General features: G+C 74.7%; 99 protein-coding genes (1 of these 99 running past the window's edge). 46 read left to right on the forward strand and 53 right to left on the reverse strand.

Annotated elements, in window-relative coordinates; all coding sequences use genetic code 11:
* Positions 1-113: 113 nt before the first annotated feature.
* The 3 genes from ACZ7JZ_RS07360 to ACZ7JZ_RS07370 form a co-directional block, all read right to left on the reverse strand.
* Complete coding sequence (locus ACZ7JZ_RS07360) at positions 114-491, reverse strand: FKBP-type peptidyl-prolyl cis-trans isomerase (RefSeq protein ID WP_470934225.1); 378 nt, start codon at positions 489-491, stop codon at positions 114-116.
* Positions 492-659: 168 nt separating this feature from the next.
* Positions 660-1,778 (reverse strand): fatty acid desaturase family protein, encoded by a 1,119-nt coding sequence (locus tag ACZ7JZ_RS07365; protein WP_470934227.1) that lies wholly within the window; start codon positions 1,776-1,778, stop codon positions 660-662.
* Between the two features lie 7 nt (positions 1,779-1,785).
* Positions 1,786-2,841, reverse strand: coding sequence for a ferredoxin reductase (locus ACZ7JZ_RS07370; protein ID WP_470934229.1), 1,056 nt, complete (start codon positions 2,839-2,841; stop codon positions 1,786-1,788).
* A gap of 86 nt (positions 2,842-2,927) precedes the next feature.
* Between ACZ7JZ_RS07370 and ACZ7JZ_RS07375 the strand changes: the two genes are divergently transcribed.
* Together ACZ7JZ_RS07375 and ACZ7JZ_RS07380 are read left to right on the forward strand one after the other, a co-directional pair.
* Positions 2,928-4,067: a PucR family transcriptional regulator gene (locus tag ACZ7JZ_RS07375; protein ID WP_470934231.1), complete on the forward strand. Its 1,140-nt coding sequence runs from the start codon at positions 2,928-2,930 to the stop codon at positions 4,065-4,067.
* Positions 4,068-4,623: 556 nt separating this feature from the next.
* Entirely contained in the window at positions 4,624-8,325 is a 3,702-nt protein-coding gene (locus ACZ7JZ_RS07380; protein WP_470934233.1) for an NB-ARC domain-containing protein, read from the forward strand.
* Positions 8,326-8,768: 443 nt separating this feature from the next.
* On the opposite strand, the gene exaC is transcribed toward ACZ7JZ_RS07380, so the two are convergent.
* The 4 genes from exaC to ACZ7JZ_RS07400 all read right to left on the reverse strand — a co-directional run bounded on the left by exaC (position 8,769) and on the right by ACZ7JZ_RS07400 (position 16,407).
* Positions 8,769-10,292, reverse strand: coding sequence for an acetaldehyde dehydrogenase ExaC (exaC, locus tag ACZ7JZ_RS07385; protein ID WP_470934235.1), 1,524 nt, complete (start codon positions 10,290-10,292; stop codon positions 8,769-8,771).
* 131 nt (positions 10,293-10,423) lie between these two features.
* Positions 10,424-11,686, reverse strand: a complete 1,263-nt coding sequence (locus tag ACZ7JZ_RS07390; RefSeq protein ID WP_470934237.1) for a GAF domain-containing protein — start codon at positions 11,684-11,686, stop codon at positions 10,424-10,426.
* Positions 11,687-11,969: 283 nt separating this feature from the next.
* Entirely contained in the window at positions 11,970-13,379 is a 1,410-nt protein-coding gene (locus ACZ7JZ_RS07395; protein WP_470934239.1) for an SWIM zinc finger family protein, read from the reverse strand.
* Between the two features lie 43 nt (positions 13,380-13,422).
* Complete coding sequence (locus ACZ7JZ_RS07400; protein WP_470934241.1) at positions 13,423-16,407, reverse strand: DEAD/DEAH box helicase; 2,985 nt, start codon at positions 16,405-16,407, stop codon at positions 13,423-13,425.
* A gap of 268 nt (positions 16,408-16,675) precedes the next feature.
* Between ACZ7JZ_RS07400 and ACZ7JZ_RS07405 the strand changes: the two genes are divergently transcribed.
* Entirely contained in the window at positions 16,676-16,858 is a 183-nt protein-coding gene (locus tag ACZ7JZ_RS07405) for a hypothetical protein (protein ID WP_470934243.1), read from the forward strand.
* A 136-nt stretch (positions 16,859-16,994) separates the two neighbouring features.
* Positions 16,995-17,537 (forward strand): MOSC domain-containing protein, encoded by a 543-nt coding sequence (locus tag ACZ7JZ_RS07410; protein ID WP_470934245.1) that lies wholly within the window; start codon positions 16,995-16,997, stop codon positions 17,535-17,537.
* A 9-nt stretch (positions 17,538-17,546) separates the two neighbouring features.
* Here the strand turns inward: ACZ7JZ_RS07410 and ACZ7JZ_RS07415 are convergent, their stop codons facing one another.
* Complete coding sequence (locus tag ACZ7JZ_RS07415) at positions 17,547-18,389, reverse strand: hypothetical protein (RefSeq protein WP_470934247.1); 843 nt, start codon at positions 18,387-18,389, stop codon at positions 17,547-17,549.
* Positions 18,390-18,533: 144 nt separating this feature from the next.
* Here ACZ7JZ_RS07415 and ACZ7JZ_RS07420 point away from each other — a divergent pair, with 144 nt between their 5' ends.
* Positions 18,534-19,430 (forward strand): oxygenase MpaB family protein, encoded by an 897-nt coding sequence (locus tag ACZ7JZ_RS07420; RefSeq protein ID WP_470934249.1) that lies wholly within the window; start codon positions 18,534-18,536, stop codon positions 19,428-19,430.
* A 26-nt stretch (positions 19,431-19,456) separates the two neighbouring features.
* On the opposite strand, the gene ACZ7JZ_RS07425 is transcribed toward ACZ7JZ_RS07420, so the two are convergent.
* Positions 19,457-20,062: a class I SAM-dependent methyltransferase gene (locus ACZ7JZ_RS07425; protein WP_470934251.1), complete on the reverse strand. Its 606-nt coding sequence runs from the start codon at positions 20,060-20,062 to the stop codon at positions 19,457-19,459.
* 150 nt (positions 20,063-20,212) lie between these two features.
* Between ACZ7JZ_RS07425 and ACZ7JZ_RS07430 the strand changes: the two genes are divergently transcribed.
* The 7 genes from ACZ7JZ_RS07430 to ACZ7JZ_RS07460 all read left to right on the forward strand — a co-directional run bounded on the left by ACZ7JZ_RS07430 (position 20,213) and on the right by ACZ7JZ_RS07460 (position 27,731).
* Positions 20,213-21,010, forward strand: a complete 798-nt coding sequence (locus ACZ7JZ_RS07430; protein ID WP_470934253.1) for an MHYT domain-containing protein — start codon at positions 20,213-20,215, stop codon at positions 21,008-21,010.
* A gap of 173 nt (positions 21,011-21,183) precedes the next feature.
* Positions 21,184-24,354, forward strand: a complete 3,171-nt coding sequence (locus ACZ7JZ_RS07435; RefSeq protein WP_470934255.1) for a sensor histidine kinase — start codon at positions 21,184-21,186, stop codon at positions 24,352-24,354.
* Entirely contained in the window at positions 24,354-24,794 is a 441-nt protein-coding gene (locus tag ACZ7JZ_RS07440) for a roadblock/LC7 domain-containing protein (protein WP_470934257.1), read from the forward strand. Before ACZ7JZ_RS07435 ends, ACZ7JZ_RS07440 begins: the two co-directional genes overlap by 1 nt.
* 14 nt (positions 24,795-24,808) lie before the next feature.
* Positions 24,809-25,243 carry a DUF742 domain-containing protein gene (locus tag ACZ7JZ_RS07445; protein ID WP_470934259.1) on the forward strand — a complete coding sequence of 145 codons (435 nt, stop codon included), beginning with the start codon at positions 24,809-24,811 and terminating at the stop codon, positions 25,241-25,243.
* Positions 25,244-25,257: 14 nt separating this feature from the next.
* Positions 25,258-25,908: a GTP-binding protein gene (locus tag ACZ7JZ_RS07450; RefSeq protein ID WP_470934261.1), complete on the forward strand. Its 651-nt coding sequence runs from the start codon at positions 25,258-25,260 to the stop codon at positions 25,906-25,908.
* A 294-nt stretch (positions 25,909-26,202) separates the two neighbouring features.
* Complete coding sequence (locus ACZ7JZ_RS07455; protein ID WP_470934263.1) at positions 26,203-26,598, forward strand: roadblock/LC7 domain-containing protein; 396 nt, start codon at positions 26,203-26,205, stop codon at positions 26,596-26,598.
* Positions 26,599-26,780: 182 nt separating this feature from the next.
* Positions 26,781-27,731, forward strand: a complete 951-nt coding sequence (locus ACZ7JZ_RS07460; protein ID WP_470934265.1) for a DUF6397 family protein — start codon at positions 26,781-26,783, stop codon at positions 27,729-27,731.
* Here ACZ7JZ_RS07460 and ACZ7JZ_RS07465 read toward each other — a convergent pair.
* The 3 genes from ACZ7JZ_RS07465 to ACZ7JZ_RS07475 are packed head-to-tail and all read right to left on the reverse strand — an operon-like array spanning position 27,648 to position 31,549.
* Positions 27,648-28,052 carry a YchJ family protein gene (locus ACZ7JZ_RS07465; protein WP_470934267.1) on the reverse strand — a complete coding sequence of 135 codons (405 nt, stop codon included), beginning with the start codon at positions 28,050-28,052 and terminating at the stop codon, positions 27,648-27,650. The genes ACZ7JZ_RS07460 and ACZ7JZ_RS07465 overlap by 84 nt on opposite strands.
* A gap of 10 nt (positions 28,053-28,062) precedes the next feature.
* A complete protein-coding gene (locus ACZ7JZ_RS07470) occupies positions 28,063-28,953 on the reverse strand; it encodes an acyl-CoA thioesterase (RefSeq protein WP_470934268.1) in 891 nt (296 codons plus the stop codon).
* A 22-nt stretch (positions 28,954-28,975) separates the two neighbouring features.
* A complete protein-coding gene (locus ACZ7JZ_RS07475; RefSeq protein WP_470934270.1) occupies positions 28,976-31,549 on the reverse strand; it encodes a DEAD/DEAH box helicase in 2,574 nt (857 codons plus the stop codon).
* 85 nt (positions 31,550-31,634) lie between these two features.
* Between ACZ7JZ_RS07475 and ACZ7JZ_RS07480 the strand changes: the two genes are divergently transcribed.
* Positions 31,635-32,426: a metal-dependent hydrolase gene (locus tag ACZ7JZ_RS07480; RefSeq protein ID WP_470934272.1), complete on the forward strand. Its 792-nt coding sequence runs from the start codon at positions 31,635-31,637 to the stop codon at positions 32,424-32,426.
* Positions 32,427-32,575: 149 nt separating this feature from the next.
* Here ACZ7JZ_RS07480 and ACZ7JZ_RS07485 read toward each other — a convergent pair whose 3' ends face one another.
* The 4 genes from ACZ7JZ_RS07485 to ACZ7JZ_RS07500 all read right to left on the reverse strand — a co-directional run bounded on the left by ACZ7JZ_RS07485 (position 32,576) and on the right by ACZ7JZ_RS07500 (position 39,966).
* On the reverse strand, positions 32,576-34,357 hold the full coding sequence (locus ACZ7JZ_RS07485) for an ABC transporter ATP-binding protein (protein WP_470934274.1): 1,782 nt from the start codon (positions 34,355-34,357) through the stop codon (positions 32,576-32,578).
* Positions 34,354-36,354, reverse strand: coding sequence for an ABC transporter transmembrane domain-containing protein (locus ACZ7JZ_RS07490; protein ID WP_470935212.1), 2,001 nt, complete (start codon positions 36,352-36,354; stop codon positions 34,354-34,356). The genes ACZ7JZ_RS07485 and ACZ7JZ_RS07490 overlap by 4 nt, the downstream gene beginning before the upstream one ends.
* Before the next feature lie 82 nt (positions 36,355-36,436).
* Complete coding sequence (locus ACZ7JZ_RS07495; RefSeq protein WP_470934276.1) at positions 36,437-39,391, reverse strand: FAD-binding and (Fe-S)-binding domain-containing protein; 2,955 nt, start codon at positions 39,389-39,391, stop codon at positions 36,437-36,439.
* 17 nt (positions 39,392-39,408) lie between these two features.
* Positions 39,409-39,966, reverse strand: coding sequence for a MarR family winged helix-turn-helix transcriptional regulator (locus tag ACZ7JZ_RS07500; RefSeq protein WP_470934278.1), 558 nt, complete (start codon positions 39,964-39,966; stop codon positions 39,409-39,411).
* Between the two features lie 93 nt (positions 39,967-40,059).
* Here ACZ7JZ_RS07500 and ACZ7JZ_RS07505 point away from each other — a divergent pair, with 93 nt between their 5' ends.
* Positions 40,060-41,955, forward strand: coding sequence for an ABC transporter ATP-binding protein (locus tag ACZ7JZ_RS07505; RefSeq protein ID WP_470934279.1), 1,896 nt, complete (start codon positions 40,060-40,062; stop codon positions 41,953-41,955).
* Between the two features lie 101 nt (positions 41,956-42,056).
* Entirely contained in the window at positions 42,057-42,917 is an 861-nt protein-coding gene (mltG, locus tag ACZ7JZ_RS07510; protein WP_470934281.1) for an endolytic transglycosylase MltG, read from the forward strand.
* A 13-nt stretch (positions 42,918-42,930) separates the two neighbouring features.
* Here the strand turns inward: mltG and ACZ7JZ_RS07515 are convergent, their stop codons facing one another.
* From ACZ7JZ_RS07515 to ACZ7JZ_RS07535, 5 genes are all read right to left on the reverse strand, one after another.
* Positions 42,931-44,082: an NAD(P)-binding domain-containing protein gene (locus tag ACZ7JZ_RS07515; protein ID WP_470934283.1), complete on the reverse strand. Its 1,152-nt coding sequence runs from the start codon at positions 44,080-44,082 to the stop codon at positions 42,931-42,933.
* Positions 44,083-44,148: 66 nt separating this feature from the next.
* Positions 44,149-44,616, reverse strand: coding sequence for a hypothetical protein (locus ACZ7JZ_RS07520; RefSeq protein WP_470934285.1), 468 nt, complete (start codon positions 44,614-44,616; stop codon positions 44,149-44,151).
* A gap of 16 nt (positions 44,617-44,632) precedes the next feature.
* Positions 44,633-44,881 carry a hypothetical protein gene (locus ACZ7JZ_RS07525; RefSeq protein WP_470934287.1) on the reverse strand — a complete coding sequence of 83 codons (249 nt, stop codon included), beginning with the start codon at positions 44,879-44,881 and terminating at the stop codon, positions 44,633-44,635.
* A 154-nt stretch (positions 44,882-45,035) separates the two neighbouring features.
* The gene (locus tag ACZ7JZ_RS07530) at positions 45,036-45,725 is read right to left on the reverse strand and encodes an HAD family hydrolase (RefSeq protein WP_470934289.1); all 690 of its coding nucleotides are present in this window, start codon (positions 45,723-45,725) and stop codon (positions 45,036-45,038) included.
* Positions 45,726-45,786: 61 nt separating this feature from the next.
* Complete coding sequence (locus tag ACZ7JZ_RS07535) at positions 45,787-46,266, reverse strand: Lrp/AsnC family transcriptional regulator (RefSeq protein WP_470934291.1); 480 nt, start codon at positions 46,264-46,266, stop codon at positions 45,787-45,789.
* A 265-nt stretch (positions 46,267-46,531) separates the two neighbouring features.
* Here ACZ7JZ_RS07535 and ACZ7JZ_RS07540 point away from each other — a divergent pair, with 265 nt between their 5' ends.
* The 3 genes from ACZ7JZ_RS07540 to ACZ7JZ_RS07550 all read left to right on the forward strand — a co-directional run bounded on the left by ACZ7JZ_RS07540 (position 46,532) and on the right by ACZ7JZ_RS07550 (position 50,461).
* A complete protein-coding gene (locus ACZ7JZ_RS07540; RefSeq protein WP_470934293.1) occupies positions 46,532-48,031 on the forward strand; it encodes an FUSC family protein in 1,500 nt (499 codons plus the stop codon).
* A gap of 91 nt (positions 48,032-48,122) precedes the next feature.
* Positions 48,123-49,280 carry a nitric oxide synthase oxygenase gene (locus ACZ7JZ_RS07545; RefSeq protein ID WP_470934295.1) on the forward strand — a complete coding sequence of 386 codons (1,158 nt, stop codon included), beginning with the start codon at positions 48,123-48,125 and terminating at the stop codon, positions 49,278-49,280.
* Positions 49,281-49,423: 143 nt separating this feature from the next.
* Positions 49,424-50,461, forward strand: a complete 1,038-nt coding sequence (locus tag ACZ7JZ_RS07550) for a lactonase family protein (RefSeq protein ID WP_470935215.1) — start codon at positions 49,424-49,426, stop codon at positions 50,459-50,461.
* An 87-nt stretch (positions 50,462-50,548) separates the two neighbouring features.
* Here ACZ7JZ_RS07550 and ACZ7JZ_RS07555 read toward each other — a convergent pair whose 3' ends face one another.
* The 4 genes from ACZ7JZ_RS07555 to ACZ7JZ_RS07570 all read right to left on the reverse strand — a co-directional run bounded on the left by ACZ7JZ_RS07555 (position 50,549) and on the right by ACZ7JZ_RS07570 (position 54,549).
* Positions 50,549-51,484, reverse strand: coding sequence for a sirohydrochlorin chelatase (locus ACZ7JZ_RS07555; RefSeq protein ID WP_470934297.1), 936 nt, complete (start codon positions 51,482-51,484; stop codon positions 50,549-50,551).
* Between the two features lie 97 nt (positions 51,485-51,581).
* On the reverse strand, positions 51,582-52,268 hold the full coding sequence (locus ACZ7JZ_RS07560) for a uracil-DNA glycosylase (RefSeq protein WP_470934299.1): 687 nt from the start codon (positions 52,266-52,268) through the stop codon (positions 51,582-51,584).
* Positions 52,269-52,279: 11 nt separating this feature from the next.
* Positions 52,280-53,368 (reverse strand): WD40/YVTN/BNR-like repeat-containing protein, encoded by a 1,089-nt coding sequence (locus ACZ7JZ_RS07565; protein ID WP_470934300.1) that lies wholly within the window; start codon positions 53,366-53,368, stop codon positions 52,280-52,282.
* A gap of 104 nt (positions 53,369-53,472) precedes the next feature.
* A complete protein-coding gene (locus ACZ7JZ_RS07570; RefSeq protein ID WP_470934302.1) occupies positions 53,473-54,549 on the reverse strand; it encodes an NADH:flavin oxidoreductase/NADH oxidase in 1,077 nt (358 codons plus the stop codon).
* Between the two features lie 212 nt (positions 54,550-54,761).
* Here ACZ7JZ_RS07570 and ACZ7JZ_RS07575 point away from each other — a divergent pair, with 212 nt between their 5' ends.
* Positions 54,762-55,148, forward strand: a complete 387-nt coding sequence (locus tag ACZ7JZ_RS07575) for an ArsR/SmtB family transcription factor (RefSeq protein WP_470934304.1) — start codon at positions 54,762-54,764, stop codon at positions 55,146-55,148.
* Here the strand turns inward: ACZ7JZ_RS07575 and ACZ7JZ_RS07580 are convergent.
* Both ACZ7JZ_RS07580 and ACZ7JZ_RS07585 read right to left on the reverse strand, forming a co-directional pair.
* Positions 55,102-56,463, reverse strand: a complete 1,362-nt coding sequence (locus tag ACZ7JZ_RS07580; RefSeq protein ID WP_470934306.1) for an FAD-dependent oxidoreductase — start codon at positions 56,461-56,463, stop codon at positions 55,102-55,104. The two genes, ACZ7JZ_RS07575 and ACZ7JZ_RS07580, sit on opposite strands and share 47 nt — an antisense overlap.
* A gap of 54 nt (positions 56,464-56,517) precedes the next feature.
* The gene (locus ACZ7JZ_RS07585; RefSeq protein WP_470934308.1) at positions 56,518-57,186 is read right to left on the reverse strand and encodes a DUF305 domain-containing protein; all 669 of its coding nucleotides are present in this window, start codon (positions 57,184-57,186) and stop codon (positions 56,518-56,520) included.
* A 151-nt stretch (positions 57,187-57,337) separates the two neighbouring features.
* Here ACZ7JZ_RS07585 and ACZ7JZ_RS07590 point away from each other — a divergent pair, with 151 nt between their 5' ends.
* Complete coding sequence (locus ACZ7JZ_RS07590) at positions 57,338-58,822, forward strand: LVIVD repeat-containing protein (RefSeq protein WP_470934310.1); 1,485 nt, start codon at positions 57,338-57,340, stop codon at positions 58,820-58,822.
* Here ACZ7JZ_RS07590 and ACZ7JZ_RS07595 read toward each other — a convergent pair.
* The 4 genes from ACZ7JZ_RS07595 to ACZ7JZ_RS07610 form a co-directional block, all read right to left on the reverse strand.
* On the reverse strand, positions 58,813-59,463 hold the full coding sequence (locus tag ACZ7JZ_RS07595) for a TetR/AcrR family transcriptional regulator (protein ID WP_470934312.1): 651 nt from the start codon (positions 59,461-59,463) through the stop codon (positions 58,813-58,815). The two genes, ACZ7JZ_RS07590 and ACZ7JZ_RS07595, sit on opposite strands and share 10 nt — an antisense overlap.
* Before the next feature lie 112 nt (positions 59,464-59,575).
* Positions 59,576-60,226, reverse strand: coding sequence for a phosphatase PAP2 family protein (locus tag ACZ7JZ_RS07600; RefSeq protein ID WP_470934314.1), 651 nt, complete (start codon positions 60,224-60,226; stop codon positions 59,576-59,578).
* 118 nt (positions 60,227-60,344) lie between these two features.
* Positions 60,345-61,280, reverse strand: a complete 936-nt coding sequence (locus tag ACZ7JZ_RS07605; RefSeq protein ID WP_470934316.1) for a M56 family metallopeptidase — start codon at positions 61,278-61,280, stop codon at positions 60,345-60,347.
* A 97-nt stretch (positions 61,281-61,377) separates the two neighbouring features.
* Positions 61,378-61,926 (reverse strand): DUF5134 domain-containing protein, encoded by a 549-nt coding sequence (locus ACZ7JZ_RS07610; protein ID WP_470934318.1) that lies wholly within the window; start codon positions 61,924-61,926, stop codon positions 61,378-61,380.
* Between the two features lie 103 nt (positions 61,927-62,029).
* On the opposite strand from ACZ7JZ_RS07610, the gene ACZ7JZ_RS07615 reads away from it, so the two are divergent.
* Positions 62,030-62,569: a GNAT family N-acetyltransferase gene (locus ACZ7JZ_RS07615; RefSeq protein WP_470934320.1), complete on the forward strand. Its 540-nt coding sequence runs from the start codon at positions 62,030-62,032 to the stop codon at positions 62,567-62,569.
* 54 nt (positions 62,570-62,623) lie between these two features.
* On the opposite strand, the gene ACZ7JZ_RS07620 is transcribed toward ACZ7JZ_RS07615, so the two are convergent.
* Positions 62,624-63,307, reverse strand: coding sequence for a glycerophosphodiester phosphodiesterase (locus ACZ7JZ_RS07620; protein WP_470934322.1), 684 nt, complete (start codon positions 63,305-63,307; stop codon positions 62,624-62,626).
* A gap of 165 nt (positions 63,308-63,472) precedes the next feature.
* Positions 63,473-64,144 carry a PadR family transcriptional regulator gene (locus ACZ7JZ_RS07625; protein WP_470934324.1) on the reverse strand — a complete coding sequence of 224 codons (672 nt, stop codon included), beginning with the start codon at positions 64,142-64,144 and terminating at the stop codon, positions 63,473-63,475.
* A 49-nt stretch (positions 64,145-64,193) separates the two neighbouring features.
* Here ACZ7JZ_RS07625 and ACZ7JZ_RS07630 point away from each other — a divergent pair, with 49 nt between their 5' ends.
* The 6 genes from ACZ7JZ_RS07630 (at position 64,194) to ACZ7JZ_RS07655 (ending at position 70,357) form a co-directional block, all read left to right on the forward strand.
* Complete coding sequence (locus ACZ7JZ_RS07630; protein WP_470934326.1) at positions 64,194-65,315, forward strand: LLM class flavin-dependent oxidoreductase; 1,122 nt, start codon at positions 64,194-64,196, stop codon at positions 65,313-65,315.
* A gap of 10 nt (positions 65,316-65,325) precedes the next feature.
* Complete coding sequence (locus tag ACZ7JZ_RS07635) at positions 65,326-66,324, forward strand: alpha/beta hydrolase (RefSeq protein ID WP_470934328.1); 999 nt, start codon at positions 65,326-65,328, stop codon at positions 66,322-66,324.
* An 81-nt stretch (positions 66,325-66,405) separates the two neighbouring features.
* Positions 66,406-67,803: a DUF6421 family protein gene (locus ACZ7JZ_RS07640; RefSeq protein WP_470934330.1), complete on the forward strand. Its 1,398-nt coding sequence runs from the start codon at positions 66,406-66,408 to the stop codon at positions 67,801-67,803.
* Positions 67,804-67,829: 26 nt separating this feature from the next.
* A complete protein-coding gene (locus ACZ7JZ_RS07645) occupies positions 67,830-68,597 on the forward strand; it encodes an SDR family NAD(P)-dependent oxidoreductase (protein WP_470934332.1) in 768 nt (255 codons plus the stop codon).
* Positions 68,594-69,655, forward strand: a complete 1,062-nt coding sequence (locus ACZ7JZ_RS07650) for a threonine aldolase family protein (RefSeq protein WP_470935217.1) — start codon at positions 68,594-68,596, stop codon at positions 69,653-69,655. Before ACZ7JZ_RS07645 ends, ACZ7JZ_RS07650 begins: the two co-directional genes overlap by 4 nt.
* Positions 69,656-69,751: 96 nt before the next feature.
* Complete coding sequence (locus tag ACZ7JZ_RS07655; protein ID WP_470934334.1) at positions 69,752-70,357, forward strand: transglutaminase-like domain-containing protein; 606 nt, start codon at positions 69,752-69,754, stop codon at positions 70,355-70,357.
* A 24-nt stretch (positions 70,358-70,381) separates the two neighbouring features.
* On the opposite strand, the gene ACZ7JZ_RS07660 is transcribed toward ACZ7JZ_RS07655, so the two are convergent.
* Positions 70,382-71,104, reverse strand: a complete 723-nt coding sequence (locus ACZ7JZ_RS07660; RefSeq protein WP_470934336.1) for a lysophospholipid acyltransferase family protein — start codon at positions 71,102-71,104, stop codon at positions 70,382-70,384.
* 247 nt (positions 71,105-71,351) lie between these two features.
* Here ACZ7JZ_RS07660 and ACZ7JZ_RS07665 point away from each other — a divergent pair, with 247 nt between their 5' ends.
* From ACZ7JZ_RS07665 to ACZ7JZ_RS07685, 5 genes are all read left to right on the forward strand, one after another.
* Positions 71,352-71,732, forward strand: coding sequence for a TlpA family protein disulfide reductase (locus ACZ7JZ_RS07665; RefSeq protein ID WP_470934337.1), 381 nt, complete (start codon positions 71,352-71,354; stop codon positions 71,730-71,732).
* A 277-nt stretch (positions 71,733-72,009) separates the two neighbouring features.
* Positions 72,010-72,534, forward strand: coding sequence for a flavin reductase family protein (locus tag ACZ7JZ_RS07670; RefSeq protein ID WP_470934339.1), 525 nt, complete (start codon positions 72,010-72,012; stop codon positions 72,532-72,534).
* Positions 72,535-72,745: 211 nt separating this feature from the next.
* The gene (locus tag ACZ7JZ_RS07675) at positions 72,746-73,531 is read left to right on the forward strand and encodes an electron transfer flavoprotein subunit beta/FixA family protein (RefSeq protein WP_470934341.1); all 786 of its coding nucleotides are present in this window, start codon (positions 72,746-72,748) and stop codon (positions 73,529-73,531) included.
* A gap of 60 nt (positions 73,532-73,591) precedes the next feature.
* Positions 73,592-74,566: an electron transfer flavoprotein subunit alpha/FixB family protein gene (locus ACZ7JZ_RS07680; protein WP_470934343.1), complete on the forward strand. Its 975-nt coding sequence runs from the start codon at positions 73,592-73,594 to the stop codon at positions 74,564-74,566.
* A 168-nt stretch (positions 74,567-74,734) separates the two neighbouring features.
* On the forward strand, positions 74,735-76,033 hold the full coding sequence (locus ACZ7JZ_RS07685; protein ID WP_470934345.1) for a DUF6986 family protein: 1,299 nt from the start codon (positions 74,735-74,737) through the stop codon (positions 76,031-76,033).
* A 112-nt stretch (positions 76,034-76,145) separates the two neighbouring features.
* Here ACZ7JZ_RS07685 and ACZ7JZ_RS07690 read toward each other — a convergent pair whose 3' ends face one another.
* Positions 76,146-77,138: a LacI family DNA-binding transcriptional regulator gene (locus ACZ7JZ_RS07690; protein ID WP_470935220.1), complete on the reverse strand. Its 993-nt coding sequence runs from the start codon at positions 77,136-77,138 to the stop codon at positions 76,146-76,148.
* Between the two features lie 229 nt (positions 77,139-77,367).
* On the opposite strand from ACZ7JZ_RS07690, the gene ACZ7JZ_RS07695 reads away from it, so the two are divergent.
* The gene (locus ACZ7JZ_RS07695) at positions 77,368-78,357 is read left to right on the forward strand and encodes an NUDIX domain-containing protein (protein WP_470934347.1); all 990 of its coding nucleotides are present in this window, start codon (positions 77,368-77,370) and stop codon (positions 78,355-78,357) included.
* Here ACZ7JZ_RS07695 and ACZ7JZ_RS07700 read toward each other — a convergent pair.
* Together ACZ7JZ_RS07700 and ACZ7JZ_RS07705 are read right to left on the reverse strand one after the other, a co-directional pair.
* Entirely contained in the window at positions 78,326-79,093 is a 768-nt protein-coding gene (locus ACZ7JZ_RS07700) for an MBL fold metallo-hydrolase (protein ID WP_470934349.1), read from the reverse strand. The genes ACZ7JZ_RS07695 and ACZ7JZ_RS07700 overlap by 32 nt on opposite strands.
* A 103-nt stretch (positions 79,094-79,196) precedes the next feature.
* On the reverse strand, positions 79,197-80,561 hold the full coding sequence (locus tag ACZ7JZ_RS07705; protein ID WP_470934351.1) for a M20/M25/M40 family metallo-hydrolase: 1,365 nt from the start codon (positions 80,559-80,561) through the stop codon (positions 79,197-79,199).
* A gap of 178 nt (positions 80,562-80,739) precedes the next feature.
* Here ACZ7JZ_RS07705 and ACZ7JZ_RS07710 point away from each other — a divergent pair, with 178 nt between their 5' ends.
* Complete coding sequence (locus ACZ7JZ_RS07710; RefSeq protein WP_470935223.1) at positions 80,740-82,245, forward strand: geranylgeranyl reductase family protein; 1,506 nt, start codon at positions 80,740-80,742, stop codon at positions 82,243-82,245.
* Here ACZ7JZ_RS07710 and ACZ7JZ_RS07715 read toward each other — a convergent pair.
* A complete protein-coding gene (locus ACZ7JZ_RS07715; protein ID WP_470934353.1) occupies positions 82,229-82,687 on the reverse strand; it encodes a nitroreductase family deazaflavin-dependent oxidoreductase in 459 nt (152 codons plus the stop codon). The two genes, ACZ7JZ_RS07710 and ACZ7JZ_RS07715, sit on opposite strands and share 17 nt — an antisense overlap.
* 133 nt (positions 82,688-82,820) lie before the next feature.
* Here ACZ7JZ_RS07715 and ACZ7JZ_RS07720 point away from each other — a divergent pair, with 133 nt between their 5' ends.
* Positions 82,821-83,510, forward strand: a complete 690-nt coding sequence (locus ACZ7JZ_RS07720; RefSeq protein ID WP_470934355.1) for a TetR/AcrR family transcriptional regulator — start codon at positions 82,821-82,823, stop codon at positions 83,508-83,510.
* Positions 83,511-83,643: 133 nt separating this feature from the next.
* Here ACZ7JZ_RS07720 and ACZ7JZ_RS07725 read toward each other — a convergent pair whose 3' ends face one another.
* On the reverse strand, positions 83,644-84,390 hold the full coding sequence (locus ACZ7JZ_RS07725) for a maleylpyruvate isomerase family mycothiol-dependent enzyme (RefSeq protein WP_470934357.1): 747 nt from the start codon (positions 84,388-84,390) through the stop codon (positions 83,644-83,646).
* A gap of 166 nt (positions 84,391-84,556) precedes the next feature.
* Here ACZ7JZ_RS07725 and ACZ7JZ_RS07730 point away from each other — a divergent pair, with 166 nt between their 5' ends.
* Both ACZ7JZ_RS07730 and ACZ7JZ_RS07735 read left to right on the forward strand, forming a co-directional pair.
* Positions 84,557-85,243 (forward strand): alpha-ketoglutarate-dependent dioxygenase AlkB family protein, encoded by a 687-nt coding sequence (locus ACZ7JZ_RS07730; RefSeq protein WP_470934359.1) that lies wholly within the window; start codon positions 84,557-84,559, stop codon positions 85,241-85,243.
* A gap of 61 nt (positions 85,244-85,304) precedes the next feature.
* Complete coding sequence (locus ACZ7JZ_RS07735; protein WP_470934361.1) at positions 85,305-86,558, forward strand: ROK family protein; 1,254 nt, start codon at positions 85,305-85,307, stop codon at positions 86,556-86,558.
* Between the two features lie 108 nt (positions 86,559-86,666).
* Here the strand turns inward: ACZ7JZ_RS07735 and ACZ7JZ_RS07740 are convergent, their stop codons facing one another.
* Positions 86,667-87,161 (reverse strand): ATP-binding protein, encoded by a 495-nt coding sequence (locus tag ACZ7JZ_RS07740; RefSeq protein WP_470934363.1) that lies wholly within the window; start codon positions 87,159-87,161, stop codon positions 86,667-86,669.
* Positions 87,162-87,327: 166 nt separating this feature from the next.
* Positions 87,328-87,618 carry a hypothetical protein gene (locus ACZ7JZ_RS07745; protein WP_470934365.1) on the reverse strand — a complete coding sequence of 97 codons (291 nt, stop codon included), beginning with the start codon at positions 87,616-87,618 and terminating at the stop codon, positions 87,328-87,330.
* A gap of 191 nt (positions 87,619-87,809) precedes the next feature.
* Here ACZ7JZ_RS07745 and cds1 point away from each other — a divergent pair, with 191 nt between their 5' ends.
* Positions 87,810-88,955 (forward strand): L-cysteine desulfhydrase Cds1, encoded by a 1,146-nt coding sequence (cds1, locus tag ACZ7JZ_RS07750; protein WP_470934367.1) that lies wholly within the window; start codon positions 87,810-87,812, stop codon positions 88,953-88,955.
* 25 nt (positions 88,956-88,980) lie between these two features.
* Here the strand turns inward: cds1 and ACZ7JZ_RS07755 are convergent, their stop codons facing one another.
* Positions 88,981-89,463: an SRPBCC family protein gene (locus tag ACZ7JZ_RS07755; RefSeq protein WP_470934369.1), complete on the reverse strand. Its 483-nt coding sequence runs from the start codon at positions 89,461-89,463 to the stop codon at positions 88,981-88,983.
* A 175-nt stretch (positions 89,464-89,638) separates the two neighbouring features.
* Here ACZ7JZ_RS07755 and ACZ7JZ_RS07760 point away from each other — a divergent pair, with 175 nt between their 5' ends.
* Positions 89,639-89,890 (forward strand): hypothetical protein, encoded by a 252-nt coding sequence (locus ACZ7JZ_RS07760; protein WP_470934371.1) that lies wholly within the window; start codon positions 89,639-89,641, stop codon positions 89,888-89,890.
* Here ACZ7JZ_RS07760 and ACZ7JZ_RS07765 read toward each other — a convergent pair.
* From ACZ7JZ_RS07765 to ACZ7JZ_RS07785, 5 genes are all read right to left on the reverse strand, one after another.
* Positions 89,850-92,330 (reverse strand): right-handed parallel beta-helix repeat-containing protein, encoded by a 2,481-nt coding sequence (locus tag ACZ7JZ_RS07765; protein ID WP_470934373.1) that lies wholly within the window; start codon positions 92,328-92,330, stop codon positions 89,850-89,852. The two genes, ACZ7JZ_RS07760 and ACZ7JZ_RS07765, sit on opposite strands and share 41 nt — an antisense overlap.
* A gap of 78 nt (positions 92,331-92,408) precedes the next feature.
* Positions 92,409-93,005: an Rv1733c family protein gene (locus ACZ7JZ_RS07770; protein WP_470934375.1), complete on the reverse strand. Its 597-nt coding sequence runs from the start codon at positions 93,003-93,005 to the stop codon at positions 92,409-92,411.
* A gap of 167 nt (positions 93,006-93,172) precedes the next feature.
* A complete protein-coding gene (locus ACZ7JZ_RS07775) occupies positions 93,173-94,051 on the reverse strand; it encodes an MOSC domain-containing protein (protein ID WP_470934377.1) in 879 nt (292 codons plus the stop codon).
* Positions 94,052-94,121: 70 nt separating this feature from the next.
* A complete protein-coding gene (locus ACZ7JZ_RS07780; protein WP_470934379.1) occupies positions 94,122-94,610 on the reverse strand; it encodes a DUF6643 family protein in 489 nt (162 codons plus the stop codon).
* A 205-nt stretch (positions 94,611-94,815) separates the two neighbouring features.
* Positions 94,816-96,066, reverse strand: a complete 1,251-nt coding sequence (locus ACZ7JZ_RS07785; protein WP_470934381.1) for a glycosyltransferase — start codon at positions 96,064-96,066, stop codon at positions 94,816-94,818.
* Between the two features lie 344 nt (positions 96,067-96,410).
* Between ACZ7JZ_RS07785 and ACZ7JZ_RS07790 the strand changes: the two genes are divergently transcribed.
* The 4 genes from ACZ7JZ_RS07790 to ACZ7JZ_RS07805 all read left to right on the forward strand — a co-directional run bounded on the left by ACZ7JZ_RS07790 (position 96,411) and on the right by ACZ7JZ_RS07805 (position 99,996).
* Positions 96,411-97,205, forward strand: coding sequence for a glutamate racemase (locus tag ACZ7JZ_RS07790; protein ID WP_470934383.1), 795 nt, complete (start codon positions 96,411-96,413; stop codon positions 97,203-97,205).
* A gap of 76 nt (positions 97,206-97,281) precedes the next feature.
* Entirely contained in the window at positions 97,282-97,821 is a 540-nt protein-coding gene (locus ACZ7JZ_RS07795; RefSeq protein ID WP_470934385.1) for a hypothetical protein, read from the forward strand.
* Between the two features lie 84 nt (positions 97,822-97,905).
* Positions 97,906-99,501, forward strand: a complete 1,596-nt coding sequence (gene lnt, locus ACZ7JZ_RS07800) for an apolipoprotein N-acyltransferase (RefSeq protein WP_470934387.1) — start codon at positions 97,906-97,908, stop codon at positions 99,499-99,501.
* 18 nt (positions 99,502-99,519) lie between these two features.
* A complete protein-coding gene (locus ACZ7JZ_RS07805; protein ID WP_470934389.1) occupies positions 99,520-99,996 on the forward strand; it encodes an NUDIX hydrolase in 477 nt (158 codons plus the stop codon).
* Between the two features lie 71 nt (positions 99,997-100,067).
* Here ACZ7JZ_RS07805 and ACZ7JZ_RS07810 read toward each other — a convergent pair whose 3' ends face one another.
* Positions 100,068-100,826: a trypsin-like serine peptidase gene (locus tag ACZ7JZ_RS07810; RefSeq protein WP_470934391.1), complete on the reverse strand. Its 759-nt coding sequence runs from the start codon at positions 100,824-100,826 to the stop codon at positions 100,068-100,070.
* A 105-nt stretch (positions 100,827-100,931) separates the two neighbouring features.
* Entirely contained in the window at positions 100,932-102,509 is a 1,578-nt protein-coding gene (locus ACZ7JZ_RS07815; protein WP_470934393.1) for a glycosyltransferase family 39 protein, read from the reverse strand.
* 208 nt (positions 102,510-102,717) lie between these two features.
* Between ACZ7JZ_RS07815 and ACZ7JZ_RS07820 the strand changes: the two genes are divergently transcribed.
* The gene (locus ACZ7JZ_RS07820) at positions 102,718-104,007 is read left to right on the forward strand and encodes an ATP-binding protein (protein WP_470934395.1); all 1,290 of its coding nucleotides are present in this window, start codon (positions 102,718-102,720) and stop codon (positions 104,005-104,007) included.
* Between the two features lie 372 nt (positions 104,008-104,379).
* Here ACZ7JZ_RS07820 and ACZ7JZ_RS07825 read toward each other — a convergent pair whose 3' ends face one another.
* From ACZ7JZ_RS07825 to ACZ7JZ_RS07840, 4 genes are all read right to left on the reverse strand, one after another.
* A complete protein-coding gene (locus ACZ7JZ_RS07825) occupies positions 104,380-105,213 on the reverse strand; it encodes a hypothetical protein (RefSeq protein WP_470934397.1) in 834 nt (277 codons plus the stop codon).
* The gene (locus ACZ7JZ_RS07830) at positions 105,210-106,916 is read right to left on the reverse strand and encodes a serine/threonine-protein kinase (protein WP_470934399.1); all 1,707 of its coding nucleotides are present in this window, start codon (positions 106,914-106,916) and stop codon (positions 105,210-105,212) included. The genes ACZ7JZ_RS07825 and ACZ7JZ_RS07830 overlap by 4 nt, the downstream gene beginning before the upstream one ends.
* A gap of 94 nt (positions 106,917-107,010) precedes the next feature.
* Positions 107,011-107,559 (reverse strand): NUDIX hydrolase, encoded by a 549-nt coding sequence (locus ACZ7JZ_RS07835; protein ID WP_470934401.1) that lies wholly within the window; start codon positions 107,557-107,559, stop codon positions 107,011-107,013.
* 75 nt (positions 107,560-107,634) lie between these two features.
* The gene (locus tag ACZ7JZ_RS07840) at positions 107,635-108,681 is read right to left on the reverse strand and encodes a cation diffusion facilitator family transporter (RefSeq protein ID WP_470934403.1); all 1,047 of its coding nucleotides are present in this window, start codon (positions 108,679-108,681) and stop codon (positions 107,635-107,637) included.
* Between the two features lie 220 nt (positions 108,682-108,901).
* Here ACZ7JZ_RS07840 and ACZ7JZ_RS07845 point away from each other — a divergent pair, with 220 nt between their 5' ends.
* On the forward strand, positions 108,902-111,286 hold the full coding sequence (locus ACZ7JZ_RS07845) for an ABC transporter ATP-binding protein/permease (protein WP_470934405.1): 2,385 nt from the start codon (positions 108,902-108,904) through the stop codon (positions 111,284-111,286).
* A gap of 8 nt (positions 111,287-111,294) precedes the next feature.
* On the forward strand, positions 111,295-111,413 hold the 5' portion of the coding sequence (locus ACZ7JZ_RS07850; protein WP_470934407.1) for a hypothetical protein. Its footprint extends 568 nt past the window's final position; only the first 119 of its 687 coding nucleotides appear in the window; the start codon lies at positions 111,295-111,297; the stop codon falls past the right edge of the window.

Raw genomic sequence — 111,413 nt, forward strand, 5'->3', positions numbered from 1 at the left:
CCACCCCCCAGGTCATCCGTTCGACAGGGGGCAACAGTCATGCCGGGCCCGGAGGCCAGCGGCCCTCTTGCAGGACCGCGAAAAACATAACGGGGCGGGCGGTCGCGCCCGCCTCAGACCACCGACAGGAGGTCCACCACGAACACCAGCGTGGAGCCGGGCGGGATCAGGGGCGAGGGCGACTGCTTGCCGTAGCCGAGGCGCGGCGGGATGACGATCTCGCGGCGCCCGCCGACCCTCATCCCCCTGATACCCCGGTCCCAGCCCTTGATGACCCGGCCGCCGCCCACGGCGAACTTGAACGGCTCCCCGCGGTCCCAGGAGGCGTCGAACTCCGCGCGGGACGCGAACGCGGCGCCCACGTAGTGGACCCGCACCACCCTCCCCGGCTTCGCCTCGGCTCCGTCGCCCACGACGAGGTCCCGGACCGTCAGCTCCTGCGGCGGCTCGCCGTCCGGAATCACGATCTCGGGCTTGGTCGGTCCGCTCATCACAGCCCCTCACTCTCCGCCGGACCCCCACCGGGCCCGGCCGGGCCCGGTGCGGCCCGTGCCTAGATGATCGGCCCCTGCCTGCCGCCGGCCAAACGGGCCGGCCGGGGGCGGCAGGGACCGGTGGGGGCCGGACGGGACCGGTGGGGGTCCGGCCGGAGCCGGGCGTCAGGCGGCGACGAGCTCCTGCTCGCGCTCCGGCGCACCGGTCTTCGGCTTCCTGTTCGGCAGCGAGAGCCGGAAGACCCGGTGCCACGCGGAGTACACCTGCTTGGGCAGCGGCCCGGAGACGTAGTCCAGCTCGTACTTCTCGAACAGCGCGCGCACCTTCACCGCGACCTCGGCGTACCGGTTGCTCGGCAGGTCCGGGAAGAGGTGGTGCTCGATCTGGTGCGACAGGTTGCCGGTCATGAGGTGCATGGCCCGGCCGCCGCTGATGTTCGCCGAGCCCATCATCTGGCGCAGGTACCACTGGCCGCGCGTCTCGCCCTCGATCGAGCGGCGCTCGAAGACCTGCACGCCCTCGGGGAAGTGCCCGCACATGATCACCGAGTGGGACCAGATGTTGCGGACCAGGTTCGCGGTGAAGGTGGCGGCGAGCGTGTGGAGGAACGAGGGGCCCGACAGCAGAGGGTGGACCACGTAGTCCTTCAGCACCTGCTTGCGGATCTTGCGCCCGACGGCCCTGGCCCGCGCGCGGAACTCCGGGTCCTTGCGGCGGCGCTTGTGCAGGTTCTTGCCGAGCTCCAGGTCGTAGGCCGCGATGCCGTACTCGAAGAAGCAGGCGTTGATGAAGTTCCACAGCGGCTGGCCCAGGTGGACCGGGTGCCAGCGCTGGTCCTCGTCGACGCGCATGATGCCGTAGCCGAGGTCGTTGTCCTTGCCGATCACGTTGGTGTACGTGTGGTGCAGCTCGTTGTGCGAGTGCTTCCACTGGTCGGACGGGGAGACGTGGTCCCACTCCCAGGTGGTGGAGTGGATCTTCGGATCCCGCATCCAGTCCCACTGGCCGTGCAGGACGTTGTGGCCGATCTCCATGTTCTCCAGGATCTTCGCCACGGAGAGCCCGGCGGTGCCGACCAGCCAGGCCGGCGGGAAGATCGAGAAGAGCAGTACGCCCCTGCTGACCAGCTCCAGCCTGCGCTGCACCGAGATGACCCTGCGGATGTAGGCGGCGTCCTTCTCGCCGCGGCCGGCGATCACCTCGTCGCGGATCGCGTCCAGTTCGCGGCCGAGCTCCTCGATCTGCTCCGCGGTCAGGTGGGCGGTGGGGTCGATGGCGGTCAAGGTGCTCCTACCGTTCGATATCGCAGGGGCCCGCCGCGGCGGACACGCAGGTCTGGATGAGGACGCCCGGCTCGGCCTCGGTGATCTCGCCGGTGCGCAGGTCGCGGACGGCGCCCGCCCTGAGCGGGGTGACGCAGCCGAAGCAGATGCCCATGCGGCACCCGGACGGCATGAGCACGCCGGCCTCCTCGCCGACGTCCAGCAGCGGCGTGGCGCCGTCCGCGCCGACGGTCCTGCCGGTGGTGCTGAACGTGACCTCGCCGCCGTCGCCCGCGACGACGACGGAGGGGCGGAAGCGCTCGGTGTGCAGGCGCTCCGGCACGCCGTGCCGGCTCCAGAACCCCTCGGCGGCGTCGAGCAGTCCCGCGGGCCCGCAGGCCCAGGTCTCGCGCTCGGCCCAGTCGGGGACGAGCTCGTCGAGCCGGGCGATGTCGAGCATGCCGTCCGTGTCCGTGTGCACCTCGGTGAGCCGCAGCTTCTTCTCCGCGACCAGGGCGTGCAGCTCGCTGCGGAAGATCACGTCCTGCGGCTGCGGCGCGCAGTGGACCATGACGACGTCGCCGGCCCCGCCGTCGCGCAGCATGCCCATCACCGGGGTGATACCGCTGCCGGCCGTCAGGTAGAGCACCTTGGCGGGCCTGGCCCGCGGCAGCACGAAATCGCCGGTCGGCTGGTCGAGGTGGACCAGCGTGCCCGGCTTCGCCCGGCGGACCAGGTGGTTGCTGACCCTGCCGTCCGGGATCGCCTTCACGGTGATGGTGACGCGGCCGTCGCGGCGGTTCGTCGGGGAGGTGAGCGAGTACGCGCGCCATAGGCGCCGGCCGTCGACGTCGACCCCGACCCGGACGTACTGGCCGGCCGTGTGCCCGCGCCAGCCCCGCCCCGGCCGGATCACGAGGGTCGCGGCATCGTCCGTCTCGGGGTGCACGGCCTCGATGCGCCCGCGCAGGTCGGCGCCCGCGCGCAGCGGGCTGACCAGGTCGAGGTAGTCCGACGGCAGCAGCGGCGTCGTGATCGTCTCCAGCAGTTTCCACGCCCTACTGCGGAGGGCTGCACTCGTCATGGCACCAGCTTGGTGTGCCTCAGGGCGTAAAGTCCTGACCGCAGGACGTAAATCTGGTCGGCCGAATTGTGCGCAGGGAACAAACCATGAGCTACCCCATCCGCAGGGTCACCGACCTGGCCCTGGACCAGGCGACGGCCACCGCACTGCGGGCCGCGCTGCGGACCACCGCCGACGAGGTGGTCCAGGCGATCATCGACGAGGTCCCGCCCTACGCCAATGCGCTCTCGGGCCGCATGGGCGTCACCATCCGCCGGGCCGTCCGCACCGCCCTGGGGCACTACCTGGACCTCGCCAGCGGGAACGCCACCGGCGGCGACGCCGGTGACGCCGCGTACGAGCTGGGCCGCGGCGAGGTGCGCGACGGCCGCTCCATGGACGCCCTGCTCAGCGCCTACCGCGTCGGCGCCCGCGTGGCCTGGCGCTGCCTGGCGGCGGGCGCCGTGCCCGCGGGCCTGCCCGCCGCGGAGGTGGCCAAGTTCGCCGAGCTGACCTTCGCCTACATCGACGAGCTCTCCGCCGCGAGCGCCGCGGGCCACGCCGACGAACTGGCCGCCCGGGGCCGCGACCACGAGCGCCACCTGGAGCACCTGGCCCGCGACCTCCTGGCCGGCGCGAGCCCGGACGTGCTGCTGGCCTCCGTACAGCGCGCCGGGTGGCAGCCCCCGGTGTCGCTGACCGCCGTCCTGCTGCCCGCCGCCCAGGCCCGGCCCGCCTACCGCACGCTGGACCCGGGCACCCTCGTCCTCGACGACCTGCCGGACGACCTCGGCGTACTGCTCGTCCCCGACGCCGACCGGCCGCACCTCCTGCGGCAGCTGACCGGCCGCACCGCCGTGGCCGGCCCGCCCCGGCCGTGGACCCGCGCGTCCGACTCGTACGCGCGGGCCGCCCGCGCGCGCTCCCTCTCCCCCGACATCCGCGACACCGAGGACCACCTGCCCGAGCTGGTGCTGAGCGCCGACGCGGACGCGTTCGCAGACCTGCGCGCCCGGGCCCTCGCACCCCTGCGGACCCTGCCCGCCGCGACCGCACGGCGGCTGGAGGAGACGCTGCGCGCCTGGCTGCTCCACCAGGGCAGGCGGGACGAGGCGGCGGCGGCCCTGTTCGTCCACCCCCAGACCGTCCGGTACCGGATGTCCCAGCTCCGCGACCTGTTCCCGGACCTCGCCTCACCCCACCGGGTCCTCGAACTGACCCTGGCGGTCGGCCTCCGCCCCGCCTGACCCGTCCGGCGGACCGGCGGGCTCGGCAGGTGCGGAGGCCGACAGGTCCGGAAGCGCTACGACCCGGAGCCGTGGCGCCTCACGTCCGGGTCGCGCTGGACGACGGACAGCGCACTCGTCGTACCGGCCGCACTGGCCGCACCCCCGAACCCGCTCAGAAGAACCCGAGCTTCTTCGGCGAGTAGGAGACGAGGAGGTTCTTCGTCTGCTGGTGGTTCAGCAAGTACACCCATGCTGAACTGGGAAAACGGTGCTTTGTGAGGATTTGTGCGGGGCTGGTCCGGACATGGTCCGGATCTCGGCCCCGGAACTCGTGGCGTGAAGAGGATGGAGGCTGTGAGGTTCTGGAAATGATCGAGAGCGCGCTGGTCTCGTGGGTGATGCGGTACGTCCCATGCCTCCGGGCTCGTGGGAGCTGTCACGGTAGATGGCGCCCTGTGTGGAGTTGAGCTTCTCCAGGCTGGAAGCCATCGCACATGTGGCCGGACTGTCCATGACTGTCACACCTCGCCCCTACGCTGAATCCCACAAATAGGTCTCGACACCGGGGGGTTGTGTGGCGATCGACGGTGGTCGCGTTGCTGCTCGTGGGTTCCAGTATCAGTACCTGCGCACGGTGGAAGCTTTGTTGGTCGGCATGCAGCAGAGTGAGGTGACTGCTTGTCGTGTCGAGGGGCCGGGGAATGCGGTGTCGGTCCACCATGTGGATTCGGTCGATTTTGATCTGGTCGACGCCTCTGGTCGCTCGGTGCTTGCGGTGCAGGTTAAGAGTGCTGGTGCGGGACGGACCGTAAGGGCGCGCGAGGCGGTGTCGGTGCTGGTTCACCTGGTCACCGGCTTCGAAGCCGACCAATACCGTTTGATCACGTCCGCTGTGCCGGACGAAGGCTGTCTGCGTCTGGGTGAGCTGCTGAAGCGCCACGGTGGGGACGTTTCGCGTCTCAAGGTGGGGCTTGAGGAGCTTCTGGTAAGGGCTCCGGCCGCTTGGGGCCTCTGTCAGGCGTTGTCCGAGGAGCACTGGGACCGCTTGGGGCGTGCGGGTATTGAGTTCGATGGTCGCACTGATGAGCAGTTGCGTGAAGACCTCCAGGGTGCGCTGCGTTTGGAGCGGGAGCGCGCTGGGCGTGGTCTGTCCGGTCGGGCCGGTGGGCTTGTACTGGGCTGTTTGGTTGCAGAGGTGATGCGTCGGGCAGCTGATCCCGGTCTGGCTCAGTGGGATGTGAGCGATTTTCGCCGGTCGGTGCTGGTCAGTGATGAGGAACTGCGTTCGGCTTTGGGCCGGCAGGATCTGGGCATCGTGTTTGGGCAGGTGCCTCCGGTTCCGGAGGTGGACCGGTCCCACCTCGTCGAGAAGGTGGGCGAGGTACTGCAGGGTGGACAGGATTCAGCGCAGGGTGTGCTGACGTGTGTCATCACGGGTTTGTCGGGCCTGGGGAAATCCAGTCTTGCTGCCGCGTACATCGCGGCTGAGGCCTTCCGCTATGACGCTGTGTTCTGGGTTGATGCTGAGACCGAAGAGTCTTTGGTGGCGTCGTTCGTCAGGGTGCTGGCACACCTAGCGGGTAGGACGGAGCAGACGGAGGTGCGCGACCCCAGGCTGATACGTGAGCAGGTTCACGCCGAGCTGCAGTCGCTGCCTGGGCGTTGGCTCATGGTTCTTGACGACGCGAGCCAGTCTGTTGTCGGCGCCTGGATTCCCCGTCAGGGACGTGGCCGGGTCATCGTGACGGCGCTGGGTGGTCATTGGCCGAGGGTGGACGGGCGCATTGATCTAGATCCGATGAGTCGCGAGGAAGCACTGGAGCTGCTGCAGTTGCGGCTGCCGGTTGGTGCACAGGAGGCCGCCGAGCACGCATCGGCGCTGTCCCGGCTGGCGGACGTATTGGAGTACTGGCCGTTGGCTATCGAGGTGGCGTGTGGCTATCTGGTCAGCTGTGGTGTGGGCCTGGAACGGATTGCGGCCTATTCGGAGACCTTGGTTCACCGGGCGGCCGATGATGAGCAGTCGGTGCCTGCCGGGTACCCGCGGACTCTGGCCGCTGCGGTCGCGCTGACAGTGGATCGCCTGGCGATCAGTGCGCAAGGCCGCGGTCTCCTGCAGCCAACTCTGGTCACAGTAGCGGCGCTGTGCTGGCTCGCACCGCGTCGGGTGCCAGTGCATCTGGCTGCGGCATGCGCATTCTACGACCCCGAGAACATGCCGCCTTCTCCGAGGTGGCTGGTCTTCGATGAGGTGCATGTACCGGTACGGGAGGTCATGCGCGAGTTGCTCAACGTCTCCCTTGTGCGCTGGGACGAGCCGCTGCCGGGCCGGGGCGAGTTGTTCCCCGGCAGTGATGACACTGTGTCGATGAACTCGGTACTGCAGCAGATCATCGGCCGGTACCTGGAGATGGACGAGGAAGAGGGCTCGGCCGCTTTGTCGGCTCTTGCCTTTCACACGGACCGCTGGCTGCGTGGGGCCCTCCTTACCGGCCAGGCCGAGCGGACCTGGGAGCTGGCCCAGCACGCCACTGCGCTCGTGGGGCACATCCGCTCGGCAGGGACAGCAGACACATTCACGGCTCTGCTCATGGGCAACCTCGCCGCGTTCCATCACGCCCATGGCCAGTACGAGTCCGCGCAGCGGCTGCTCGAGCAAGAACTGGAATGGCTGGTGCAGGCTGGCGACCCGGATGAGGGAATGGCCGCCCAGGCGCGTACGTCGCTCGCCCATCTCGTTCATATGCGCAAGCAGGACGGCGGCGCCGCCTGCATTGCCGACTATCTGGGCCCTGTGCTGGGCTATCTGCGCAGGCTTGAGGGCCACCTGCACGACAACGTCTCCGACCTGCCAGGTAAGGCATCCTTGATCTTGCAGATGCAACTACGTAGAGAGTCCGACCCTAGGCTGGAGGATCTGCTGAAGGGGTATCGTGCCCTTGCCGACGGTCTGCCCTCAGCCGAGAGGGAGCAGACGGTGCAGGACCTCCTGACTATCCAGGACTGGATCGGGCAGGGAGAGGCCGAGCGTGCCGAACACGCCGTTACCAAGGCCCTGGTCGGATGTGCTGATCCTTGGTCTTCGAGCACTGCCGACCTGAGGCGTCTGTTGGTCGAGGCGTTGGTTCTGCAGGACAAATGGGCCGAGGCCGAAGCCGCCTTCACCGACTTCGTGCCCTATGCCGGCCCCCACACCCTCCACGGGTTTGCCGTTCATCACTTGGTGCACAACGTCGGCTGTCAGTCCGCCTGGAAATGGGTGCTGACCGGGGAGCAGCGTGCGGTGCAGTTGCTCGGGCGCCTGCTGCAAGAGACCTGCATCGCCGACAATCCGGCCTACGAGACAGGTACCGACGAAGCACGGTTCATCTTGTTGCAGGCGGTCCACGAAGGCTGGCGCGCCATGCACGAGGGCGCCGACGACGTGGATCCTCTTGTGCTGCTTGCCCGCCTTAGGGACAAGACATTCACCGATCCGCACGATCCCGGGAGTGTGTGGGAGAGGATCTACCAGGGATTGATTCCGCGGCTATCAGCCGTTGCGGGTGAGACCGCACACCGCCTCCAGCAAGAGGCCGGCGAATCCGTGCTTGCCGAGTTTTCGCCGATGCTGCAGGTGAATGAGGACCTGCGTGCCGTGTACGAGGAGGCCAGCTGCCATTCGGTGTTGTCGCTGTCCACGGACCCGGTCTACGGGTTTCTCGCTGGCCGCTCCAGCCTTGACATTCTGCTGCCTGAAATCAAGAAGCTGATGCCGGCGTCGAGAGCTTTGGCCATCCTGGAACCTGATCAGATGCTCGGCGCTACCTCGCTCGAGAACGGTGAGACAATCGAGCTGCAGATCCACCGGGCCTGCGGCAAGGGTCTGCGTCGTCTGGTTGGGCCACAGCCGACCATCCCCTCACCGAGGCACCTCACGCTCACCATCGCGGGCCGAAGGCTGACTCTCGAGCACGACGACGGCACCGTGATTGCCCGCGCCAACGCCATGGCATCAGGCCGGTGGCGGCAGGCAGCACGCGATCGTGGCAGCGTGCTCGTGCTGTACGGCTACGGTCTAACCCTCAGCGACCCGGCCGCGCATCGGCAACTCATGACGGACCCTGCAGAAGTACACCGCCGGTTCGCCCAGGCGAGCGGCAGCGGCCTGCTTGCGGCTGCCCTCGTCTCCGTGCGCATACAGCCCGGTTCGACCAGTCCGGAACCAGCCGCAACGGCAGTCCGCCAACAGCCTTCGCGTACTACCCGCGCTCGGCGGAAAGGGCGACGCAGGTAGGTTCGTGGCGCTTTGCTGGCAAGCAGATGAAAGCGGCGACAGCCGTGGCTGGCCAGCTCGGTAACCAGGATGACTCTGTTCACGAGAACGCTCCCGTGAACAGAGCCCCTAGGATCCTTGACTCCTAAGCTCGCCGTGTGGTCGGCTGCCGATCCCTTGTCGTGACATTGTCCACAGCCGCTTAAGGCGTCCGCCTCGGACCAGAGTCCTTCCCATAGAACCTCCGCCGAACGGAGGTCTTGACTTTGGAGAGCGGTTGGCCGCAGCTCAGGATCTTGTCTTGCCCATCTATGTAAGGACATGCCGTTGGTCCGCGACTGGTCCGGACAGGCCTCCGCAAGGCAAACGGAGAACGCCCAGGGTTTCGATCTGATTACCTGGAGTGACTTCGATGGCTTCTCCGAGAGACTTGACGCCAGCTCCCGGCAATGGACTTCACGCCTCTAGAAGAACCCAAGCTTCTTGGGCGAGTAGCTACAAAGAATATTCTTCGTCTGCTGGTAGTGCTCCAGCATCATCTTGTGCGTCTCGCGGCCGATGCCCGACTGCTTGTAGCCGCCGAAGGCCGCGTGGGCCGGGTAGGCGTGGTAGCAGTTGGTCCAGACGCGGCCCGCCTGGATGGCGCGGCCGGCCCGGTAGGCCGTGTTCACGTCGCGGGTCCAGACGCCGGCGCCGAGGCCGTACGCCGTGTCGTTCGCGATCCGGATCGCGTCCTCGAAGTCCCGGAAGGACGTCACGGCCACGACCGGGCCGAAGATCTCCTCCTGGAAGACGCGCATGCGGTTGTCGCCCTCGAAGATCGTGGGCTGGACGTAGTAGCCGCCGGACAACTCGCCGCCGTGGTCGATGCGCTGACCGCCCGTCAGGATCTTTGCGCCCTCCTGCTGGCCGATCTCCAGATAGGACAGGATCTTCTTGAGCTGCTCGTCCGAGGCCTGTGCGCCGATCATCGTCTCCGTGTCCAGCGGATGCCCCGGCACGATGAGTTCGGTGCGCGCGACCGCCGCGTCGAGGAAGTCCCCGTACCGGCCGCGCTCGATGAGGGCGCGGGAGGGGCAGGTGCAGACCTCGCCCTGGTTGAGGGCGAACATCGTGAAGCCCTCGAGGGCCTTGTCGCGCAGGTCGTCGTCGACGGCCCAGACGTCGTCGAAGAAGATGTTCGGGCTCTTGCCGCCGAGTTCGAGGGTGACCGGCTTCAGGTGCTCCGCCGCGTACTGCATGATCAGGCGGCCGGTCGCGGTCTCGCCGGTGAAGGCGATCTTGGCCACCCGCGGGCTGGACGCGAGCGGTTTGCCCGCCTCCTCCCCGAAGCCGTTGACGATGTTGACCACGCCGGGCGGCAGCAGGTCCGCGACCAGGCTGAGCAGGAAGTGCACCGAGGCCGGGGTCTGTTCGGCCGGCTTGAGGACGACCGCGTTGCCGGCCGCCAGGGCCGGGGCGAGCTTCCACACCGCCATCAGCACGGGGAAGTTCCACGGGATGATCTGGGCCACCACGCCCAGCGGCTCGTGGAAGTGGTACGCCACCGTGTCCTCGTCCACCTCGCTCAGGGCCCCCTCCTGGGCCCGCAGCGCCCCCGCGAAGTAGCGGAAGTGGTCGATGGCCAGGGGGATGTCGGCCGCCAGGGTCTCGCGGACCGGCTTGCCGTTCTCCCAGCTCTCGGCCACCGCCAGCCGCTCCAGGTTCTGCTCCATCCGGTCGGCCACGCGCAGCAGGACCGCGGAGCGCTCCGCGGCCGGTACGCGGCCCCAGGCCGGAGCCGCCGCGTGGGCCGCGTCGAGCGCGCGCTCGACGTCCTCCGCGGTGCCGCGCGCGATCTCCGTGAACGGCTGCCCGTTGACCGGGGACGGGTTCTCGAAGTACCCGCCCCGGGCAGGCGGTACGTACCGGCCGCCGATCCAGTGGTCGTAGCGGGACGCGTACGACATGATCGAGCCTTCGCTGCCGGGCGCTGCGTAACGGGTCATCCCAGAGTCCTCCCGGTGAGGGCGCACCCCGCTGCCGGGCGCGCTCGCCGCGAGGCTAGGCGGCGCGATGTTGCATCCACGTTGCAGGCCCCGGCCCCGCGGCCCGTGCCGGGGGAGCGGGGCCGGGGGGCTCAGGCGCGGAGCTCCGCGTCCAGGGCGCGCGCCCGGGACAGCGCCGCGGCCCTGCGGCCGGCCGGCAGGGCCGCGGCCAGGGCCTGCCAGATCCCGGGGTCGTCCTCGCCCCAGGGGCTGTACGCCCAGTCCGCGAGCAGCCCCGGATCGGCCCGGGCGACGACCGCGGCGCGCAGCTGCCCGGCCAGCCGCTCGCGCAGCCGGACGACCTCCGGGGCGGTCGAGGAGGGCAGCAGCGGACCGGGGTAGCGGGCCAGGGCGGCCGAGGCGGCGCCCACCGCCAACTGCCGCGCCACCTCGCCGAAGTCCGAGGCCGCGGGCACCGCCAGCCGGTACGGGCGCGACAGCAGCACCCCGGGCCCCAGGACGGCGCGCAGCCGCGACATCTCGGCCCGCAGGGTCACGGGGGACACCGACTCGTCCTCGTAGAGCCCGATGAGGAGCTCGTCGCCGCCCAGCCCGCCGGGGTGGCGGGAGAGGAGGGCCAGGATCTCGCTGTGCCGCCGGCCCAGGCGCAGGGTGCGCCCACCGGTGGTGAACAGGGCCTCGTCACGGCCCAGCGCTGTCAGCCCGTCGGGCCCGGCGGTCTGCATCTCGGTGTTCAGGAGCGCCAGTTGGGATTCCGCCGCCCGTGCCACCGCCTGGACGAAGCCGAGGGAGTGGGGGTGGGCGAGGGCCTCGCCCCCCGAGACGTCGACCGCACCGAGCAGCCGCCCGGTGTGCGGCTCGTGCACGGGCGCGGCCGCGCAGGTCCACGGGTGCGCGCGGCGGCTGAAGTGCTCGGCGCCGAAGACCTGTACGGGCCGGTCCACCTGCACCGCCGTGCCCGGCGCGTTGGTGCCCATCGCCGACTCGGCCCAGCGCGCCCCCGGTACGAAGCCCAGCCGCTCCGCCCGCCGCCGGGTCGCCGCGTGCCCCTCCACCCACAGCAGGCGGCCCCGCGCGTCGCAGACCGCGAGCAGGTGCTCCCCGTCGGCCGCGAACGCGCCCATCAGCTCCCGGAACAGCGGCATCACCCGCGCCAGCGGATGCTGCGCACGGTACGCGGCCAACTCGCCCTCGGGCAGGTCGACACGGGCGCTGCACTCCGGGTTGAGCCGGGCCCGCGCACACCGCCGCCAGGACTCCGCCACCACCGGGCGCACCACCCGGGACTCCACGCGCCCCTCGGAGGTGAAGGTACGGTGTGCCCGCCGCAACTCCCGCTGCCGCACTCCCGGATCGTCGCCCGCCGCCAGCGCCACCCACGGACCCCCGGCCAATTCGCCCTCCTCGCCGCACGGTTGCGGGCGCCGCCGCCCGGCCCATCGTCGTACCGGCCGGTGCACCCGGCAAGCGTGCCGTCGGCCAGCCTGCGGAGGCGGCTGCCGGGCGGTGCGGGGCGGATGCGGGAGGGATTCCGTAGGAGGGGGTCCCGCGGCCCCGGGCAGGCCTGCGTGGTCGGGTGTTCGGCGGCCCGGCAGCCCGGCGGCAGGCTCCCGCGGCCGGGCGCCCCGTGGTGCGGCGCCACGCTCCCGCCACCGCGGACTGCGTCCCGCAGCGTGGTCACACGGGCGGTGCAGCCCCCGGTTCGAGGGCTGCCCAGGCCGCGGCCGGGTCGGCCTCCGGCGGACCCGCGGGCAGCCAGCGTCCGCTGTCGTCCCGGTGGTACGGCCACCAGCGGCCGTCCCGGCCCAGCCGCAGCTGCGCGGCGTCCCCGTCCGCCGTCCACCGGTTGCGCACACCCCCGAGCAGCGGGCCCTCGCCGTCCTCCCACGCCGTCGCGAGGGCCTCGCGGGCCCGTGCGGCCGCGGCCGGCCCGGGGGTCCACTCCTGTTCCAGCACCTCCACCGCCGCCGCACCCCCGAGCCGCCAGGCCCGGACCGCCAGGGCCAGCCCGGCCCGGTCCCGCCCGCCGGCCGCGGCCAGCCGCGACAGCACGCGGCCGTCGGCGGCCAGGGCGGCGAGGCGTACGAGGTCCTCCGCCAGATCCGGCTGCGGGACCGGGGCGGTCTCCCCGTACTCCGGTGACGGGGCCGGTACCTGCTCCCCGTACTCCCGTGACAGCGCCTGTGCGAGCATCCCGAAGGCCTCGGTGGCCGCGGCCTCGGCCAGCAGTTCCAGGGCGCCGGGATCGAGCCCGGGGCCGGGCTCGGTGTCCGTGTCGAGCAGGGGCGGCTGCCCCGGTGCGGCGGGGAGACCGGGCGGCTGCGGCAGCGGGGGCAGCAACTCCCGCGCGGCGAAAGCCGTTTGAGCACACACTCCGAGGCCGGGCCCGGGGTCCGGATCCGCACCGGCTGCGCCACCGGACCCGGGGTCCGCGTCCCCCGCCGGGCCACCTGCCGCGGCCCGTGCGGCGCTGCGGACCTGCAACTGGTCCAGGACGGCCCGCTCCCCGCGCCCGCGCATCAGCAGGAGGAGGAAGGGGTCCTGGTCCAGCAGCCGCGCCACCTGGTAGCACAGCGCGGCCGTATGGGCGCAGTGGTCCCAGTCGCCGCAGCCGCACTGCGGGTCCAAATCGCCCATTCCGGGGAGCAGTTCCACTCCGGCCGCCGCCGCGTCCTCCGCCAGCTCCGGGGGCATCTCCCGGTCCAGCAGGGCCGCGATGTGCCCCGCCTCGGCCGAGGCGGCGCCGAGGAACCGGTCCCAGGCGGCCGGGCCGAAGCACTGGAGCAGCACGTCGGTGCGGTGCGCCGAGCCGTCGGGGTCGGCCACGACCGCGGTCAGCCGGCCCGCCCGTACGGACACCGCCCCCACCGCCCCGCCGCGCGCCAACGCCCGCCCCCGCTTGAGCTGTTGGCCGTCGAGGGCGCTGTCCTCCAGGGCGCTCAGCCAGGCCCGGCCCCACCAGGTCGCGGCGAAGGCCCGGCCGCGGGCGGGCGGCAGTGCCGCGAAGGTGCGCTCCTCGTCGGAACCGCAGGCCGCGCCGGGCGCTCCCGGCTCCGGCCCGCGGGAACGGGTCGGTTCGGTGCTCATCGGGTCTCCTCCTGCGCGGTCATCCGGCCCCGTCCGCCACGCCTCAGGTCCACGACAGCTCCACCAGCGCCGCCAGTTCGGCGTCGGTGAGTTCGGTGAGGGCGCTTTCGCCGCTGCCGAGGACGGCGTCGGCGAGGGCGCGCTTCGAGCGGAGCATGTCGGCGATGCGGTCCTCGACGGTGCCCTCGGCGATGAGGCGGTGGACCTGCACGGGCCGGGTCTGCCCGATCCGGTAGGCCCGGTCGGTGGCCTGCTCCTCGACGGCCGGGTTCCACCACCGGTCGAAGTGGACCACGTGCCCCGCCCGGGTGAGGTTCAGCCCGGTGCCCGCCGCCTTCAGCGACAGCAGGAACACCGGCACCCCGCCCGCCTGGAACCGGTCGACCATCTCCTGCCGCCGCGCCACCGGCGTCCCCCCGTGCAGCAGCAGCGAACCGATCCCCCGCGCCGACAGGTGCGCCTCCAGGATCCGCGCCATCGACACGAACTGCGTGAACACCAGCACCGCCCCGCCCTCCGCCAGGATCGTGTCCACCAGCTCGTCCAGCAGCTCCAGTTTCCCCGAACGCCCCGCGGGGCCAGGCCCCTCCTCCCCGAGGTACTGCGCGGGGTGGTTGCAGACCTGCTTGAGCGCGGTGAGGAGCTTCAGCACCCGGCCCCGGCGGGCGAGCCCGTCCGCCGCCCCGATCGCGTCCAGGCCCTCCCGTACGACGGCCCCGTACAGCGCGGCCTGTTCGGCCGAGAGCGCCACCGGGTGGTCGGTCTCGGTCTTCGGCGGCAGCTCCGGCGCGACCCCCGGATCCGATTTGCGGCGCCGCAGCAGGAACGGCCGTACCAGCGCCGACAGCCGGGCCGCCGCCCGCGGGTCCCCGCCCTCGGCCGCCCGCGCGTACCGCGCACGGAAGGCCTCCGGGCGCCCCAGGAGACCGGGGGTGGTCCAGTCGAGTACGGCCCACAGCTCGGAGAGGTCGTTCTCCACGGGCGTGCCCGTGAGCGCCACACGCGCCCGCGAGCCGATCGTGCGCAGCGCACGGGCCGTGCTGGAGCGGGGGTTCTTCACGTGCTGCGCCTCGTCGGCGACGACCAGGCCCCAGGGGACGCCGGCCAGCGCCTGCACGTCCTGGCGCATCGTGCCGTACGTCGTCAGGACGAAACCGCCCCGCGCCGGATCCGGGAGGCTGCGGGTGGTCCCGTGGTAGCGGTGGACGGGGACGCCGGGGGCGAACCGCTCGATCTCGCGCTGCCAGTTGCCCAGCAGCGAGGCGGGGCAGACCACGAGGGTGGGGCCGGCCGTGGCGGGGTCCCCGTCCCGGTGCAGGTGGAGGGCGATCAGGGTGACCGTCTTGCCGAGGCCCATGTCGTCGGCCAGGCAGCAGCCCAGTCCGAGCGCGGTCGTACGGGCCAGCCAGTCCAGACCGCGCAGCTGGTAGTCGCGCAGGGTGGCCGCGAGGGCGGGCGGCTGCTTCAGCGGCTCCGGACCGGGCGCCTCCGGATCGGCGAGGAGGGCCCGTACGCGCTCCAGCGCGCCGGCCGCCCGCACCTCGACCGGTACGCCGTCCACCTCGGCCGAACCCGTCAGTACGGCGGTCAGGGCCTCGACCGGGGTCAGCGGGCGGTCCTGGCGGGCCCGCGCCCGGCGGATCTCGACCGGGTCGACCAGCACCCACCGGTCCCGCAGCCGGACCAGCGGGCGCTTGGCCGCCGACAGGCGGTCGAGCTCGGCCCGGGTGAGCTCGGTGCCGTCGAGGGCGAAGCGCCAGCCGAAGGACAGCAGGGACTCGGTGGAGAGGAAGGAGGGCAGGGCGGCGGGGGAGGCGGCGGGTGTGGCCGGAGAGGCGGGTGAGAGGGGTGAGAGGTGTGAGCCGGGGGAGTGGTCTCCGGGCCCCTGCTGTCCCGTCCCCCCGGGCTGCTCCGCGGCGCAGTCCCCCGGCAGCCCGACGACGGCGCGGGCGGTCAGCCGGTGGGCCAGGCGGCGGGGCCAGTGCACCGGGACGCCCTCGGCGGCCAGCGGCTCGGCGGCCCGGCCCAGCAGCTCGGCCACCTCCTCGTCGGCCAGGTGCACGGAGTCCGGGACCGCGGAGGTCAGCAGCGGGGTGAGCGGGGGCCAGATCCGCGCGGCGCGGCGCAGCGCGAGCAGGGCGTCCATGCGCGCCCGCGAAGTGAAGGCCGGGCGGGCGTCGGCCGTACCGGCCTGTGCCCAGACCTCCGCCGCGTCGGCGACGAGGGTGGGGTCGGCCGTGCTGTGCATCTGGAGCACCGCACGGAAGGACACCGGCGGAGCGGGGGCCTCCGGGTCCGCGGGACCTGCGTCCGGGAGCCCTGCCGCCTCGATGCGCAGGGAGATGCGCGCCCCCGCGTCGTGCCCGGCGGCCACGTCCTCGGCCCAGGCCCGGTGCTCGGGCAGCAGCAGCGGGGTCCCGGAGGCGAAGGCGGGCCCGCCCGCGGCGGTCGCGGCCGCGGGGGAGCGGGGCAGGGTGTCGGCCACGCAGTCGAGGAGGGACCGCAGCAGCTCCTCCGGGGCGGGCAGCCGTGGCGCCCCGCTGCCGGGCAGGGGCGTGCAGTGGGCCTCGGGCGGCATCGCGGCCGCGAGCTCCCGGATCCGCCCCAGGTCCCCGGCGTCCAGGGGGCCCGCGCGCCAGGCGTCGTAGCCGCCGGGCGACAGTCCGGGCAGCAGGAGCCCGCGCGAGGTGACGTGGAGGGCGAGCAGCGCGGCCGCTCCCCAGAAGGCCGTGGCGGAGGCCCCGCCCGCGCCGCCGCCCCCGCTGCCGTCGCGGGCGGCGGCGGACCGGGCGGCGGTGAGGAGCGGCAGCGCGGCCCGCACCGGGAGGGCGACGGCGGCGACGGAGGTCTGCTCCAGGTCCGGGGTGAGCACCGTCAGCCGGAGGGGTTCCCCGCCGGCCGTGCGCAGGAGGGCGGGTGCCGCGGCCTCGCCGTCGGGGTGCCAGAAGGCGAACCGGCCGGTGCGGGCCGGGTCGCCCGGCAGGAAGACGGCGGAGCAGCGGACGAGTCCGGCGATCTCAGGGAGCACGCATTCCTCGGATGGGAAGACTTGAGGATTTTGGCCATTTCACGGCAGGGCGGCCGAGGGTACCCCACGTCGTGCGCAGCGCGGGTACGACCGGGCCGTGCGTCCGGCCCCTGGACGCGGACGGGAGTATTCCGCCGCTTCAGGGGTGTTTCGCCGGGGGTCGGCGACGGCCGGGCGGGGCCGGGAACGCTCCGCGGGGGCCGGGCGTTGTGCAGGGCAGAGCGCGGTGCCGAGGGGTGCCGTGGCCGGATTCGGAAGGAGCCCCGCGATGTCGAATCGCGCGAAGGTGGCCGCCGCGGGCGTGGTGGCGGCGCTTTTCCTGTTCTGGACGGTCGGCTTCTGGCCCGGCCTGCTGGTCCTCGTCGGCGTGCCGGCCGCCGCGTACCTGCTCCTCGACCCGTCCCAGCGGCGCCGGGTCCGCGGCCTCTCGCGCAAGCAGATAGGGCGGTAGGACCGCCGTTCCGCCCCAGGCCTTCCCTCCTTCGGCTCCCTGCGGTCCTCTCGGAAGGGCTCCGGACCCGCGCGCGTAGGGTTCGGCGCCGAAGCCCGGCCGCCGCGGCCGGGGCACAGGGGGAGGACGAGGCACGATGAGCGGTTCCGTCACGGCGGTCAGCAGCAGCGGCACGTACGCGTTCACCAAAACGAACCGCGAGAGCATCACGCTGCTCGCCGGGCTCGGCGTCGAGGGGGACGTGCACGCGGGGGTGACGGTCAAGCACCGCTCCCGCATGGCCCAGGACCCGACGCAGCCCAACCTCCGCCAGGTCCACCTCATCCACCGCGAGCTCTTCGAGGAGGTGGGCCGGTCCGGATTCCGGCTGGCCGCGGGCGACCTGGGGGAGAACGTGACGACGGAGGGCATCGACCTGCTCTCCCTCCCCGCGGGCACCCTCCTGCACCTCGGCGAGGAGGCCGTCGTGGAGGTCACCGGGCTGCGCAACCCGTGCCTGCAGATCGACACCTTCCAGGACGGACTGCTCAAGCAGGTCGTCGGACGTGACGGGCAGGGCGGGATCGTGCGCAGGGCCGGGATCATGGGCGTAGTCCGGCGCGGGGGTGTGGTCCGGCCGGGCGACACCGTCACCGCCCGGGCGCCCGAGGGGCCGCACGTTCCGCTCGACCGGGTCTGAGCCGGCCCGTCAGGAGGGGTGGACGGCGATCCGCTCCAAGGCCTCCAGCAGCCCGGGCAGTTCGGCACCGCGGCCGATCGGCCGCACCTGACCGGGCTCCTCGTCGAAGAGGACGAAGGCCATGTCGCCGGTCCGGGCCACCAGCGACCAGCCCGGCCCGTCGACCCGCAGGGTGCGGCTCCCCCCGGGGGCGAACGCGGAGCGGACGCGCCCGGGCGGCGGCGGGTCCTCGGTGTACGCCAGGGCCTCCGCCAGCACCCGCCGCACACCGGGGTGCGAGGGCTGTCCCGATCCCGCCTCCGGCCCGGGGCCCCGGTACTGCCCGCGCCAGTGCGCCCACTGCCCGGCGATCTCGTCCGCGCCCAGGCGCCGCTGCGCCGGCCCCCAGAGGTCACCGCGCGGCGGAGCGAGCGGCACCCGCCCGGTGCCGTCGGCGCCCTGCTCCGGATCGTGCGGCTCCGGCACCCCCGGCGCCGAGACGGCCAGGTCCAGGGGCCAGCCCGCCAGCGAGGCCACGATCGTGCGTTCGTCCGGCGAGAGGTCGTACTCCATCCCGCAGTCCCAGGAGGCGATGGCCACGGCGACGAGCGAGACGTCGTCGACCACCACCGTCCAGCGCGCCCCCTCCTCGTCCTGCCCCAGCACCAGCCCGTAGCCGTCCGCTGCGGGATCGACCCCGAGGGCCCGGCAGGCCTCGGGGAAGTCGTCGCCGAGGACCCCGGGGAACCGCGCGGGCGTGAGCAGCAGCGCCGACAGCACGTACAGCGCACCCCCGTCGTCCGGCCCGGCCGTACCCCCGCCGTCCCGCCCGGCCGCGCCCCCGTCCGCCCGGCCCGTCTCCGTGTCCGCCACGCGCCCTCCCGAAGCTGTTCGTCGGCGCACCCTAACCAGTGGGTAACCCGGCCGTCGAGAGGCCGCCGAAGAGGGAGTTCCGGCTGTCGCCGCGGACGTACCCGCACGTAGAGTGGGCCCTCCGGCACGGGAGGGGACAGTACGGTGCAGCGTTACGACCGGCTCAGGGAGATCCTGCGGCTCGACCCGGAGAAGGACTTCCTGGCGATCTACCGGCTCACCGCGACCTGCGAGTTCCCGTGGGACTACACCCGCGCCCTCGAACTGGCCCTCTACCGCACGTACGCGGTCCCGAGCATCGGCCGCCTGCTCGCGGACACGGCCGAGTTCACCAGCCGCCCCCAGAAGCGCTACGACGACACGGCGCTGCTGCTCGACTCCGTGATCGAGCACGGCTTCGACAGCGGGACCGGCCGCACGGCGATCCGCCGCATCAACCAGATGCACCGCAGCTACGCCATCTCGAACGACGACATGCGCTACGTCCTGTGCACGTTCGTGGTCGTCCCCGCCCGCTGGATCGACGCCTACGGCTGGCGCCGGCTGACGGAGCACGAGAAGCAGGCGGCCGCCCGCTACTACGCCGAGCTCGGGCGGCACATGGGCATCCAGGACATCCCCGCGGACTTCGGGGAGTTCGAGCGCTTCCTCGACTCCTACGAGGCCGCGCACTTCGGCTGGGACGAGGGCGGCCGCGCCGTCTCCGACGCCACCCTCGCCCTGATGGCCTCCTGGTATCCGGCCCCGCTCGCCCCGCTGCTGCGCTCGGCGAGCCTGGCCCTCCTCGACGAGCCCCTGCTCGCTGCCTTCCACTACGAGCAGCCCCGGCCCGCGGTCCGCTCACTGGTCAGGGGTGCGCTGCGGCTGCGCGGCCGGGCCGTACGCCTGCTCCCGCCGCGCACCCGCCCGCACTACGCCCGCCAGAACCCCGAGATCAAGGGCTACCCGGACGGGTACGCCGTCTCCGCACTCGGCACCTGGCCGGTCCCCGGCCGGGGAGGCTGCCCCGTACCGAGGCCCGGCGGCCCGGCGCCGGAGTAGGCCGCTCGCTGCACGATCCGGACCGCTCAGGCCCCGGCCCGGCGCACGGCCAGGGCGAGGAAGCGCTCGTCCTCGTCGGCGTACGACACCATCTCCCAGCCCGAACCGGCCAGCAGCGGGGCGAGGTTGTGCTCCGCGCGGAGGTCGTCCGGCGTGATCTGCCGGCCGTGGCGCGCCGCGAGCGCCCGGCGCCCGACCGAGTGGAAGAGGGCGAGCCGCCCGCCCGGCCGGACGACCCGGGCCAGCTCGGCGAGGTTGCGCGCCGGATCGGGCAGGTGCGCGATCAGTCCGGCCGCGAACACGGCGTCGAGCGAGTCCGCGCGCAGCGGCAGCCGGGCCACGTCGCCGAGGAGCAGCCGGGCCGCGGCGCCCCGGCCCGCGCGCTCCGCCCGCGCCAGCATCTGCGGGGTCAGGTCGAGGCCGATCACCGTGCCCTGCGGGCCCACGGCCTCGCGCAGGTAGGGCAGCGCGCGCCCCGTGCCGCACCCGGCGTCGAGCACCCGGGCGCCCCGCTCCAGGCCCAGTTCGCGGACGCCCGCGGCGAACTTGGGGCCGTCGTCGGGGAACCGGTCGTCCCAGCCGTCGGCCCGGCTCCCGAAGAACTCCTGTACTTCCGTGCGGTCTTCGCTCATGCGCCCATGATCCCCCACGGGGCTCGCCTACATACGGTGCATCGGATGACACCGCGTGTGATCGTCTACGACCGTATCTCTGTCATATTCCATCAGCTTTCGAAATGCGCCCCTTGTTCACGCCCTCACCCGGACTAGCGTCCCGGGGCCATGGGACACCTGGACCACGCAGCCTTCGGCTGGCTCACCCCCGTGCTGTCGTACGTGATGGCCGCCATCGGCGCCGCCCTCGGGCTGCGCTGCACCGTCCGCGCCCTCGCGGCCACCGGACGCACCCGCCGCAACTGGCTCCTCACCGCGGCCTCCGCCCTCGGCACCGGCATCTGGACCATGCACTTCGTGGCCATGCTCGGCTTCAGTGTCACCGGCACCGAGATCCACTACAACGTGCCGCTGACCATCCTGAGCCTCCTCGTGGCCATGGCCGTCGTCGGCGCCGGCGTGTTCGCCGTCGGCTACGGGCGCGACCGCGGACGCGCCCTCGTCCTCGGCGGCCTCACCACCGGACTCGGGGTCGCCTCCATGCACTACCTGGGCATGGCCGCCCTGCGGCTGCACGGCGCCGTGCACTACGACCCGTTCGTCGTGGGCCTGTCCGTCACGATCGCCGTCATCGCCGCCACGGCCGCCCTGTGGGCGGCGCTGAACATCAAGTCGCCGGTGGCCGTGGCCGTCGCCTCGCTCGTCATGGGCGCGGCGGTCAGCAGCATGCACTACACCGGAATGCTCGCCGTCAGCGTCGAGGTCGCCCCCTCCGACGCGGCCCTCCCGGGGGCCACGGCCATGCAGTTCATCTTCCCCCTCGCCGTCGGCCTCGGCTCCTACCTCTTCCTCACCTCCGCCTTCGTCGCGCTCTCCCCGACCGCCGACGAACGCGCGGCCTCCGAGACGGCACGCCGACTCGGCGAACGGGCCACGAGGACCCCCTCCGTATCCCCGACCCCCTGAGCGCCACCCCCTCCACCCCTCCCTCCCCATCCTGTCCCCCCGACCCGCAGCCCGTACTCCTCCGCACACCCCCGCGCCCCACACGCGCCCCCCGCGCCCCCGCGCCGCCCACACCACTGGCACCACCCGCACCACAACGCGCCACCCGCACCGCCATCCGGAACGAGGAGCCCATGCGCACACCACGCAGGACACCGGACGCACCGCCGTCCCGGCCGCCCGCGCCCCCGGCGCGCGGCCGACGCGCGCACGCCGGCCCCCCGGCCCAGGAGGACCTGGCCGAACTGTCCCGCGGCCCCGCGGCACCGGCCCCGGCCGCCCCCGGCCCCCACCCCTTCAGCGCTGCGGGAGCCTCCGCGCGCCCCCGCGGGGGCCCGGCCCCCACCGGGCCGGCCGCCCCCGCGCCCCCTGCGCCCGCCCCCACCGCCGCCCCGCGGGGGCTCCAGCACCTGCGCCCCGGCAGCGTCCGCGCGAAGATCGTGTCCCTGCTGATGGTGCCCGTGGTCTCCCTGCTCGCGCTCTGGGCCTTCGCCACCGTCAGCACCGCCCAGGACGTGGCCCGGCTCAGCCGGATCCAGCAGGTCAACGAGGAGATCAGGACCCCTGTCGCCGGGGCCGTCGCCGAACTCCAGGCCGAGCGCCGAGCAGCGGTACGGTTCCTGGCCGCCCCCGGCGGGGCCCGGGGGGACGTCCTGGAGAGCCGGGCCCGCCGCACCGACGCAGCCGTCGCCCGCCTCCGGCTGGGCAGCCGGCACACGGTCGCCGACTCCGGCGACCATCCGCCGGCCGTGGCCCGCGCCCTGCGGCAGTTCATCAACGCCGTGGACGCCCTCGCAGGCGCGCGCAAGGAGGTCACCGCGCGCACGGCCACCCCGGACGCGGCCTTCACGGCGTACACGGAGGTCATCGGAGCCGCGTTCGCCGTCAGCGGCAGTCTCTCCGGGGGCGGCGACGGCAGCGCGGCGGGCGGGGCCGGCGCCCGGGTCCTCGTCGAATTCGGGCGCGCCGCCGAGCAGCTGGCCCGCGAGGACGCCCTGCTCGCCGGCCGGGCCGGCGGCACCCCCCTCACCGCCGCCGAGCTGCGCCGCTTCACCGCGGCCGCCGAGAGCCGCCGCATCCTGACCGAGGCCGCTGCCGCCGACCTCCCGGAGGACCAGCGGGCCGCCTGGCGCACCACGGCCCAGGGCGCCGCGTACGCCGCGCTCGTGACGGCGGAGGACCGGCTGCTCGCCGCAGGGGCGGTACGCGACGAGCCGAAGGGCGCCGGCAGCGGGGACGGGGAGGGCGCGGGCCGGAGCGAGGGCCCGGCAGCCGGGGACGCCGAGGCCGAAGAGGTCCGCGCCCAGGCGCAGGCCCGGGCGGACCGTACCGTTCCGGCCGCCTGGGACACGGCCGCCGAGCAGGTCGCCACCACCATGCGCGAGATCGAGGCCTCCGCCTGGCAGCAGGCCGCCGACGAGGCGGACCCGCTCGCCGAGGGCCTGGTCGGATCCGCCGGGGCAGCGGTCCTGCTGGGCCTCGCAGCCGTGGCGGCGTCCCTGGCCATCTCCGTGCGCATCGGCCGCGCCCTGGTCGTGGAACTCGTCTCGCTGCGCAACGGAGCCCTGGACATCGCCCACCGCAAACTCCCCGGTGCCATGACCAGGCTGCGCGCGGGCGAGGAGATCGACGTGGCCGCCGAGGCCCCCGCACCGCCGCCTGCCGAGGACGAGATCGCGCAGGTCGGCGCGGCACTGGCCACCGTCCACCGGGCCGCGCTCAGCGCCGCCGTCGAACGCGCCGAGCTCGCCAGCGGGATCTCCGGGGTCTTCGTCAACCTCGCCCGCCGCAGCCAGGTGCTGGTCCACCGCCAGCTCAGCCTGCTCGACGCCATGGAGCGCCGCGCGGACGACCCCAACGAGCTGGGCGACCTGTTCCGCCTCGACCACCTCACCACGCGCATGCGCAGGCACGCCGAGAGCCTCATCATCCTCTCCGGCGCGGCCCCCGGCCGGGCCTGGCGGATGCCGGTCCCCCTGACCAACGTCGTACGCGCCGCCGTCTCCGAGATCGAGGACTACCCGCGCGTCGAGATGCGCCAGCTGGAGGAGGCCGCCGTCGTCGGCGCGGCCGTCGCGGACCTCACGCACCTCCTCGCCGAACTGGTCGAGAACGCCGCCCAGTTCTCGCCCCCGCACACCAAGGTCCGCGTCAGCGGGGAATCCGTGGGGACCGGGTACGTGCTGGAGGTCGAGGACCGGGGTCTGGGCATGGGCCGTGAATCACTGGCCGAGGCCAACCGGCGCATCGAGCAGTCGGAGGCCCTCGACCTGTTCGACAGCGACCGGCTCGGACTGTTCGTGGTCAGCCGGCTCGCCGCGCGGCACGGGGTGCGGGTGCACCTGCGCACCTCCCCGTACGGAGGGACGACGGCTGTCGTCCTGCTCCCGAACTCCCTGCTCCAGGCGGCCCTCCCGTCCGGGGAGGGCGCGCGGCCCGAACCCGGCGGGGAGCGGGGCGCCGGGCGGACTTCGCAAGGCCGGGAAGACCGGGAAGGCGGGGAAGGCAGGGGAGGCGGGGAAGGCAGGGACGGGGAGGCCGGGCGCGCGCCGGAGCGCTTCCGGGCGGGTGCGGGTGCGGGAGCGGAGGAACCTGTTCCGGCCGGCGCACCCGCGGGCGCGCGGTCCGCTGCTGCGGCACCGTTGGCCCCTCCGGCCAATCCGGCCGCCCCGCCGTCCGTTGCCGCCCCCCTCGCGGCACCTGCCCCGTCGACCGTCGTGCCGCCCGTCCCGTCCCCCGTCCCCTCCGCCGCCGCACCGGCATCCGGGGCCGTACCCGCGCCCGCGACGGCCCCGCCCGCAGCGGCCCCGTCGGCCCGGCCCGAGGCTGCTCCGGCCGGACGCCCCACCGGTCCCGTCGCGGTCCAGGAGGAGCCCGCCGTACGGAAGCCTCCGCGCGGACCCGTGGCCGTACCGCCCGCCCGCACCGGGTCCGGCGGTGCGCCGGGACCGGCCGCGGGCGGGCCCGCGGAGCAGCCCCCGGCCCCTGTGGCCACGCTCCGGCCGCGCGGGCCCGGCGGCTCGGGCGGCCCGGCCCCGCGCACGTCCGCCACCCCGGGCGGGGAGCCGCCCGGCGTCCTCCCGCCCGGGGTCACCCAACTGCCCCGCCGGGTCCGGCAGGCCAGCCTCGTGCCCCAGCTGCGCGAGGCCCCCGCGCCCGCCCGCCCCGCCCCCTCGGCCGCGCCCGAGGACCCGCCCGGCCGCAGCCCCGAGGAGGCCCGGGCCCGCATGACGGCGTACCGCGACGGCTGGGCCCGCGGCGCGTCGGACGGCACCCCCCCAGTCAGCGAAGGAGATGAGTCGTGATGGAGCACCAGAGAATCGACCGGGACGGCCCGCGGCGGTCCGGGGAACTGGACTGGCTGCTGGACGACATGGTCAGCCGGGTCCGTGAGGTGCGGCACGCGGTGGTGCTGTCCAACGACGGGCTGGCCGTGGGCGCGTCCAGCGCGCTGAGCCGCGAGGACGCCGAGCACCTGGCCGCCGTCGCCTCCGGGTTCAACAGCCTCGCCAAGGGCGCCGGACGGCATTTCGGGGCGGGCGGCGTGCGCCAGACGATGGTGGAGATGGACGACGGCTTCCTCTTCGTGGCGGCCGCGGGCGACGGCTCCTGCCTCGCGGTGCTCAGCGCCGCCTCCGCCGACATCGGCCTCATCGCCTACGAGATGGCCCGCCTGGTCAAGAGGGTCGGCGAGCACCTGTACACGCCCCCGCGGTTCGCCGCCCATCCCCCCGCCGCCGGCTGAGGGCGGCCCCGCACATGACCGGGCACAGGGAGGGCGGGCCGGCGGCGGCCGGGACCGCCGGGCGGCCGGGAGCGGACCGGTGGTACGACGCCGAGGCCGGCCCGCTGGTACGCCCGTACGCGATGACCGGCGGCCGGACCAAACCGGGACCGAGCGGGGTGCGCTTCGACCTCATCGCGCTCGTGGTGGTGGACCCGGCGGGCAGCGGCGGGGCGGACGAGTCGCTGCTCGGGCCCGAACACCGCGCCTTGCTGGCGCTGTGCCGGTCGGAGACCCAGTCCGTGGCCGAACTGTCCGCCGACGCGGACCTGCCGGTCGGGGTCGTACGGGTGCTCCTGGGAGACCTGCTGGAGGGCGGGCACGTACGGGTGAGCCGGCCCGTACCGCCCGCGCAACTGCCTGACGAACGGATCCTGCGGGAAGTCATCGAGGGGTTGAGGGCGCTGTGACGGGAGCGAGAGGCATGGGAGACCAGGGCGGACCCGCGGCCGCGGAGCCGCTGGCGCTCGCACTGAAGATCCTGGTGGCGGGCGGTTTCGGGGTCGGGAAGACCACGCTGGTCGGTGCCGTGAGCGAGATCCGACCGCTGCGGACCGAGGAGCTCCTCAGCGAGGCGGGGGAGCGGATCGACGACACGGGAGGGGTGGACCAGAAGGCCACGACGACGGTGGCCATGGACTTCGGGCGGATCACGATCAGGTCGGGGCTCTCCCTCTACCTCTTCGGGACCCCGGGCCAGGACCGCTTCTGGTTCCTGTGGGACGAGCTGTCGCAGGGGGCGCTGGGCGCCGTGGTCCTCGCCGACACCCGGCGCCTGGAGGACTGCTTCCCCGCCGTGGACTACTTCGAGCACCGCCGCATCCCCTTCGTCGTGGCCGTGAACTGCTTCCCCGGCGCCCGCACGTACGGGGCGCACGAGGTGTCGCTCGCCCTGGACCTCGACCGGGGGACGCCGGTGGTGCTCTGCGACGCCCGGGACAGGGACTCGGGCAAGGAGGTGCTGATCAGGCTGGTCGAGTACGCGGGCCGGGTGCACACCGCGCGGCTGCTCGACTCGGTCGGCGCGGCCTCCCCGGCCGCCGCGCCCGGCCCCGAACCGGTGCGGCCGGGGTAGCGGGACGGCGGCGGTCCGGATTCCGCCCCTTGACGCGGGCCGCCTCCTTCGGGGAGGCGGGTGCGGGCGTGCCGGGTACGCACCGGATCGGGCGGGTCTGCGGACCGGTGCGCCCACCCGGTGCGCAGAGTCTGCCGGTTCGGGTGGAATGGGGACCGGCGCACCGCCACTCTTCTTTGGTCATTCTCTTCGCCAAGGGGACATCCTCCTTGCCCGAAAGCCGCTGGTGGGCAAGGCTTGCGAAACGCAGACGCGGGGGCGGGGGCGACCGCGCGAACGGGGAGGACGACAGGGATGGCTCTGGACAAGCAGCTCGACTGGCTGCTGGACGATCTGACACGGCGGGTCCACCAGGTGCGGCACGCGGTGGTGCTGTCGAACGACGGTCTGGTGACCGGCGCGAGCAGCAGTCTGGAGCGGGCGGACGCCGAGCACCTCGCGGCGGTCTCGGCGGGCCTGCAGAGCCTGGCGAAGGGGTCCGGGCTTCACTTCCGGGCCGGGCAGGTGCGGCAGACGATGGTCGAGTACGACGACGGGGCCCTCTTCGTCATGGCGGCGGGCGAGGGCAGCAGCCTGTGCGTGCTGAGCGCCGCGGAGGCAGACATCGGCCAGGTCGCGTACGAGATGACTCTCCTGGTCAACCGGGTGGGAGAGCACCTGAGCGTCGCGGAGCGCAACCGCTTCGAATAGCCGCCCGCTGCCGGAGCCGCCGAAGCCGCCGGCCCGCTGCAGCGGCGCTGCGGCCCGTGCTCCCCGGGTGCCCCGCGGGCTTGTCCACAGGCCGGGCGGGAAGTCTTTGCGCTGCGTTACGATCCTCACACAGAGTAATCGGACGGCGTGCAGGCGTCGTCCCGTGGTGGGGGAGGACTGCCGTGACGGTGGGGAGTGCTGCACAGGAGACGGGGCCCGGGACGGCCGCAGGCACGCGCGTCGAAGGCGCGGGAGCCGCGGGGACGGGCACAGAAGGGGCGCGCGCGGGCGGGGCGGGCGGGGAGGCGGTGGGCCGCGGGCTCGCCGGTTCGCGTGCCGCTGCCGAACTGGTCCTCAGGCGGGCCGAGTTCGAGATGGCCGTACAGCTGGGGCTGGTGCGGGCGCAGTCCGCGCGCGGACCGGACGGGCGGCCGCGGTACGGCCGCGGGGAGCTGGACCGGGTGAGAGCCGCCGAGGGCTTCCCCGAAGCCCTGCGCGAGCAGGTCCGCACGGTCGGTACGGTCGCGGGCGCCGCACTGATCGGCATCAGCGCGGCCCGGTTCGCCCGGCTCGCCCGCTGCGGGCACCTGACCCCGGCCGCCTACCGCATCAACCGCTACCGCGCCGTGGTCTGGCTCTACCTCGCCGAGGACGCCAGGGACCTGGCCCGGCGGCGGCCGGAGCTGCTGAGGGGCCGGCTCCCGCTCGAAGATCGCGAGGCGCTCGCCGCCGGAGCCGACCGGCGCGCGGCGAACTGGCGGTGGAGATACGCGCGCGACCTGCTGCGCCAGCGCGCGGACCCCTGGGAGCGGGCCGCCGTGCCCGCCTGGCTGCTGGGACCCGCCGAGCTGGCCCGGGCCGTGCCCGATCCGGCCGTACGGGCCCTCCTCACCGCCCTCGCCCCCGGTACGCCGTACGGGCACCCGGGCCGGCCCGGGCCCGCGGAGGTGGCCGCGGTGCTGCTGCGGGCCCGGGAGCCGGATGAAGTGCTGCGCTACCGGATCTGTCTCGGGGAGGCGCTGGTCCGCGCGGCCGTGGCCGCCGAGCGCTCAGTCGAAGACGACGGGCGAGAGGGGGCCCACATAGACCCAGGCCCCGCCCTGTCGGGAGAAGCTGCTGTGCTCGTGCAGTGAGCCCGCGTGCCCGCCCTCGCGGTAGTGCGCGCGGAACTCCACCGCCCCCTCGGTCTCGAAGAGCCCGCCGCGCTCGGTGCCGAGGATCTCCAGCCGCTCCCAGTGCTGCCCGGGGTCCAGGTCCAGCCGGCCCGGCCGGGTGTCGGGGTGCCAGGAGCGCATCAGGTACGCGGTGTCGCCAACGGCGAAGGCGCTGAAGCGCGAGCGCATCAGCAGCTCCGCGGTGGGGGCCTGCCGGGCCCCGGAGTGGAAGCGGCCGCAGCAGTCCGCGTAGGCGGCGGGCAGCCCGCAGGGGCAGGGGGACGCGGGGGCGGAGCTCATCGGAGCCTGGTCATCCGTTCTTCGTCGGGGCGGGGGAGTAGGGCCGGAACAGGCCCTCCTGGACCACGGAGACCAGCAGGCGGCCCTCCAGGTCGTAGATGCGGCCGCGGGCCAGGCCCCGGCCGCCGTGGGCGATGGGCGACTCCTGGTCGTACAGGAACCACTCGTCCGCCCGGAAGGGCCGGTGGAACCACATGGCGTGGTCGAGCGAGGCCATGTCGAAACCGCGCACGCCCCACAGCGGCTCCACGGGGATGCGCACGGCGTCGAGGAGGGTCATGTCGCTGGCGTAGGTGAGGGCGCAGGTGTGCACGAGCGGGTCGTCGCCCAGCGGGCCGACGGCGCGCATCCACACGGCACTGCGCGGATCGGCGTCCTTGAGCTCCTCGGGGGTCCAGCGGAGCCGGTCCACGTAGCGGATGTCGAAGGGCTGGCGGCGGGCCATCCGCTCCAGGGCCTCGGGCAGCGCCCCGAGGTGCTCGCGGATCTCGTCCGCGACCTTCGGCAGCGCGTCGGGGTGGGGGAAGTCGAGGCGGGGAGGCAGCTGGTGCTCGATGCTGCCGTCCTCGGGATGGTGGAAGGAGGCGGTGAGATTGAAGATCGTGCGGCCCTGCTGGACCGCGGTGACCCGGCGGGTGGTGAAGGACCGTCCGTCCCGGACCCGCTCCACCTGGTACACGATGGGCACCCCGGGGATCCCGGGGCGCAGGAAGTACGCGTGCAGGGAGTGGACCGGCCGGTCCCCCTCGGTGGTGCGGCCGGCGGCGACCAGCGCCTGCCCGGCGACCTGGCCGCCGAACACGCGCTGGAGCGACTCCTGCGGACTGCGGCCACGGAAGATGTTGACCTCGATCTGCTCCAGGTCGAGCAGATCGACCAGTCTCTCGGCCGGGTTCGTCATCCCTCGTCCTCCACTCTCGTGCTTACAGCTGTCCCACGGAGGTCACGCGGATCACGGCGCGGCCCTCCTCGTCGGAGGCGGCGAGGTCGACCTCGGCGCCGATGCCCCAGTCATGGTCGCCGTTCGGGTCGGCGAAGGTCTGCCGGACGCGCCACAGCCCGTGCGCCGGGTCCTCCTCGATCATGAGGAGCTTCGGGCCGCGGGCGTCCGGCCCGGTGCCCAGGTCCTCGTACTCGTCCCAGTACGCGTCCATGGCCTCGCCCCACCGGTCCGCGTCCCAGCCGGACTCGGAGTCCAGCTCGCCGAGCTCCTCGACGTGGTCGAGGGCGGCCAGCTCCACGCGGCGGAACATGGCGTTGCGCACGAGCACGCGGAACGCCCGCGCGTTCGCCGTCACCGGCTTGACCTGGTCGGCCTTCTCCACGGCCTCCTCGGCGCTCTCCAGCTCCGGGTTGGCCAGCTGCTCCCACTCGTCGAGCAGGCTGGAGTCGACCTGGCGGACCATCTCGCCGAGCCAGGCGATGAGGTCTTCCAGGTCCTCCGACTTCAGGTCGTCGGGGATGGTGTGGTCCAGGGCCTTGTACGCGCTCGCCAGGTAGCGCAGCACGATGCCCTCGGTGCGGGCGAGCTCGTACACGGAGGTGAACTCCGTGAAGGTCAGCGCCCGCTCGTACATGTCGCGGATGATCGACTTGGGCGAGACCGGGTGGTCGCCGACCCACGGGTGGCTCTTGCGGTAGACGTCGTAGGCGTGGACCAGGAGCTCTTCGAGGGGCTTGGGATAGGAGATGTCCTGGAGCCGCTCCATGCGCTCCTCGTACTCGACCCCGTCCGCCTTCATCGCGCTGACGGCCTCGCCGCGGGCCTTGTTCTGCTGGGCGGCGAGGATCTGGCGCGGGTCGTCCAGGGTCGACTCCACGACCGAGACCATGTCGAGGGCGTAGGAGGGGGACTCCGGGTCGAGGAGTTCGAAGGAGGCCAGCGCGAAGGTGGACAGCGGCTGGTTCAGCGCGAAGTCCTGCTGGAGGTCCACGGTCAGGCGGATGGTGCGGCCCTCGGCGTCCGGGGTGTCGAGCTGCTCGACCACCCCGCCGTCGAGCAGGGACCGGTAGATCGCGATGGCCCGCCGGATGTGCCGCAGCTGGGCCTTGCGGGGCTCGTGGTTGTCCTCCAGCAGCCGCCGCATCGCCTCGAAGGCGTTGCCGGGACGGGCGATCACCGACAGCAGCATGATGTTGGTGACCTTGAAGCGCGAGGTGAGCGGCTCAGGGTCGGCGGCGATCAGCTTCTCGAAGGTCGTGTCGCTCCAGGCGACGAAGCCCTCGGGGGCCTTCTTGCGGACGACCTTGCGGCGCTTCTTCGGGTCGTCGCCCGCCTTAGCGAGGGCGCGCTCGTTCTCGATGACGTGCTCGGGGGCCTGCGCCACCACGAAGCCCGCGGTGTCGAAGCCGGCCCGGCCGGCCCGCCCGGCGATCTGGTGGAACTCGCGGGCGCGCAGGGTGCGGACGCGGTTGCCGTCGTACTTGGTGAGGGCGGTGAACAGCACCGTGCGGATGGGGACGTTGACGCCCACGCCCAGCGTGTCGGTGCCGCAGATGACCTTCAGCATGCCCGCCTGGGCCAGCTTCTCCACCAGGCGCCGGTACTTGGGCAGCATTCCGGCGTGGTGCACGCCGATGCCGTGGCGCACGTACCGGGACAGGTTGCGGCCGAACTTGGTCGTGAAGCGGAAGTTGCCGATCAGCTCGGCGATCTTGTCCTTCTCCTCGCGGGTGCACATGTTGATGCTCATCAGCGACTGGGCCCGCTCGACGGCCTGCGCCTGCGTGAAGTGCACGATGTAGACCGGGGCCTGCCGGGTCTCCAGCAGCTCGGTGATCGTGTCCGTGATGGGGGTGGTCACGTACTCGTACGAGAGCGGGACGGGGCGGGTCGCGGAGCGGACCACGGAGGTGGGGCGGCCGGTGCGGCGGGTCAGGTCCTCCTCGAAGCGCTTCACGTCGCCGAGGGTGGCCGACATGAGCACGAACTGCGCCTGGGGGAGCTCCAGGAGGGGGATCTGCCAGGCCCAGCCGCGGTCCTGCTCGGCGTAGAAGTGGAACTCGTCCATGACGACCTGGCCGATGTCGGCGTGCCTGCCGTCGCGCAGGGCGATCGAAGCGAGGACCTCGGCGGTGCAGCAGATCACCGGGGCGTCCGCGTTGACCGAGGCGTCGCCGGTGAGCATGCCGACGTTCTCGGTGCCGAAGAGCTTGCACAGGTCGAAGAACTTCTCCGAGACCAGCGCCTTGATGGGCGCGGTGTAGAAGGTGACCTTGTCCTGGGCCAGGGCGGTGAAGTGGGCGCCCGCGGCCACCAGGCTCTTCCCGGAGCCCGTCGGGGTGGACAGGATGACGTTCGCCGCGGAGACCACCTCGATGAGCGCCTCCTCCTGAGCCGGGTACAGGGAGATGCCCTGGTCCTCCGCCCACGAGGAGAAGGCCTCGAAGAGGGCGTCGGGGTCGGCGTTCGGCGGCAGCTGATCAATGAGGGTCACGCCCCCATCTTGCCTGGCTTCTCCCCGGAAGAGGGAACCGGCGGACGGTACGAAGATCATCGCAGGTACCCTGGTCCGTCGGCTGGGCCCGACGGCGTACGCCGACCGGGCCCCAACACCACAGACCTGGGGCGGGTACGAGCAGATGATGGGACCGGCGCACTCCCTTTCCGGCGCGGCGGCGTGGCTGGGGGTGGGGGCGGCGGCCGCGGCCGCCGGGCACCCGATGCCCTGGCCCGTGCTCGTCGTCGGCGCCCTGATCTGCGCGGGAGCCGCGCTGGCCCCCGACCTGGACCACAAGTCCGCCACGATCTCCCGGGCCTTCGGCCCGCTGTCGCGGGGGCTGTGCGAGGTGGTCGACAAGATCTCGTACGCCGTCTACAAGGCCACCCGCACCCCGCGCGACCCGCGCCGCTCCGGCGGACACCGGACCCTGACGCACACCTGGGTCTGGGCGGTGCTGATCGGAGCGGGCTCCTCGGCCCTCGCCGTGACCGCGGAGCGCTGGGGCGTCCTCGCCCTGCTCTTCGTCCACCTGGTGCTGGCGGTCGAGGGACTGCTGTGGCGCGCGGCCCGGATGTCGAGCGACGTGCTGGTCTGGCTCCTCGGCGCGACCAGCGCCTGGATCCTGGCGGGCGTGCTCGCCGAGCCGGGCAACGGGGCGGGCTGGCTCTTCACCGGCCCCGGGCAGGAGTACCTCTGGCTGGGCCTGCCCGTGGTGCTCGGCGCACTGGTCCACGACATCGGGGACGCCCTGACCGTCTCCGGCTGCCCGGTCCTGTGGCCGATCCCGATCGCGGGCAAGCGCTGGTACCCCCTCGGCCCGCCCAAGGCGATGCGCTTCCGGGCCGGCAGCTGGGTCGAGCTCAAGCTGCTCATGCCGGTGTTCATGCTGCTCGGCGGCGCCGGCGGGGCCGCCGCACTCAACCTGATCTGACCCCTCCCCTGCGGCCCGGGCCTCAGCCGCCGGACCGCAGGACGCCGGCGCCGTCCCCGCGGGCCGTCGGGGACAGCCCCTGGGGGAGCCCCGCAGGAAGGACGCCGGTGGCCGCCCGGACCCCAGCGGGTCCGGGCAGCAGGCGGGTGTCAGCCGTGCCAGGACCGCCACAGGGCCGCGTACGGGCCGCCCGCCGCCACCAACTCCTCGTGGCTGCCCAGTTCGCTGATCCGGCCGTCCTCCACCACCGCGATCACATCGGCGTCGTGCGCCGTGTGCAGCCGGTGCGCGATCGCGATGACCGTACGGCCGTCCAGCACCCGCGCCAGCGAGCGCTCCAGATGGCGCGCCGCCCGCGGGTCCAGCAGCGAGGTCGCCTCGTCCAGCACCAGCGTGTGCGGATCCGCCAGCACCAGCCGGGCCAGCGCGATCTGCTGGGCCTGGGCCGGGGTCAGCGCACTGCCGCCCGAACCCACCTCGGTGTCGAGCCCCTCGTCCAGGGCCCGCGCCCAGCCGTCCGCGTCCACCGCCCCCAGCGCCGCCCACAGCTCGGCGTCACCGGCGTCCTCCCGGGCCAGCCGCAGGTTGTCGCGCAGGGACCCCACGAACACGTGGTGCTCCTGGTTGACCAGCGCCACGTGCTCGCGCACCCGCTCCGCCGACATCCGGGACAGCTCCGCCCCGCCGAGGGTCACCCCGCCCGCCCGCGGGGCGTAGATCCCCGCGAGCAGCCGGCCCAGCGTGGACTTCCCGGCCCCCGAAGGCCCCACGAGCGCCATCCGGGTGCCCGGCGGCACGCTCATCGAGACCCGGTGCAGGACGTCCACGCCCTCCCGGTACCCGAAGCGCACCTCCTCGGCCCTCACCTCCCGGCCCTGCGGAGCCAGTTCCGCGTCACCGGCGTCCGGCTCGATGTCCCGCACACCGACCAGCCGGGCGATCGACACCTGCGCGATCTGCAGTTCGTCGTACCAGCGCAGGATCAGCCCGAGCGGATCCACCATCATCTGCGCCAGCAGCGCGCCCGTGGCCAGCTGGCCGATGGTCATCCAGCCCTGGATCACACAGGCCCCGCCGATCACGAGCACGGCGCCGATGATGGTCACGTACGTGGTGTTGATCACGGGGAAGAGCACCGACCGCAGGAACAGCGTGTACCGCTCCCAGGCCGTCCACTCGCGGATCCGCTGCTCCGACAGCTCGATGCGCCGGCTCCCCAGCCGGTGCGCCTCGACCGTGCGGCCCGCGTCCACCGTCTCGGTGAGCGCCGCGGCGACGGCCGCGTACCCCGCGGACTCCGAGCGGTACGCCGAGGGTGCCCGCCGGAAGTACCAGCGGCAGCCGACCACCAGCACCGGCAGCGCGAGCAGCGCGGCCAGCGCCAGCGGCGGCGCCGTCACGGCCAGCGCCCCGTACAGCAGCACCGCCCACACCACGCCGATCGCGAGCTGCGGCACGGCCTCCCGCATCGCGTTGGCCAGGCGGTCCACGTCGGTGGTGATCCGGGACAGCAGATCACCGGTACCCGCCCGCTCCAGGACGCCCGGGGGCAGCCGGACCGAGCGGACGAGGAAGTCCTCGCGCAGGTCCGCGAGCATCTCCTCGCCAAGTACCGCACCGCGCAGCCGCACCATGCGCACGAACACGGTCTGCACGACCAGTGCCGCCGCGAACAGGGCCGTCACCTGCCCCAGCGGCAGGTCCCGGACCCCGGCGGCCAGGTCGTCGACGACCCGGCCCAGCAGGTACGGGCCCGCCATCGAGGCGATCACCGCGACCGCGTTCGCCGATACCAGCAGGACGAACGCGCGGCGGTGGCGCCGCAGCAGTCCGCGGACGTACACACGCACCGTGGCCGGGGAGGCCACCGGCAGGGTGGCCGCCGATTCAGGGGCCGCGGGGTCGTACTCCGGGGGCGCCACGCCGATCATGCCGACTCCTCGATCTCCGTCAGTTCCTTCAGCCCGGCGAGCTCCTTCGGCCGCTCCAGGCCGCGCAGTCCGCCGTCCGGGCCGTCCGGGGCGTCCAGGCGGGCCGCACCGTCGAGGCCGTACCCGGGCGTTCCCGCCCGTCCGGCAGCTCCCGTCGCCGCAGCCGCCCGCTGCTCCTCCTCGGTCTCGCGGGTGACCACGGCCCGGTAGCGCGGCTCGGCCGCCAGCAGCTCCCGGTGCGTGCCGGAGGCCACCGCGGTGCCCTCGTGGACCAGCACCACCCGCTCCGCCCGGTCCAGCAGCAGCGGAGACGAGGCCAGGACCACCGTGGTCCGGCCCGCCCGCAGGGCCGCGACGCCCTCGGCGATCCGCGCCTCCGTGTGCGAGTCGACCGCGGAGGTCGGCTCGTCCAGCACCAGCACCCCGGGGTCGGTCACCAGCGAACGCGCCAGCGCCAGCCGCTGCCGCTGCCCGCCGGACAGGGAGCGCCCGCGCTCGGTGAGGTGCGCGTCCATCGGGTCGGTGACCCCGTCCGGGGCGGACTGCAGCAGGGCGTCGAGCACGTCCGCGCACTGCGCGGCCGCAAGGGCCCGCGAGGCCGCGACCGCGCCCGAGGAGGGCACCGCGAGCAGTTCGGCCAGGGTCCCCGACAGCAGTACGGGGTCCTTGTCCTGGACGAGTACGGCCGTACGGGCCGCCTCCAGCTCCAGGGAGTCGAGCGCGACCCCGCCCAGCAGCACGGAGGGCGAGCCGTCGGCCTCGGCGGGATGGCCCCCGAGCCGCTCGGCGAGCCGCCCGGCCAGGTCCGGATCCCCGCACACCACGGCCGTGAACCGGCCCGCGGGGGCCAGCACCCCGGTCGCGGGGTCGTACAGGTCGCCTTCGGGAAGACCGCCCTCGGGAAGACCGACCCCGGGCGGCCCGGCAGCCGGGCCCGCAACCGGAGCCGGGCCGGCGTCCGCCCATCCGCCCGCGGGCCCGGGCCGCTCCGCGTCCTGCTCCGTGCGCGTCAGCGCCAGCACCCGCGCCGCCCGTTTCGCCGAGGGCCGCGAGAAGGAGTACGCCATCGCGATCTCCTCGAAGTGCCGCAGCGGGTACATCATCAGCGCCACCGCGCTGAACACCGCGACCAGTTCGCCCACCGTGATGCGGCCGTCCGTCACCAGCCCTGAGCCGTACCCGACCACGGAAAGGAGCAGCAGCCCGGGGAGCAGCACCTGCACCGCGGAGATCACCGCCCACATCCGGGCGCTGTGCACCGAGGCCTTGCGGACCTCCTGCGAGGCCTCCCGGTAACGCCCGAGGAAGAGCTCCTCGCCGCCGATGCCGCGCAGGACGCGCAGCCCCGCGACGGTGTCCGAGGCCAGCTCGGTGGCCCGCCCCGCCTTCTCGCGCTGTACGTCGGCCCGCTGCGTGGCCCTGGGCAGCAGCGGCAGCACCGCAAGCGCCAGCACCGGCACGCCCACGGCCACGACCACGCCGAGGGCGGGCGCGTACACGAGCAGCGCCACGCAGACCGCGACCACGGCGAGCGCCGCGGCGAGGAAGCGCGAGACCGCCTCGACGAACCAGCCGATCTTCTCCACGTCGCCCGTGGAGACCGCCACGACCTCGCCCGCCGCGACCCGGCGGGTCAGCGCGGCGCCCAGCTCGGCGGTCTTGCGGGCCAGCAGCTGCTGCACCCGGGCCGAGGCGGTGATCCAGTTGGTGACCGCCGTCCGGTGCAGCATCGTGTCGCCGAGCGAGATCGCGATGCCGAGCAGCACGATGAGCCCGCCGACCAGGGCGAGCCGGCCGCCGTCGCGGTCCACGACCGCCTCGACGCCCAGCCCGACCGCGAACGGCAGCCCGGCGATGCCGCAGTGGTGCAGCAGCCCCCAGGCCAGGCTCCTGAACTGGCCGCCCAGCTGGTTGCGGCCGAGCCACAGGAGGAACCGGGGGCCCGAACGGACGTCCGGAACCCCGGGATCCGGATACGGAAGATCGCTGATCTGCATGACGCCCCATGGCTCGGTCGGGAGTTCCAAACCGTGCAAGGTTCGCCTTCCGGACCCATCCGGTGCAATTGATTTTCCGGCGTCAGGGCCGGGTGGCCCGCTCCAGTTCCAGCAGCACCGAGTGGTAGCTGCGCCCGGTCGCGCGGTCCATGCCCACCTCGCACATCCGGTTGGCCGACAGGTGCGCGTCGAAGGGTCGCGCCGTGACCTCGGCCGCCTCCGGTCCGGTGGCCGCGGCGGTCAGCTCCGGGTGCAGCATGCCCCGGTCGCCCGCGAAGGCGCAGCACCCGGCGTCCTGCGGGACGACGACCTCCTCCGCACAGGCCTCGGCCACGGCCCGCAGCTGCTCCTCCGCTCCCAGGTGCAGCATCGAGCAGGTCGGGTGCACCACGGCCGACCCGATCCGGCGCCGGACCGTCAGCAGCGGCAGCAGCTCCGCCGCCCAGACCACCGAGTCGACGACGGTCAGTTCGGCGTGCAGCGCGCGGTTGTCGTCCGTGAGGTACGGCACCACCTCGTGCGCGATGCCGAGGGTGCAGGACGAGGCGTCCACGACCAGCGGGAGCCTGCCGCCGGCGGTCCAGCCCCAGGCCGCCTCCACGATCCGGTTGGCCATCAGCCGGTTCCCGGCCGCGTACCCCTTGGAGTGCCAGATCGTCGCGCAGCAGGTCCCCGCGGTGTCGGCGGGGATCCACACGGGCCGGCCCGCCCGCTCCGAGACCGCCACCACGGCCTCGGGCAGCGAGGGCCCCGTCCCGCCCGCCCCTTCCCCTGTCGGCTCCCGGGTCTCCCCGAAGATCCGGTTCACGCAGGCCGGGTAGTAGACCGCGGCAGCCCCCACCCGGTCGGTCGCGGGGAGGCGGCGGGCGGCCGCGCCCGGGATCTGCGGCAGCCACTGCGGTACGAGGTCCGGCCGCACGGCCCTGCGGGCGGCGGCCGTCACGGCGGCGAGCGGGGCGTCGCCGACAGCGCCGGTGATGCGCGCGGCGGCCGCGACCGCCAGCCGCGCCGAGGCCTCCACGGCCTTGAAGTTCCGGGCGGCCAGGGCGGCGGCCCGCTCCTCGCGGGGGCTGTGCCGCTCCTGCCGGAACTCCTTCATGAGCGCGCCCGTGTCGATGCCCACCGGGCAGGCCAGCCTGCAGGTCGAGTCCCCGGCGCAGGTGTCCACGGCGTCGTACCCGTACGCGGCCAGCAGCCCGTCCAGCACGGGCGAGCCGGGCTGCTGGCGCATCATCTCGCGGCGCAGCACGATCCGCTGGCGCGGAGTGGTCGTCAGGTCGCGGCTGGGGCAGGTGGGTTCGCAGAACCCGCACTCGATGCAGGGGTCCCCGATGGCCTCCACCTGCGGGATGGTCTTGAGCCCCCGCAGGTGCGCCTGCGGATCGCGGTCGAGCACGATCCGCGGGGCGAGCACCCCGTCGGGGTCGATGAGCTGCTTCGTGCGCCACATCAGGGCGGTGGCGGCGGGGCCCCACTCCAGTTCGAGGAAGGGGGCGATATTGCGCCCGGTGGCGTGCTCCGCTTTGAGGGAGCCGTCGAACCGCTCCACGGTCAGCCGGCAGAAGGCCTCCATGAAGGCCGCGTAGCGGGCCACGTCCGCGGGCCGCGCCGCGTCGAACGCCAGCAGGAAGTGCAGGTTCCCGTGGGCCGCGTGCCCCGCGACGGCCGCGTCGAAGCCGTGCTCGGCCTGGAGGGAGAGCAGTGCGGCGCAGGCCTCGGCGAGCCGGGCGGGCGGTACGGCGAAGTCCTCCGTGATCAGGGTGGTGCCGGACGGGCGGGCCCCGCCGACGGCCGTCACGAAGGCCTTGCGGGCCTTCCAGTACCCGGCGATCTCGGCGGGGTCGCGGGTGAAGGCGTTGGTCACGGAGGGTACGGGGGCCACCAGCTCCAGCCCCGCCAGGACCTCCGCGGCCCGGCGCTCGTACTCCTGGCGCGCCGCCGCGTCGGGGGCCCGGAACTCCACGAGCAGCGCCGTGGTGTCCCTGGGCAGCGCCGCCCAGTCGGCGGGTACGCCGGCGACGCTGACGGAGGCCCGCAGGGTGTTCCCGTCCATGAGCTCGACGGCCAGCGCGCCCGCCTCGTTGAACAGCGGCACCGCGGCGGCCGCCGCGGGCAGCGAGGGGAAGAACAGCAGGGCGCTGGAGAGTTCGCGGTCCAGCGGGAGCGTGTCGAAGACCACCTCCGAGATGAAGCCGAAGGTGCCCTCGGAGCCGACCATCAGCCCCCGCAGGATCTCGACCGGGGTGTTCCCGTCCAGGTAGGCGTCGAGCCGGTAGCCGTTGGTGTTCTTGATCGCGTGTTTGGCGCGGATGCGTGCCGCCAGCTCCGGATCCGCCTCGATCTCCGCCTTCACGGCCAGCAGCCCCGCGCACAGGGCGGGTTCGGCGCGGGCCAGCTCCTCGTCGGCCAGCGGGTCGGCGGTGTCCACGACCGTGCCGCCCGGCAGGACGAAGGTGAGGGAGGACAGGGTGCGGTACGCGCTGCGGGCGGTGCCCGCGGTCATGCCGGAGGCGTTGTTGGCGACCACCCCGCCGACCGTGCAGGCGATGGCGCTGGCCGGGTCGGGGCCCAGCACCCGGCCGTACCGGACCAGCGCGGCGTTGGCCCGCGCGACCGTGGTGCCCGGCCGCAGCCGGATCCGCCGCCCCCCGTCCTCGACCTCGGCGCCGGCCCAGTGCCGGCGGACGTCGACGAGGATGTCCTCGCCCTGGGCCTGGCCGTTGAGCGAGGTGCCGGCCGCCCGGAACACCACCTCCCGCTGCCTGCCGTGCGCGTACGACAGCACCGCGGAGACGTCGTCGATGTCCTCGGCGACCACGACCACCTGCGGCACGAACCGGTACGGGGAGGCGTCCGAGGCGTAGCGCACCAGGTCCGAGATCTCGCCGAGCACCTTGCCGGGGCCCAGCAGTGCGGCCAGGTCGGCGCGCAGGGCCTCCGGGGTCCCGTGCGCCCGGTGGGCCGGGACCCGGTCGGGGGAGGGGCCCGCCACGGAATGCGGGCGGAGTGCTCCGGGCCTGGGCTCGAGCAGCGGCATGGCGGCCCCTCACCTTCTCAGCAGCGGAAGTCCGGCCCCTCGGCCAGAGCGGTCAGCAGACCGCCGAGCACCTCGCGCTGTCCGGCGGTCAACGGAGCCAGGATCTCCTCTGCCGCGGTGCGGCGCGCGCTGCGCAGCTGCCTCAGCGTGGCGCGGCCGGTGTCGGTGAGCTCGATGCGGATCACCCGGCGGTTGGCCGGATCGGGTACGCGGCGCACGCAGCCGGCCGCCTCCAGCCCGTCCACCAGGCTGGTGACCGCCCGCGGGACCACTTCCAGGCGGGCGGCCAGGTCGGCCATCCGGGGCGCTCCCGGCCCGCCTGCCGCGAGCGCCGCCCCCGAGTGGTAGTGGGCCACCGTGCGCAGCAGGCGGGACTGGGCCGGGGTGATGCCCAGCGGCTCCAGGTGGCGCTTCTGGATGCGGTGGAGCCGGCGGGTCAGCCGCAGCAGCTGCTCGGCCAGCAGGCCGTCCGCATCCGCGCCGGGGTCCGCGGCGGAATCCGGAGCGGGGGCCGCTGCGGAGTCCGGGGCGCGGGCCGGACCGGGCTCTGGGGCAGGGGCGGAAGCGGTGCTCATGCCGGGAACGATATCAGGATGCGGTTCATTGTGAACTTAGGTAACAATGAGCTAGCCTCAGTCTTCGATGAACCGATCCCCTGGAGGAGGCGCATGCGCCCTGACGGACCCGTATGGACCCCTGACCCGACCCCGCTGCCCCTGGCGGCCGGCCGGGCCGGCCGCGCTGGCCGCCCCGGCCCCGCCGGCGGCTCCTCCGGCCGCCCCGCTGCGGACGGGCAGCCCCGCGAGCTGCGCCGTATCGTGCGGCTCTTCCGCCCGTACCGCGGCCGGCTGGCCGTGGTCGGACTGCTGGTGTGCGCCTCCTCGCTGGTCGGGGTGGCCACCCCGTTCCTGCTGAAGGAAATACTCGACACGGCCATCCCCGAGGGTCGCACGGGTCTGCTGAGCCTGCTCGCGCTCGGCATGATCCTGACGGCGGTGGTCACGAGCGTCTTCGGCGTCCTGCAGACCCTGATCTCGACCACGGTCGGCCAGCGCGTCATGCACGACCTGCGCACGGGGGTCTACGCCCAGCTCCAGCGGATGCCCCTCGCCTTCTTCACGCGCACCCGTACCGGCGAGGTGCAGTCCCGGATCGCCAACGACATCGGCGGGATGCAGGCCACGGTCACCTCGACGGCCACCTCGCTCGTCTCCAACCTCACCGCCGTGATCGCCACGATCGTCGCGATGCTGGCCCTGGACTGGCGGCTGACGGTCGTCTCCCTGCTCCTGCTGCCGCTGTTCGTCTGGATCAGCCGCCGGGTGGGCAGCGAGCGCAAGAAGATCACCACCCAGCGCCAGAAGCAGATGGCGGCCATGGCCGCGACCGTCACGGAGTCCCTGTCCGTGAGCGGCATCCTCCTCGGGCGCACGATGGGCCGCGCCGACTCCCTCACGCGCTCCTTCGCCGAGGAGTCCGAGAAGCTGGTCGACCTGGAAGTGCGCGCCAGCATGGCCGGCCGGTGGCGGATGTCCACCATCGGCATCGTCATGGCCGCCATGCCCGCCCTGATCTACTGGGCTGCGGGCCTCGCCCTCCAGTCCGGCGCCCCCGCCCTCTCGGTCGGCACGCTCGTCGCCTTCGTCACCCTCCAGCAGGGCCTGTTCCGCCCCGCCGTGAGCCTGCTGTCCACGGGCGTGCAGATACAGACCTCGCTGGCCCTCTTCGCCCGCATCTTCGAGTACCTCGACCTCCCCGTGGAGATCACCGAGCGGCCCGACCCGGTCCGCCTGGAGCGGGTGCGCGGCGAGGTCCGCTTCGAGGGGGTCGAGTTCGCGTACGAGCCCCAGGGCGCCGAGCGCCCCACCCTGACCGGCATCGACCTGACCGTCCCCGCCGGCGGCTCCCTCGCCGTCGTGGGCGCCACCGGCTCCGGAAAGAGCACGTTGAGCTACCTGGTCCCGCGGCTGTACGACGTCACGGGCGGCCGGGTCACGATCGACGGCGCGGACGTGCGCGACCTCGACTTCGACACCCTGGCCCGGTCCGTCGGCGTGGTCTCCCAGGAGACGTACCTCTTCCACGCCTCCGTCGCGGACAACCTCCGCTTCGCCAAGCCCGACGCCACCGACGAGGAGATAGCGCAGGCGGCCCGGGCGGCGCAGATCCACGAGCACATCGCCTCCCTCCCGGACGGGTACGACACCCTCGTCGGAGAGCGCGGCTACCGCTTCTCCGGCGGCGAGAAGCAGCGCCTGGCCCTGGCCCGCACCATCCTGCGCAACCCCCCGGTGCTGATCCTCGACGAGGCCACGAGCGCCCTGGACACCCGCACCGAGCGGGCGGTGCAGGAGGCCGTCGACTCGCTGTCCCGCGGCCGGACCACCATCACCATCGCCCACCGGCTCTCCACCGTCCGCGACGCCGACCAGATCGTGGTCCTCGACCAGGGCCGGATAGCCGAGCGCGGGACGCACGAGGAGCTGCTCCGGGCCGACGGACGGTACGCCGCCCTGGTCCGCCGGGACGCTGAGCTGGCCCCCGCCGCCCCGGTGCCCTCGTGACCCCGGGAGGCGTGCGCCGGCATCACATATCCGTGTGATCGTCACACCGGCACGCCGGGGAGGTGACCGGAAAGAGCCGGTTTGGTGGTTAGCGTGCCCGTATGCGTCATGCGTACCGGGCCCGCAGCGGAGGCCGCACCAGACTCACCCGCCGGGGCAGGCTGACCGTCTTCCTCGGCGTCCTGCTCACCCTCGCCGCCGCGCTGGTCCTGGTGCCCCGGCTGCTGCCCGAGGACCGCCCGGAGCAGCCCCGCACGCTCCTGATCCCCGAGGGCTGGCGGGCCTCCCAGGTCTACGAGGCCCTCGACCGGGCCCTGGAACTGCCGCCGGGCTCCGCGAAGGCGGCATCGTCCCGGGCGGGACTGGCCCTGCCGGCCGAGGCCAAGGGCAATCCCGAGGGCTACCTCTACCCGGCGACCTACCCCGTCACCTCGAAGAGCACGGCCGCGGGCCTGCTCGCCTACATGGTCGACACGGCGAACCGCCGGCTGGCCGCCCGGCCGCTGTCCGACGCGGCCCGCTCCCACGGCATGACCCCGTACCAGACGGCCACGCTCGCCAGCATCGTGCAGGCGGAGGCCGACACCCCCGCCGACATGGGCAGGGTGGCCCGCGTGGTCCACAACCGGCTCGCCCGGTCCATGCCGCTCCAGATGGACTCCACGCTCCACTACGCCCTCGGGCGCCGGACCCTGGACACGAGCATCGCCGACACCCGGATCGACAACCCCTTCAACACCTACGCCCGCCAGGGCCTGCCGCCCACGCCCATCGGCGGCCCCGGCCCCGACGCCCTGCGCGCGGCGGTCACGCCGACCCCCGGGAACTGGCTCTTCTTCGTGACCGTCAAGCCGGGCGACACCCGCTTCTCGGCCACGTACGAGGAGCACAAGAAGCACGTCGCGGAGTTCAACCGGCTCCGCGCGGCCGCCCGCGCCGCAGCCGGCCCGAACCCGTCCTGAGCCCCCGCGGCCGCTACGCCCCGGGCCGCGCCCCTGGCGCTGCCCCCAGGGCCGCCGCCCCCGCCGGGACCGGCCCGCGGTCCAGCAGCCGGCGGATCTCGCGGACCGCCGCGCCGCCCGCCCGGTTCGCCCCGATCGTGCTCGCCGAGGGCCCGTACCCCACCAGGTGGACCCGCTCGTCGCGGACCGCCCGGGTGCCCTCGACCCGGATCCCGCCGCCCGGCTCGCGCAGCCGCAGCGGGGCCAGGTGGTCCACCGCCGCCCGGAAGCCGGTGGCCCACAGGATCACGTCGGCCGCCACGGTCCGCCCGTCGTCCCAGGCCACGCCGGTCTCGGTGATCCGGTCGAAGACCGGCAGCCGCTCCAGCACCCCGGACTCCAGCCCGGCCCGCACGGCCTCGTTGAGCGGCAGCCCGGTCACGGAGACCACGCTCTGCGGGGGCAGCCCGCGCCGCACCCGCTCGTCCACCATCGCGACCGCGGCCCGCCCCTCGGCCTCGCCGAACGGCCCCTCGCGGAACACCGGCGGCCGCCGCGTCACCCAGGTGGTCCGGGCGGCGTACGCGGAGATCTCCAGCAGGTGCTGCACCGCGGAGGTGCCCCCGCCGACCACGACCACCCGGGCCCCGGCGAACTCCTGCGGTCCCGGGTACTGCGCGGTGTGCAGCTGCCGGCCCCGGAAGACCTCCTGGCCGGGATAGCGCGGCCAGAACGGCCGGTCCCAGGTCCCGGTGGCGTTCACGAGGGCGCGGGGCGCCCACAGACCCGCCGGTGACTCGACCAGCAGCCGCCCGTCGTACCCGGCGTCGCGCACGGCCGTCACGTCCACGGGCCGCAGCACACCGAGCCCGAACCGCCGCTCGTACGCGTCGAAGTACCCTCCGATCACCTCGGAGGAGGGCCGCAGCGGATCCGCCCCGGTGAGCTCCATCCCGGGCAGGGAGTGCATGCCGTGCACCCTGCCGTACGTGAGCGAGGGCCAGCGGAACTGCCAGGCTCCGCCCGGCCGGGGCGCGTGGTCGAGGACCGCGAATCCGCTGCCCGGGGCCAGCCCGGCCCGCCGCAGGTGGTAGGCGGCGGACAGGCCGGCCTGCCCGGCGCCCACCACGACGACGTCGATCTCGGCGGCGGGCCCTGCGGTCCGCCCGGTCGTGGTCTCCTGCACCGCGAAATTGTTCACGGTTCTACCAACCGGGCGGCCCCGCAGGTTCTTCCCCGCGCGGCCGCCTCCTCAGACCGCGGCCCCGTCGATCCAGGCCTGCAGCTGTTCGGGGGTGGTCGAGGGGTCGGCCACGAGCGTGGCGAGCCCGTTGTCCGCGTGGTTCGTCGTGGACACGGCCGGGCAGCGCAGGCAGGCGGCCACGCCCGTCTGCTGCCACCACTGGCAGCGGTTGCGGAGGTGGCACCGCGGGACGGCCCCGGCCCCGGGGTCCTGCGGGAGCATCGTCACCCGCTCGACCAGCGTGCAGTCGTCGCCCCGCCGGTTCGCACAGCTGGACACGCAGTGCGTGGCGAAGCGCAGGACGCGGCCGGGGGCGATGCCCTCGGGGACCGACCCGAGCACCTCGGAGGCGGGTACCGGCTCCTCCAGGTAGGCGACCTGCCCCTGCGGGCCGGACCGGACCCCGAGGACCACGGCCTCGGGCGCGTGCGCGACCCCGCTCGGACACCAGGTGGTCGCGGGGCTCTCGGTTCCCACGGTGCTCACCCCCCGGTCAGCCGGCGGCGGGAGCGGTCTGGACGGACTCCAGCTGACCCGCGGTGCCGCCGATGGAGAAGCCCGCGGCGGACACCCGGTCCTCCTCCTGCGACACGGCCTGCTGGAGGCTCGCCTTGAGGTCGGCCGAGGCGATCCGGCCGGGCTTGGCGGCCGGCTCGGCGTTGGCCGCGCCGACGGCGACGAGGGAGAGGCCGGCGGCGATCACGGCCGCCGCGCCGGTGGCGGCGAGTCGGTTCTGCTTCATGGAGGACCTTTCTCGGGGGTTCGCAAGGGAGGCGAACCGTCCCGGGAACCGTAGGAGCGGCCGGGCCCCCGCGGCGGCAGTCGCACCGGCGGTCCGGCGGCGGTTTCCAGCCGCCGCGCCGCCAACCCTTTCGGTCGCCTTTCGCCCCCCGCCCCTAAGCGGTCCAGCCGTCCCCGGCCCGGGCGCGCAGCCAGTCGTACGCGGCGTCGGCGCGGAATCCGGCCTGCCCGTCGGGGAAGACCAGGCCGGCCGTGGCGAAGGCGGGGTCGGCGGCCGCGGCAGCCGTGTAAGGGACGGCCACGCAGCCCATCCCGGCCGCGTGCGCCGCCTGTGCGCCCGGCGCCGCGTCCTCCACCACCACGCAGTCCCCGGGATCCGCGCCCAGCTGCCGGGCCGCCTCCAGGAAGACGTCGGGGGCCGGCTTCCCGTGCGCGACCTCCTCGGCGGAGACCACCGTCGTCAGGCGGGCGTCCAGTCCGGTGCCGGACAGCACCGCGTCGATCGCCTCGCGCGAGGAGCCCGAGGCCACCGCCATCGGCACCCCGTCCGCGTGCAGCCGCTCCACCAGCGCGCGCATCTGCGGGTAGGCCTCGGTGCGGGCCCGGGCGAGCTCCAGGTACGCGGCGTTCTGCTCGGCGAGCAGCTGCTCCACCGGGGCCCCGATGCCGTACCGCTCCCGCAGCACCTCCAGGGTCTCCAGGGTGCCGATGCCGATGAACCGGGAGTGCTCCTCCCAGGTGAAGCCGGGGACGCCGTGCCGCTCCAGGGTGCGGCGGCCCGACTCGTAGTAGTTCGGCTCGCTGTCCACGAGGGTGCCGTCGAGGTCGAATATGACGGAGATCATCCGCTGTGCCGTCCTGCTCTGTGTGGGAGTCCTGCCTGGCGTGCTTCCCCCCACCAGGATCTCAGGCCCGCCGCGCGCTCCGGCCCACGGACTCCACCAGCGGCAGCAGCCGGTGGGCCACCCGCTCCCGGAGCGCCACCTCCGTGCGCGTGCGCACCACCCCGGGCAGCCGGATCAGCTGCTGGATGACGTCCTCCAGGTGCGCGTTGTCCCGCGCCACGACGCGGGTGAGCAGGTCCCCGCCACCGGTGATCGAGAAGGCCTCGACGATCTCCGGTACGCCCGCCAGGGCCTCGCCCACCTCGTCCAGGTGCCCCTGGGTCACCTCGATGTGCACGAAGGCCAGGACCGGGTGGCCGAGGGCCGCGGGGGAGAGGGCCGGACCCGTGCCGGTGATCACCCCGGTGCGCTCCAGCCGGTCCAGCCGGGCCTGGAGGGTGCCGCGGGCGATGCCGAGCAGCCGGGCGTACTCGCGCACGCTGGTCCGCGGCTGTTCGAGCAGGAGCCGCAGGATCCGGGTGTCGAGCTCGTCCACTGCCATGGCCCGATGGCCTCCCTCCGGCTGAGATTTTCTGCGGATGACTGTACCAATGGCACAGTCCTGGAGGGCTCTGTTGAGCCATCCACGCTTTAGATGTTTATCTGTGGTGTACCCATGCACCATTGGCGCCGCGCAGCGCCGGACGGCGACGAGGCCGGATCCGGACCGCGGTGCCTTCGTCGTGTTCCGGGCCGCCCCCACCCCGGCGGTCCCGGCGCGCGGCGAGCCGAGCACCACGAGGGGGCGGCCGAGCGCCGTGAAGAGGATGTTCATTGCTCCGGACCCGGGGCGCCTGAGGCTCAGGAACTCGCTGCGCGCCGTCGTCGGCGTCGGCCTCGCCGTCGCCGCCGCCGAACTGGCCGGGCTCTCCCTGACGGCCTCCATCACCGGGGGCCTGGCGGCCCTCCTGGCCCTCTTCACGGTCCTGGACCCCGCCGTCCGCGCCCAGGCGGCCACCACCGCCCTGCTCCCCGCGGCCGGATTCCCCGTGCTCACCCTGGCCACCACCCTGCACGGTGTCCCGCTCGCCCGGGACGCCGCCTTCCTCGCGGTGGTCCTCTGCGGGGTCTACGCCCGGCGCTGGGGGCCGCGCGGCCACGCGCTCGGGATCTTCGCGTTCATGATGTTCTTCGTCACGCAGTTCCTGCACGCGCTCCCCGCCCAGCTCCCCGAGCTCTTCGCCGCCGTCGGGATCGCCCTCGCCGCCTCCGCGGCCGTGCGCTTCGTGCTGTGGCCCATCGAGCGGCGCACCCCGCCCCCCGCCGTCCCCGCCCCGCTGCCCGGCCGCGGGCTCGCCCGGCCCACCACCCGGCAGGCGATCCAGGCCACCCTGGCCTGCGCCTTCGCCCTCTCCCTGGGGCAGGTCCTGTCCGAGGACCGCTGGTACTGGGCCGTCGGCACCGCCTGGTGGATCTTCGTGAACACCACCTCCCGCGGAGAAACCCTGGTCAGGGGCTTCCGCCGGGTGCTCGGCACCCTGCTCGGCATCGTCGCGGGCCTGGTCGTGGCCGTCCCGCTGCACGGCGCACCCGCCCCTACCGCATTTCTCGTCGCCGTGTGCGTGTTCGGCATTTTTTACACGGCGGCCCCCTCGTACAGCTGGATGATGTTCTTCGTGACCGTCATGGCTGGACTCCTGTACGGGCTGCTCGGCGTGCTCCACCCCGGGCTGCTCCTCCTCCGCTTCGAGGAGACCGCGGTGGGCGCCCTCGGCGCGGCCCTCGCCGTGGTCCTGGTGCTGCCCGTGACCACGCACGCGGCGAACGAGGCCTGGATCCAGCGCGCCCTGCTCTGCGTCCGCCAGTGCACCACCGCCAGCGCCCGCCGGCTGGCCGGGGACCCCGAAGCGGACCCCGCCCCCCACGCGGCGGAGCTGGAGCTGCTCCTGGGCCGGGCCCGGCTGGCCCTCGCCCCGCTCGTCCACCCGCTGAGCCCGCTGCGCGCCCGCAAGGCGCGGGCCCGGCAGGTGCTCGCGCTCCTCGACGACTGCGCCCGCCAGGTGCGCGGTCTGGCGGCCGCGGCCGCCGATCCGGTCGCCTCGCACGACTCCCGGCTCGCCATCGCCTGCGCGCGGGTCGAGGACGCCGTGGAGGTCCTCGTGCAGCGGGAGGCCGGGCGCCGGGCGGTCCGGGAGGAGCCCGCCCCGCAGGAGCGGGAGACCGCGGCCGACCCGGCCCTGGCCCACCTCGCCGACCTGGAGCGGGCCCTCGCCGAACTGGCCGCACCGCTGCACACCAGCCCGCGCGCACCCCTCGTACCCGCCTGACCCGCGGCGGGCGCGAGGGTCCTCGTCCACAGCACGTTCATCCGGCAGGGCCAGGCGTGGAACCGGCCGGACAGGGGGGTTACCGACCGGAATGGAAGCTCTGCAACTGCACCAGCGGCCGAAGACAGCGGCCCAGGTCTGGACGGCCGCCGAGGAGTTCATCAGGCTGCACCACCGGGAGAACCCCGGCGCCGGCGACCTGCGGACCCGGCTCGACGACGTACGGGACGAGATCAACGTCCTCGGCACCTACCGGCACACGCCGGAGGAGCTCGCCCACGGCGCCAGGGTGGCCTGGCGCAACAGCAACCGCTGCATCGGCCGCCTGTACTGGCAGTCGCTGCGCGTGCGCGACCTGCGCGGGCTCACCGGCGCCGACGATATCGCCGCGGCCTGCGCGGACCACCTGCGCGAGGCCACCAACGGCGGCCGGATCCGCCCGACCATCACCGTGTTCGCCCCCGACATACCCGGCCGCCCCGGCCCGGTCATCTGGAACGAGCAGCTCATCCGCTACGCGGGCCACGGAGAGCGGGACGGGCGCCCCCTCGGGGACCCGCGCAACGAGGCCTTCACCCGGGCCCTGGGCCGGCTCGGCTGGCCCGGCCCCGCAGGCCCGCCCACCCACTTCGACCTCCTGCCCCTGGTGGTGCAGGGCTGCGACGACAAGCCCCGCTGGTTCGAGCTGCCCGCGGACGCCGTCCTCGAAGTGCCCGTCGAGCACCCGGAGGGCGACCGCTGGACCGACTGGGGCCTGCGCTGGCACGCCGTCCCGGCCATCTCCGGGATGACCCTGGAGATCGGCGGGGTCCGCTATCCCGCGGCCCCCTTCAACGGCTGGTACATGGGCACCGAGATCGGCGCCCGCAACCTCGCCGACACCGACCGCTACGACCTTCTGCCCGCCGTGGCCGAGCGCCTCGGGCTCGACACCTCCAGCGACCGCTCGCTGTGGAAGGACCGGGCCCTGGTCGAACTGAACCGCGCGGTCCTGGACTCCTTCGACCGCGCCGGGGTCACCATCGCCGACCACCACACCGAGGCCCGCCGGTTCATGACCCACCTCGACCGCGAGGAGCGCAAGGGCCGTCAGGTCGGCGCCGACTGGTCCTGGATCGTGCCCCCGATGTCCGGATCGGCCACCCCGGTCTTCCACCGCACGTACGACACCACCGAGCGGACCCCCGCCTACGTGCACCACCCCGACGCGGAGGCGCGCGCCCGGGGGGAAGGACTGGGGAAGGTCTAGACCTGCTACGGTCGGCCCCACGGACGGGGCCGGCCACACCGGCCCGCGGGAGAGGGGAAGTTCCCGTGCACGACCAGCAGGACCAGCACGACGAGCGGGCCGGGTCGGGCGCGCGTACCGCCGCAGCCGCAGCGGACGGGCCCGTGCGGGCGTACATCGGCTCCTTCACCTCCGCGGGCGGCCGGGGCGTCACCACCGCCGCCGTGGACCCGCACACCGGAGCCCTCACCGTCCTGGGGGTCACCGGCGCCCTCGCGGACCCCTCCTACCTCGCCCTCGCCCCGGACGCGCCCGTCCTGTACGCCGTCAGCGAGGCCGCGGCCGGAGCCGCCGCGGCCTTCGCCCTGACCCCGGAGGGCCCGCAACTGCTCGCCCCCGCGGTACCGGTGGCCGGCGAGGGCCCCACCCACCTGTGTGTGGCCGGCCCCTGGCTGCTCACCGCCAACTACGGCTCCGGCAGCGTCACCGCCCTGGCCCGGACCGAGGGCGGCGCCCTCGCGGGTCCCGCCCGCGTCCTGGAGCACCAGGGCTCGGGCCCCGACGCGGACCGGCAGCGGGAACCGCACGCCCACCAGGTCGTCGCCGCCCCCGGCGGCCGCTGGGTGCTCAGCGTCGACCTCGGCACCGACTCGCTGCGGGTCTGCGCCCCGGACCCCGGGACCGGGCGGCCCGTCCTGCACTCCGAGACCGCGCTGCGGCCGGGCACCGGACCCCGGCACCTGGCCTTCCACCCCGGCGGCCGGGTGCTCTACGTCCTGGGCGAGCTGGAGCCCGTCCTGACCGTCTGCCGCTGGGACGGGGAGGCGGGGACGCTGGAGCCGGTCGCCGAGGTCCCCGTGGCCCCGGAAGCGGACCCCGGCGTACGGGGCTATCCGTCCGCCCTGGCCGTCGCGCCCGACGGGCGCCGCCTGTGGGCCGCGGTCCGCGGCCACGACACGATCGCCGTGTTCGACCTCGACGGGGGCGACGGCGAGCGGGTCCGGGCCGCCGGTACGGCGGACTGCGGCGGCCACTGGCCGCGCGACCTGGTCCTCGACCCCTCGGGGCGGCGCCTGTACGCGGCCAACGAGCGCTCCGGCGACGTCACCTGGTTCGACGTGGACCCGGCGACCGGAATGCCCGTACGGGCCGGCAGCACCCCCGTCCCGGCGGCCTCCTGCGTGGTCTTCGCCGGCGCCTGACAGCCCGGTTGCGTCCCCCGCCGACGGGGGCGGTACGCGAGAGGGCCCGCCCTCCCCGTCGGGGGAAGCGGGCCCTCCTCGGCTGCATCAGCGGACCGGAGCGCCCTGCGAGGGCTGGGCCAGGCCCAGGGCCTCGGAGTACTTCGCCACGGCCAGCTTGCCGACGGCCGGGTACGCGCCCAGCGCCTCGGCGGCGGCGCAGTCGGCCTCCTTGCACGCGGTGTCGAGCAGGCCCTCGGCGGCCTCCGGGCCGACCACGTACGGGGCCAGCGCCAGCTGCACCGAACCGGAACCGCGCAGCTGCTCGGCGACCGAGGCCACCGAGCCCTCCTGGTCCAGCGCCGCGGCCATCACCGGCACGGCGAGGCGGGCGGCCAGCAGCATCCCGGTGATCCCGGCGGTCTGCACGGCCTCCTCGCCGCCGACGGTGCCCAGGATGATGCCGTCTGCGGCCGTTGCCACGGTGAACAGCCGGGCGCGGTCCGCACGGGCCAGGCCCGCCTCGGACAGGCGCACGTGCAGGGCCTCGGCGAGCAGCGGGTGCGGGCCCAGGACCTCGGCCAGCTCGGCGGCGGCCGTGCTCTCCATCAGCGCCTGCCGGAAGCGGCGCAGCAGGTCGCCGTCGGGGCCCGCGAGGAGCGGGACCACCACGGCGTCGGGGCCCTGCGGGGCGGCGACCTCCTGGCCGGCCGCGCGGGCGAACTCGAGGCGCGCGGCCCGGTCGGACGCGATCGCGCCGAGGACCGCCTGCAGGGTCGGGAACTCGTCCGTGATCCCCGCGGTGTCGGACGTGCCCTCCAGGAAGCCGATCCGGGCGTCGAGCCCGGGCAGCTCGGAGCGGGCGATGCTCAGGGTCTCCTCCGCCAGCGAGCGGGAGGCGGCCGACGGGGCCCCGGGCACCGCCAGCACCAGCGCGGGCGCGCCCTCGGGCGCCGTCGCGGGCTCGGGACGGCGGTGCCGTCCGGTCTGACGGGGGCGCGGCATTCGTACAGGCAGGCCAGCGGGCCCAGTGGGGGAGCTCATGGCGCCGCATGCTACTGGTTTTCCCGGACCGGCTGTTCGGGCAGGGGGCGGTCGAGCGGCATCTGTCCGTATTTATCCGTTGAATGTCAGATACGCTTCAACTTGCCGGGGGCAGGCTCCAGTCGACCGGGCTGCCGCCCTGGCGTACCAGCAGGTCGTTGGCCCTGCTGAAGGGCCGCGAGCCGAAGAAGCCGCGGTCCGCGGACATGGGGGAGGGGTGCGCGGACTCCACGGCGGGCAGATCGCCCAGCAGCGGCCGCAGGTTGCGGGCGTCGCGCCCCCACAGGATGGAGACCAGCGGCTTGCCGCGGGCCGCGAGGGCCCGGATGGCCTGTTCCGTGACGGCCTCCCAGCCCTTGCCGCGGTGGGCGGCCGGTTTGCGCGGGGCCGTGGTCAGGGCGCGGTTGAGGAGCAGGACGCCCTGCCGGGTCCACGGGGTGAGGTCGCCGTTCGCCGGCCGGGGGGCGCCGAGGTCCCCGTGCAGCTCCCGGAAGATGTTCTCCAGGCTGCCCGGTACCGGCCGCACCTCGGGAGCCACCGAGAAGGACAGTCCGACGGCGTGCCCCGGGGTCGGGTACGGGTCCTGTCCGACGATCAGCACCCTCACCTCGTCGAAGGGCTGCTGGAACGCGCGCAGTACGTTCGCGCCGGCGGGGAGGTACGTGCGCCCCGCGGCGATCTCCGCGCGCAGGAAGTCCCCCATGGCGGCGATCTGCCCCGCCACCGGCTCCAGCGCCCGGGCCCAGCCGGGTTCGACGATTTCGTTCAACGGTCGTGCGGTCACGCCGGGTCACTCTACTGGCCGATCACGGCCGCGCGCACGCAGAGGACGTCGGGGAGGTGGGAGGCGAGCAGCTGCCAGGTGTCGCCGTCGTCCGCGCTGGCGTACACCTCGCCGTTGCGGTTGCCGAAGTACACGCCCGCCGGGTCGGCGTCGTCGGTGCACAGGGCGTCGCGCAGGACCGTGCCGAAGTGCTCGCCCTCAGGGAGGCCGCTGCCCAGCGGCTCCCAGGTGGCGCCCGCGTCGGAGGTGCGGTAGACGCGGCAGCGGCGGCCGGCGGGGACGCGGTCGGAGTCGGCGTTGAGCGGGAAGACGTAGGCGGTGCCGGGGCGGTGGGGGTGGGCGGCCACGGCGAAGCCGAAGTCGGAGGGCAGGCCCGAGCCGATGTCGGTCCAGCTCCCGCCCGCGTCGTCGCTGCGGTACACGCCCCAGTGGTTCTGCAGGTAGAGGCGGTCGGGGTCGCCGGCGTCCTGGGCGATCTTGTGCACGCACTGGCCGAACTCCGGGTCCGGATCCGGCAGGAACACCGCCGAGACGCCCCGGTTGGACGGGGACCAGCGGGCCCCGCCGTCCCGGGAGCGGAACACCCCGGCCGTGGAGACGGCCACCGTGACCAGGTCCGGGTCCCGCGGGTCGGTGACCACCGTGTGCACGGCCTCGCCGCCGCCCCCGGGCTCCCACCGGTCCCGGGTCGGGTGCTCCCACAGGGGCCGGACCAGCTCGAAGCTCTCGCCGCGGTCCGCGGAGAGGAACAGCGCGGCCGGCTCCGTGCCCGCATAGACCACGTCCGGGGCGGCGGGCCCCGCCGGGTGCAGCTGCCAGACCCGCTCCAGGGAGGCCCCGGTGTCCTGGGGGAACTTCACCGCGGGGGCGGGGGGCTCGGTCCAGGTGGCCCCCAGGTCGTCCGAGCGGAAGACCGAGGGGCCCCAGTGCGTGCTGTCGCCCGCGACCAGCAGCCGGGTGGCGGGGCCCCGGCGGTCGATGGCGGCCGCGTACACGGCCTGGGCGTTGAAGTGCGGCCCGTCCCAGCTCCAGCGGCCGCCGGAGCGGCGGCCGAGGAACAGCCCCTTGCGGGTGCCCACGGTGAGCAGTACGTCGGTCATAGCGCGTGCCTCCGGCCTCGCGGGCGCCGTCCCGGGCGCCCGTCGTCTTCCGTCCGTCCCCCGCCTTACCGTCCACTGTGCACCCGGGGACCGACAGCGACCGGTCAGGCGCGGCCGTACTGCCCCGGCGTGCGCACCCCGGCGCCGAGCTCGCGGGCCGCGCGCCGGGCCCAGTAGGGGTCGCGCAGCAGCTCGCGGCCCAGGAGCACCGCGTCGGCCTCGCCGTTGGCGAGGATCTTCTCGGCCTGCCCGGGCTCGGTGATCAGGCCGACGGCCGCGACCGGCAGCCCGGTCTCCGTACGGACCCGCTGGGCGAAGGGCACCTGGTAGCCGGGGGCGACGGGGATCTCGACACGAGGTGCGTTGCCGCCGGTGGAGACGTCGAGGAGGTCCACGCCGCGCTGGCGCAGCAGGGCGGCGAAGCGCACGGTGTCCTCCGCGGTCCAGCCGCCCTGCGCCAGCCAGTCCGTGGCGGAGATGCGGAAGAAGAGGGGCAGCTCCTCGGGCCACACCGCGCGGACCGCGTCGACGACCTCCAGGGCGAAGCGGGTGCGGTGCGCGAAGGAGCCGCCGTACCCGTCCGTGCGCCGGTTGCTGTGCGGGGAGAGGAACTCCCCGATGAGGTAGCCGTGGGCCCCGTGGACCTCGGCCACCTGGAATCCGGCGTCCAGGGCCCGCCGGGCTGCATCGGCGAACTGCCGTACCACGGTGTCGATCTGGTCGGCCGTCAGCTCGGTCGGAACCGGGTGGCCGGTGTCGAAGGCGAGCGGGCTCGGGCCCACCGGCTGCCAGCCGTGCTCCTGCGGCCCGACCGGCTTCCCGCCGAGCCAGGGCCGGTCCGTGGAGGCCTTCCGCCCGCTGTGGGCGAGCTGGATGCCCGCCACCGCGCCCTGCTCCTTGAGGAAGCCGGTGATCCGGCGCAGGGACTCGGCCTGGGTGTCGTTCCAGAGCCCGAGGTCGTACGGCGAGATGCGGCCCTCGGGGGTGACGGCGGTGGCCTCCAGGAGGATCAGCCCGGTGCCGCCGGCCGCGCGGGCCGCGTAGTGGGCGAAGTGCCAGTCGGTGGCCGCGCCTGCGGCCGGGCCCTCGGGTGCGGCCGAGTACTGGCACATCGGTGCCATCCAGACCCGGTTGGGTGCGGTGACCGAGCGGAGGGCGTACGGCTCGAAGAGGGCGCTCATGCGGGAGACTCCGTTCTCGCCCGGCGGCGGGCGTGCCAAGGTGGCGGCTGGGCCGTGCGGCGGGGTGTGCCGGGAGCGGCTAAGTCCGAGATTCATCGTACTACGACGCGCTTCGTAGTACGAGGGATTTCGTATCATGGGAGGGTCCGCCGCAGCCGTGCGGGCCGCGAGGGGCCGGCCGGGACGCCGGCCCGAGGGAGTGGAGACGCGCAGTGAACGATCCGGCAGCCGCCGCCCGTACGCTCGACCACCCGGAGCCGGGGGAGATCCGCCTCGACGGGGTCCTGCACGCCCTGTCCGACCCCGTGCGGCTGCGGATCGTGTGCGAACTGGCCGCCGCCGAGGCCGAGGTGGCCTGCTCGTACTTCGAGCTGCCCGTCACCAAGTCGACGAGCACGCACCACTTCCGGGTGCTCCGCGAGAGCGGGGTGGTCCGCCAGGCCTACCGCGGCACGGCGAAGCTGAACGGCCTGCGCCGGGCGGAGCTCGACCGGCTCTTCCCGGGCCTGCTGGACAGCGTGCTGCGCGCGGCGGCGGCCGAGGAGACCCGCCTCAGCCCCGAGCGGCCGCCAGCAGCCCCGCCCAGTCCGGGATCTTGACCGACCGGCGGCCGAGCGCGCGCCCCAGCTCCGCCTCGGCCCGCTCGATGGCCAGCCAGCCGGGCCATTCCACCGGCTCCCGACCCGCCGCCCGCAACGCCTCCAGCGGGTCCCCGGACAGCGACCGGGCGGCCAGCGCCGCGGCGTCCGCGAGCAGCGAGTTCGCCGTCTCCTTCGCGCAGGGCCGGTTCGTGCCGATGACCCCGGTCGGCCCCCGCTTGATCCACCCGGCGACGTACTCCCCGGGAGACGGGGCCCCGTCGCGCAGCACCCGCCCCGCCGCGTGCGGGACCGTGCAGCGGCGCGCGTCGAAGGGCAGGCCCGGGATCGCGACCCCCTCGTACCCGACCGAGCGCAGTACGAGCTGCGCCTCGACCTCCTCGTACGCGCCGGTGCCGGCGACCCCGCCGCGGCCGTCGGGGGCCGTCCGCTCGAAGCGCACGGCCCGCACCCGCCCGTCCCCGCCGAGGAGTTCCGCCGGCCGCAGGAAGAAGCGCAGGCCGATGCTCCGCTCCGCGGCGCCGGCGGCCGCCGCCGGATCCGCCTGCGCGGCGGCCCAGGCGCGCAGCACGTCCACGTTGCGCCGGTTCACGGCCGGCAGCCGGGCGGGATCGGCGTACGCCGGGTCCAGGGCGAGTTCCGCGGGGTCCACGGTCACCGCCACCCCCGGCAGTCCGCCCAGCTCGCGCAGCTCCTTCGTGGTGAACTTGCCCGCCGAGGGCCCCCGTCGGGCCACCATCCGCACCTCGCGCACTCCGCTGGCGGCCAGCGCCCCGAGGGCGGGCTGCGGCATGTCGGTGGGGCTGAGTTCGGCCGCGCCGCGGGCCAGGATGCGGGTCACGTCCACGGCCACGTTCCCCGCGCCGATCACCACGGCCGAGGAGACCCCGCCCAGCCCGAAGGCCTCTTCGGCGGCGTCCGGGTGCGCGCTGTACCAGGACACGAAGGACGTGGCCGAGCGGACCCCCGCCAGCTCCTCGCCGGGGATGCCGAGCCGCCGGTCCCGGGCCGCCCCGACGCAGTACACGACCGCGTGGTACAGCTCCAGCAGCCGGGCGGCGGAAAGCTGCGGACCGCCCACCTCCACATGCCCGAGGAACCGGATCCGCTCGTCCTCCAGCACCGTGCGCAGGCTGCCCTGGAGGGACTTGATCTTCTCGTGGTCCGGGGCGACCCCGTAGCGGACCAGTCCGTACGGGCAGGGCAGCCGGTCCAGGACGTCGACCCGCACGTCCGCCACTGCGCGCTGCTGGACGAGGGTCTGGGCGGTGTAGACCCCGCTCGGGCCGGAACCGACGACGGCGACACGAAGCACGGCGGTGCTCCTTCCGCAGGGTGGATTTCAGCATGCCACCGCGGCGGGGGCGCGTCAGCCCATGGCGCGCATCCGGTGGATCTCGGCGGTCTGCTGGGCCACCACTTCCGTCGCCATTTCCTCGACGGCCACGTTGTTCCCGTCCGCGAGGGCCTCCCCGGCCATCGTCAGCGCCCCGGAGTGGTGGGCGATCATGAGCTTCAGGAAGAGCGCGTCGAAGGCCCCGCCCTTCGCCCGGCGCAACTGGGCGAGCTGCTCCGGCGTGGCCATCCCCGCCATGGCGGTGTGGCCCGCGTGCCCGCCGCCCTGCTTCGCGGCGGCCTCCGCCCCGCCGTGCGCGGCGAGCCAGGCCTCCATCGCGCCGATCTCGGGCCCCTGGGCCCCCGCGATCCGCTCGGCCAGCCGCTTGACCTGCGCGGACCCGGCCCGCCCGGGGGCCAGTGCGCTCATGGTCAGCGCCTGCTTGTGGTGCTCGACCATCCCGGTCACGTAGCCGTAGTCGGCCTGGTTGGGGGAGTCGTCGGGCCGTTCCTTCGCGGCCTCCTCCTGCGTCAGGGTCCGGGCGGGCTCGCCGGGCTTGCCCGGGGCGATGACCTGCGGCCCGCCCGCCGCGGTCCCCTTGCCGGACGCGTCGCCCCCGTCCCCGTCCCGGCACCCCGCGAGGGCCAGGGCCGCGAGCAGGGCCACAACCGGAATCTTGAATTTCACATGACGATTGATCATTCGTGTTTCCCCCTCCGGGACTTGGCGTACCAGTATGCGAACGATCGGCACCGTCTGACATCTATTGCCATGTGCACGCTGGGGACCATACTGCCGTGGGTCATGCTTCGTGATCCGTTCCCACGATGAACGGACTCAAGGGAGGGCACAAGTGACTTCGTTGCACACCACACGAGTGCGGCGCCGACGTCTGGGGGTGGCCGCGGCCGCGGCCGGGCTCATGGCGACGTTCCTCGTGGCGGGCCCGGCGTCCGCCACTCCGGACCCGGGCGACGCGCCGGCCGCCGGGCAGGTCACGCGGGAGGCCGAGAAGGCCGCCCGTGCGGCGATACAGGCCGGGGACATACCCGGCCAGGACCAGATCGTCCACAGTGCGAACATCAAGCACCTGGCGAACCTGCCCAAGGGCGCCCTGCAGAGCCTCAACACCGATATCGCCTTCCAGGGCAACTACGCCTACGTCGGCAACTACGACGGTTTCGTCATCTACGACATCAAGCGGCCCAAGGCCCCCAAGGTCGTCAGCCAGGTGCTCTGCCCCGGCGGCCAGAACGACGTCAGCGTCTCGGGCAACCTGCTGTTCCTTTCGACGGACTCCTCGCGCAACGACAACTCCTGCAGCAGCACCTCGCAGCCCGCGACGGAGAAGTCCTCGTGGGAGGGCATCAAGGTCTTCGACGTCAGCGACAAGCGGAACCCGAAGTACGTCGCCGCCGTCGAGACCGCCTGCGGTTCGCACACCAACACCCTGGTGCCCGGCGGCCGAGACATCTACCTCTACGTCTCGTCCTACTCGCCCAGCGAGGCCTTCCCCGACTGCAAGCCGCCCCACGACGGCATCTCGGTCGTGAAGGTCCCCAAGCACGCCCCCGAGAAGGCGGCCGTCGTCGGCTTCCCCGTCCTCTTCCCGGACGGCGGCAACCCGGGCGCGCCCGACAACCCGGGCGTCTCCAAGACCACCGGCTGCCACGACATCACGGTCTTCCCGTCGAAGAAGCTCGCCGCCGGCGCCTGCATGGGCGACGGCATCATCTTCGACATCAGCAGGCCCGAGACGCCGCGGGTCATCGACCGGGTCCAGGACAACGTGAACTTCGCGTTCTGGCACTCGGCCACCTTCAACGAGCGCGGCACCAAGGTCGTCTTCACCGACGAGCTCGGCGGCGGCGGCGGCGCCACCTGCAACGCCGCGACCGGCCCGAAGCGCGGTGCGGACGGCATCTACGACATCACCGGCCGCGGCGACCACCGCAAGCTGGTCTTCCGCAGCTACTTCAAGATCGACCGGCACCAGGCCGACACCGAGAACTGCGTGGCCCACAACGGCTCGCTGATCCCGGTCGGCGGCGGCCGCGACATCATGGTCCAGGCCTGGTACCAGGGCGGCGTCTCCGTGTGGGACTTCACCGACTCCGCGAAGCCGAAGGAGATCGCCTTCTTCGAGCGCGGCCCGCTGAGCACCGAGACCATGGCCACCGGCGGCTCCTGGTCCGCCTACTACTACAACGGCTACATCTACTCCAGCGACATCGCGAAGGGCTTCGACGTCCTGGAGATCAACGACAAGCGCACCGACAGCGCGCGCTGGGTGGAGATGGACCGGCTCAACGTCCAGACCCAGCCCGACTACCGCTGACCCGCACCACCCCGCACCACCGTTCCGCCGGGCGGCCCGCCGCCCGGCGGAACACCCATGTCCCAGTCCAGCCCGTAGCGCTGGAACAGCTCCGCCCGCAGCCGCTCCACCGGCATCGGCGCCCCCGGCAGGAGCACCGCGAAGACCGCCCCCATCAGCTGGGCCCGCAGCAGCGGGTAGTCCGAGGCGGGCTCGGCCGCGCCGTAGCGGGCCACCGTCCCGCGCAGCAGCTCCGCGAGCCGCTGCTGCTCGGGGCACTGGACGAACCCCTCCGCGGTCAGGATCCCGGCCATGTGCGCCCGCATCAGCACGGGCTGCGCGCAGGCGAGCCCGAGGATCGCGTCCACGGCCCGCGCCAGCCCCTCCCGGCCCCCGTCCGGGCCCTGCGGCACCGGCTCGCGCTCCAGCGCCTCCTGGAGCGTCAGGTGCATCAGGCGGTGCACCGCGGACTGCAGCAGCTGCCGCTTGCCCGGGAAGTAGTACGAGACCAGGCCGCGGGCCGCGCCCGCCCGGTCGGCGACGTCCGAGAGCTTCGTGGCCTCGTAGCCGCGCTCCGAGACGAGCTCCACGGTGGCCTGGAGCAGCCGCTCCCGTGAGCGTCTGCGCAATTCTTCATTGACCGATGCGCTGCGCGGGGACATGCTTACTCCTGCGTTGACTGGCTCCGGGCCAATATACTCAGCGCACCGCGCCGGGCGCACTCACGGGTGCCACCGGAGGCGGCCGGCCCGCGGGGGTGGGTGACGCGGGGGATCACCCACCCCCCGGGCCGGTACCGGCCCGCGACGCGAGGGCGGCGGCGAGCGCCGCCACCGCCGCGCCCAGCAGCCACCCGGCCAGCACGTCGGTCGGCCAGTGCACCCCCAGCCACAGCCGGGTCCAGCCCGCGCCCAGCACGGACACCGCCGCCGCGGCCCACGCCGTCGCGGCCGCCCACGCGGGCAGTGCGCACCCCGCAGCCCACAGCAGCAGCCCGCAGACCACCGCCGCCGTCATCGCGTGCCCCGAGGGGTAGGCCGCGTAGTGGGCCGAGTCGACGGGATCCGGCCACACCGGGCGCTCGCGGCCGACCAGGGCCTTCGTGCCCTGCTGCACCGCTGCGGCCGCCGCCGTGGCCCCGAGCACGTACCCCGCGGGCCGCCGGGCCCCGCGCCGCAGCAGGAGCACGGCCGCGAGCACCGCGAGGATCCGCATGGTCCAGGGGTCCCACACCCAGTCCGAGAGCACCCGGTGGGCCCTGGTCACCGCGGGGCGGTCGACCGCGGCCCGGTGCAGCTCCTCGGCCGCCAGCCGGTCGAGCTCCACCAGCGGGCCCCAGCCCGCCGCGACCGGAACGGTCAAGGCGGCCGCCAGGGCCAGGCATACGGAAGCGGTCCACCAGGGAGCGGTCTTCGCAGCGCGCATGCCCGAGATCCTGGCACGCCGGGTCCCCCCGGTCCTACACGGCCGCGCGGAACCCCCGCTGTCGCCTCAACCGGAACGGCCGGCCCGCCGCCGGCGCCTCAGCCCCGGAACGGACCGCCTACGCCAGCGCGGTCAGCCCCGGCCCGAAGGCGACCAGCAGCGGCACCGCCGGCACCAGCGCCGCGGCCGCCGTCAGCCGCAGCCGCCGGGCCGCGGGCAGCCGCGCGGGCGCCGACAGCAGCCTGCGCACCCGCTGGGAGACGTGCCCGTGCCCGTGCGCACACGGCCCGAACACCCCGCGGTCCTCGTTGAGTTCGACCAGCGCCAGCGCGATGGTCAGCCGCCCGTACCGCCGCGAGGCCGCATCGTCCGCCGCGAGCTCCACCAGCCGGTGCACCTGGTCCCGGAACCCCGCGAACACCGGGACCTGCGGGAATCCGCCCGCGAGCGCCCCCGAGCAGTGCAGCAGCCAGTCGTGCCGGGCCACCGCGTGCCCCTGCTCGTGCGCGAGGACGGCGTCCAGCTGGCGCCCCTTCAGCCGGCGCATCGCCGCCGTGGTCACCACCAGGCGCGGCGCCGGGCCCGACAGCCACCAGGCCCCGGGCCGGTCGGCCTCCACGACCACGAGCCGCTCGCCCGCGGGCTCCTCGCCCGGCAGCAGCGGCGCCCGCTCCAGCAGTTCCGCATGGCCCCGGCGGCGGCGGGCCCGGGCCCCCAGCACCTCCCGGGCGAGCATCGCCGCGGTCCACACGGCGCCCCCGGCCAGCACCAGCGCCGTCACCGGGGCCCAGGGCCCGCCCGCGCCGAACCCGTACGCCTCGGCCACGCCCTGCGGCGCGGTGGCGAAGAGCCGGCCCCGGACGGCCTGCCAGGCCGCGGCGGCGCTCAGCAGCATCGAGAGCGCGAAGCACAGCAGCACCGCGCCGACCGCGCACTGCCACACCCACAGCGCCACGACCGGTTCTCGTTCCGGCCAGTCGGCCCGGGCGAGGAGCCGGGGCGCCGCGAGAGCGGTCAGGACGCCGAGCAGCAGCAGTGCGGCGGGGACCATCATGGGGTCAGCCTATGAGCGGCCGGGCGGGCGGGGGTACGCGCGCGGGCCCCGAGTGACGGAGGACACGTCGGATACCGCCGCCGGCGGGTTCCGGCCCTCAGAGGGCCAGCAGCATGGCGAACATGCCCATGCCCATGGCCAGTCGGCAGGCCCGCACCAGCTCCCCCCGCCCCCCGCCGCCCGCCGCGGCCCCCGCCCCGGCCCCGGCCGGCTCCGGCACCAGGCGGACCCCCGCGTGTAGCACGTACCCCGCGTAGTAGAGGAGCAGGGCGCCGGTCAGCACGGGGACCCCGGCGCTGCCGTGCCCCTGGGCCATCACCACGGCCATGTACAGCATCGCGAGCGAGCCCACCAGGTGGTGGAGGTGGTGCCGGCCGTGCCCCCCGTCCGCCGCGGGCCGCCCGGCCCGCCACAGCGCGTGCACCGCGGCGCCCCCGCAGACCGCCCCGAGCAGCCACACCCGCCCCGGCGGGCCCCCGGCGGCCACCGGCAGGGCCATGGCGGCCATCGCGAAGCCCATCACCGCCTCGGCCCCCGCGGCCTCCCGCTCCCGGGCGGTGGGCGCCCGCAGCCGCACCAGGCAGTAGGCGCCGCTCGCCGCGCACAGGACCACCAGCAGCCACGAGGACGTCGAGGGACCGTGCACGGCGGGACCTCCCGGAGGACGGGTACCACCGGAGGATTCCCTGCGGCAGGGCGGGTTAGGCTCGCCGCAGACAATGCGCCCCACGGAACGGAGTACGCGCCCCATGGAGACCCGCACACAGGACGGCCTGAGCTTCCGCACCGCCGCCGAGGAGGACGTGCCGCAGCTCGTGGCGCTCGTCGAGTCGGCGTACCGGGGGGATGCGAGCCGGGCCGGGTGGACCACGGAGGCCGACTTCCTCGACGGCCAGCGCACCGACGAGGCCGGGGTGCGCGCGGTGGTCGCGGCTGCGGACGGGGTGCTGATGGTGGTCGAGCGCGAGGGCGAGATCGTGGCCTGCTGCCAGCTCGAACACCGCGGCGACCACGCGTACTTCGGGATGTTCGCGGTCCGGCCGGTGCTCCAGGGCGCGGGCCTCGGCAAGGTGATCATCGCCGAGGCCGAGCGCCGGGTCCGCGAGCTGTGGGGCGCGCGGCAGATGCGGATGACCGTGGTCAACGTGCGCGACGAGCTGATCGCCTGGTACGTGCGGCGCGGGTACGCGCTCACGGGGGAGACCAGCCCGTTCCCGTACGGCGACGAGCGGTTCGGCGTGCCGAAGCGCGAGGACCTGGAGTTCGTGGTCCTGGCCAAGCCGCTGTAGGCCCCGGCCGCCGGAGTGCGGGCCCTGCGGCCGGGGGCGGGCGGGTCGGCCGGGTCAGGCCGTGAAGCGGCCGGTCAGGCGGATCTCGGGCAGGTCGGTGGTCGCGCCGTCGAGTTCGAGGGCCCGTACCAGCCGCAGGTGCTCGTGGGTGTTGACCACCCAGCCGACCACCCGCAGCCCCGCCGCGTGCGCGGCCTCCACGGTCTCCAGCGTGAGCCGGCGGATGTTGAGGGCGAGGGTCTCGGCCCCGGCCGCGAGGGCCCGGTCGATGACGTCCTCGCCGTAGCGGGCCGCGATCAGGGTGGTGCGCACCCCGGGCACCAGGCGCGCGATCTCGGTGAGGGCCGCGTCGTGGTACGAGGAGACGGTCACGCGCGCGGTCAGGTCCCGGCGGAGCATGAGCTCCGCGAGGGCCCGGGCCGCAGGCACGTCCTTGACGTCGGCCTGCAGGGGGGCGCGCACGGCCTGGAGGACCTCCTCGAAGACCGGGACCTGCTCGCCGAGACCGGCGTCGAGCTCGCGCAGTTCGGCGAGGGTCAGGTCGGCGACGGCGCCCGTGCCGTCGGTGGTGCGGTCCACCTCCGCGTCGTGGATCACGACGAGGGAGCCGTCCTTGCTGAGCTGGAGGTCGAGTTCGAGTACGTCCATGCCGGATCGTTCCGCTCGGACGAAGGACCGCAGTGTGTTCTCGGGCTCCACGCCCATGACCCCGCGGTGACCGATGGTGAGGAAAGTCAAGGTTCTCTCGCTTCCGTCGACGGCGGCTCGCGCGCCGGCCCTGACCGGGTGCGCGACAGGGAGCCTAGTCCTCCGGTCGCGGAATGAAACCGGGCGTGCACGGTCCGTCCGGGGGACCGCGGCTCCTTCCCGCCACGCCCGTACGGCCCGCGCCCCCTGCCGGGGTCACCCGGGGGTGGGCGCGTCCCCGGGGCCTTGACGATCTCCGTGCTGCGGGGCGGCGGCCCCGGGCCCGCCGGTGGGGCCCCGGCCAGCGGCTGCCGCGTCCAGATCGGCCAACAGGGCTTCCGCCAGGTCGAGTTCGGCCAGGTGCTGCCGTTCGCTCCACTTCAGGGCCAGCCCGGGGAAGGCCCACTGCGGGACGTCGCGGGTCTGGTGCAGGGCCTCCCGTACCTCCGCCAGCTCCGCGCGCGTGCGCGCGATGTGCTCGGCGACCAGCCCGCGCAGCCGGTCGGGGTCGGCGAGGTGCCCGAGCCAGACCCGCAGCAGCAGCCCGTGCTTGAGCACGGGCGGGCCGGCCTCGGAGGTGTCCGCCGCCCATCCGGCCAGGGCGGTGCGGCCCGCGGGCGTGATGGCGTACCGGCGCTTGGCGCGCGCCTCCTCGGGGCCGGAGCGGCGGGAGTGCGCGTACCCGAGCCCCTCCAGGCGGCGCAGCTCGGCGTAGATCTGGCTGATCGCGGGCGACCAGTAGAAGAAGTGCAGGGAGGCGTCGGCCCACTTCTTCAGCTCGTAGCCGGTGCGCTCGCCCGGGAAGGAGAGCAGCCCGAGCACGGCCCAGGCCGTCGCCGGAAGGTCCTGCTGCTTCTCTTGCTTCTTCGCGATGTGACTACTAGTCATATTCCGAATTGAAGTAAGACCGGACGCGGGACGCAATCCTGGAGGCACCGTGAAATTCTCCGTGATCTTCGAGGCGCAGCTTGCCGACCCCACCGTAGAACGTGAGCACCAGGTCATCCGGGACTGCGTGGAGCAGGCGGTCCTGGCCGAGGAGATGGGCTTCGACCGGATCTGGGCCGTCGAGCACCACTCGCTGAAGTGGTACGCGCACATGAGCGCTCCAGAGGTCTTCCTCACCTGGGTCGCCGCCAGGACCAGCACCATCCGCATCGGCCACGGAGTCGTCTGCATGCCCTTCCACTTCAACCACCCCGTCCGGGTCGCCGAGCGCGCCGCCATGCTCGACCTGCTCTCCGGCGGCCGCCTCGACCTCGGCGCCGGCCGGGGCGGCACCCGCCAGGAGACCTCCCTGTGCGGGGTGGACCCCGCGCGCACCGCGCAGGAGGTGGAGGAGGCCCTGCGGATCATCGGCAGCGCCTGGCAGAAGGAGGAGCTGGAGTACCACGGCGAGCTCATCGACATCGACCCGCACCCGGTCCTGCCCCGGCCCAGCCAGCGCCCGCACCCGCCGCTCTTCCTGGCCTGCTCCCGCTCCGAGACCCTGGTCCAGGCCGCCGAGCTGGGCATCGGCGCCCTCGTGATGGGCTTCGCGGGCCCGGAGTCGATCGCGGAGATGAGGAAGGTCTACGACGGGGCGCGCGCGGCCCGCGACGGCACGCGCTTCGTCTCCACGGCCGTCAACGACCACTTCTCCGTCCTCTGTCCCACGATCGTGCTCGACGACCGGGAGCAGGCGCGGCGCACCGGGCTCCGCGGGCAGCGCTTCTTCGCCCAGTCCATCGGCCACTGGTACGGGGGCGCGGGCATCCCCGACGAGGCCGTGGTGCACGGCGCCGACGAGGCACGCGAGCTGCGCCGGGCCGCCGAGCAGGTCGCCGCCCGCCTCCACGAGCAGCAGATCCCGGTGCGGCCCACCGCCACCGCCACCTTCCACGCCGACCACGCCTACGGCACCGCCGACGACGCCATCGCCTACGTGGAGCGCCTCGGGGCGGCCGGGGCCGACGAGGTCATGTGCCTGGTCCAGATGGGCACCGTCCCGCAGGAGGCCTGCCTGGAGACCCTGAGGCAGTGGGGCGGGAAGGTCATCCCGCACTTCCGGTCGGCCTGAGGGCCGGGCCGTGACCGACCGCCTCGACCCCGCCGCGCGCCCGTACGCCGACGCGCTGGCCGCCGCCTTCCCCGACCTCGGCGGGCGGGTCACGAGCGCCGCCGAGGCCCGGCGGATCCTCGCCGCGGCCCCGCGGCCGGCCGGGGAGCCGCCGGCCGTCGGCTCCGTCTCCGACCGTACGGTCCCCGGGCCGCCGGGGGCCCCGCCCCTGCCCGTACGGGTCTACCTGCCCGATCCGCGGCAGTGGCCGGGGCCGCGGCCCACGGTGGTGTTCTGCCACGGCGGCGGGTTCGTGCTCTGCGACCTCGACACCCACGACCGGACCGCGCGGGCCCTGTGCCGGGCCGGCGGGGCCGCCGTGGTGTCCGTGGACTACCGCAGGGCCCCCGAGCACCGCTTCCCCGCGGCCGTCGAGGACGCCCACGCGGCGCTGTGCTGGGCGGGGGAGCACCTCGGGAGGCTCGGCGGGGACCCCGGCGCCCTGGTCGTCGCGGGCGACAGCGCGGGCGCGGCCCTCGCCGTCTCCTCCCTCCTGCTGGCCGCCCGGCGCGGCGGTCCGCCCGTCGCCCTCCAGGTGCTGCTCTACCCCGCGCTCGACGCCGCCATGGCGGGGGACTCGTACCGCCGCTACGGGCGCGGCTACTACCTGACCACCGCGCACATGCGGTGGTTCTGGGAGCAGTACCTCGGGCCCGGCGGGGACCGCCGCGACCCGCTGGCCTCGCCCCTGGGCGCCGGGCCCGGGGCCCTGGCGGCCCTGCCGCCCGCCCATCTGGTCCTGGCGGGCTGCGATCCGGTCTGTGACGACGGCCACGCCTTCGCCCGGGCCCGGGCCGCGTGCGGGGCCCCCGTGAGCGTGGACCTCCGCGAGGGCATGTTCCACGGATTCCTGGCTTTTCGAGAGGGACTTGAGCCGGCCCGGCAGGCCTGGGCGAGGGTGGGGGAACTCATCGCCGCCACCGTCGGCTGCGGGAAGTCTTCCGGCGAAGAGGGGGTGTCGGCAGGATAATTTGTTGATCCCCCTCTTGAGCAGGAGAGCCTCGCATGCATACGCTGTCTTAACGCGAGGTTCTCCTGTGGAGGAAGTGACATGACGGAAACTCTTGTGCCGGGTGTGGGCGGTGGCGCCATAACCGCCGCTGCGCGGGTGGTGGACCACCAGGCGTGGCCCGTGCTCAAGGCCGCCGTGGAGGAGATCCGGCCTTGGCAGTCCAAGGACGGTTCGATCGACTTCGAGGCGGAGGGCGCCCCCACCCGGGAGGCCGCCGCCGCCGCCGTCGAGCGCATGGTCGGCGCGGTGGAGGAGCTCTCCCCGCTGCTGCCGCACGCGGCGGACTACCACCGGGCCCTCGTCTCCGACCTGCGCAAGTGGGTCGCCGACGGCTTCGCCGTACCGGACTTCCTGGACTCGCTGATGGCCTTCCAGCCGGCCGCCGAGCGCGCCGACGGCCTCCAGCACCTCGTGGTCTTCCCGATGTACACGCAGAACGGCAACCCGGACCGCAACTTCGAGGCCGTGGCCCTGAAGATGGTGTGGCCCGAGTGGCTCGCCGAGCTGGAGCGCACCCGGTACGACAACCCGCTCTTCCTCGGCATCACCTTCGAGGACTTCACCGCCGGGTACGACACCAACTCCGCCGTGCTCTTCCCGGAGACCATCGCCGTGCGCGAGGCCCCCGAGCGCTTCAGCTGGGGCGGCATCTTCTGCGACCGCGAGGCCGCCCGCTTCCGCAAGGTCACCGAGGCCGCCGTCGAGACCCTCGGCCTGGAGCTGCCCGAGGACATCCGTGTGATGCTCGGCGACCAGGACCGCTGCGAGAAGGCCTTCGTCCTGTGGGACATGGTCCACGACCGCACGCACAGCCACGGCGACCTGCCGTTCGACCCCTTCATGATCAAGCAGCGCCAGCCGTTCTGGATGTACGGCCTGGAAGAGCTGCGCTGCGACCTCACCGCCTTCAAGGAGGCCGTGAAGCTCGACGCCGAGGGCAACGAGCACGGCCGCGACGTCCAGTACGCCGTCCTGTTCGACAGGATGTTCCGCTTCCCGCTCACGGGCGACCGCAACCGGAACTACGACGGCCTCGGCGGCCAGCTGCTCTTCGCGTACCTGCACAAGCACGACGTGATCCGCTGGACCGACAACAAGCTCAAGATCGACTGGGAGGCGGCCCCCGTGGTCACCAACCAGCTCTGCGGCGAGATCGAGAAGCTCTACCGCGACGGCATCGACCGCCCGAAGCTGGTCCACTGGTTCAAGGCGTACGAGCTCGTCTCCACGTACCTCTCCCCGCACCCGGGCTCCAAGTGGGCCAAGGGCCCCGACGCCCTGGACCTGACCCAGCCCCCGCGCAAGCTGGTCGACGACGTGCTTCCGGACGAGTTTCCGCTCAGCATGTTCTTTGAGGCACTCGCCAAGAAGCTCAAGGGCGTGATCGCCTCCACCAAGGGCATCACGGCCGAGGGCACCGAGCGGATCGCCGCGTGAGCGGTCACGCGGAGGAGGCAGCAGGCATGAACGGCTCTGGAAACGGCAACGGTAACGGTCCGCTCGGCGGAGCGGTGGTCGCAGTGGCCGGGGCCGGCGGCCCCGCCGGCCGCGCCGCGCTGATGCGCCTGGCGGAGGCGGGGGCCACGGTCGTGGCCTCCGACGCCGACCCGGCCCGCCTCGCCGAGGCGGTCGACGCGGCGCGCTACGCCCACGGCGGCGCGACCGTCACCGGCGACACCGTCGACCTGCTCGACCTCGACGCCACCAAGGCGTGGGCCGAGCGCACCGAGAAGGAGTTCGGCCGCATCGACGGGCTCGTCCACCTGGTGGGCGGCTGGCGCGGCAGCAAGACCTTCACCGACGTCGACCTCGCGGACTGGGACTTCCTGGAGAAGCTCCTCATCCGCACCGTCCAGCACACCTCGCTGGCCTTCCACGACGGCCTGCTGCGCAGCGACATCGGCCGCTACGTGCTGATCAGCCAGTCCGGCGCGCACAAGCCCGTCGCGAACAACGCCGCGTACAACGCCGGCAAGGCGGCCGCCGAGGCCTGGACCCTGTCCCTCGCCGACTCCTTCCGCAAGGCCGGGGGCGAGGAGGGGCCGAAGGCCGCGGCTGCGATCCTGGTGATCAAGGCACTGGTGCACGACGCCATGCGCGCCGAGCGCCCGAATGCGAAGTTCGCGGGCTTCACCGACGTCGAGGAGCTGGCCGAGGCCATCACCTCCGTGTGGGAGCGGCCCGCCCCGGAAGTGAACGGACAGCGTCTGTGGCTCACCCCGCAACCCTGAGGACCGACGCCCGCCGGCACCATGACCCGGCGGTGCGCGGATTCGCCAGCGACAACTACGCCGGCGTGCACCCGGAGGTCCTCGAGGCCATCGCCCTCGCCAACGGCGGCCACCAGGTCGCGTACGGCGAGGACGAGTACACCGAGCACCTCCAGAAGATCATCCGGAGTCACTTCGGCCCCTACGCGGAGGCCTTCCCCGTCTTCAACGGCACGGGGGCCAACGTCACCGCCCTCCAGGCGATGACGGACCGCTGGGGCGCCGTGGTCTGCGCCAAGAGCGCCCACATCAACGTGGACGAGGGCGGCGCGCCGGAGCGGATGGCCGGGCTGAAGCTGCTCGCGGTCCCCACCCCGGACGGCAAGCTCACCCCCGAGCTGATCGACCAGGAGGCCTGGGGCTTCGAGGACGAGCACCGGGCCATGCCGCAGGTGGTGTCGATCACCCAGAACACCGAGCTGGGCACGGTCTACACCCCGGACGAGATCCGGGCGATCTGCGAGCACGCGCACGGGCTCGGCATGAAGGTCCACCTCGACGGGGCCCGGATAGCCAACGCGGCCGCGTCCCTGGACGTGCCGATGCGGACGTTCACCAACACGGTGGGCGTGGACGTGCTCTCCTACGGCGGCACCAAGAACGGCATGATGTTCGGCGAGGCCGTCGTCGTGCTGAACCCGGACGCCGTCCGCCAGATGAAGCACATCCGCAAGATGTCCATGCAGCTGGCCTCGAAGATGCGCTTCGTCTCGGTCCAGCTGGAGGCCCTGCTGGCCAAGGACCTGTGGCTGCGCAACGCCCGGCACGCCAACGCCATGGCCGCCCGGCTGGCCGAGGGCGTGCGCGGGCTGGACGGGGTGGAGATCCTCTACCCCGTGCAGGCGAACGCCGTCTTCGCCCGGCTGCCGCACGAGGTGTCCCGCCGGCTCCAGAAGCGCTACCGCTTCTACTTCTGGGACGAGGCGGCCGGTGACGTCCGCTGGATGTGCGGGTACGACACGCAGCCCGAGGACGTGGACGGCTTCCTGCAGGCCCTCAAGGAGGAGCTCGCCCGCTGAGCCCGGGGTCTGAAACGACCGCCGAGGTCTGAATGGATATACCCCCGACCGCAATTTCATTGAATTGCGGTCGGGGGTATGCCTATGCTCCGGCGCATGCAGCCGATCCCGCACCATCCCGACCCGCAGGCCTATCTGGCAGCCGACGAGGCCATCGACCACGGGCACCCGCTGGTCCGCGAGACCGCGGAGCTGCTGAGCGCCACCCACGGCCATGATGCATACGTATACGCCAAAGCGGCGTTCGAGTTCGTCCGCGACACCATCCCGCACTCCGCCGACGCGGGGGACGACCGCGTCACCTGGCGGGCCTCCGACGTTCTCGCGCAGCGCACCGGCATCTGCTACGCCAAATCGCACGCCCTCGCGGCCCTGCTGCGCGCCCGCGGCATCCCCACGGCCCTGTGCTACCAGCGGCTCGCCGACGAGGACGGCTCGCAGCCGGTGGTCCACGGGCTGATCGCCCTGCAGCTGCCCGGCAGCGGCCGGTGGGCCCGGCAGGACCCGCGCGGGAACGTCCCGCCCGGCGTCGACGCGCAGTTCGCCGTGGGGGAGGAGCGGCTCGCCTGGACCGTGCGGCCCGCGTTCGGCGAGGTCGACTATCCGCAGCTGTACGCCGCCCCGCACCCGGCCGTCCTCGCCGCCCTGAAGGGGGCCGCCGACCGCACCGCGCTGTGGGAGCGGCTGCCGGCGGCCCTCTGAGCGCCCGTGCGGCGTCCGCCCGGCTCAGCCGGCGTCGCGGACCTGCGCCGGGGTCGGGGCGGTGCCGCCGAGGTGGGCCGGCAGCCACCAGGAGTCCTCGGTGCCCTTGGGGCGGGCCGGGTAGGCCCGCTGGGCCGCGTCCAGCAGCTCCTGCACCCGGTCGCGCAGCCGGCGCGTCAGGGCGCCCGCGAACTGGTCCGCCGGGGCCTCCATGGGCTCGCCCACGCGCATCGTCACGGGGATGTGGCTGCGCTTGAGGTCCTTGGGCCGGCCCTTGGTCCACAGCCGCTGGGTGCCCCACAGTGCCACCGGGATCACCGGCACGCCGGCCTCCTGCGCCATGCGCACGGCGCCGGACTTGAAGCTCTTGAGCGTGAAGGACGGGGAGATGGTCGCCTCGGGGAACACCCCGATGATCTCGCCGGAGCGCAGGGCGTCCAGGGCCTGCTGGTAGGCGGCCTCGCCCCGCTCGCGGTCCACCGGGATGTGCTTCATGGCGCGCATCAGCGGCCCCGAGACCTTGTGCCGGAACACCGACTCCTTGGCCATGAAGCGCACCAGCCGCTTGGAGGGCCGCGCGGTCAGGCCCGCGAAGATGAAGTCGAGGTACCCGATGTGGTTCGAGACCAGCACGGCCCCGCCCTGCTTCGGGATGTTCTCGGTGCCCTTCATGTCGATGCGGATGTCGAGTCCGCGGAAGAGCAGGTGCGCGGCGCCGACGACCGGGGGGTAGACCAGTTCTGCCATAGCGGGGAGGTCCCCTCTTTCTGCCTGGGGAGGTTCTCCCGGGAAGTTACGCCATCGTAGGTACGTGGCAAAGGGGATCGTGCCCCATGGCAGCGCCGCAGGCCAGCCGAGACGCACGCGCCCGGGGAGATTCTCGTCACGCCGGGAATGCGGCGGTGTGCGGGGGCGCTCGTCCGTGCGTATCCACCCCCCGATCCCCCTTCACTTCCCCTTCAGTCATCAGGAACCGGCAGAGCGGAGAACAGACGTGCGGAAGCCCGACGGGCCCGGCAGCGACGGGGCGCGAGCCCCGGGGCGGGCGGCGCAGGAGGACGGCGCGCGGCGGCGGCTGGGCGCCGCCGAGCTGGGGGCCGAGCCGGGGGAGCGGGCCACCCTGGTCCAGTTCTCCAGCGCCTTCTGCCAGCCCTGCCGTGCCACGCGCCGCATCCTGGCCGAGGTGGCGGCCCTGGTGGAAGGGGTCGCGCACGTGGAGGTCGACGCCGAGGCGCGCCTCGCGCTCGTCCGGGAGCTCGGGATCGAGAAGACCCCGACGGTGCTGGTCCTGGACGGGCAGGGGCGCATCGTGCGCCGCGCCGCCGGGATGCCCCGCAAGGCGGACGTCATCGCGGCCCTCGGCGCCGCCCTCTGACTGCGGCGCCGGGCCCCGCCGGCCGCCCGGCCGCGCACACGGGGCGCCGGAGCCCCCGAGCGCGCCCCGAGGGCCCGCGCGGGCGCCCCCGGGCCGTGACCCCGCTCGCATCTCGCCGTAGCCGCTTGACTGCACATGCCACACGTCGACAAGGTGACGGCATGCGGTCTGAACTCCTTCTTTACGGACGGATCCACCTCGATCTGGCCCGCCACGCGAGCGCGCGCTGTCCCGGCTCCTGACCGGTTCCCCTCGCAACCTCTCAGAAGGACACCCCATGACGGCCCAGGCCCTCCCCGCCACCACCGCCCTGCCCGGCTCCCCCGAACTGCTGCGCTCCGTCTTCCGGCGCCACGCGGCGGGGGTCGCGGTGATCACCGCCGCCCGCGACGGCATACCGGCCGGCTTCACCGCCACCTCGCTCAGCTCGGTGGCGGCCGACCCGCCGCTGCTGTCCTTCTCCATCGGGACCGGCTCGTCCAGCTGGCCCGCGGTCTCCGCGAGCGGGTACGTCGGCGTACACGTGCTCGGCGAGCACCAGCAGGAGCTGGCGGGGCTGTTCTCGCGCAGCGGGGCCGACCGCTTCGGGCCCGCCACGCAGTGGCACACCGGCCCCGAGGGGGTGCCGCTGCTGGACGGCGTACTGGCCTGGACGGTCTGCCGGGTGGTGGCGAGGGTGCCGGCCGGGGAGCACCGGATCGTGCTGGCCGAGGTCGTCGCGGGGGACGCCTGCGGGGGGCCCGGGGGCGGTGGCCGGCCGCTGTTGTACCACCAGGGGCGCTTCAACGCGCTCCGGGACTGAAGTCCTCCCAGCTTGCGGGCACTTTCAAGCCCTGTTCGCGCGTTGGGAAGGTCACAGTTCACCGAGCTTGCTTCCTGGCGGAGGGCACGGTGTACTGACGAGTAACATTTCGTTCGGAGCGCGGGCCGCCCCGACCGGGATCCGCCTCGTATGGCGCCTATGCTGCCTGGACAAGGCAGCCCAGAAAAGACGATGCAGTAGGAGAGCCGGCGTGAGCCTGAGGATCGTTGTCTGTGTGAAGTACGTGCCCGACGCCACCGGCGACCGGCACTTCGCCGATGACCTGACCGTCGACCGCGAGGACGTCGACGGCCTGCTGTCGGAGCTCGACGAGTACGCCGTCGAGCAGGCGCTGCAGATCGCCGAGGAAGCGGACGACGCCGAGGTCACCGTCCTGACGGTCGGCCCCGAGGACGCCAAGGACGCCCTGCGCAAGGCGCTGTCGATGGGCGCCGACAAGGCCGTCCACGTCGAGGACGACGACCTGCACGGCACCGACGTCATGGGTACCTCGCTCGTGCTCGCCAAGGCCCTGGAGAAGGCCGGCTTCGACCTGGTCATCACGGGCATGGCCTCCACCGACGGCACCATGGGCGTCCTCCCCGCCATCCTCGCGGAGCGCCTCGGCGTCCCGCAGGTCACGCTGCTCTCCGAGGTCAAGGTCGAGGACGGTACCGTGACCGGCCGCCGCGACGGCGACTCCGCGAGCGAGCAGCTCGAGGCCTCCCTCCCGGCGCTCGTCTCCGTGACCGACCAGTCCGGCGAGGCCCGCTACCCGTCCTTCAAGGGCATCATGGCCGCCAAGAAGAAGCCGGTGGAGTCCTGGGACCTGTCGGACCTCGAGATCGAGGCGGACGAGGTCGGCCTCGAGGGCGCCTGGACCGCGGTGGACTCCGCGGCGCAGCGCCCGGCCCGCACCGCCGGCACGATCGTCAAGGACGAGGGCGAGGGCGGCAAGCAGCTGGCCGAGTTCCTGGCCGGCCAGAAGTTCATCTAAGAGCTTCGGCCACCCGTCTCACCGCCCCCTCACACCTCGCAACAGCAGGAGATCAGTCCCATGGCTGAAGTTCTCGTCTACGTCGACCACGTGGACGGCGCCGTCCGCAAGCCCACCCTGGAGCTGCTGACGCTGGCCCGCCGCATCGGCGAGCCCGTCGCCGTCGCCCTCGGCGCCGGTGCCGCGGACACCGCCGCCGTCCTCGCCGAGCACGGCGCGGTGAAGGTCCTCACGGCCGACGCCCCCGAGTTCGCCGACTACCTCGTCGTCCCGAAGGTCGACGCCCTCCAGGCCGCGTACGACTCTGTGTCGGCCGCAGGTTCCCTGGCCGCCGTCCTGGTCCCGTCCTCCGCCGAGGGCAAGGAGATCGCGGCCCGCCTCGCGGTCCGCATCGGCTCCGGCATCATCACCGACGCCGTCGACCTGGAGGCCGGTGACGAGGGCCCGGTCGCGACGCAGTCCGCGTTCGCCGCCTCCTTCACCACCAAGTCCCGCGTCTCCAAGGGCACCCCGGTCATCACCGTGAAGCCGAACTCGGCCCCGGTCGAGGCCGCCCCGGCCGCCGGCGCCGTCGAGGCCCTGGCCGTCACCTTCGGTGCGCTGGCCACCGGCACCAAGGTCGTCTCCCGCACCCCGCGCGAGTCCACGGGCCGCCCCGAGCTGACCGAGGCCGCGATCGTGGTCTCCGGCGGCCGCGGAGTCAACGGCGCGGAGAACTTCGGGATCATCGAGGCCCTCGCCGACTCGCTCGGTGCCGCCGTCGGCGCCTCCCGCGCCGCCGTCGACGCCGGCTGGTACCCGCACTCGAACCAGGTCGGCCAGACCGGCAAGTCGGTCTCCCCGCAGCTGTACATCGCCTCCGGCATCTCCGGCGCGATCCAGCACCGCGCAGGCATGCAGACCTCGAAGACCATCGTGGCCGTCAACAAGGACGCCGAGGCCCCGATCTTCGAGCTGGTCGACTACGGCGTGGTCGGCGACCTCTTCGCGGTCGTCCCGCAGCTGACCGAGGAGATCAAGGCGCGCAAGGGCTGAGACCCTGACGCACTGACCTGCGCTGATGCAGTGGCCCGGGGCCGCGTGGTGACTCTCGCCACGCGGCCCCGAGCCGTTTCCTGCAACCATTGACGGAGCGGGACGCCCTGACTAAATTCTGCTATGCGGATCAATGCTTCCGTGAAGCGGAAAATAGGAGAGTGCAGGATGGGTCAGCAGGAGAAGGTGGCAACGAGCCTCGCAGGCGCGGTCAGCGAGGGCATCAGCGCCTCCCTCGCGCCGGTGGACGCGGAGCTCGCGCGCCGCTACCCGGGCGACCCCGGCACCCGCCAGCCCATCCACACCGTCTACGTGCCCGGTGACGTCTTCGGCCCCGGCACCGTCCGCAGCTGGGGCGAGCAGGCCCTTGCCGCCCTCGACGAGCACGCCCCGGACGCCGCCACCTTCGCCAAGGTCCTCGGCATCCCCGACGGGCTGGCCGGCCCGGTCTACGAGCGCGTCCGCGCCAAGCTCGCCAGCGAGCCCATCGAGGACCTGCGGATCGACTTCGAGGACGGCTTCGGCGTCCGCTCCGACGAGGAGGAGGACCAGGCCGCCGCCCGCGCCGCCCGCCTGGTCTCCGAGGCCTACTCCAACGGCACCAACGCCCCGTACATGGGCATCCGGATGAAGTGCATGGAGTCCAACGTCCGCGACCGCGGCATCCGGACCACCGACGTCTTCCTCTCCGGCCTCCTCGCCCACGGCGGACTGCCGGACAACCTGGTCCTGACCCTGCCCAAGGTCACCTACGCCGAGCAGGTCTCCGCCTTCGTCGAGCTACTGGAGGCCTTCGAGGCGGCCCGCGGACTGCGCCCCGGCCGGATCGGCTTCGAGATCCAGATCGAGACCAGCCAGTCCATCCTGGCCTCGGACGGCACCGCCACCGTCGCCCGCATGATCGACGCCGCCAAGGGCCGCGCCACCGGCCTGCACTACGGCACCTTCGACTACAGCGCCTGCGTCGGCGTGTCCGCCGCCTACCAGGCCAGCGACCACCCCGCCGCCGACCACGCCAAGGCGATCATGCAGGTCGCCGCCGCCGGCACCGGCGTGCGCGTCTCCGACGGCTCCACCAACGTGCTGCCCGTCGGCACCACCGAGAAGGTCCACGAGGCCTGGAAGCTGCACTACGGGCTCACCCGCCGCGCCCTGGCCCGCGCCTACTACCAGGGTTGGGACATGCACCCCGGCCACCTGCCCACCCGGTACGCCGCCGTCTTCACCTTCTACCGCGAGGGCCTGGAGGCCGCCGCGGCCCGCCTGAAGGCCTACGTGGCCAGGATCGAGGGCGACGTGATGGACGAGCCCGCCACCGCCAAGGCGCTGGCCGGCTACCTGGTCCGCGGCCTGGACTGCGGGGCCGTCGGCGCCGACGAGGTCACCGCCCTGACCGGGCTGAGCCGCGCCGAGCTCGACGCCTTCGCCATCCCGCGCCGCTCGGCCACCCTGACCGCCACGGCCTGATCCGGGGCGTCCCCTCCGGATCCCCGGATCCGGGGGAGGCGGCCCGGGGCCCGGCACCCCGCGGGACCCGTCCGCACGAGGGACGGGTCCCGCAGTGCCGCCCGGGGTGCTGTCACACCCCGGGCGGCGGGGGGATCTCCCCCGAGCCGCGCGGCACCAGCCGGGTCGCCAGCTCCACCCGCGCCGGATCCGGTCGGGCCCCGCCGAGCCGGGCGAACAGCCGGTCCGCCGCCACCCGCCCCAGCGCGGCCGCGTCCTGGGCCACCACGGTCACCCCCGGCCGCAGCAGATCGGCCAGTTCGAAATCGTCGAAGCCGACGAGGGCGGTCGGCCGCTGCCGGCCGGCGAGGACCCGTACGAGCGTCACCGTCACCCGGTTGTTGCCCGCGAACAGGGCCGTCACCGGCGCCGGGCCCGCCAGCATCCCCGCCGCCGCCCCGGCCACCCGCTCCGCCGCCGTCGAGCCCAGCGACTCCCAGGCCGGGTCCACCGGCAGCCCCGCCGCGGCCATGGCCGCCCGGTAGCCGCGCAGCCGCTCCACCGCCGTGTGGATGCGCGGGTGGTCCCCGATGAACCCGATCCGCCGGTGCCCCTGCGCGATCAGGTGGGCCACCCCGGTGCGGGCCCCGCCGAAGCTGTCCGACAGGACCACGTCCGCCTCGATGCGGCCGGCCGGCCGGTCCACGAACACGGTGGCCACCCCCGCCCGGATCTCCGGCTCCAGGTAGCGGTGGTCGTCCCCGGCCGGGATCACGATCAGCCCGTCCACCCGGCGCGCGCACAGGGCGAGGGCCAGCTCCCGCTCCCGCTCCGGGTCCTCCGCGCTGGACCCGTTGATCAGCAGGGCCCCGTGGGCGCGGGCCACCTCCTCCACCGCGCGGCCCAGCGGCCCGTAGAAGGGGTCCGCCAGGTCCTCCAGGACGAGGCCGATGCTTGCCGTGCGGCCCTTGCGCAGGACCCGGGCGCTGTCGTTGCGCCGGAAGCCGAGGGCGGCGATGGACTCCCGTACCCGGCGCTCGGTCTCGGAGGTCACCCCCGGCTCGCCGTTGACCACCCGGGAGACCGTCTTCAGGCCCACCCCCGCATGGGCCGCCACGTCCTTCATCGTCGGGCGGATGCCGTAGCGGGGCTCGGACGGGCGGGGCGGGACGGGCACGGTCGTCAATCCTCCTGGGGTGCGGGCGGGCCTGTGGCCTGCGCGCTTACAGGGTAGGGGCAGCGATAACGTTGTCAGGGCGTAGTTGGCCGGTAACGGCGTTTCCGTGACAGGGTGTTGCGGGCAGGCCACTGGGGGCTCGCTGGGGGCTGCGGAGGCTTCGGACGAAGGGGTACCCGTGATTGTCTGGATCAACGGCGCGTTCAGTGCCGGCACGACCAGCACGGCACGCGAGCTGACCGGACTGATCCCGAACAGCCACCTGTACGACCCCGGGACGGTCGCCGGTGCGCTGCGCCGGCTGCTGCCGCGCGAGCGGCTCGACGAGGTGGCCGACTGCCAGGACCTGCCGATCTGGCGGCGCCTGGTCGTGGATTCCGCGGCGGCGCTCCTCAACGAGCTGGGCGGGGTGCTCGTGGTGCCCGTGACCCTGCTGCGCCAGGAGTACCGCGACGAGATCTTCGGCGGGCTCGCCGCCCGCCGGATCCCCGTCCACCACGTGTACCTGACCGGCGAGGAAACGATCCTGCGGACGGGCCCTGAAGCGGGGACCGCGGCCGGGGCCGGCAGCGCCTCCGCCGGCCCCCCGGCCTGGCTGGCGGCGGACGCGTACGCCGTGGACGGCGGCGCCGGGGCGCGCCGGGCCGCGGAGCTGGTCGCCGGGGCCCTGCGCAGCGGGGCCGCCGGACCCTGCCCGATCGTCCAGACCCCCGCCCCGGCCGGGGAGACCCTGGCCGCGGGCGTGCTGCTCTTCGACGAGCAGGACCGCGTGCTGCTCGTCGACCCCACGTACAAGCCCGGCTGGGAGTTCCCCGGCGGGGTGGTCGAATCCGGGGAGGCCCCCGCGCGGGCCGGGATGCGCGAGGTCGCCGAGGAGCTCGGCGTGGAACTGGACGAGGTGCCCCGGCTGCTGGTCGTGGACTGGGAGCCGCCGCGCGGCCCCTCGTACGGCGGGATGCGGCTGCTGTTCGACGGGGGCCGGCTCGACCCGGGGCGGACCGCGCGGCTGCGCCTGCCCGGGCCGGAGCTGCGGGCCTGGCGGTTCGTCACCGAGACGGAGGCGGCCGCCCTGCTGCCCGAGGTCCGCTTCGAACGGCTGCGGTGGGCCCTGCGTGCCCGCGAGCGCTCCGGGGTCCTCAACCTGGAGGCGGGCACCCCCGTCGGCTGACCGGGGGCGCCCCGCGGCCGCCCCCGCCCGGGCCCTGGAGGGCCGTCTGCTCCGCCGCGGACTTCAGGACGGCCGCCGCGTCCGCGGTCAGCGGGTCGCCGTGACCGAAACAGGCCACCTCGGGGGAGAGCGCGGCCAGCCGCCGGAAGGAGTCCAGGGCGCGGGCGCGGTCGGTGTTGAACACCCCGAGCATCACCTGCCCGACCCCCGCCACGCAGTCGCCGGTGAACAGCACCCCGTGCCGGGGCAGGTGGACGCCGATGCTGCCGTCGGTGTGCCCGGGGGCGTGCACGGCGTACGCGCCGTCCCCGAAGCCCAGCTCCTCGCCGTCCTCGACCTCCCGGTCCACCCGGGTCGGCGGGGCCTCGGGCACCGTCAGCCCGTGCGTGAACAGCGGGACCTCCCAGTCGAGGAGCACGGGTTCGGGCACCGGGGCCTCGCCCCGGATCACCGGCGCCTCCAGCCGGTGCGCGAGCACCCGGGCCCCGTACCGGTCGGCGAGCTCCTCCGCCGCGCCCACGTGGTCGCGGTGGCAGTGCGTCAGGACGATCCGGCGGATGTCCTCGGGGCGCAGCCCGAGGGAGCGTATGGAGGACTCGATGGCGGGCGCCGAGGCGGCGTTCCCGGCGTCGACCAGCGTGAGCTCGGGACCGTCCTGCCAGAGGTACGCCTGGCCGATCTCGAAGCGGAACATGTGCAGCCGCGGCCGCACCTCGGTGAACTCGACAAGATCCATGACCCGAACGTACGCACGGGCCGGGGCGGAACGGGCGCCGCCACGCTCTGGGCGGAGTACGCGCAGAGCGCAGCGAGCGGACCCGTCCCTTCTGCTGCCGGGCTCAGCCCTTCTTCGACTCCGCGTAGTTGACGAGGAACAGCGCCTCGGCCACCGAGAGCTGCTCCAGCTCCTGCGGGGACACGGACTCGTTCACCGCGTGGATCTGCGCCTCCGGCTCGCTGAGCCCGATGAGCAGGATCTCCGCCTCCGGGTACAGGGTCTGGAGGGTGTTGCACAGCGGGATCGAGCCGCCCATGCCCGCGGCCTGCATCTGCTTGCCGGGGTACGCGACCGCCATCGCCGCGGCCATCGAGGAGTACGCCGGGCTCGCCGTGTCCGCCTGGAAGGGCTGGCCCTGGCCGACCTGCTCCACGGTCACCCGGGCGTTCCACGGGGTCCGCTTCTCCAGGTGGGCCGCCAGCAGCCCGTTCGCGCGGACGGTGTCCATGCCCGGCGGCACCCGCAGGCTGACCAGGGCGCGGGCGCTCGCGTGCACGGACGGCGTGGCGCCGACCACCGGCGGGCAGTCGATGCCGAGGACGGTCACCGCGGGGCGGGCCCACAGCCGGTCCGAGACCGTGCCCCCGCCGATCAGCTCCACCCCGTCGAGGACCTTCGCGTCCGCGCGGAAGTCCTCCTCCGGGTACTGGAGGCCCTCCCACACCGCGTCCGATTCCAGGCCGTCCACGGTCGTCGAACCGTCTTCGGCGCGCAGCGAGTCCAGGACGCGGATCAGCGCGGCCAGCGCGTCCGGGGCGGCGCCGCCGAACATGCCGGAGTGCAGGTTGCCCTCCAGGGTGTCCACCTGGATGCGGACCAGGGTCATCCCGCGCAGGGTCGCGGTGACCGTGGGCAGCCCGCAGCGGAAGTTGCCCGCGTCGCCGATCACGATGGCGTCGGAGGTCAGCAGGCCGGGGTGGGCCTCGGCGTACTGCTGGAGGCCGCCGGTGCCCTGCTCCTCGGAGCCCTCGACGATGACCTTGACCCCCACCGGCACCCCGCCGTTGGCCTTCAGGGCGCGCAGCGCGAGCAGGTGCATGATGAACCCGCCCTTGCAGTCCGCGGCGCCGCGGCCGTACCAGCGGCCGCCGCGCTCGGTCAGCTCGAAGGGCGGGGAGTCCCAGGCTGCCTCGTCCAGCGGGGGCTGCACGTCGTAGTGCGCGTACAGCAGCACCGTCGGGGCGCCCTCGGGGCCGGGCAGGTAGCCGTACACCGACTGCGTGTCGTCGGGGGTGTCGAGCAGGGCCACGTCCTGGAAGCCCTCGGCGCGCAGCGCGTCGGCGACCCAGTTGGCCGCGCCCTCGCTCTCGCTCTTCGGGAACTGCGCCCAGTCCGCCACCGACTGGAAGGCCACCAGCTCGGTCAGCTCCGTCTTGGCGCGGGGCATCAGTGCGGCGACGGATTCGGCGATCGGATGGGACGTCATGGGCACGCTCCTCGTGGGTGCGACGTTGTGGTACGTGTACGCCGGGAACCGTACGCCTCGTGGGCGCGGCGGGATCACGGCGGGGACAGAGCCGATCTTCCCACAGCGGGCCCGCGGCGGGCCCGGCCGTAGGATGCGCTCGGCACCGGAGCAACTGGGGATACAGGAGCATCAGCACATCGTGAGCGAGCACGGGGACAAGGGCGGGGCGGACCGCGGGCGGTACGAGGGCGAAGGCCGCGAGGAGCCGCAGGCGCAGGAGCCGGCCGGCGGGACGGGCCCGGAGACGGCGGACGGCCCGCAGGAGCAGGCCGACCCGCAGGAGCAGGCCGATCCGCAGGAGGGCGCGGGCCCGCAGGAAGGCTCTCCCGCGGCGGAGCCGGCCGCGGAGCCGGGCGCCGGGGGAATCTGGGACGTCGTGGTGGTCGGCGGCGGACCCGCCGGGGCCAGCGCGGCCCACGCGGCGGCCGCCGCGGGCTGCCGGGTCCTGCTGCTGGAGAAGGCCGTGCTGCCCCGGTACAAGACCTGCGGCGGCGGCATCATCGGCCCCTCGCGCGACGCCCTGCCGCCGGGCTTCGTGCTGCCGCTGGAGGACCGGATCCACGCGGTCACCTTCTCGCTCAACGGCCGGCTGACCCGCACCCGCCGCTCGCGGCACATGCTCTTCGGGCTGGTCAACCGGGCCGGTTTCGACGCCGCCCTGGTGGCCGCGGCCGAGAAGGCCGGGGCGCAGGTGCGCACGGGCGTCGCGGTGGCGCGGGTGGAGCAGCACGGCCCGGCCGTGCCGGACCGCCGCACGGTCGCCGTGGTGCTCGCGGACGGGGAGACCGTGCTGGCCCGCGCGGTGGTCGGCGCGGACGGCAGCGCCGGCCGGATCGGGGCCCACGTGGGGGTGAAGACCGCGCAGGTGGACCTCGGACTGGAGGCGGAGATCCCGGTCCCGGCCACCGTCGCCGAGGACTGGAAGGGCCGGGTGCTCATCGACTGGGGGCCGCTGCCGGGCAGTTACGGCTGGGTCTTCCCCAAGGGCGACACGCTCACCGTCGGGGTCATCTCGGCCCGCGGCGACGGTGCGGCGACCAAGCGGTACCTCGACGAGTTCATCGGACGGCTCGGCCTCGCCGGTTTCGAGCCCGCGGTCTCCTCCGGGCACCTGACCCGCTGCCGCACGGAGGACTCGCCGCTCTCGCGCGGCCGGGTGCTGGTGGCGGGGGACGCGGCCGGGCTGCTGGAGCCGTGGACCCGCGAGGGCATCTCCTTCGCGCTGCGCTCGGGCCGGCTGGCGGGGGAGTGGGCGGTCCGCATCGCGGAGGCGCAGGACGCCGTCGACACCCGCCGCCAGGCGCTGAACTACGCCTTCGCCGTCAAGGCGGGCCTGGGCGTGGAGATGGGCGTCGGCCGCCGGATGCTGGCCGTCTTCGAGAGCCGGCCGGGGGTGCTCCACGCGGCGGTCACCGGATTCCGGCCCGCCTGGCGGGCGTTCGCGCGGATCACCCGCGGCTCCGCCACCCTGGCCTCGATGGTGAAGACCTCGCCGGTGGCGCGCCGGGCCCTGGAGGCCCTGGACCGCAGGCACGGGCAGGCGGCGCCGGCCGGAGCCGGGGCGCAGGGGGCGGCCGGGGCCGCGCAGGAGGCGCCGGGCGGGGAGGCCGGCGGGCGGGAGCGGGTCACCCCGTCACCGTGATCCGGAAGACCGGGTGGTCGGGGGCGGCGGCGAGCAGTTCGGCGTCCGTGGAGGCGGCGTTCACCCCCCGGAAGAACTGGTTGACCTCCCACTCCCACTTCTTCAGGTAGCCGCGCAGGAGTTCGGGCTTCTCGGCGTCGGTGACCTCCGTCGCCGTGAAGACCCGCACCCTGCGGCCCACGCGGAGCTCGCCGCCGCCGGCCGCGCGCATGTTGCGCACCCACTGGGAGTGGCCGCGCGCCGAGACCAGGTACCGGGCGCCGTCCGTGTGCGTGTACGGGTTGACCGGGATCCGCTGGAGCTGCCCGGACTTCCGGCCGCGGACGGAGAGTTCGGCGCTTCCGGCGAGGCTGATGCCGATCCGGGCCAGCTTGCCGAAGAGCGAGTTGAAGCGCTTGGCGAAGGGTCCGGCCTGCACGTAGTACGGGGTGCTGCTGCTCATGGCGGTCTCCCGGTGCTCGCAGTGTGGAGAGCGGTGCTCTCGCTTGAGATCAGTGTGCACGCAGGCGTCCGGCAATTCAAGAGCACTGCTCTCGTTTCTGGTCGGTGCTCTGTTTCCGTGGCAGGATGCCCGTATGAGTACCGTGCGAGGGGCCCGGGAGCGGGCCCGGATCGAGATCACCGCCGCCATCAAGGACGAGGCCCGCAGACAGCTGGCCTCCGAGGGCGCTGCCAGGCTCTCGCTGCGCGCCGTGGCCCGGGAGCTGGGGATGGTCTCCTCCGCCCTCTACCGCTACTTCCCCAGTCGTGACGAGCTGCTGACCGCGCTGATCACCGAGGCCTACGACAGCGTCGGGGCCGCGGCGGAGGGCGCCCTCGCCGAGGCCGGGCGCGAGGGCGCCGCCCCCCGCGGGGCCTGGGCGGCCGTCTGCCGCTCCGTCCGCGCCTGGGCCCTCGCCCACCCCCACGAGTACGCCCTCCTGTACGGCTCGCCGGTCCCCGGCTACAGCGCCCCGCAGGACACCGTCGGCCCCGCCTCGCGGGTCGGCAACACCCTCGTCGCCGTCGCCCGCCGGGCCCGCGACGAGGGAGTCCTCGGCCGGCCGCCGCTCGCCGCCCCGCTGCGCCCCGAGGCGGAGCGGATGGCCGCCGACCTGGGCATGGAACTGCCCGCGGAGGTGACGGCGGCCCTGGTCGCGGCCTGGGCCCAGCTGATGGGGCTGGTCTCCTTCGAGCTGTTCGGTCAGTTCCAGAACGTGGTCGAGGACCGGGAGGCCTTCTTCGCCCACGCGGCGGACCGGCTGGCCGCGGAGGTCGGCCTCTGAGGTGGCGCGGGGGCGGGCGACCGTACGCCCGCCGGGTCCGCGGCCTGCGTCCGTGCCCGCCCTCCGCGCGCCCGCCCGTGGGCCCGCGGCCCGCCGGTCCCGCCCCCGCGTACGACTGCCCGGCCCTCCGCCCTCAGATCGCGGAGGTCTCGCTCCACAGCCGGGCCACCGACGGGTCCCCTGAGACCTCCGGGCCCGCCAGCGGCAGGCGGTTCCACAGCGCCGCGTACAGCCACTCGGCGGTGCCCGTGACCTCGCAGTCCGCGGGCCCGCCGCCGTCCCCGGGCACCGTCCGGGCCGGCTCCGCCGACAGGTGTACGGTCCATACCGCGCCCGTGTCGGCGGCCCGCACCCGCAGCACCCGCGGCTCCCCGCCGGTCCGCACCCGGCTCCGGGGCCGGGCGTGGAACCCGGTCAGCAGCTCGTCCACCCCGTCCTCCGCGAACCCGGCCTCCACCGGCCCGAACCCGCGGCCCAGCGCCGATTCGGCGTCCATCCGGTGGACGGTGGTCTCATGGGCCTGCCGCCGGGCCCAGAAGGCGAGCGGGGAGGGCGCGGCCGTGGGCAGGAAGGTCCAGCACTGCCGGTCCTCCGGCGCCTCGGACAGGGTGCGCACGAGCGCCGCGTGCCCTTCCCGGAACCAGGCCGTCAGCTCCTGCCCGGCCAGCTCCGGGCCCTCACCGAACGGCACCCGCTCCCGCAGCCCCTCGGCGGGGTAGCGCGCGGCCCAGCGGTGCACCGCGCCCGTGTGCCGCAGCAGGTCCGCGACCCGCCAGCCCGGACAGGTCGCCACGGCCGCGTCCGTACCGGCCCGCTCCGCCGCGTCCGCCAGCGAAACACCCTCGCGCTCAAGGACCTTGATGTACTCGGTGATCTCCATGCGCGCGAGTGTGCCAGGCCTGCCAGGATGGGGTGCGGGCGTTCCACGGCGTGGGCACCCCCGGGCGCGCACGGCCCGGCGGGCCCGGCAGGACGACCGGCCGGCAGGGCGAGCAGGACAGACCGACAGAACGACAGAACGACAGCAACGATGCGAGGGGGCGGCCGTGGCGGAGGCGGCGGACGGCGGGCTGTTCCCGAGGGACCGCGCCCGGCCCGCCCCCGGAGCCGTCCACGTCCCCGACTGGCTGCCGCCCGCCCGGCAGCGCGCCCTGCTCGCCGCCTGCCGGGAGTGGGCCCGCCCGCCGGCCGGGCTGCGGACCGTCCGCATCCCGGGCGGCGGCACGATGAGCGCCCGCCAGGTGTGCCTGGGCCGGCACTGGTTCCCGTACGGCTACGCCCCCACCGCCGTGGACGGCGACGGCGCCCCCGTCAAACCCCTCCCCTCCTGGCTCGCCGATCTGGCCCGGGACGCGGTGCGCGAGGCGTACGGACCGGGGCCGGACGCCGGAGCGTACGGGGATCCGGACGGCGCCCCGTACGACACCGCTCTCGTGAACTTCTACGGGCCCGGCGCCCGGATGGGCATGCACCGCGACACCGACGAGAGCTCGCCCGCCCCCGTGGTCTCGCTCAGCCTCGGCGACTCCTGCGTCTTCCGGATCGGCACGGAGGGCTCCCGCGGCCGCCCCTACGCCGACGTGGAGCTGCGCAGCGGCGACCTCTTCGTCTTCGGCGGCCCGGCCCGGCGCGCCTACCACGGGGTACCGCGGGTGCACCCGGGCAGCGGGCCGCCCGCCCTCGGGCTCGCGGGGCGCCTGAACATCACGCTCCGCGTCAGCGGCCTCCGCTGACCGGCCGCACCGCGGGGGACGGGATGCGGAGGAGCGCCGGGATCATGCGAGGATCGGCCCCATGAACGGCAACACGGCCCCGCAGCGGGTGGGGGATGCGTCCACGCGGACCCGGCTGGAGCGCGGCCGCGGGGCGCTCGGGCCGGCGCTGGAGCTCGTCCACACCGGCCGGGCCCCGACCCGCGCCGTGCTGACCGCGGAACTGGGCGTCACGCGCGCCACCGCCGGGGCGGTCGCCGCGGAGCTGGAGGCCCTCGGCCTGATCCGGGTGGACTCGCGGCCCGGGGTCGCGAGCGGCTCCCAGGGCCGGCCCTCGCACCGGCTGGCCATCGCGGAGGACGGGCCCGTCGCCCTTGCCGCCCAGGTGCACCCCGACGGCTTCCGGGCCGCGCTCGTGGGACTCGGCGGCCGGATCGTCGCCACCGCCCCCGGGCACGTGACCGTCTCCGCCGACCCGGCCCAGGTGCTCGGCGCCGTGGTGGACGCGGGGGCCGTCCTGCTGAAGGAGAGCGGCCGCCGCTGCGTGGGCGCGGGCCTCGCCGTGCCCTCGGCCGTCGCCGAACCGGACGGCACCGCGCTCAACCCGCTCCACCTGGCCTGGCCCGCGGGCGCCCCGGTCCGCGCCATCTTCGCCGAGTGCGTCCGGGCCGCGGGCATCGGCGGCCCCGCCCTGGCGGGCAACGACGTCAACCTCGCCGCGCTCGCCGAGCACCGGCACGGCGCCGGGCGCAGCGCCCAGCACCTGCTGTGCGTGGCCACCGGGCACCGCGGGGTCGGCGGCGCCCTCGTACTCGACGGCCGTCTGCACAGCGGCAGTTCGGGTCTGGCGCTGGAGGTCGGCCACCTGACCGTGAACCCCGAGGGCCGGGCCTGCCACTGCGGCGGGCGCGGCTGCCTGGACGTGGAGGCCGATCCGCTGGCCCTCCTGACGGCGGCGGGCCGCACCCCGGGCCCCGAGGTCTCCCTGCTCCAGCAGGCCCGCGACCTGCTGCGCGAGGAGTACGCGCACCCCGCCGACCCCGCCGTGCGCCGCGCCGCCGAGGAGCTCATCGACCGCCTGGGCCTGGGCCTGGCGGGGCTGGTGAACATCCTCAACCCGGACCGCATCATCCTCGGCGGGCTGCACCGCGAGCTGCTGGACGCCGATCCCGAGCGGCTGCGCGCCGTGGTGGCCGACCGCAGCCTGTGGGGGCGCAGCGGGGGCGTGCCGATCCTGCCGTGCACCCTGGACCACAACAGCCTGGTGGGCGCGGCCGAACTGGCCTGGCAGCCGGTGCTGGACGACCCGCTGGGGGCGCTGGGCGCGCCCGTGTAGCCGCCGGCCGACCCGGGCGGCGGTCCGCGGACCTGCGCCCGGCGGTCCGCGGACCTGCGCCCGGAGGCCGTCGGCCGCGCCCGGCGGGCCCAGCCGACCGCCCGGCGCTCAGCCGACCGCGGCGCCGACCGGCAGGTCCGCCGGCGCCCGCGCCGGTACGGACCGGATCACCACCTGTGCGGCGACCCGCGGGGGCGCGGGCGCGGCCGCCAGGGTGAACCAGACCACCTTGCCGGTCCGCCCCGGGGCCCGCTCCGGGCGCGCCCCCCAGCTCTCGCTGACCGCCGCCACGAGCGACAGCCCGCGCCCGCAGGTCTCCAGCGGGCCGGCCTGCCGCAGCTCGGGCAGCCGGGGGTCCTGGTCGCGGACCGAGACGGTGAGGGTGCCGTGCCGCAGCTCCAGCTCCACGGTGCAGCGCTTGTCGGTGCGCGCGTGGCGGTGGACGTTGCCGAGCAGCTCGGTCACGCCGAGCGCGGCCTGGTCCACGAGGGGGTCGAGCTGCCAGTACCGCAGTTGTGCAGAAACGATCCTGCGTATCTGGCCCATACGTGCCGGCAGAGCTTCGAGCTCCACCGCGCAGATCCTGCTCCGATGACCGGTCACGGCTGCGACTCCCCGAAATGAGGTCCGGAAGAAGACGACGATGCGATCCAGCACGTTCTGACTGCGTGTTCACCGAGGGTGCACCACGAGTGACGCCTTCCAGACTCACCCCTCCCACCACCCGGCGCAACTCGCACCCCGCGGGCCCCGCCCGCCCCCGGTCCGCTCAGCCCCGCTCGCCCCGGGCCCGGCGTACGGCCTCCAGGAACCGCCCCGCCGGGACGCACAGCCGGTAGCGGGACCCGTTGAGCCGCGCCACCGCCCCGCGGCGCGCGAACAGGGAGCGGGCCGCCCGCACCGCGGCCACCGGAGCGCTGTCGATCACCCGCCCGCTGCTGGTGAGCAGGTGCAGCCTGCCGTCGCGGATCACCACCTTGCCCGCCCGGGTCAGCGCCCGCGGCCAGCGGTCGATGCGCACGCCCGTCGCGGTGAACTCCGCACCCGCCGGTTCCGCCATGGCCGACCACCCCCTTCGACCCGGCCCAGTCTGCCCCCGTCCGGCGGCCCGCGCCAGGGGGTGCGCACGCCCGTACAGGCGTTCCCAAAGCGATCCGACGAGATACCCAAAGTCAGCGTTTGCGCAGGTGGGGGAGGTACATTGCGAAGCAGGGGACCGGAGAAGCCGGACCACAGCAAGGAGCAGGGCACATGAGTACGACCGGACAGCCGGGGCCCGCCGGCCCGCTGGCCACGCTCGACATCGACCGCAGCGACGACGCCTACCGGACCTGGCTCAAGGAGGCCGTCCGCAAGGTCCAGGCGGACGCCAACCGCTCGGCGGACACCCACCTCCTGCGCTTCCCGCTCCCGGAGGAGTGGGGCATCGACCTCTACCTGAAGGACGAGTCCACCCACCCCACGGGCTCCCTCAAGCACCGGCTCGCCCGCTCGCTGTTCCTCTACGCCCTGTGCAACGGCTGGATCCGGCCCGGCCGTCCGGTGATCGAGGCCTCCAGCGGCTCCACCGCCGTCTCCGAGGCGTACTTCGCCAAGCTGATCGGCGTGCCCTTCATCGCCGTCATGCCGCGCACCACCAGCCCGGAGAAGTGCCGGCTCATCGAATTCCACGGCGGCCAGTGCCACTTCGTCGACGACCCGATGAAGATGTACGACGAGTCCGCCTCGCTCGCGGCCGAGACCGGCGGGCACTACATGGACCAGTTCACCTATGCCGAGCGGGCCACCGACTGGCGCGGCAACAACAACATCGCCGAGTCGATGTACCAGCAGCTGCGCCTGGAGCGGTACCCCGAGCCCGCGTGGATCGTCGCGACCGCCGGCACCGGCGGCACCTCCGCCACCATCGCCCGCTACGTGCACTACATGCAGCACGACACCCGCATCTGCGTGGCCGACCCCGAGAACTCCTGCTTCTTCGAGGGCTGGCGCGACGGCAACCCGCTCGCGAGCAGCGACTGCGGATCGCGGATCGAGGGCATCGGGCGGCCCCGCATGGAGCCCAGCTTCGTCCCCGGCGCCGTCGACCGCATGATGCGGGTCCCCGACGCCGCCAGCGTGGCCGCCTGCCGGGCCCTGGAGAAGGCGATCGGGCGCAAGGCGGGCGGCTCCACGGGCACCGGGCTGTGGAGCGCCCTGCGGATCGTCTCCGAGATGGTCGCGCAGGGCCGCCGGGGCAGTGTGGTCACGCTGTTCTGCGACCCCGGCGACCGCTACCTCGACAAGTACTACTCCGACGCGTGGGTGGCCGCGCAGGGCCTCGAACTGGAGCCGTACGCCGCGACGATCGACACCCTGCTCGCCACGGGCGCCTGGCGGGAGCCGGCGGGGGCCTGACCCGCTGCCCGGCCGCCCGGCCCCCTCAGCGCGGACCGGCGGCCGTCAGTCGCCGGTCCAGGGTGCGCACCGCGTCCCGGAAGGCGCGGTCCAGGCCCGGCCGGGCCGCGCGCAGCGCCAGCCGCAGCGGGGCCGGGCCGGCCGCCGCGAAGGTCCACTGCACCCGCGTGCCCCCGCCCTCCGGGGTCAGCCGCCACTCCTCCAACAGGGCTTGCAGCCCCGGCGCGTTGGTCTCGTCGACCCGGTAGGCGTAGCGCCGCGCCGGGTCCGCGGCCACGACCGTCTCCATGAAGCGGACCCCGCCCACGAGCCGCACCTCGCGGCCCGCTCCGCCGCCCACGGGCCGGGCCAGGCTCACGGCCCGGAACCACTGCGGCCAGCCCGCCACCTCCTCGGCCAGCGCCCGGTACACCGCCTCCGGCGGCGCGAGGGCCCCGGCGTCGAAGACGAGCCGCACCGGGGCGGACCCGGCGAAGTCGAGCCCGACGGGGCGCAGTCGGCGTGCCATGGCGGTGACCTCCGGGTTCCGGCGGTGAAGCGGACTGCGCGCCACCCTAACTGTCGGATCGTCAGATGTCTGCGCCGTCCGCGCGCGGGGACGTGGAGGCGGGGCCGGGCAGCGGGATGCCGGGGGAGGGCCCGGAGCAGCCGGGCCGCGCCCGCACCGCACCGGGAGGGCCGCCGTGACCGAACTCCCGCTCGCCCTCGAACTGCTCGTGCACGGCGTGGCGGGCGCCCCGCCCGAAGAACTCCTCGGGGACCCGCACACCGTCCACACCACCGGCGACCGCACCGCCGCCGTCCTCCGCCGCGCCGCGGACGCCGGGGCCGAGGAGGACCCGGCCCGCCGCCGCGGCGGCCGGCCCGTCCCCGAGGCCTGCTGCTGGTCCCGGCTCACGGAAGAGCCGGCAGGTCCTCCGGGAACAGCAGCGTGAGCTGGTCCTTGTCCGGCTCGGCGAGCTGGGCCACCCGGCCGGCGTGCCGCTCGACCATCGCCTCGAAGGTCTGGCGCGCCGTACGGCCGTTGCCGAACGCCGGGCCCTTGGGCAGTGCCGTGAAATACCCGAGGAGGGCCGCGGGGGTGTCCCCGCCGAGCCGGTACTCGTGCTCGTCGGCCTGCTGCTCCACGATCCGCAGCAGCTCCCCGGGCCCGTAGTCCCCGAAGGTGATGGTCCGTGAGAACCGGCTCGCGACACCGGGGTTGACGGTCAGGAAGCGCTCCATCTCGGCCGTGTACCCGGCGACGATCACCACCACCGCGTCCCGGTGGTCCTCCATCAGCTTCACCAGCGTGTCGATGGCCTCGCGGCCGAAGTCCCGCCCCGAGTCCTCCGGGGCCAGCGCGTACGCCTCGTCGATGAACAGCACCCCGCCGCGGGCCCGTTCGAAGGCCTCCTGGGTGCGGATGGCCGTGGACCCGATGTGCTCGCCGACGAGGTCCACGCGGGAGACCTCGACCAGGTGCCCCCGCTCCAGCACCCCGAGCGAGGCCAGGATTTCGCCGTACAGGCGGGCGACCGTGGTCTTCCCCGTGCCGGGGGAGCCCGTGAAGACCAGGTGCCGGCGCACCGAGGCCGCCTTCAGCCCGGCCCGCTGCCGGCGCCGTCCCACCTCGATCATGTCGGTCAGCGCCCGGACCTCCCGCTTGACGCTGTCCAGCCCGACGAGCGCGTCCAGCGCCCCCAGCACCTCGGGGGCGGCCCGGGAGGCCGCCGCCCCGGCGGCTTCGGGAGACCCGCCGGGGCCGGGCACCGCCCCGGCCGCCGACGGCGACAGCGGCGGGGACGGCGCAGGGGCGGGGGAGGAGAAGCGGGAGGGCTGCGGGCCCCGGCCGGGGCCCCCGCTCGGCTGCCCCGCCCCCGCAGCCACCGCGGAGCTGACGGAAGCGGCCTCGGCGGCCCGCCGCAGCCCGCTCTCGTCGCTCGTGCAGTCGTGCGCGAGCGGCCCCTCCTCGGGGAACTCGTAGCCCCCGCGCGCACAGCGCTCCGTACGGCAGCCGGTCAGGGTGGCGCGGCAGCCGTCGAGCACGTGGAAGCCGAAGCCGTCGCTGCCCGAGACCCGGCAGTCGGCGAAGGTGCCGCGGCCGTCCGCCGACACGTAGAACCCGGCCTCGGCCGAGCCGGTCACCGTGCAGCGCTCCACCCGCGGGTCGGCGCCCTTGGTGACGATCACCCCGGTCTGCACCCCGTCGATGGTGCAGCCCGCCAGGGTGCCGCCGCTGCCGTGGTCGCGGAACCAGGCCCCCGTGCCCGCCTCCCGGATGCGGCAGTCGTCGAGCTCCGCCACCGCCCCGTCGCTGACGGACACGGCGGTGTTGCGGACCTGGGACAGGTCGCTGTCCACCACCTCCGCGCGCGAGCCGCGGTCCAGGACGAACACCGCGTCCGGGACGTCGCGCACCCGGCAGGCCGTCAGCGAGGCGCTGGCCCCGTCGCTGATCCACACCGCCGGGTAGTCGCCCGTACTGTCGTGGATCTCGCAGGAGTCGGCGGCGGCCCGGGTGCCCGGGTCCCACACCGAGAGCCCGTTGCGCCCGAAGCGGCGGACGGTGGTCCGGCTGAGCGTGAGCACCGAACGGGCCCGCAGGTCGACGGCGTTCTCCGGTACGTCGTGGATATCGCAGCCCGCCAGGTCCAGCACGGCGTCGGTGTCCAGCGTGATCCCGTCCGCCGTGGTGCGGTGCACCGAGCAGTCCGTCAGCCGGGCCGCGGCCCGCGCCGAGACCTGCACCCCGGCGCCCCGCACCTCGTACACCTCGCAGCCCAGGGCCTCCAGTCCGGAGCCCTCCCCGGTCACGGCCAGCCCCGCGCCGGTGCAGTGGTGCACGCGGCAGCGCTCCAGCCTGGGGTGCGCGCCCCCGCGTACGGAGACCCCGGCCTGACCGGCGCTCACCACCTCGCACTCCTCGAACACCCCGCCCGCGCCGTCGAGCAGGGCGATCCCGACGCCCGCCGGATTCTCCACGGTGGTGCGCCGCACCACCGGGCGGGCCGGGCCGCGGACCTCGATGCCCGCGGCGGACCGGGTCACCACCCGCAGGTCGGCGAGCTCGGGCGTGCCCTCCTCGACCAGCAGGGCCGGAGCGGAGGTGTCCTGCCCCTCCAGCAGCAGGTCCCGTACGACGGCCGAGGCCCGGACCGTGAGCGCCACCCCGTCCGCGGGCGCGATGCGCACCGCGCCCGGCGCCCCCTCGGGGCCGCGGAGGGTGACGGCGTGACGGATCACCAGGTTCTCGCGGTAGGTGCCCGGGGCAACCGAGAGGACGTCGCCGTCCCCCGCGGCCGCCAGGGCCTCGGTCAGCGTGGCGTACTCGCCGGTTCTGCGCCGCCACCGCGACGCGCTGCCCTGCGTGACCTGGACCGTGCCCTGTGCCATGACGCTGCCGTGCCCCCACCTTTGCCGACCGGACTGGTCGGTCCACGGTAGCGCGCGCGGGGCCGCGGGGGAGACAGCTCAGCTCCCTGCGTCCGCCCGCCCCCAGTCCGGGCCCGCCGAGGCCCAGGCCCGGTCCAGACGCGCGTACCGCCGATGCACGAGGCGCCGTACGACCAGCCGCCGCAGCGTCTCCGCGAGGGCCGCGGCCGCCGCGGCCGCCGCCAGGCCCGCCAGCGCCGCGTGCGTCGCCGCGGTCGAGGAGTCCAGCGGACGGCTCACGAGCCGGCCCTGCCGGTCGGTCCACACGCGCAACCGGTCCCCGGCCGCGGGCCGTTCGCCGCGGGCCGCCAGCACCGCCCGGCGGCTGCTGCCGTCCGGCGCGGTCCAGACGGCTTCGACGCGCGGCGGTCCGGAGGCCCGGTCCCCGCCGGGGTGCAGCGGCGCCTGCGGGGCGGGCCGGACCACCGTCGCGGCGGTGAGGAAGCGCTCCCCGTGCTGGTCGCGGACGGCCCGCTGGAGGGTGGAGTCCACGCGGGCCCCGGCCGCCCACCCGACGGCGGGGGCGACCAGCAGGACGCACACCACGGCGGCGAGGGCCACCCAGGCCTCGACGAGATCGGTCCGCCTGCGCAGCGGATTGCGCCGCCAACGCCAGACACCCAGAGCAGTACGCACGGTCCGGCACCCCCTTTTGCCTCGTGGCCAGCCTCCCCCAAGACCGGCGCGCACGCATCCCGACCCGCGGAGACATCCGTCACCGGCACAACGGGGGTGCGCCGCCCGGGGGTTCCGCCGGGACGGCAGGCGCGGACGACTTCGGCAGGTGCCCGGCGCGGCCCCCGCTACCGGGCCGACTCCAGCACGCGGACCTCGTCGCCCACCCGCACCACCGCCCGCCGCAGCGGCACCAGGTGCTGCCCGAAGATGAGCCGCCCGTCCATCCGGCGGTGGCGGGCCAGGGTGTGCAGCGGCTCCCGGCCGCGCTCCGCGGTCCGCTGGTCGGTGGTGGTGACCACGCAGCGTCCGCAGGTGCGCGCCACGCGGAACTCCGCGCCGCCCACGGCGATCCGGCGCCAGCCGTCCTCCGCCCAGGGCTGCGCCCCGGCCACGACCAGGTTGGGGCGGAAGCGGTCCATCGGCAGCGGCCCCTCGTGCGCGTGGGGGCCCTCGGCGATCAGTGCGTTCAGGGCGTCCAGCGAGGCGAGGGTGGCCGCCATCAGCGGGTAGCCGTCGGCGAGGCTGACGGTCTCGCCCGGCAGCGCGAACTGCGGGTCCACGGGCCGCCGGTGCTCGGGCGCGTCCAGGTGGGCCAGCCGGACCTCCACGGGCCCGGCCCCCCGGGCGCGCCCCGCACCCCCTGCGGCTCCGGTGCTGAGGTAGTCGCCGAACCACCGGTGGGCCGACTCGTCCGCGAGCACGACCTCGACCTTCTTGCCGAACAGCGTCACCGCGACGAGTTCGCCGGGCTCGGGCACCGCCACGGTCAGGGGCGGACGCCCGGGCGCGGTCACCTCCAGCCCGCCGCCCCCCAGCGGCCGGGCGGTCGCCAGCGCGAGCCCCGGGTGCTCGCGCTGGGTGAGGACCGCGCCGTCGGCGCCCACGAGCGCCCACCGGCGGTCCCCGGACAGCCCCCAGGGCTCCACGGCCGCCTCCTGCGGGGCGGTGCCCGCGAGTGCCTTCACGGGGTGGACGTGGAGCGCCTGGATGTACATGTTCGTCATGAGGGCATGCTGCCAGCCCGGTCCGGCCGACAGCCGCCGCGTCTCATGTGACCTCGTTCCCCGCGGTGGGTCAGTAGCCCCGCCCCTGGTACTGGCGGCCGTACGGGTCCTCGTACGGGGCCGGGGCCTGTACCGGCCGCGGGGCGGCCGGGCGCATCGCCTCGTACCCGGTGGCGGCCACCGGACGGGGCGGCTGCTGGGCGTAGCCGCGGGCCGGGGCCTGCTGCTGCGGGATGTACGGGGCCGGCGCGTGCTGGAGCGGGACGGGCATCTGGGCCGCGGCCTGCTGGTACGGGTAGCCGTACGCCGGGGTGTGCTGGTTCTGGTACCCCCCGAACGGTGCGGCCGGGGCGGAGGGTGCGGACGGGAGGGCCGGCAGGGCGGCGGGGAGGGCGGGCAGATGGCTGCTGCTCGCCATCGGCTCGTACGCGGCGGGAACCCTGATCGGGGCGATCTGCGGGGTGCCACGCTCGGCCACGAGGGAGTCGTAGATGGGGGTGTCCGGGAAGGACGGCGCGGAGTGGTAACCGCCGCCGTAAGACGCGCGGGGGGAGGTCATGCGACATAAGTTAAGCCCCCTGCCCCACCGGGTCCATAGCGAGGTCTCGCCAACCCGGCCCTGACCTGCATCTACCCAGGTCAGCCGCGGGGACGGGGGCAGCCGCACGCGTGCACGTTTCGTCACCTCCGCCCCTTTACGCGGCTTCTCGTACGGGCGTTTGGGGCACGATACTGACCCGTTGTCAAATCACCGTCGCCGTGGGTCACGTACCACCGGTAAGAGAACCGGATTGCGAATCGGTATCGGGGCCGGAATCCGCCGCCGGGGCGGAGTGCGGGTACGTGCGGCCCTTCCACGCGGCGCCGCGGCCCCGGTGGTGCTGCACCGCGGAGTCCACCGTCATGAGGAGGTAGAGGAGGGCGGTGAAGGGGAGCGCCGCAGCCGCCACCGCGGGCTGCCCGTACGCGCGCAGCACCGGCACGTACGTCCCGGCCATCACGGCCCAGGCCGCACCGCCCGCCCAGGCCGCCGCCGCATCGCCCCGCAGCAGGCCGGCGGCCAGGGCCGCGGGCGGCACGAGGTAGACGAGCGCCAGACCCGCCACCGTGCCCGCCAGCAGCAGCCGGCTGTACCGCAGCTGCGTGTACGCGCTCCGGGACACCATCCGCCACAGCTCCCCGAGCCCCGGGTACGGGCGGACGCTGTCCACGCGGTCCCCGAGGCCCAGCCAGATGCGGCCGCCCGCGCGCTTGACGGCCCGCGCGACGGACACGTCGTCGATGACCGCGTCGCGCACGGCGTCCGGCAGCCCGGCGCGCACCACCGCGCGCGTGCTCAGCAGGATGCAGCCGCCCGCGGCCGCGGCGGTCCGGGAGCCGGGGCGGTTGACGCGGCGGAAGGGGTACAGCTGCGCGAAGAAGTAGACGAACGCCGGTACGACCAGCCGTTCCCAGCCCGTCGCCACCCGCAGCCGGGCCATCTGCGAGACCAGGTCCAGCTCCGCCGAACAGGCCGCCGCGACCAGCTCCCGCAGGCTGTCGGGGGCGTGGGCGATATCGGCGTCGGTGAGCAGGAGGTAGGCGGGCCCGGCCGGATCGGCGAGGCCGGCCCCGCCGGGGGAGCGGGCCAGGGCGATCCCGTGCCGCAGCGCCCACAGCTTGCCCGTCCAGCCGGGCTCCGGCTCGCCGGGGGAGGTGACGGTCAGGGGCAGGGCGCCGGGGCCCCCGCGGCGCGCCAGCTCGCGGGCGAGGGCGGCGGTGCCGTCCGTGCTCCCGTCGTCGACGAGGACGACCACGGCCTCGCCGGGGTAGTCCTGCGCGAGGAGTGAGGGCAGGCTCGCGGGCAGCACCGCGGCCTCGTCGCGGGCGGGGACCACGACGGCCACGGGGGGCCAGTGGGTGGGGGCGGTGCGCGGGGGGAGGCGGACGTCGGTGCGCCAGAAGAAGGCCTGGCCGAGCAGGAGCCAGGCCCAGGCGGCGAGGGAGAGCAGGGCGACGGCGGTCGGGACACTCACGCGGCGCAGTCTGCCGGAGCCGCCGGCGCGGCGGGGGGACCCGGCCCCCGTGTCCCGGGTCCCGCTGCGCGGGGCCTGTTCCCCGACCCGCCCCTTCCCGTTCCTGGGGCTCCGCCCCAGACCCCGCGCCTCAAACGCCGGCGAGGCTGGATTTTGCCGCTGATCGGCACATTCCAGCGAACCGCAGCAAATCCAGCCCGCGCGGCGATTGAGCGCACCGGGCGCGCAGCGCACGGTCCGGGGGTCCGGGGGCTTGCCCCCGGTTTCGGGAAGGGGCGGGGTGGGGGAACAGGCCCCGCGCAGCGGACCCGAATGTTCGGGGGGCGGTCGATTAAAGTGACCGGGTGAAGATCGCGCTGATGGACTCGGGAATCGGACTGCTCGCGGCCGCCGCCGCGGTGCGCCGGCTGCGGCCGGACGCCGACCTCGTACTCGCCTCCGACCCCGACGGCATGCCCTGGGGCCCCCGCACCCCCGCCGACCTGACCCGGCGGGCCCTCGCCGTGGCCGCGGCGGCAGCCGCCCAGGCCCCGGACGCGCTGATCGTGGCCTGCAACACCGCCAGCGTCCACGCCCTCCCCGCGCTCCGCGCCGAACTGGAGCCCCGTATCCCGGTCGTCGGCACCGTGCCCGCCATCAAGCCGGCCGCGGCCCGCGGCGGCCGCGTCGCGATCTGGGCCACCCCGGCCACCACCGGCAGCCCGTACCAGCGCGGGCTGATCGCCGAGTTCGCCGCCGGGGCCGCCGCGGTGGCGGAGGTGCCCTGCCCCGGGCTCGCCGACGCCGTCCAGTGGGCCGACGACGCGGCCGTGGCCGCCGCGGTCGCCGCCGCGGCCGCCCTCACCCCGCCCGACGTCACCGACCTCGTGCTGGGCTGCACCCACTACGAGCTCGTAGAAGAACCGGTTCGCGAGGCCCTGCGGGCCCGTACGGGCGGCGCCCCGCCCGCGTTCCACGGTTCGGCCGACGCGGTGGCCGCGCAGGCCCTGCGCCGTGCCGGGGCGGCCCCCGACCCGCAGGCCCCGGCCACCGGCGGCCTGACCGTCCTCCTCAGCGGGCGCCCCGCCGAACTGCCCGCCGAGGCCCTGGCCTACGCCGCGGGCCGCCGCCTCGGCGCCGGAGCCCCGGCCCGCGGCTGACCCGGACCCGCGCCCCCGTCCGCCGGGTGGCCCACCTGCGGTGCCGGGCGGCCGGGGCGTGCGTACGCTGCGGGGCATGAGGGACCACCCCGCAGGCGCCGCCGCGGCGCTCTGGACCGGGCGCGCCACCAACCGCGCGCAGTGGCTGCTCGCCTTCGCCGGGGCCGGCTGCACGGCCCTCGGCGTCGGGCTGGCCGTCGTCTCCGCCTGGACCTCCGGCGTCCTGCCGCTCGCCATGGCCGTGGTCGGCTGCCTCGCCGCCGGGCTGCTCATGCTGTACGGCACCCTCGCCTTCGTGCACGTCGCCGTGACCGTGGACGAGGAGGCCATGGAGGTCCGCTGCGGCCACGTCGGGCTGCCCCGCCGCCGCATCCCGCTCGCCGAGGTGGCCTCCGCCGAGTTCGCGCCCGCGGTGACGCCCTGCCAGTGGGGCGGCTGGGGCTACCGATGGCGGCCCGAGAAGGGGACCGCCGTGGTCGTGCGGCGCGGGGAGGGGCTGGTGCTGCGGCTGGGCGACGGCCGGCTGTTCACCGTGACCGTGGACGACGCCGAGACCGCCGTCCGCGTCATCCGGGCCCGCCTCGCGGCCCGCTCCGCCCCCGGCCGCCCCGCCTGACGGCCCCCCGGCCCGACCGTCCCGCCGCACGCGTTCGACCGGCCGCCCACCAGCCCGTACAGGCCCACGTCGTACACTCCGCGAATGAGCAGCAGCACCACCCGGACCCCCACCGAGGACGCGCAGACCCCCAGCGTGCCGCCCGAGCCGCCGCGGCGGCGGTGGACGGGGCTGGTCGATCCGGGGCTGGCCGCCCTCGCCGGGTACCTGCTCTACCTGAGCTTCCCGCCCCGCCCCCTGTGGTGGCTCGCCCTGCCCGCCTTCGCGCTGCTCGCGCACTGCCTCTACCGCCGGCGGCCGCGCGCCGCCTTCGGCCTCGGGCTGCTCGCCGGGCTCGGGTTCCTGCTGCCGCTGCTCGTGTGGACCGGCGAGGAGGTGGGACCCGTACCCTGGCTCGCCCTCACCGCCGTCGAGGCGCTGTTCGTCGCCGCCGGCTGCGCCGGCATCGCGCTGGTGTCCCGGCTGCCGCTGTGGCCCGTGTGGGCGGCCGCGGTCTGGGTGGCCGCGGAGGGGCTGCGCGCCCGGGTGCCCTTCGGCGGGTTCTCCTGGGGGAAGATCGCCTTCGGGCAGGCCGACGGGGTCTTCGTCCCGCTCGCCGCGCTCGGCGGCACCCCGCTGCTCGGCTTCGCCGTGGCCCTGTGCGGATTCGGGCTCTACGCCGTCGGACGGCAGCTGCGCGAGGGGCGGCGGCGGCCGGTGCTGGCCGGGATCGCCGTCCTCCTCCCGGTGGCCGCGGCCCTCGGCGCCCGCCCGCTCGTGGACGCCTCCGCCGAGGACGGCACCGCCACCGCCGCCGTCGTCCAGGGCAACGTGCCCCGGGCCGGACTGGACTTCAACGCCCAGCGGCGCGCCGTCCTCGACAACCACGCCCGCCGCACCGTGCAGCTGGCCGCGGACGCCGCCGCGGGCCGGGAGCCCCGCCCCGACTTCGTGCTCTGGCCGGAGAACTCCTCCGACCTCGACCCGTACACCAACCCCGACGCGTACGAGGTCATCGACCGCGCCGTCAAGGCCGTCGGCGTGCCCGTGTCCATCGGCGCGGTCCTCGCCCCGCAGACCGGCCCGCTGCGCAACACCCAGATCCTGTGGGACCCCGCGAAGGGCCCGGTGCAGACGTACGACAAGCGGCAGATCCAGCCCTTCGGCGAGTACATCCCGATGCGCTCCGTGGCCCGGTTCTTCAGCTCGGACGTCGACCGGGTCCGCCGCGACTTCGGACCCGGCGACAAGCCCGGGGTCTTCGACATGGCGGGCACCCGCGTCGGCCAGGTCACCTGCTACGAGGCCGCCTTCGACGGCCGGGTCCGCGACACCGTCCGGGCCGGGGCGCAGGTGATCTCCGTACCCAGCAACAACGCGACCTTCGGCCGGACCCAGATGACCTACCAGCAGCTCGCCATGGACCGGATCCGGGCCGTGGAGCACGGCCGCACGGTGCTCGTCCCCGTCACCAGCGGGGTCAGCGCGGTCATCCACCCCGACGGGGAGGTGGTCCGGCAGACGAAGATGTTCACCCCGGCCGCGCTGGTGGCCGAGGTCCCGCTGCGGTCCTCGCTCACCCCCGCCACCCGGGTCGGCCCGCTGCCGGAGTACCTGCTCTTCGCCCTCGCCGGGTTCCCGCCCGCCCTGCTCGCGCTCCGCGCGGCGCGGGCCCGCAGGGGCGCGGCGGCCCGCCCCTGACCCCGTAGGGTCGGGGGCATGCCCACCCCCGAGTTCATCCGCCGGATCCGCGAGACGGCCGGCCACCAGCTGCTCCTCCTGCCCGGTGTGACGGCGGTGGTCTTCGACGACGCGGGGCGGGTGCTGCTCGGCCGCAGGGCCGACACCGGCGGCTGGTCGGTCATCGGCGGGATCGCCGAGCCGGGCGAGCAGCCCGCGCAGACGGCGGTGCGCGAGGTGTACGAGGAGACGGCCGTGCGGTGCACGGCGGAGCGGGTGGTCCTGGTCCAGGGCCTCCAGCCGGTGACCTACGCCAACGGGGACGTCTGCCAGTACATGGACATCACCTTCCGGTGCCGCGCGGTGGGCGGCGAGGCCCGCGTCAACGACGACGAGTCGCTGGAGGTGGCCTGGTTCCCGCTGGACGGGCTGCCCCCGCTGGAGGAGTTCGCCCTCGACCGGATCCGGCGCGCGGTCCACGAGGGCCCGGCCTGGTTCGAGCCCGCGGCGGGCTGAGGCCGCCGGAGCGGTTTCCGCGAGAGCCCGCAGGATTTCGCCGGGCAGGCCCGCCCGGGGCCGCCGGGCGGTCAGCCGCCGGAGACGGCCGCCTGCCGGTACAGCTCCCGCGCGGTCCCGCCGAGCACCGCGCTGTACGAGACCTCCGGCACGGTCCCGCCGCCCTCGTACCCGCCGAGCACCCCCGCCAGCCGGCCCCGGGCCGTCAGCCAGGGGCTGCCGCTGGTGCCCCCGCTGAGCTCCGGGCACTCGATCCGGCGCTGCGTGGCGCTCTGCCTGCCGGTGGTGTTCGTACAGACCAGCGGGGTCTCCGAGGTGGAGGGGTAGCCGACCACCGTGACCGCCACCCCGTCCGGCTGCCCCGGCTGGAGGGCGAACCCGCCCAGCACGTCCTCGATCTCCCGGCCGTCCAGCGGGGCCACGGTCGCGAAGGCCACGTCGGCATCGGGATCCGCCGAGGTCTCCCAGGCCGGGTCCACGTACGCGCCCGTCAGCCGCCAGACCCCGAAGGGCGCCCGCCCGTCCCGGTACCCCGGCGCGAACACCGTCCCGGACACCTCGTCCAGGCAGTGCGCGGCCGTCGCGATCAGGTTGCGGTCGTCGCTACGCACCACCGACGCGGTGCAGAAGTGCCCGCCGTCCGTACCGCCCGCGAACAGCGCGCCCACCCGGTCGGTCACGCGCGTCGCCGCGGCCGGCACGGTGACGCCCAGCGGGACGGGGGCGGAGGCCGCGGGATCGCCGCCGGAGGCCACGAGCGCGCCGACGGCCGCCGCGGCGACCGACACCCGCGCCGCCGCCCGCAGGCGCGTCGCCGGAGGGAGGTGCATGCGGTGGATCATGCCCCGAGCCTGGGCCGCGCGGCTATGCCCCAGCCGTGGATCCGGCTGGGAATCTGCTGTGAATCCGGGCGGGGGCCGCGGATCCTTCCGGCGTCAGGGGAGGTTTGCGGTGTTTCCGGACTGCGTCCGGGGCCCGGTCTCCGGGAGTTGCGCCCGGCCCGGGGCGATCCGCTCGTACACCGTCACGCGGCGGCCGCGGACCTGGGCGTCGGCACCCCTGCGGAAGTTCTGCTCCAGCACCGCGAGCTTCGTGCGGTCCCGTTCGCCGGCGGGCGGGCGCGCCACCGCGGCCGCGTCCGTCACCAGCAGGATCCGGTCCCGGGCCAGCATCGCCCGCCGTATCCCCGGGGCGTCCAGCTCGGTGCCCTTCAGGGTGCCGGACTCCACCGGCCCGCGGGCCAGGGCGATGTCCGCGAGGCCCTCGAACTCCCGGGGCGAGACCAGGGCGGTGTCCCGGCGGGCGGCCGGGAAGAACAGCACGGCGTCGCCGGGCGCCTTCAGGTTGCCCACCAGGTCCGCCACGGCCAGGACGTCGTCCACCCGGCTCGCGGGGTCCCGCTTGGCCCGCTCCACCGGCAGCAGCGCCACCAGCGCGGCCAGCGCCGCCACCGGCACGATCAGCCCGGCGGCCCGGAAACCGCGGGCCCCGGCCGCCCGTACCGCCGCCGACAGTGCCAGCCCGGCGAGCAGCGCCAGCCCCAGCAGGCTGAAGAGCACGTACCGGTCCAGGTACAGGGGCTTGACCAGCGAGACCGCCACCAGCGCCAGCTGCGGCACCGCGAGCAGCGGCAGCCCCACCGACACGGCCGTCAGCCGCCCCGGGCGCGGTGGGCGCACCAGCGCACAGGCGCCCCCCGCCAGCAGCAGGACCGCCGGGCCGACCAGCGTCTGCCAGGTGGTCGGCGGTATCCACGAGACCTGGCCGGACTGCGTGCGGCTGAACAGCACCAGCGGCAGCGCCCCCGCCACCGCGCCCGCCACGGCCACCGCCCAGCGCCTGCGCAGCGCCGGGCAGGCCCGCACGTACCCGACCGTCACGGCGTGGGCCGCGGGCACCAGCAGCGAGAACCAGTTGAGGAGGGCGCAGCACAGCAGGAGCAGGCCGTACGCGGCCCAGAGCCGGCGGCTGCCCGGGTCCGCAGCCGGGGCCCCGGCCGTCCCCTGCGCGCGGTCGAGGGCACGGACCAGGAGCCAGGTCGAGACCGCCGCGCCCGCCGTGACCATCGCGTACGGGCGGCCCTCCTGGGCGTAGAACTGCACGGCCGGCAGCAGGGCCAGCGTCAGCCCCGCGCCGAGCCCCGCCCACGGGCCCGCCAGCCGCCGCCCCACCAGGGCCGTACAGGCCGCCGCCACGGCCACGGCCAGGACGGAGGGCAGGCGCAGGGTGGTCGTCCCGTCCCCGAAGAGCTCGAAGAGCACGTGCATGACGAGGTAGTAGAAGCCGTGTACGGCGTCCACCTGCCCCAGCATGTGCCAGATGTCCGGCACCGACCGCAGGGCGGTCTGCCAGGTCGCCGCCTCGTCCCGCCACACGCTGTGCCCGCGCGAGAGCCCCCACAGGCCCAGGGCGAGCACGGACAGGGCGGGCACGAGCGGCACCAGCGGCCCGGGCCACCCCGGCAGGGCGCGGGGGCGGGCGGCGGACGGCGGGCGGGGCGGCAGCGAGGACATCGGAGCTTTCGGTGGTGACGGGTGCGGCCGGCCGCGCGGTGCGGGCGGCCGGTGCAGGTCGGGCGGTCGGGCGGTCGGTCCCGGGTGGGACCCGCGTCTATAGACGGAACGGAGGGCCGGGGGGTTGCCCTTGTGCACGGCGTAGCTTCGGCGGCCCCCCGCGGCGCGCCTAGCCTCGGCCCCAGGAGCAAGCAAGGAGGGGCTACCGGTGAACTGGCTGATCCACGACTACCGCGAGAGCGATCTCGCCGCCGTCGTCCACCTGATCGACACCACGGCCGAGCTGGGGCAGGAGTCGGTGTTCTCGCTCGCCGAGTGCATCGGCGCGCTGACCGGGCGCGAGCCCGCCGTCGTCGCCGTCCACCAGGGCGTCCCCGTCGGCGCGGCCCTCGCCTGCGTGTCGGGGGAGCGGGCCTGGGTGATGCGGATCGCGATCAACGCGGGCTGGCGCGGCCGCGGGCTGGCCAGCGCCCTGCTCGTCGAACTGGAGCGGCGCCTCATCGCCGCCCGCGTGAGCAAGATCGCGTACGTGCTGCCCGAGGAGGACCTCCTCGGCGAGGGGCTGCTCAACGCCGGGTACACCCGCCAGCCCGCCGTGGCGTACTTCGAGAAGACCGAACCGCTGCACGGCCCCGCCGCCGGGGTGCTCGACGAGCTCGGCGGCCGGCTGCTCCCCGCGGACCTCTGGGGCCGGGTCGCCGGCATGGAGAAGGAGAAGGACCTCATCGAGCGGCGGGTGGTCCTCCCGCTCGCCGAACCCGAGCGGGCCGCCCAGCACGGGGTCCGCCCGCCGCGGGCCGTCACCCTCTTCGGACCGCCCGGCACCGGCAAGACCACCTTCGCCCGCGCCATCGCCTCCCGGCTGGGCTGGCCCTTCGTCGAACTGCTGCCGTCCAGGCTGGCGGGCGAGGGAAACCTCGCCGCCGCGCTGCGGACGGCCTTCGCGCGGATCGCGGAGCTGGAGCGGGTGCTCGTCTTCATCGACGAGGTCGAGGAGATCGCCCCGGTGCGCACCGAGCCCGTGCAGCCGGGCGGCATCCACGGGGTCACCAACGAGCTCCTCAAACTGATCCCGGGCTTCCGGGAGGGCGACGAGCGGCTGCTGGTCTGCGCGACCAACTCGATCCGCTCGCTGGACCCGGCCTTCCTGCGGCCCGGGCGCTTCGACTACCTGATCCCCATCGGCACCCCGGACCCCGCGGCGCGGGCGGCGATCTGGGCCCGGTACACCGCGGGCCGCGCCGATGTGGACGTCGCGGCGCTCGTCGGGGCCAGCGAGATGTTCTCCCCGGCCGACATCGAGCACGCGGCCCGCATCGCGGCCCAGGTGTCCTTCGAGCGGGACCTGGAGGGGCGGGGCGCCCGCCGCGCGCCCGCGGGTCCGCCGGGCGCCGGTACCGCCGACTACCTCGCGGCCGTCGCGGGCAGCCGGCCCACCGTCACCCCGGCGATGCTGGAGGAGTTCGAGGCGGACATCACGGCCCACGCCCGCTCCTGACCCCCGGCGGGGGAGGGCCGCGGAGGGTCCGCCGGGCCCGCAGGAGGCGCGGCGGCCCCGGCGGACGTCCTGTGGGCCCGCAGCGCTCCCCAAAGCACTGCGGGCCTTCCCCGCACTTCGTGTGCGCAGGGAACGCCGCGTTCCGTTGGGGGTGTGTCGCCGGCTGGAACGCGGACGGCTGGTGCCTTCCGGCGGCGCTGCCTCCGGTCGACACATCCGAGTAAACCGGGACGCACCGGGCGGGGCATCGGCCGCACGGCCAGAGCCGCACCGGCTGTTCGGCCAGAGGCGCAGGACCCGGGCCGCAGGTACCGAGCGGCTCCGGCACCCGGCCCCGGCACCCGCCCGTCCGCCGGAGCGCCGACCGCCGGTTCAGCCGCAGCGGTACGTGAACTCGCCCGCGGCGGACCGGTGTCCGGGCGCCAGCAGCTCCAACTCGGCCCGGGCCCGGTACTCGCCCTCCCCGCGGAAGGTCCACAGCAGCCGCAGCTGCGCCTCGTGCCGGCCCTGCGGCACCCGCTCCACCAGCCGCTCCGAGCGGGTGCCGTCGCCGCGCAGCCAGCGGTAGTGCAGCGTGCCCGCCCGGCCGTTGGTGCGCACCACGGCGGTGACCTCGGCCGCCGAATCGCAGGCGGGCCCCTGCCGGGGGACCTCCACCCGCAGCGACTCCACCGCCATGGCCGGCCCGTACCGCTGCCAGGAGAGGTACGCCAGTGCGGCGAGCAGGACCAGCGCGGCCAGGGTGTAGCGGCGCAGCCCTGCCCTGCGGCGGGCGGGCGGTGCGGGCTCCGGGGCGGGGGCGCCGGAGCCGTGCCAGACCAGGGTGGCCGTGTCGAACCCGCGCGGCCGGGGCACCGACGCGGTCACCCCGGGCCCGAAGCGCAGCACGGAGCCCTCGACCCGGTCGGGCACGGCCTCCGGGAGGGGGAGCTGCCGGGTGGTCGCGGTACCGGCGTCCAGGGCGACCAGGGTGGCATCGGTACCGGAACCGGGTCCGGTACCGGAGGGTTCGTCGGCCCGTACCGTCGCCGCGTGCGAGCCGTGGGGGCCGCTGAACCAGTGGCTGCCGAGCACGGTGGCGCTGTAGCCCTCCTCCCCGGTCCCGGGCTGCGGCTGCGGCTGCGTTTCGGACTCGGACACGGACTCGGACGCGGGCGGGGGCTCCGGCTCCGGGCCGCGGGCGAAGGGGATCCGGGGATCGTTCACGAGACCGTGCACCGCCTGAGGAAGACCTGCCGTACCGAGGGGCCGCCGCCGGCCGCCGGAGTCGTGGTGGCGCGTACCGCCCAGTAGCAGCCCTCGCCGCCGAACGCGTGCGCCAGGGTGAGGGGTTCGCCGGTGTACGCGTGGGTCTCGCTGCCGTCCGGCGTGCCCAAGGACCCGCTCTCGTCGCCCTGGAACCACTCCAGCGTCACCGTGACCGCACCCCGGCCCTCGTACGCCGCCGCCACCGTGGCCTGCCCGGTCCGCTCACCGGTCTGCCGGAAGCCGGTCACCTCCACCGACCGCACCCGCACCGGCGGGGCCGGCGGACTGGTCGTCACCACCGGGGTCGGGGTGGGCACGGCCGTCGGCGTCGCGGTCGGCCAACCCGTGGTCGCGGTGGCGGTCGGATGCGGTGCCGCCGTGCCGCCGGTCGCCGTCGGCGCGGACGGGGTGGGGGCCCACGGGGTCGGCGAGGCCGTGGGCCACCCGTACGAGGGCGAGGCCGAGGGGGTCGGTGAGGGCAGGGGCGCGGCGGCCGACGGGGACGGCTGCGGGCCCGCCGAGGGGACGCCCGAGGTGTCGCCGGGCTCCGCGCTGGTGGTGGCGAAGGCGCTCACGGCCGCGCGGCCCCGCGGCTGCTCCCCGGCGGCCTGCGACGCGAACACCAGGGCCGCGCCCAGCACCGCCGACACCGCCGCGGCCAGCCAGCCGCGGGTGCCCGGCCACCAGCCGCCGGCCCCGGCCCCGCCGCCGAGGGAGGTGTCCGCCAGCGCCGCGGCCGCGGCCGCGGGGGCGCCCGCCGAGGGGAACAGCAGGGGCAGCAGGGCGGCCAGCGCCGCCAGCTTGCGCTGCCCGCGCTCCTCCCAGTCCGGCCCGTACGCGGCCCGTGCCAGCGCCTCCAGTTCGGCCACGAACTCCGCCGCGTCGCGGGGCCGTTCGGCGGGGGACTTCGCCAGCCCGCGCCGGATCAGCGGGCGCACCGCCTCGGGGGCCTCGTCCGCGGGCACCGGGGCCTCGATGTGCTGGAGGGCGAGCTCGGCGAAGTTCTCCCCGGTGAAGGGCTTGCGGCCGGTCAGGCACTCGAAGAAGGTGGCCGTCGCCGCGTACACGTCCGCCGCGGGCGTGGCCGGCCGGCCCTGCCACTGCTCGGGGGCCATGTACGCGGGGGTGCCCGCGACCCCCGGGGTGCTCCCGCGGCCCGCCGCGATCCCGAAGTCCACGAGCTTCGAGGTGCCGTCCGCCGCGACGAGCACGTTCTCCGGCTTGTAGTCCCGGTGCACCACCCCCGCGCCGTGGGCCGCGGCCAGCCCCAGCAGGGAGCCCTTGAGCACGGCCAGCGCCGGCTCCGGCCCGGTGCCGCCCTCCTGGGCCAGCAGGGCGCGCAGCGCGATCCCGTCGACCAGCTCCATCACGATGGCCGCGCCCCCGGGAGCGGCGCCCGGGGCCCCGCCGTGCTCCGGGGGCCCCTGCACCTCCACGTACTCGTACAGCCCGACCACGTACGGCGTGTCCAGCCCGCCCAGCAGCCGGGCCTCCGCCCGGAACTCCCGTACGAAGCCGGGGTCCCGGCGCAGCCGTTCGGACAGGTACTTGACCGCGACGGGCGTGCCCGTCGCCTCGTGCACGGCGAGGACCACGCGCCCGCTGCCGCCGGATCCGAGTTCCCTGGTCTCCCGGTATCCGGGGACCGTCCACGCGTTCATCCCGCCCCCTGGGTGCGCCGTCGCGGCTGTGACACCTCACGAGACACGATTCCCGCCACGGCCGGTTCCCATCCCCGCCCGTTCGGCGCAGCGTTCAGCGCCCCAGGTGCTCCGCGAGCCGCTCCAGGAAGGCCTGCTGGGCCGCGATCAGCAGCCCGCGCGCCGCCTCCGGCGTGAACCAGGCCACCCGGTCCAGCTCGGGGAACTCCTGCACCCGCCCCGAACCCGACGGCCACTCCATCGTGAAGGTCCCCGGGCGCACCCGCGCCGGATCCAGGTCGGCGGCCACCGCCCAGACCGTGACCAGCTTCCCGCTGCGCTGGCGCACCTCGCCCAGCGGCAGGTACGGGCCCGCGGGGGCCGGCAGCCCGAGCTCCTCCTCGAACTCCCGCCGGGCCGCGTCCTGCGCCTCCTCCTGCGGGCCGTACTCGCCCTTCGGGATCGACCAGGCGCCCTGCTCCCGCCGCTCCCACAGCGGCCCGCCCATGTGCCCGAGCAGCACCTCCAGCTCCCCGGTCCCGGGCCGCGCCCGGTGCAGGAGCAGTCCCGCGCTGCGCTTCTGCACCCGGCCGTCCTGTCCGTCGTGCGCCCGGTCCTGCCGCGGGTGCTGTCCGTGCCGTCCGTCCGCTGACTGTTCGCCCATGCCCGGAGGATGCCCCGCAGAGGGGCGGCCCAGCCCGCCGGACCGCCCGCTCTGCCGGATCGGTCGGCGCCCGGATCAGTGGTCGTGCGGGCCCTCCCGGTGGACCGGGCCGTGCGGGGCCGCGCAGTGCGGGTCGGAGGGGTCGGCGGAGGCGGCGCCCGGGCGGCCCACCGTCAGCAGGGACTCCTGCTCGTGGTCCACCTGGAGGGTGGTGTGGCCGATGCCGTACTCCTTGCCCAGCAGCAGTTCCAGCTCCCGGCGCACGGCGTGGCAGTCGCCCTCCGGCTCGACCAGCACATGCGCCGACAGGGCCGCCTCGCCCGAGGTGATGGTCCATATGTGCAGGTCGTGGACCTCCGTGACCGGCGGGTGGGAGACGAGGCGGTCACCGACGGCGTCCGGGTCCAGATGGGCCGGGGCCGCCTCCAGGAAGATCCGGCCCGACTCGTGCACCAGCCCGTACCCGGCCTTGACCATCAGCGCGACCACCACGAGCGTGGCGATGGAGTCGGCCTGCACGAAGCCGGTGGTCAGCACGACCAGGCCGGCGACCGCGGTGCCGATGAAGGCGAACAGGTCGTTCAGGATGTGCTGGTAGGCGCCCTCCACGGCCAGCGAGGAGCGGTTGGCCCGGGAGATGCACCAGGCCGCGGCCACGTTCACGACGATGCCCGCCAGCGCCGTCACCAGCACCAGGCCGCCCTCGACCTCCGGCGGGTCGAACAGCCGCCGGACGGCCTCGTACGCCAGCCACACCGCGAGCAGCAGCAGGGTCAGCCCGTTGGCCTGCGCGGACAGTATCTCCGCGCGCTTGAGCCCGTACGTGAACCCGCCCTTGGCCGGCCGCTTCGCCAGCCGCATCGCGATCAGGGCCAGGACGATCGACACGGCGTCGGTCAGCATGTGCGCCGCATCGGAGATCAGGGCCAGTGACCGGGCGAGGACGCCGATGACCACCTCGACCGCCATGAACCCGCCGATCAGGGCCAGGGCGATGCCCAGCCAGCGGCGGTCGGCGTCCGCGGAGACCCCGTGGCTGTGCCCGCCGGGCCCGTGCGCGTGCCCCGCGGCCCCCGGACCGTGATCGTGGCCCGTGTCGTGCGCGTGGTCGTGTGCGCCCATGACGTCCCCCGTCTTCCCTCGGTGCTGCCGGTACGGCCCGCTGCAGGCCGGAGCCGTCGGAACCGCGTTCGAAGCGATCCGCCGACGCGTGAAGTGAAGCGCACCCCGCCGCGATCGGCAAAGGCTGCACCGGTGACCGTTGTCATTACGGTTAAGCACGCTCTGACCTGCGGCGATGCCTTCAGCTGCCGGGCGGGCGGCAACGTGGGAAAATCTGCTCATGGCCCAGCGACCCGGCGCCTCCCGTGCGCCTGAGCTAGTCCTGGAGACCGACTCGGGTTCGACGGTGATGAGCCCGGGCCGGGTCTACCACGTGGGCCGCGACCCGCTGAGCGAGATCTTCCTCGACGACGCCCGGGTCTCCTGGCACCACGCGGTCCTGCGCCCCGAGGGCGACCACTGGACCGTGGAGGACGAGGACAGCACCAACGGCACCTACGCCGACGGCCGCCGCATCCACGCCTGGGGCGTGGGCCCCGGCAGCGAACTCCGCTTCGGCAGCGCCTCCGACGGCCCCCGCGCCGTCCTCCTCGGGCGCGAGCCCCCCGCCCCGGCCCCGGCCGCCGCCCCCGCACGCGCCCCGCGCGAGGCCCGCCCCTCCGGGGTGTACAGCCCCGGCCTCACCGGCACCTTCCGCCACCCCGCCTCGGTCCGCCCCCTGCCCGCCCGCACCGCCCTGCGCATCGGCCGCGCCCCCGGCAACGACCTCGTCATCGACGACCTCGTGGTCTCCCGGCGCCACGCCGAACTCCGCGGCCTTCCCGGCGGCGGCTACGAGATCGTCGACCTCGGCAGCCACAACGGCACCTTCCTCAACGGCACCCGCACCGACCGCGCCCCCGTCCGCGAGGGCGATATCGTCGGCATCGGCCACTCCGCGTTCTGCCTGGTCGGCGACCACCTCCAGGAGTACGTGGACACCGGCGCCGTCTCCTTCGACGTCCAGGACCTCACCGTGGCCGTCGACCACGGCCGCAAGGTGCTCCTCGACGACGTGTCCTTCCCCGTCGGCGAGAACTGCCTCCTCGCCGTCGTCGGCCCCAGCGGAGCCGGCAAGTCCACCCTGCTCGGCGCCCTCACCGGACTGCGCCCCGCCGACCGCGGCACCGTGCTCTACGACGGCCGCGACCTGTACCGCGACTACGCCGAGCTCCGCAGCCGCATCGGCCTCGTCCCCCAGGACGACATCCTCCACGCCCAGCTCACCGTCCGCCGCGCCCTCGCCTACGCCGCCGAACTCCGCTTCCCCCAGGACACCGCCAGGGCCGAGCGCGAGGCCCGCGTGGACGAGGTCATCCGCGAACTGGGCCTGGAGCAGCGCGCCTCCCAGCCCATCCACAGCCTCTCCGGCGGCCAGCGCAAACGCGTCTCCGTCGCCCTCGAACTGCTCACCAAGCCCTCCCTGCTCTTCCTCGACGAGCCCACCTCCGGACTCGACCCCGGTATGGACCGCTCCGTGATGCACATGCTCCGCGGGCTCGCCGACGACGGCCGCACCGTCATCGTCGTCACGCACAGCGTGCTCTCCCTCGACGTCTGCGACCGCCTGCTCGTCCTCGCCCCCGGCGGCCGGATCGCCTACTACGGTCCCCCCGCGGACACCCTGGAGTTCTTCGGGTACACCCAGTGGCCCGAGGCCTTCGAGGCCTTCGAGACCGACCGGGGCCGCGACTGGGCGGGGGAGTACCGCCGCTCGCCCCTGCACCGCCGCTACATCGCCGAGGCCTCGGGTCAGCCCAGGGTCCCCGGCGGCCGGCCCGCGGGCGGCGCCGTGGGCCCGCCGCCCACACCGCAGAGCTGGGGCGCCCAGCTCGGCACCCTCGTACGCCGCTACGCGGCCGCCCTCGCCGCCGACCGCACCTTCCTCGTGATCATGGTGGCGCTGCCCTTCGTCATGGGCGCCATGGCCCGCGCCCTCGCCGGCAGCACCCTCGGCCCCGAGACCGCGCTGAACGCCCTGCTCATCCTCTGCGTGGGCGGGGTGCTCACCGGAGCCGCCAACGCCGTGCGCGAACTGGTCAAGGAGCGGGTCATCTACCGCCGGGAGAGAGCCGTCGGCCTCTCCCGCTCCGCCTACCTCATGTCCAAGGTCGTCGTCCTCGGCGCCGTCACCGTCGTCCAGGCGGTGGTCCTCACCCTGGTCGCCCTCGCCGGGGTGGACCTCGGCGCGCCGGACGGCCGCGGGGTGCTGATGCCCCCGCTCGCGGAGACCGCCCTCGCCGTCGCCCTGCTCTCCTTCACCGCCATGATGCTCGGCCTGCTGGTCTCCGCCCTCGTGCGCAAGGAGGAGGTGACCATGCCCCTGCTGGTCCTGCTCGCCATCGTGCAGGTGGTCTTCTGCGGGGCGCTGCTCGAACTCAACGGCGTACCCGTGATCGGCCAGCTGGCCTGGCTGGTCCCCTCCCGCTGGGCCTTCGCCGCCATGGCCGGCACCATCGGCCTCTCGCGGACCGTCCCCGGGGAGATCACCGACGACCCGCTGTTCGCGCACGAGGCCGGCACCTGGCTGCTGTGCACGGGGATGCTGCTGGCCCTGTCCCTGCTCTTCGGCATCGCCGTGTCCCGGCTGCTGCGCCGGCACGAGCCCGCCGTCATGCGGAAGTAGGGGCCGGAATGAGCGAACCGGCGGAGTTCCCCGCACCCGAGTTCCGGCCCACGCACGTCGTCCCCCAGGACGGCCTGCCCGCCTGGGAGGCGCCCGACCTCACCCGCCCCACCACCCCCCTCGACCC

This window comes from Streptomyces sp. NPDC038213 (assembly GCF_055600495.1).

Excerpts from the sequence above, each read along its gene's own strand:
- ACZ7JZ_RS07525 (WP_470934287.1), bottom strand. The coding sequence starts at position 44,881 with ATGAAGCAGAACCGACTCGCCGCCACCGGCGCGGCGGCCGTGATCGCC.
- ACZ7JZ_RS07535 (WP_470934291.1), bottom strand. The coding sequence starts at position 46,266 with ATGGCAGTGGACGAGCTCGACACCCGGATCCTGCGGCTCCTGCTCGAA.
- ACZ7JZ_RS07625 (WP_470934324.1), bottom strand. The coding sequence starts at position 64,144 with ATGACTAGTAGTCACATCGCGAAGAAGCAAGAGAAGCAGCAGGACCTT.
- ACZ7JZ_RS07600 (WP_470934314.1), bottom strand. The coding sequence starts at position 60,226 with ATGCGCGCTGCGAAGACCGCTCCCTGGTGGACCGCTTCCGTATGCCTG.
- cds1 (WP_470934367.1), top strand. The coding sequence starts at position 87,810 with ATGAGTACGACCGGACAGCCGGGGCCCGCCGGCCCGCTGGCCACGCTC.
- mltG (WP_470934281.1), top strand. The coding sequence starts at position 42,057 with ATGCGTCATGCGTACCGGGCCCGCAGCGGAGGCCGCACCAGACTCACC.
- ACZ7JZ_RS07455 (WP_470934263.1), top strand. The coding sequence starts at position 26,203 with ATGGCTCTGGACAAGCAGCTCGACTGGCTGCTGGACGATCTGACACGG.
- ACZ7JZ_RS07765 (WP_470934373.1), bottom strand. The coding sequence starts at position 92,330 with ATGGCACAGGGCACGGTCCAGGTCACGCAGGGCAGCGCGTCGCGGTGG.
- ACZ7JZ_RS07485 (WP_470934274.1), bottom strand. The coding sequence starts at position 34,357 with ATGATCGGCGTGGCGCCCCCGGAGTACGACCCCGCGGCCCCTGAATCG.
- ACZ7JZ_RS07755 (WP_470934369.1), bottom strand. The coding sequence starts at position 89,463 with ATGGCACGCCGACTGCGCCCCGTCGGGCTCGACTTCGCCGGGTCCGCC.
- ACZ7JZ_RS07540 (WP_470934293.1), top strand. The coding sequence starts at position 46,532 with ATGTTCATTGCTCCGGACCCGGGGCGCCTGAGGCTCAGGAACTCGCTG.
- ACZ7JZ_RS07715 (WP_470934353.1), bottom strand. The coding sequence starts at position 82,687 with ATGAGCAGCAGCACCCCGTACTACGTGCAGGCCGGACCCTTCGCCAAG.
- ACZ7JZ_RS07375 (WP_470934231.1), top strand. The coding sequence starts at position 2,928 with ATGAGCTACCCCATCCGCAGGGTCACCGACCTGGCCCTGGACCAGGCG.
- ACZ7JZ_RS07395 (WP_470934239.1), bottom strand. The coding sequence starts at position 13,379 with ATGAGCACCGAACCGACCCGTTCCCGCGGGCCGGAGCCGGGAGCGCCC.
- ACZ7JZ_RS07440 (WP_470934257.1), top strand. The coding sequence starts at position 24,354 with ATGGAGCACCAGAGAATCGACCGGGACGGCCCGCGGCGGTCCGGGGAA.
- ACZ7JZ_RS07690 (WP_470935220.1), bottom strand. The coding sequence starts at position 77,138 with ATGAAGGACGTGGCGGCCCATGCGGGGGTGGGCCTGAAGACGGTCTCC.
- exaC (WP_470934235.1), bottom strand. The coding sequence starts at position 10,292 with ATGACCCGTTACGCAGCGCCCGGCAGCGAAGGCTCGATCATGTCGTAC.
- ACZ7JZ_RS07545 (WP_470934295.1), top strand. The coding sequence starts at position 48,123 with ATGGAAGCTCTGCAACTGCACCAGCGGCCGAAGACAGCGGCCCAGGTC.
- ACZ7JZ_RS07735 (WP_470934361.1), top strand. The coding sequence starts at position 85,305 with ATGAACGGCAACACGGCCCCGCAGCGGGTGGGGGATGCGTCCACGCGG.
- ACZ7JZ_RS07640 (WP_470934330.1), top strand. The coding sequence starts at position 66,406 with ATGACGGAAACTCTTGTGCCGGGTGTGGGCGGTGGCGCCATAACCGCC.
- ACZ7JZ_RS07450 (WP_470934261.1), top strand. The coding sequence starts at position 25,258 with ATGGGAGACCAGGGCGGACCCGCGGCCGCGGAGCCGCTGGCGCTCGCA.
- ACZ7JZ_RS07780 (WP_470934379.1), bottom strand. The coding sequence starts at position 94,610 with ATGACCTCCCCCCGCGCGTCTTACGGCGGCGGTTACCACTCCGCGCCG.
- lnt (WP_470934387.1), top strand. The coding sequence starts at position 97,906 with ATGAGCAGCAGCACCACCCGGACCCCCACCGAGGACGCGCAGACCCCC.
- ACZ7JZ_RS07500 (WP_470934278.1), bottom strand. The coding sequence starts at position 39,966 with ATGAGCACCGCTTCCGCCCCTGCCCCAGAGCCCGGTCCGGCCCGCGCC.
- ACZ7JZ_RS07805 (WP_470934389.1), top strand. The coding sequence starts at position 99,520 with ATGCCCACCCCCGAGTTCATCCGCCGGATCCGCGAGACGGCCGGCCAC.
- ACZ7JZ_RS07435 (WP_470934255.1), top strand. The coding sequence starts at position 21,184 with ATGCGCACACCACGCAGGACACCGGACGCACCGCCGTCCCGGCCGCCC.
- ACZ7JZ_RS07470 (WP_470934268.1), bottom strand. The coding sequence starts at position 28,953 with ATGACGAACCCGGCCGAGAGACTGGTCGATCTGCTCGACCTGGAGCAG.
- ACZ7JZ_RS07465 (WP_470934267.1), bottom strand. The coding sequence starts at position 28,052 with ATGAGCTCCGCCCCCGCGTCCCCCTGCCCCTGCGGGCTGCCCGCCGCC.
- ACZ7JZ_RS07425 (WP_470934251.1), bottom strand. The coding sequence starts at position 20,062 with ATGAGCGAAGACCGCACGGAAGTACAGGAGTTCTTCGGGAGCCGGGCC.
- ACZ7JZ_RS07705 (WP_470934351.1), bottom strand. The coding sequence starts at position 80,561 with ATGACGTCCCATCCGATCGCCGAATCCGTCGCCGCACTGATGCCCCGC.
- ACZ7JZ_RS07505 (WP_470934279.1), top strand. The coding sequence starts at position 40,060 with ATGCGCCCTGACGGACCCGTATGGACCCCTGACCCGACCCCGCTGCCC.
- ACZ7JZ_RS07605 (WP_470934316.1), bottom strand. The coding sequence starts at position 61,280 with ATGATGGTCCCCGCCGCACTGCTGCTGCTCGGCGTCCTGACCGCTCTC.
- ACZ7JZ_RS07815 (WP_470934393.1), bottom strand. The coding sequence starts at position 102,509 with ATGTCCTCGCTGCCGCCCCGCCCGCCGTCCGCCGCCCGCCCCCGCGCC.
- ACZ7JZ_RS07830 (WP_470934399.1), bottom strand. The coding sequence starts at position 106,916 with ATGAACGCGTGGACGGTCCCCGGATACCGGGAGACCAGGGAACTCGGA.
- ACZ7JZ_RS07670 (WP_470934339.1), top strand. The coding sequence starts at position 72,010 with ATGACGGCCCAGGCCCTCCCCGCCACCACCGCCCTGCCCGGCTCCCCC.
- ACZ7JZ_RS07370 (WP_470934229.1), bottom strand. The coding sequence starts at position 2,841 with ATGACGAGTGCAGCCCTCCGCAGTAGGGCGTGGAAACTGCTGGAGACG.
- ACZ7JZ_RS07555 (WP_470934297.1), bottom strand. The coding sequence starts at position 51,484 with ATGAGCTCCCCCACTGGGCCCGCTGGCCTGCCTGTACGAATGCCGCGC.
- ACZ7JZ_RS07615 (WP_470934320.1), top strand. The coding sequence starts at position 62,030 with ATGGAGACCCGCACACAGGACGGCCTGAGCTTCCGCACCGCCGCCGAG.
- ACZ7JZ_RS07725 (WP_470934357.1), bottom strand. The coding sequence starts at position 84,390 with ATGGAGATCACCGAGTACATCAAGGTCCTTGAGCGCGAGGGTGTTTCG.
- ACZ7JZ_RS07585 (WP_470934308.1), bottom strand. The coding sequence starts at position 57,186 with ATGATCAATCGTCATGTGAAATTCAAGATTCCGGTTGTGGCCCTGCTC.
- ACZ7JZ_RS07480 (WP_470934272.1), top strand. The coding sequence starts at position 31,635 with ATGATGGGACCGGCGCACTCCCTTTCCGGCGCGGCGGCGTGGCTGGGG.
- ACZ7JZ_RS07495 (WP_470934276.1), bottom strand. The coding sequence starts at position 39,391 with ATGCCGCTGCTCGAGCCCAGGCCCGGAGCACTCCGCCCGCATTCCGTG.
- ACZ7JZ_RS07430 (WP_470934253.1), top strand. The coding sequence starts at position 20,213 with ATGGGACACCTGGACCACGCAGCCTTCGGCTGGCTCACCCCCGTGCTG.
- ACZ7JZ_RS07565 (WP_470934300.1), bottom strand. The coding sequence starts at position 53,368 with ATGACCGACGTACTGCTCACCGTGGGCACCCGCAAGGGGCTGTTCCTC.
- ACZ7JZ_RS07530 (WP_470934289.1), bottom strand. The coding sequence starts at position 45,725 with ATGATCTCCGTCATATTCGACCTCGACGGCACCCTCGTGGACAGCGAG.
- ACZ7JZ_RS07445 (WP_470934259.1), top strand. The coding sequence starts at position 24,809 with ATGACCGGGCACAGGGAGGGCGGGCCGGCGGCGGCCGGGACCGCCGGG.
- ACZ7JZ_RS07660 (WP_470934336.1), bottom strand. The coding sequence starts at position 71,104 with ATGGCAGAACTGGTCTACCCCCCGGTCGTCGGCGCCGCGCACCTGCTC.
- ACZ7JZ_RS07700 (WP_470934349.1), bottom strand. The coding sequence starts at position 79,093 with ATGGATCTTGTCGAGTTCACCGAGGTGCGGCCGCGGCTGCACATGTTC.
- ACZ7JZ_RS07720 (WP_470934355.1), top strand. The coding sequence starts at position 82,821 with ATGAGTACCGTGCGAGGGGCCCGGGAGCGGGCCCGGATCGAGATCACC.
- ACZ7JZ_RS07795 (WP_470934385.1), top strand. The coding sequence starts at position 97,282 with ATGAGGGACCACCCCGCAGGCGCCGCCGCGGCGCTCTGGACCGGGCGC.
- ACZ7JZ_RS07685 (WP_470934345.1), top strand. The coding sequence starts at position 74,735 with ATGGGTCAGCAGGAGAAGGTGGCAACGAGCCTCGCAGGCGCGGTCAGC.
- ACZ7JZ_RS07595 (WP_470934312.1), bottom strand. The coding sequence starts at position 59,463 with ATGTCCCCGCGCAGCGCATCGGTCAATGAAGAATTGCGCAGACGCTCA.
- ACZ7JZ_RS07490 (WP_470935212.1), bottom strand. The coding sequence starts at position 36,354 with ATGCAGATCAGCGATCTTCCGTATCCGGATCCCGGGGTTCCGGACGTC.
- ACZ7JZ_RS07475 (WP_470934270.1), bottom strand. The coding sequence starts at position 31,549 with ATGATCTTCGTACCGTCCGCCGGTTCCCTCTTCCGGGGAGAAGCCAGG.
- ACZ7JZ_RS07655 (WP_470934334.1), top strand. The coding sequence starts at position 69,752 with ATGCAGCCGATCCCGCACCATCCCGACCCGCAGGCCTATCTGGCAGCC.
- ACZ7JZ_RS07845 (WP_470934405.1), top strand. The coding sequence starts at position 108,902 with ATGGCCCAGCGACCCGGCGCCTCCCGTGCGCCTGAGCTAGTCCTGGAG.
- ACZ7JZ_RS07775 (WP_470934377.1), bottom strand. The coding sequence starts at position 94,051 with ATGACGAACATGTACATCCAGGCGCTCCACGTCCACCCCGTGAAGGCA.
- ACZ7JZ_RS07410 (WP_470934245.1), top strand. The coding sequence starts at position 16,995 with ATGAGCGGTTCCGTCACGGCGGTCAGCAGCAGCGGCACGTACGCGTTC.
- ACZ7JZ_RS07405 (WP_470934243.1), top strand. The coding sequence starts at position 16,676 with ATGTCGAATCGCGCGAAGGTGGCCGCCGCGGGCGTGGTGGCGGCGCTT.
- ACZ7JZ_RS07360 (WP_470934225.1), bottom strand. The coding sequence starts at position 491 with ATGAGCGGACCGACCAAGCCCGAGATCGTGATTCCGGACGGCGAGCCG.
- ACZ7JZ_RS07840 (WP_470934403.1), bottom strand. The coding sequence starts at position 108,681 with ATGGGCGCACACGACCACGCGCACGACACGGGCCACGATCACGGTCCG.
- ACZ7JZ_RS07745 (WP_470934365.1), bottom strand. The coding sequence starts at position 87,618 with ATGGCGGAACCGGCGGGTGCGGAGTTCACCGCGACGGGCGTGCGCATC.
- ACZ7JZ_RS07810 (WP_470934391.1), bottom strand. The coding sequence starts at position 100,826 with ATGCACCTCCCTCCGGCGACGCGCCTGCGGGCGGCGGCGCGGGTGTCG.
- ACZ7JZ_RS07570 (WP_470934302.1), bottom strand. The coding sequence starts at position 54,549 with ATGAGCGCCCTCTTCGAGCCGTACGCCCTCCGCTCGGTCACCGCACCC.
- ACZ7JZ_RS07680 (WP_470934343.1), top strand. The coding sequence starts at position 73,592 with ATGGCTGAAGTTCTCGTCTACGTCGACCACGTGGACGGCGCCGTCCGC.
- ACZ7JZ_RS07645 (WP_470934332.1), top strand. The coding sequence starts at position 67,830 with ATGAACGGCTCTGGAAACGGCAACGGTAACGGTCCGCTCGGCGGAGCG.
- ACZ7JZ_RS07835 (WP_470934401.1), bottom strand. The coding sequence starts at position 107,559 with ATGGGCGAACAGTCAGCGGACGGACGGCACGGACAGCACCCGCGGCAG.